The organism is Halomonas sp. HNIBRBA4712 (assembly GCF_043558675.1).
Classification (GTDB): Bacteria; Pseudomonadota; Gammaproteobacteria; order Pseudomonadales; family Halomonadaceae; genus Vreelandella.
The window spans coordinates 282956-395236 of sequence record NZ_JBIFXR010000002.1 but is presented as its reverse complement, the minus strand read 5'-3'; the positions used below and the strand labels follow the sequence as shown (position 1 = coordinate 395236).

The following is a 112281-nucleotide window of genomic DNA, read 5'->3' as shown; positions in this document are numbered from 1 at the left end:
ACGCCGTCAACCGCTACATTCGCAACCAGTAACGGGTCGGCGCCGAGCCCGGTGCCGCCCGCTTTGTCAACGAGGTATCAATGCCCCAGCGCGGTCGCTTTATCACCCTGGAAGGGGGCGAAGGAGTGGGCAAATCCACCAACGTCGCCTTCGTTGCCGGCTGGCTCGAGGCGCAAGGCCTGGAGGTGGTGCGCACCCGCGAGCCCGGCGGCACGCCGCTCGCCGAGTCGATTCGCGCGCTGCTGCTGGCAACGACGTTCGATGAGCCGCTCGACACCGACGCGGAGCTTCTTTTAATGTTCGCCGCCCGCGCCCAGCATCTGGCCGAGAAGATCGAGCCGGCGCTCTCCCGCGGTGCCTGGGTGGTGTGTGACCGCTTTACCGACGCCACCTTCGCCTACCAGGGCGGCGGGCGCGGGATCGACCCCGCGCGTATCGCGACCCTCGAGCGCTTCGTCCAGAAAGGGCTGGCGCCGGATCTGACGCTGTTGCTCGACATGCCGCCGGAGGCCTCCGCCGAGCGGCTGGCAGGGCGAATGCGAACGCAGAATACGCACCTGGACCGCTTCGAGCGCGAGCAGGCGGCATTTTTCAGCGCCGTGCGCGGCGCCTATCTCGAGCGGGCAAAGGCCGAGCCCGAGCGCTTTGCCGTGATCGATGCGGCCAGGCCCCTGGATCAGGTGCAGCAAGTGCTCGAGCAGGTGCTCAGTGAGCGGGTGGCGCCATGGCGCTAGCGGACCTTCTGCCCTGGCATCGAGGTGTCTGGGCGCAATTTACGCGCCTGGCCGATGAGGGGCGCATGCCTCATGCGCTTTTATTGAGCGGCGCCCACGGGGTCGGCAAGCAGCAGCTCGCCGATGCGCTGGTGGCGCGCACGCTCTGCCTCGAGCCTGGTGATCAGGCCTGCGGCCACTGCCATGGCTGCAGCATGCTCGCCTCGGGGTATCACCCGGATTTGATGCGGATCTCGCTCGAGGAGGGCAAACGCCAGATTCGCATCGACCCGATTCGCGAGGTCAACCGCTTCGTTCACCAGACCGCGCAGCAGGGCGGCTACCGGGTGATCGTGATCAGCCCGGCGGAGGCGATGAACAACGCCGCCGCCAACGCGCTGCTCAAGAGTCTGGAGGAGCCTGGCGAGCGCACGCTGTTCATTCTGCTTTCGGACGTGCCGTCGCGAATGCTGCCGACCATTCGCTCGCGCTGTCAGCAGTGGACGCTGCCGAGCGTGCCCTTCGAGCAGTGTCAGGGCTTCTTGACCGAGCGGCTCGGCGGTGACGAGGCGCTTTTCTGGTGGCAGGTCTCCGGGGGGCTTCCATTGCTGGCGGTGGAGCTCGCAGCACCCGAGGAGCGCGCCCTGCGCCACCAGATTCACGACAGCTTCGAGCAGCTGGTGCGCGGCGCCGAGCCGGTAGCGGAAGCCGCGCGGCTGGACCGCCAGATGATCGACGCCATTTTATGGTACGGTATCGCCTGGCTCGAGGATCTGATTCGACTCGGCCTGACCGGCCAGACCACCGCGCTGCATAATCCGGATCTCGAACCCCTGTACCGTCAGGCGGTCAAGAACGCCCGGGTACAGGACTGGTTTCGCCTGCTGGATTACGCCCGCGAGCAGCGAAGGCTTCTCGCGGTCGGGGCCAATCCCAATGCGCAGCTGATGCTCGAGACGTGGTTGGTGCGCTGGTCGGCGCTGTTGCGCTCCTGAGAAGCCCACGGCCGGTACTCGAGAAACTGCACGAGGTGTTGAATGACCGCTCAAAAAGCTCTTTCGCTCACGGTGCCGGATGTTCCCACGCTGCTGGCCGCCTACATGCCCCATCTCGAGCGCGGCGGCATGTTCGTGCCCGTCGAAGCCTTTTACCGCCTGGGCGAAGTGGTGAACCTGCTGCTGACGCTGCCCGGCGAATCCGAGCGGCTCAGCGTCACCGGGCACGTGGTCTGGGTGTCGCCCGCCGGTGTCAGCGGGCGGCGCATGCCGGGTATCGGCGTGCATTTTGGCCATCAGGACTTTCCCGTGCGCGACAAGATCGAGACACTGCTGGCCGGCCAGCTCGATAGTGCCCCCGAGTCTTTTACCCTCTAGCTCGCTTGAACCGTTTTGCCTTTATCTACCGAGGCCCGAATGTTTGTTGATTCGCACTGTCATCTGGATCGCCTTTCCGAACGCACCTTTGATGGCGACGTCGATGCCACGCTTGAAGCCGCCCGCGCGGCCCGTGTCAGCCAGTTTCTGGCCATCGCGGTGACCCTCGAGGATCTTCCCGGCCTGGCGGCGCTTTCCCGCCGCCATCAGGACGTGGCGATCTCCGCCGGGCTGCATCCGCTGGCAGAAATCGAACACGAGCCCAGCGTCGAGGCGATCAAGGAGGCCGCCGAACAGTACGGCGCGGTGGCGATCGGTGAAACCGGGCTCGACCATCATTACCGCGACCGGGTGAGCGTTGACGTTCAGCGCGAGCGCTTCAAGCGTCATTTGATCGCCGCCACCGAGCTCGAGCTGCCCGTGGTGGTGCACACCCGCGAAGCGAAAGAGAAAACCCTGGCGCTTCTGCGCGAACATACCGACCCTCGCGTCGCCGGGGTGCTGCACTGCTTCACGGAAGATATTGACATGGCGCGCGAGGCGATTCGGCTGGGGTTCTATATTTCGCTTTCCGGGATCATCACCTTCGCCAGCGCCGCCTCGCTCAGGGAACTCGCTCGGGCGCTACCGCTGGATCGACTGTTGATCGAAACCGACAGCCCCTATCTCGCCCCTGTGCCGCACCGCGGCAAGCCCAACCAGCCCGCCTGGGTCGTGGAAGTCGCCGAGTGCATCGCCGCCGAGCGCGGGATCAGCGTCGACGAGGTCGCCATGCAGACCACCGCCAACTTCTTTCGGCTGTTTCGCGGCGCCGTGCCCGACGCGCCAGCTCACGTGAAGCAGGCGCTGGCCCAGGCGGGTCTGGCCTGACGCGCGCCCCGGCTATACTCGTAGCAGGCGCACCTCACGGCGCCATGCTTCCAACCATGCGGTGAAACGCCATGAATATCGATCGACTGCTCACGCATCAGCCCGGCACCGCTCGCCCCGCGCCGGTGGATCAGTGGCACCCCGCGCTCAGCGGCGATATCGACATCGTCCTGTGCGCGGACGGGCGCTGGCTGCACGAAGGCGAGTCCTTTGCCCGCCCGGAAATCCCGCACCTGCTCGCCACGCTTCTACGCCGCTTCGACGAGGGGGTGTGCCTGGTGACGCCGGTCGAGCGCTGGCGCGTCACCGTCGAGGATCGGCCCTTCGTGATCGTCGAGGCGGATTTTCGCGAGGGCGCCTGGCACTTCACGACCCAGTTCGACGACGTGGTGCGACTTGATGCCGAGCACCCGATGACCTTGAGCGAGGCTCCAAGCGGCGAGCCGATGCCGGAAGTTCCCGTGCGCTTTGGTCTTTCTGCGCGGCTTCACCGCAACGTTTACTACCGTCTGGTCGACGAGGCCGTGCTCGAAGAGAGCGGCGCGATCCAGCGGCTGTGGCTTGAAAGTGCCGGTGAGCGCTTTTTGCTCGGCGAGCTCGACGCCGACACACTTGATCGCGAGACGCCGTGAAGCTGACGTCAGAACAGAGCGCGGTGATCCATCACCCCGGCGGCCACGCGCGGGTGGCGGCGGTTGCCGGTGCCGGCAAGACCACCACCATGGCCGCCCGGGTGCTGCATCTTTTGCAAAGCGGCGTGGCCCCCAAGCGCATACTGGTGTTGATGTTCAACCGCTCCGCCCGCGAGGATTTTCAGCGCCGGCTCTCGAGCATGGCGCCCGCCGGTCAGATACTTCCGGATGTGCGCACCTTTCACTCCCTCGGCCACCGTTTGACCCAGAGCCTGAGTCGCTGGGGCGCGCTCGAGCCGCGCCAGCTGCTCTCGGCGGAGTGGCAGCTCGAGCGGCTTCTGCGCCAGGCGAGCCTCAACGTGCTGGCGGATCAGAGCGAGCGTCGTGAGGCGGCGCTCGAGGCCGACCGACTGGAGACGCTGGCGCACTTTTGCGGCCTGGTGAAGGCGGATCTGTGCACGCCCCAGGCGCTTTTCGAGCGTATGAATCTCGATGAGGCGAGCGACTACTTTCCCGAGGCGTTCGCCGAGGCGGAGCGGCTTTTACGGGAAAACGGCGTAATGACCTATGCGGATCTGCTCTACCGCCCGCTTTTGGCGCTGGAAGCGGACGCTTCGCTCAGATCAAGAGTCGAGGGTTTTCTCGATCACGTCATCATCGACGAGTACCAGGACATCAATACCGCCCAGCAGCGGCTTCTGAAAGTGCTGGCCGGTGAGTCGGCGAGTGTGATGGCTGTGGGCGATGCCAACCAGTGTATCTACGAGTGGCGCGGCGCCCGGCCGGACACCATGCTCGACGACTTCACCGCTACCTTCGGCGCGGCGACCGACTATCCGCTTTCGACCACCTTTCGTCACGGCCACGCGCTGGCGCTGACCGCCAACCAAATGATCATGCACAACGCCCGCCGGCCCGACCAGCTCTGCCTGGCGGCGCCCACCAATGCGCCAACGCGTATCGACGCAGGCCAAGGGAATCGGCCGCTGCTCGATGCGCTCGGGCAGTGGCAGGATGCGGGGCGCTCGCTTGGTGAGGTGAGCCTTTTGGTGCGCAGCTGGGCGCTGTCGGTGCCGTTTCAGCTGGCGCTGTTGCAGGCGGGGATCGGCTTTCGTCTTGCCCGCGAGGACCGCTTCGTGTTTCGTCTGCCGCTGGTGCAGGCGCTGGCGGGCTATCTCAAACTCTCGCGTCAGCCTGCGCTGTTGCAGGACCCGGACCATCTTATGCTGTTGCTCGCCCAGCCGACGCCTTTCGTTGCCCGCGAGCGCCTTGCCCGGCTCGCCCAGCGGCTGGCTACGAGCCAGGCGTTTCCCGAGCGCGGCGACCCGCTGCTGGCGACGCTCAAGCCGATTCAGCAGCGCACGCTCAAAAAGCGCTGGGCGCTGCTGTGTGATCTGCCCACGCTCGGCCACTGGTCGCCGGCCAGGCTCTTGCAGCACGTGGTGACCACCATCGATGCGGAAAAGACGCTCAAGCGCGCCGCGACCCGGCGCGACAAGGGCGAGGAGGACGTGCGCCTTCTGGATGTGCTGATCGAGCAGGCACAAAGCGTGCAGGACCCGGACGCCTTCATCGAGCTTCTGGAGCGGCCGGTGGAGAGTCAGGCCGATGGCGTGCTGATCAGCACGGTGCACGGCGCCAAGGGGCTCGAGTGGCCGCTGGTGATCGTGGCCGGGGTGAACGAGGAGGATTTCCCCCACTACAGTCGCGACAATCCGCTTTCCGATGCGCGGCTGGAAGAGGAGCGTCGTCTTTTCTACGTGGCGATCACCCGCGCCCGGGAACGGCTCTTGCTGCTGCACGATGGCGGCGTACATCGCCCGAGCCGCTTCATTGGTGAAAGTGGATGGGCGGATAGCCTGCGCGTGGCCCAGGCGCTCGATGAGCCGCACGCGCCCGCGGCCCCGCTCGAGGTGGCCTCGAAAGCGCTGGTCGAACGTTATCTGGCCCGTTTGGGGCGTGAGGAGATCGTCGTTCGCTCATCGGCGGGTGGCACCGGGCGGGTCGAGGCAGCGGCCGAGTTTTATCCCGGGCAGCGGCTCGTGCATGAGGTGTTCGGTGAGGGCGAAGTAGCCGCGGTGGAGGGTAACCCGGCGGATCCGGTGATCGACGTGCGCTTTACCAGTGCCGGTCGGCGCCGGCTGATCGCCCGGCGCGCGCCGATCACCCTGGTCGAACCCGCCAGGCTCGCCTGAGCGGGACCGGCAGGTTCGAACGGGCCTTTACATATTGGGATAGTTGGGCCCGCCGCCGCCTTCCGGCGCCACCCAGGCGATGTTCTGGGCCGGGTCCTTGATATCGCAGGTCTTGCAGTGCACGCAGTTCTGGAAATTGATCTGAAAGCGCGGCTTGCCCTGCTCATCCTCTACCACTTCATACACCCCGGCGGGGCAGTAACGCTGAGCGGGCTCGGCGTACTTCGGCAGGTTGTGCTCGATCGGGATCGACGGATCCTCGAGTTTCAAATGGCAGGGCTGATCCTCCTCGTGGTTGGTGTTGGAGAGAAACACCGAGGAGGGCTTGTCGAAAGAGAGCTTGCCGTCGGGTTTGGGGTAGTCGATCTTCTCGAACTCGGCAGCGGGCTTTAGTGCGCCGTGGTCGGTGGTGGTGTCGTGAAGCCTGGGCAGTTTGTTGCCAATGAGCTGATTGACGAAGTTGTACGCGCCGCCGCCGACGTTGCCGTACTTGTGCATCGCCGGGCCAAAGTTCGCGTTCTCCTTGAGCTCCTGATACGCCCAGCTCGACTCCCACTTTGCAGTGAAGCTTTCAAGCTCCGCGCCGCCTTCGTCGCCGCTCTTGATCGCCTCGAACACGCTTTCGGCGGCCACCAGGCCCGACTTCATCGCGGTGTGGATGCCCTTGATCTTGGCGAAGTTGAGCGTTCCCGCGTCGCAGCCGATCAAGAGCCCGCCGGGGAAGGTCATCTTCGGCAGGCAGTTGAAGCCGCCCTTGGTGATGGCGCGGGCGCCGTAGGCGACGCGCTTGCCACCTTCCAGGTACTGGCGCAGTACCGGGTGGTGCTTCATGCGCTGGAACTCGTCGAAGGGCGAAAGCCAGGGGTTCTTGTAACCCAAATCCATGATCAGGCCGACCACCACCTGCTGGTTTTCGGCGTGGTAGAGAAACCAGCCGCCGTGAGTGTCGCTGTCAAGCGGCCAGCCGGAGCCGTGGACCACCAGGCCCGGCTCGTGCTTGTCCGCAGGCACGTCCCAGAGTTCTTTCAAACCGATGCCGTAGTGCTGCGGGTCGCGACCCTCATCGAGAGAGAACTCGCGAATCAACCGTTTGCCCAGATGCCCGCGGGAGCCTTCGGCGAACAGGGTGTATTTGGCGCGAAGCTCCATGCCCGGCATATGGCCATCCTTGGGCGTGCCGTCGGCGGCCACGCCCATGTCGCCGATCAGAATACCGCGCACCGCGCCGTCTTCGATGATCACGTCCTGGGCGGCAAAGCCCGGGAAAATCTCGACGCCGAGCGCCTCGGCCTGCTCGGCGAGCCAGCGACACAGATTGCCCGCGCTGATCACGTAGCGGGTCTGGTCGCCGCCGGTGTTGTGCATGGTTTTCGGCACCAGCGCGTGGGGCAGCTTGCGCGCGTTCTCGCTATCCTTCAAAAGGTAGAGATCGTCGCGGGTGGCGGGCGTGTTGAGCGGGGCGCCGCGCTCCTGCCAGTCCGGGAACAGCTCGTTAAGGGCGCGCGGCTCCAGCACGGCGCCGGAGAGGATGTGCGCGCCGACTTCGGAGCCTTTCTCCACGACGCACACGCTCAGCTCCTGTTCGGCGTCGTTAGCCTGCTGCATGAGACGACACGCCGCCGCCAGGCCCGAAGGGCCGGCGCCAACGATGACCACATCCATTTCCATCACATCGCGCTCTGGGTTTTCCACGGTCTCTCCTTATTCTCGTTCGTGCCGTGCCTTATAAAAACACGGACTTAATACTAAACGGTCGTTTGCTTCTGGTTATGCCTCATGATAGGCATAATACCTGCCCCGGGTCATCTCTACGATGGTGTCAGGGCGTTATCGCCCTGTTTTGCGCGCTTTCTGCAACTGTCGGATTTGCTGAGGCAAAAGCGCTATAGTGTCGCTAGCCGCACGTGCAAGAGCGCAGCGCCCGTCAAGGACAAGGCTTCTAATCAGCCAAGCGAGGAAACCATGAAAGTATTAGTCGCGGTCAAACGCGTCATCGATTACAACGTGAAAATCCGCGTCAAGGCGGACCACACCGACGTGGACCTGACCAACGTCAAGATGGCCATGAACCCCTTCTGCGAGATCGCCGTGGAAGAAGCGGTGCGGCTCAAGGAGAAGGGCGTGGCGACGGAAGTGATCGCCGTGACCGTCGGTCCGAAAGCCGCCCAGGAACAGCTGCGCACCGCGCTGGCCCTCGGCGCCGACCGGGCGATCCAGATCGAGACCGACGAGCGCGTCGAGTCGCTCGCCGTGGCGAAGCTGCTGGCCAAGGTCGTGGACGAAGAGCAGCCGGGACTGGTGATCCTCGGCAAGCAGGCGATCGACACCGACAACAACCAGACCGGCCAGATGCTCGCCGCGCTGACCAATCTGCCCCAGGCCACCTTCGCCTCCGAGGTCGCCATCGACGGTGACCGGGTCAACGTCACCCGCGAGATCGACGGCGGCCTGCAGACCCTCGCACTCACGCTTCCGGCGATCGTCACCACCGACCTGCGCCTCAACGAGCCGCGTTACGCCAAGCTTCCCGACATCATGAAGGCCAAGAAGAAGCCGCTGGACGTCAAGACCCCGGCGGACTACGGCGTCGAGGTGGCATCACGTGTCAGTCTGGTCAAGGTCGAGACGCCCGCCGAGCGCAAGGGCGGGGTAAAAGTGGCCTCGGTCGACGAGCTGGTCGACAAGCTCAAGAACGAAGCGAAGGTGCTTTGATTTCCCGGCCCAGTGATCGCCTCTTTCACCCGTATTCAAGGAGTTTCTCATGAGCATTCTGGTTCTGGCCGACGTTCACGACGGCCACCTGCTTGACGCCACCGCCCACGTGGTGGCCGCCGCCCGCGAGATCGGCGGCGATATCGACGTGCTGGTCGCCGGTGAAGGCGTCCAGGCCGCCGCCGACGAAGCCGCCAAACTCGACGGCGTCACACGGGTACGTCTGGCGGACCACAGAGTCTACGCCCACCAGCTCGCCGAGCCGCTCGGCGCGCTTCTGGTCGAGCTCGCCGGCGACTACACCCACGTGCTGGCCAGCGCCTCGACCACCGGCAAGAACGTGCTGCCGCGCCTCGCCGCGCTCAGGGACGTCAGCCAGCTCTCCGAGGTGCTGGCCGTCGACGGCCCGGACACCTTCAAGCGCCCGATCTACGCCGGCAACGCCATCGCCACGGTCAAAAGCGACGATGCGCTCAAGGTGATGACCGTGCGCACCACGGCGTTCGACGCAGTCGGCCAGGGCGGCAGCGCCGCCGTCGAGGCCCTCGACACCGTGGTCGAGAACGCGCAGTCGCAGTTCGTCGGTGAAGAGCTCGCGGCCTCCGACCGCCCGGAGCTCGGCGGGGCGAAGGTAGTGATCTCCGGCGGGCGCGGCATGGGCAACGGCGAGAACTTCCGGCTTCTCGACGGCATCGCCGACAAGCTCGGCGCGGCGGTGGGGGCCTCCCGGGCGGCGGTGGACGCGGGGTTCGTGCCCAACGACATGCAGGTCGGCCAGACCGGCAAGATCGTGGCGCCGGATCTCTACATCGCGGTGGGCATCTCGGGGGCGATCCAGCACCTGGCGGGGATGAAGGACTCGAAGGTGATCGTGGCGATCAACAAGGACGAGGAAGCGCCGATCTTCCAGGTGGCGGACTACGGGCTGGTGGGGGATCTGTTCGAGATCCTGCCGGAGCTCGAGAGCAAGCTTTGAGTGCATACCCAGCGTTAACCGCCTGACAGCGGATGAATGCGCGAGCCGGCTGCCGGGCAGCCGGCTTTATATTGCGTTCATATTAGATAAAGCCCTGATTGTTAGCTAGAGTGCTAGGGCGCGTAGCGCCAATGCAGATTGGCGTTTCGAGGAAAAATTCCGCTTAAGCGGTTGAAAAGAGTAGGGCGCGACCGCACCTACTTTGGTGAACATCGAAAGTCACTCAAGGAGATGATGACATGGCACATACACTACCCGAACTGCCGTACGCCTACGACGCACTCGAGCCGAGCATCGATGCGATGACCATGGAAATTCACCATTCGCGTCACCACAACACCTACGTGACCAACCTCAATGGTGCGCTCGAAGGAACGGGGCTTGAAGACCTTCCCATCGAAGAGCTCGTTTCCAATTTGGATCGCGTACCGGAAGAGAAGCGTCAGGCCGTCATCAATAACGGCGGCGGTCACGTCAACCACTCCATGTTCTGGCAGATGATGTCCCCCAACGGCGGCGGCCAGCCCCAGGGCGACGTGGCCAAGGCGATCGACAGCGAGCTTGGTGGCTTCGACACCTTCAAGGAAGAGTTCAAGAAAGCCGCCACCGGCCGTTTCGGCAGCGGCTGGGCGTGGCTCTCCGTGACGCCGCAGAAAAAACTCGTGGTCGAAAACACCCTCAACCAGAACAGCCCGCTGATGGACGGCAACACGCCGATCCTGGGTCTGGACGTGTGGGAACACGCCTACTACCTGAAGTACCAGAACAAGCGCCCGGACTACATCGCCGCCTTCTTCGACGTCGTCAACTGGGAAGAAGTCGAGCGCCGCTACCAGGCCGCGATCGCCTGATTGTTGCGATGATCTCCTGAGCGCGTAGTGCGCTCTACTTGAAAGCCCGGCCTTGCCGGGCTTTCTGCTTTTTGGCACTCCTGTTCTATAAAAACTCGCCCGATTCTCCTCATTGCCCTGGTCTTGGGCGCACTTGCAGTTTGCGTCGCCCCGCGATGAGTTTTACCTGCTCCCGTCACTGCATTTTTCAACGCGTCTATCGCGGTGGATAACTTGTCGCTGTGAATTTTTTGCGTGTTTTATTGAGCTGATATCGGGGCATTGGTTCGCTTTTTTTGCGCCGTCCGCTCGCTAAGGCGTACCGCTATGCTGGGCACTATTTGTCAATAAGCTGTGGATTAAAAATTACTACATATATGCGAATTGATTTTGCGACAGTCTATATATAGTATTCGTAGTGTCTTCGAAGGGGTGATGGCACTACATGTGCCTAGCCCAAAAAAGCCGCTATGAAAAGGAAAAAATAGCCATGGCCATCCAGATTTATAGCAAGCCTGCCTGCGTACAGTGCACCGCCACCTACCGCGCGATGGACAAGCAGGGTATCGAGTACACCGTGATCGATATTACTGCCGAAGACGGTGCTCAGCAGCAGGTTGAAGCGCTGGGCTATCGCCAGCTTCCGGTCGTGGTAGCCGGTGACGATCACTGGTCAGGTTTTCGCCCGGATCGTATCCAGGCGCTCGCTTGATTCACCGCCATGCTGACGGATGCGAAAGCCCCGTTGGCGGGCACGCTGGTGTACTTCTCCACCAGCTCTGGTAACACCCATCGTTTTGTAGAGAAGCTGGGGCTTGCGGCGCACCGGCTGCCGCTCAAGCGCAGCGATCCGCCTGTTCATGTCGATACCCCGTTCGTGCTGATCACGCCTACCTACGGCGGCGGTGAGTCGAAGGGGGCGGTGCCGGGGCCGGTCATTCGCTTTTTGAACGATGAGCACAACCGGCGCCTCATTCGAGGCGTCATTGCCGCAGGCAATACCAATTTTGGCGAGGCGTACGGGCTGGCAGGGCGCATCATTGCGCAGAAGTGCCAGGTGCCACTGCTGTATCGGTTCGAGCTTTTTGGCACCGACGACGACGTCGCCAGGGTTCGCAAAGGAGTAGAAGAGTTTTGGAAACGACAAACGTAGTCACGAACGGCTTGCCTGAAACGAAAAAAGCGTCTGCAGAGGCGTCGAAGCCGCGCACGCTGGATTACCACGCGCTCAATGCCATGCTGAATCTTTACGGTGCCAACGGCGAGCTCCAGCTCGACAAGGACCGCGAAGCGGCGCGCCAGTACTTCCTGCAGCACGTCAACCAGAACACGGTCTTCTTCCACTCTTTGGAAGAGAAACTCGACTACCTGACCGAGGAGGGCTACTACGAAGCCGAGGTGCTCGATCAGTACGCGCCGGCCTTCGTCAAGGCGCTGTTCGAGCAGGCCTACGCCTACAAGTTTCGTTTCCCGAGCTTTCTGGGGGCGTTCAAGTACTACACCAGCTACACGCTGAAAACCTTCGACGGCAAGCGCTATCTCGAGCGCTACGAAGACCGTGTGTGTATGGTCGCGCTCACCCTCGCGCGCGGCGACGAGCAGCTTGCCAAGTCGCTGGTCGACGAGATCATCAGCGGGCGTTTCCAGCCGGCCACGCCGACCTTCTTGAACTGCGGCAAGCAGCAGCGCGGCGAGCTGGTGTCGTGCTTTTTGCTGCGTATCGAAGACAACATGGAGTCGATCGGCCGCTCGATCAACTCGGCGCTGCAGCTCTCCAAACGCGGCGGCGGCGTGGCGTTTCTGCTGAGCAACATCCGCGAGTCCGGCGCGCCGATCAAGCGCATCGAGAACCAGTCCTCCGGCATCATTCCGATCATGAAGCTTCTGGAAGACGCGTTCTCCTACGCCAACCAGCTCGGCGCGCGCCAGGGCGCGGGGGCGGTCTACTTGAACGCCCACCACCCGGATATCCTGCGCTTTCTCGATACCAAGCGCGAGAACGCCGACGAGAAGATCCGTATCAAGACGCTGTCGCTCGGCGTGACGATTCCAGACATCACCTTCGAGCTTGCCAAGCGCAACGACGACATGTACCTGTTCTCGCCCTACGACGTGGAGCGGGTCTACGGCAAGCCGTTTGGCGACATCAGCGTCACCGAGCACTACCATGAAATGGTCGCGGATGCGCGCATTCGCAAGCAGAAGATCAACGCCCGTGCGTTTTTCCAGACGCTGGCCGAGCTGCAGTTCGAATCCGGCTACCCCTACATCATGTTCGAGGACACGGTAAACCGGGCCAACCCGATTGCCGGGCGGATCAACATGAGCAACCTGTGCTCGGAGATTCTGCAGGTCAATACGCCGACCGAGTACGACGAGAGCCTGAACTACAGCAAGGTCGGTCAGGATATCTCCTGCAACCTCGGCTCGATGAACATCGCCAAAGTGATGGATTCCGGCGACATCGGCACCAGTGTCGACATCGCCATTCGGGGTTTGACCGCCGTCTCCGAGATGAGCAACCTCAAGAGCGTGCCGTCGATTGCCGAAGGCAACGCCAAGTCGCGCGCCATCGGCCTTGGCCAGATGAACCTGCACGGCTTTTTGGCGCGCGAGCACATCTATTACGGCAGTGAAGAGGGGCTCGATTTCACCAACCTCTACTTCTACTGCGTGGCGTTTCACGCCATTCGCGCCTCGAACCGCCTGGCGATCGAGCATGGCGACACTTTCGCGGGCTTTGCCGACTCCACTTACGCCTCGGGCGCGTTCTTCGACAAGTACACTAATGAGGCGTGGCTGCCGAAGACCGAGAAGGTGCGCGAACTTTTCGAGCGCAGCGGCATCGCGCTTCCGACCCAAGGCGATTGGGAAGAGCTCAAGACGTCGGTAATGGCGCACGGTCTCTATAACCGCAACCTGCAGGCGGTACCGCCGACCGGCTCGATCTCCTACATCAACCACTCCACCTCGAGCATTCACCCGGTGGCGGCGAAGATCGAGATCCGCAAGGAAGGCAAGCTCGGCCGCGTCTACTACCCGGCGCCTTTCTTGAGCGAAGAGAACTTCGACTACTTCCAGGACGCCTACGAGATCGGCCCGGAGAAGATCATTGATACCTACGCCGAGGCCTCCAAACACGTCGATCAGGGGCTGTCGCTGACGCTGTTCTTCCCGGACACCGCCACCACGCGCGACATCAACAAGGCGCAGATTCACGCCTGGCGCAAGGGTATCAAGACGCTTTACTACATTCGTCTGCGTCAAAGCGCGCTGGAAGGCACCGAAGTCGAAGGCTGTGTCTCCTGCACGCTGTAACCACGTAACGAAAGAGAACATTCGATGAACACCATGCAACGCTTATCGCGGGTCGACGCCATCAACTGGAATCGGCTTCAGGACGACAAGGACCTGGAGGTCTGGAACCGTCTGACGAGCAATTTCTGGCTGCCGGAGAAGGTGCCGCTCTCCAACGACATTCAGTCCTGGAACACGCTGACCCAGCAGGAGAAACAGCTGACCATCCGCGTGTTCACCGGGTTGACGCTTCTGGATACCATTCAGGGCAGCATCGGCGCGCCGACGCTGATGGAGGACGCGCGCACGCCCCACGAGGAAGCGGTGTACACCAACATCGCCTTCATGGAGTCGGTGCATGCGCGCTCCTACAGCTCGATCTTCTCGACGCTGTGCGCCACGCGGGACGTCGATGATGCCTTTCGCTGGAGCGAAGAGAACCCGATGCTCCAGGCGAAGTCCGAGTTGATTCTCGAGCGCTACCGCTCGGACGACCCCTTGATGCGCAAGGTGGCGAGCGTCTTTCTCGAGTCGTTTCTGTTCTATTCGGGCTTTTATCTGCCGATGTACTGGTCGAGCCACGCCAAGCTCACCAATACCGCGGATCTGATTCGCCTGATCATTCGCGACGAGGCGGTGCACGGCTACTACATCGGCTACAAGTTCCAGCAGGCTTTGACCGAGGCGACCCCGGAGCGCCAGCAGGCGGTCAAGGATTACGCCTACGACCTGCTGCTGGAGCTTTACGACAACGAAGTGCGCTACACCGAGTCGCTTTACGACGCGGTGGGCCTGACCGAAGACGTGAAGAAGTTTTTGCACTACAACGCCAACAAGGCGCTGATGAATCTGGGTTACGAGCCGCTTTTTCCAAGTAGCGTTACCGATGTCGACCCGACCATCATGGCTGCGCTTTCGCCGAGCGCCGACGAGAACCACGACTTCTTCTCCGGCTCCGGCTCGTCGTATGTGATCGGCAAGGCGGTCGCCACCGAAGACGACGACTGGGCGTTCTAGGCACCGGTGTCTCGCCAGCTGAAAGTCTGCTAGTCTACGCGCCTGCCCAACGATGGGCAGGCGCGTTTGCGTTTGAAACGAATCCTCAAGCCATTGATAGCGATATGTGATCCCTGGTATGGATCACCACTGCGCTCAAGGAACACCCGAATGCCCATAGTGACACTGCCCGACGGCAGCCAACGTACGTTTGATGAACCGCTTTCCATCATGGCTCTCGCCGAGTCCATTGGCCCTGGTTTGGCCAAGGCGTGCGTGGCCGGAAAGATAGACGGTGTGCTGGTCGATGCGGCCGATATGATCGAGAAGGACGCCGAGGTGGCGATCATCACCGCCCGCGATCCGGAAGGCGTCGAGATCATTCGCCACTCCTGTGCGCACCTGATTGGGCATGCGGTCAAGCAGCTCTACCCGAACGCCCACATGGCGATCGGCCCCGTGATCGAAAATGGCTTCTACTACGATATCGACTTCGGTCGCTCGGTCACCCCGGAGGACATGGAAGCGATCGAGAAACGCATGCAGGCGTTGATCGACCAGGAGTACGACGTCGTTCGCGAGTACGTGGACCGCGATCAGGCGCTCAAGACCTTCGAGAAGCGTGACGAACCCTACAAGCAGGAGATCATCCGCGACATCCCCGACGGCGCGACGATCCGCCTTTACCACCACGAAGAGTACACCGACATGTGTCGCGGGCCGCACGTGCCCAACACGCGTCATCTTAAAGCGTTCAAGCTGACCAAACTGGCCGGCGCCTACTGGCGGGCGGATGCCTCCAACGCCATGCTCACGCGCATCTACGGCACCGCCTGGGGCGACAAGAAGCAGCTCAAGGCGTACATGAAGCGCCTCGAGGAGGCGGAGAAGCGCGACCACCGCAAGCTTGCGCGCAAGCTCGATCTCTTCCACATGCAGGAAGAGGCGCCGGGCATGATCTTCTGGCACCCCAACGGCTGGGCGCTGTGGCAGCAGGTCGAGCAGTACATGCGCGGGGTCTACAAGGCCGGCGGCTATCAGGAAATCCGCTGCCCGCAGATCATGGACGTGTCACTGTGGAAGAAGTCCGGTCACTGGGACAACTACGCCGATGGCATGTTCTTCACCGAGTCGGAAAAGCGCGAGTATGCGCTCAAGCCGATGAACTGCCCGGGCCACGTTCAGGTGTTCAACTCGGGGCTTCGTAGCTACCGGGAGCTTCCGGTACGCTTTGGCGAGTTCGGCGGCTGTCACCGTAACGAGCCGTCGGGTGCGCTTCACGGCATCATGCGCGTGCGCGCCTTCACGCAGGACGACGGCCACGTCTTTTGTACCGAAGCCCAGGTCGAGCCGGAGGTGACGAGCTTCCACCGCCAGGCGCTCAAGGTGTACCAGGACTTCGGTTTCGAGGACATCGCGATCAAGATCGCGCTGCGCCCGGAGAAGCGTATCGGCAGCGATGAGGTCTGGGACCGCGCCGAAGAGGCGCTTCGCGGCGCGCTCAAGGCCTGCGACGTCGAGTGGCAGGAACTTCCCGGCGAAGGCGCGTTCTACGGGCCCAAGATCGAGTACCATATGAAGGATTGCCTGGGCCGCGAGTGGCAGGTCGGTACCATGCAGGTCGACTTCATGATGCCCGAGCGGCTCGGCGCCCAGTACGTGACCGAAGAGGGTGAGCGCAAGCCGCCGGTCATGCTGCACCGGGCGATCGTCGGCTCGATGGAGCGCTTCATCGGTATCCTGATTGAACACTATGCCGGGGCTATGCCATTATGGTTGGCACCCGAGCAAGTCGCCATCATGAATATCACCGATTCGCAGCGTGATTATGCGCTCGAATTGGAGCAGCGCTTGCAAAAAAATGATCTTCGCGTCAAGGCAGACTTGAGGAACGAGAAGATCGGCTTTAAAATTCGCGAGCATACGTTACAGAAAATTCCCTATCTCCTTGTGGTCGGAGATAAGGAAGTCGAAGCTGACTCAGTGGCCGTGCGTACTCGCAGCGGCGAAAATCTCGGTACCATGACCGTCGATGAGTTCATCGAACGCGTCTGCGCCGAACGAGCAGCCCTGGCGACATCGTCAATTGCCTAAGGAGACAGAGCAATCAAGCGAAGCAACCAGCGCGGGCGTCCTGCAGACAAACGCCCACCAATGAACGAGCGAATCACCGAAACCGAAGTCCGCTTGATCGATGCAGAAGGTGAGCAGCTGGGCGTGGTGCCCACCACCGACGCGCTCGAGCGAGCGGAAGCGGCCGGTCTGGACCTCGTGCAAATTTCCAATGCCGATCCCATTGTTTGTAAAATAATGGATTACGGCAAATTCGTCTTCGAGCAGAAAAAGCAGAAAGCTGCTCAGAAGAAGAAGCAAAAGCAGATCCAGGTCAAGGAAGTCAAATTCCGGCCCGGCACCGACGAGGGCGATTATCAGGTCAAATTGAAGAACCTGATGCGCTTTCTCGAAGGTGGTGACAAGGGTAAGGTCACATTGCGTTTTCGCGGTCGCGAAATGGCGCACCAGGACATCGGCCGTAAGCTGATGGAGCGGGTAGCGGCAGACCTCGAAGAGATCGGTACGGTAGAGTCCTTCCCGAAAATGGAAGGCCGCCAGATGATCATGATTCTTGCCCCTAAAAAGAAGTGATCCAACGGCGTTTTAAACGGGTCGGCGCACGATGCGCCGACTGGCCTTGGGTTTTCTCAAAAACATCGAGCGGAGTTTTCTCATGCCGAAAATCAAGAGCAACAGTGGCGCTGCCAAGCGCTTCAAGAAGACGGCTAACGGCTTCAAGCACAAGCAGTCGTTCCGTAGCCACATCCTGACCAAGAAATCGACCAAGCGTAAGCGTCAGCTTCGCGGCATGAAGCAGATTCACGCAGCTGACAAGCCGCTGATCCAGCGCATGCTGCCGAATCTGTAAGTCGTTTTCGAATTTTTAACGTCAGGAGTGTGTCATGACTCGAGTCAAACGGGGCGTTGTCGCCCGTCGTCGTCATAAGAAAGTATTGAAGCAGGCAAAAGGCTACTACGGTGCGCGTTCGCGCGTTTTCCGCGTTGCCAAGCAGGCCGTCATCAAGGCCGGCCAGTACGCCTACCGCGACCGTCGTAACCGTAAGCGTCAGTTCCGTGCCCTGTGGATCCAGCGTATCAACGCCGGCGCCCGCATCAACGGTATGTCCTACAGCCGTTTCGTTGGCGGTTTGAAAAAAGCCGGTATCGAAATCGACCGTAAGGTATTGGCCGATCTGGCGGTTCACGAGAAAGCGGCGTTTGCTGCCATCGTGGAAAAAGCCAAGGCTGCCCAATAAGGTTTCAGATCCGGTCTGAAATCCCGTGGTCATTGTAGTGTGACCCATGCAGGGGAAGAGCAGCCGCTCTTCCCCTGTTTTTTTGCCAGTAGTGTGGGCGAGAGGCCCCGTTCTGGCAGCGCCTTATGGGATGACAACCGCTTAATTCGGAGTTTAATGGATGGACCACCTGCCTACGCTGGTATCAGAGGCGCGCGACGCCATCAAGGCCGCGCAGAGCGTTTCGGCACTGGATGAGCTGCGCGTTCGCTATTTGGGCAAGAAGGGCGAAGTGACCGCCCTGTTGAAAGGGCTTGGCAAACTTTCCGCCGAGGAGCGTCCGGCGGCGGGCGAGCAAATCAACCAGGCAAAGCAGACCCTGGCCGGCGAGATCGACGCAAAGCGCGCGACCCTCGAGGCCGAGGCGCTCAACGCCCGTCTGGCTGCGGAGAAGATCGACGTCACGCTGCCCGGACGTGGCCAGGCCGCCGGCGGCCTGCACCCGGTCACGCGTACGCTTGAGCGTATCGAAAGCCTGTTCACCCGTATCGGCTATGATGTGGCGGTGGGGCCTGAAATCGAAGACGATTACCACAACTTCGAAGCGCTCAACATCCCCGCCCATCATCCGGCGCGCGGCATGGCGGACACCTTTTACTTCGACGCGACGCGTCTTTTGCGCACCCACACCTCGCCGGTGCAGGTGCGTACGATGAAATCGAGCGAGCCGCCGATTCGCATCGTTTGCCCCGGCCGGGTCTACCGCAGCGACTCCGACCTGACCCACACGCCGATGTTTCACCAGGTGGAGGGGCTGCTGGTCGACGAAGGGGTGAGCTTCGCCGACTTGAAGGGCACCATCGAGGACTTCCTGCAGGCTTTCTTCGAGCGCGATGATCTCGACGTGCGCTTTCGCCCCTCCTATTTCCCGTTCACCGAGCCTTCCGCCGAGGTCGACATCCAGTGCGTGATGTGCGGTGGAGAAGGGTGTCGCGTCTGCTCGCATACCGGCTGGCTCGAGGTCATGGGCTGCGGCATGGTACACCCGGAAGTCTTCAAGCACTCCGGCATCGACACCGAGCGCTATACCGGCTTCGCCTTCGGCATGGGCGCCGAGCGTCTGGCGATGCTGCGCTACGGCGTCAACGATCTGCGTCTGTTTTTCGAAAACGATTTGCGCTTTTTGCGCCAGTTCGCCTAATCACGCCGCAAGAGTACAGGAACGAGCATGAAATTTTCAGAACAGTGGCTGCGTGACTGGGTCTCGCCGACGCTCGACACCCAGGCGCTGGCCGATAAGATCACCATGGCGGGGCTCGAGGTCGACGCCGTCGAGCCGGTCGCGCCTGCCTTCAGCGGCGTGGTGGTGGCCGAGGTCATCGCGAAGGAGCCGCACCCGGACGCCGACAAGCTCAACGTCTGCCGCGTCAACGACGGCAGCGGCGAGGTGCAGGTCGTGTGCGGCGCTCCCAATGTCGCAGTGGGCCAGCGCGTGCCGTTCGCCCAGGTCGGCGGTGTGTTGCCCGGCGACTTCAAGATCAAGAAGGCGAAACTTCGCGGAGCAGAATCCTTCGGCATGATCTGTTCCGCCTCGGAGCTGGGGCTTGAAGAGGAGACCTCCGACGGTATTCTCGTGCTGCCCGCAGATGCGCCGGTCGGGGTGAGCGTGCGCGACTACCTGACCCTGGACGATGCCACGATCGAAGTGGATCTCACGCCCAACCGCGGTGACTGCCTGAGCGTGAAGGGCATGTCGCGCGAGGTGGGCGTGCTTAATCGCCTGCCGGTGACAGCCCCCGAGATCGCACCGGTAAAGGCAAGTAGCGAGCGGCGCTTTCCGGTCAGCGTCACCGCGACCGAGCAGTGCCCGCGCTACGTGAGCCGCGTCATCGAAGGCGTCGATCTCTCGCGCCCGACGCCGATGTGGATGGTCGAGCGCCTGCGCCGTAGCGGCGTACGCACCATCGACCCGGCGGTGGATGTGACCAACTACGTCATGCTCGAGCTCGGTCAGCCGCTGCACGCCTTCGATCTCGAGAATCTGAGCGAAGGCGTTCAGGTGCGTATGGCCGAAGAGGGCGAACGCCTGACGCTGCTCGACGGCCAGGACGTTGCGCTTCGCCCGGATACGCTGCTGATTGCCGACGCCTCCGGGCCGCTGGCCATGGCCGGTATCATGGGCGGCGAAGCCTCCGGTGTGAGCGCGTCCACGCGCACGTTGTTTCTCGAATCCGCCTACTTCACGCCGCTGGCCATCGCCGGTCAGGCGCGCTCCTACGGGCTTCATACCGACGCCTCGCACCGCTACGAGCGTGGAGTCGATCCGGCGCTGGCGACGCAGGCGATCGAGCGCGCCACTCGACTCTTGATCGATATCTGCGGCGGCGACGCCGGGCCCGTTTGTGAGACGAGCAGCGAAGCGCACCTGGCACAAGCGCAAAGCATCACGCTGCGTGAAGCGCGCCTGACTCAGGCGCTCTCCAAGACGCTGCCGGTCGAGGACGTCAGCGACATTCTCGAGCGGCTGGGAATGATCGTCGAGCGCATCGAGAACGCCTGGCGCGTCGAGGTGCCGAGCTGGCGCTTCGACATCGCCATCGAAGAGGATCTGATCGAAGAGATCGCCCGGATTCACGGCTACAACAACCTGCCGGTGCGCCGCCCGGCGGCGCGGCTTGCGCTGCGCTCGGCGGATGAGGCGACGCTGACCCAGGTACGGCTGCGCAACCAGATGGTCGCGCGCGGCTATCAGGAAGCAATCACTTACAGTTTCGTTGCGCCGGAGCTTCAGAAAGCGATGCTGCCCGACGCGGTCTCGCCGACGCTTGCCAACCCCATCTCGGCGGATCTTTCGGTGATGCGGGCGAGCCTTTTCCCGGGGCTGGTGCGGGCGCTGTCGCACAACCTGAATCGCCAGCAGAGCCGCGTGCGGCTTTTTGAAACCGGGCTGGTGTTCGAAGGCGAGCTGGATACGCTCACCCAGACGCCGATGCTCGGAGCGCTCGCCTGCGGCCCGCGCGAAGCGGAAGGGTGGAGCAGTGCCAAAACCGCCGTCGACTTCTTCGATCTGAAGGGCGATCTCGAAAGTCTGCTGGCCATGGGCGGTAAACCGCATGCCTGGCGCTTCGAGCCCGCCGAGCACCCGGCGCTGCACCCGGGCCAGAGCGCGCGGCTTTTGCACAATGGCCAGCCCGCCGGCTGGATCGGCACGCTCCACCCGAAGGTGCGTGCAGAGCTTGGACTCAAGGTCGACGCGGTGCTGTTTGAGGTACGCCTGGATGCATTGAGCGAAGGCGAAATTCCCGCCTTCACGCCGCTTTCACGCTACCCGGAAGTGCGCCGCGACCTGGCCTTTACACTGGATGAGCAGACGCCGGTGCAGGCGCTTCTTGACTGTGTGCGCCGTGAAGCCGGCGATCATCTCGAGGATCTGCGCTTGTTCGACGTCTACGCCGGCAAGGGCGTGGAGCCGGGGCACAAGAGTATCGCGCTGGGCTTGACCTGGCAGCATCCATCGCGCACGCTAAATGATGATGAAATCAACCAGCGGGTAGATTCGATCGTGGCCCAGGCAAGTGCCACGTTGAATGCGCAGCTTCGCGGCTGACAGATGTCGGCCGCAGGCGATACTTCGGGCACCGGGTTTGCGACAAGGAGAAGCGATATGGGGGCGTTGACCAAAGCAGAGCTAGCCGAGCACTTGCATACCGAGCTTGCGCTATCCAAGCGTGAAGCGAAGGCCATGGTGGAAACCTTTTTCGAGGAAATTCGTGCCTGTCTGCGCGAAAACGAACAGGTGAAGCTTTCCGGCTTTGGCAACTTCGATCTGCGCGACAAGCGTGAGCGGCCCGGGCGCAATCCGAAGACCGGCGAGGAGATCCCGATTTCCGCCCGGCGCGTGGTGACCTTTCGCCCGGGGCAGAAGCTCAAGCAGCAGGTCGAGCATTTTACCAGCGCCTGATCAGGTACCCTCTGCCGCTGTCTGCCCGGTTCAGCCGGTATCAAGCGCCCCGAACCGGGGCGCTTTTTGTTTGTCTATCAACCTGCTTTATCAAAACAGGTCAAGGCTGACCCGGGTATGCGCCGGGTGAACAATTCGTGTTAATATTTGAGCAAATTCATCGGGTATTCGATTGAGGAAGGGCGCTCATGGCTCAGCTCAACATTCTGGTAGGCACCATGTACGGTGGTGCGCTCGACGTGGCCGAGCAGGTCAAGCCGCTCTTTGAAAGCGCAGGTTACAGCGTCGCGATCAAGGAGCAGCCGACGCTGGAGGATGTCGAAGGCGACGCGTTGACGCTTTTTTGCCTATCGACCACCGGCAGCGGCGATATTCCGGGCAATCTCGTGCCCTTCGTGCGTGCGCTGAAGGACCAAAGCCCGTCGCTGACCGGTCTCAAGTACGGGCTGATCGCCCTTGGTGACAGCTCCTACGGCGATACCTTTTGCGGTGCCGGGCGCACCCTCGATGCACTGCTCGAAGACCTGGGCGCCCAGCGTCTGGGCGAACGTCTCGAGATCGATGCCATGGAGACCTTCATGGCTGACGACGCTGCGGTGCCCTGGGTCGAAGAGTGGATCGACCGTCAGGATCTCAAGGTCGCCTGATGCAGCGCGCAAGTTCCGAGCGGGTGAGCGTGGCGATCGGTCTCTGTGTCCTGATGCTCTCGGTCATTCCGCGCTACATGGCGGGCGGCTTCGAAACCCGTCAGACCCTACTGCTGGTGGCCATTGTGCTGGTGGCTGGCGCTGCGATCGTCAACTGGCGTCTGCTGTCGCCACAGGAGCGTTCGCGCCTGCCGGGCCTCTTGAAGAGGCTGGCAATTGCGCTTCTCGCTGGCGCCGCAGCAATGGGCGTGTGGCACGCGCTAATGACCGCCTGGATCAGCTGGCAGGAGTTCATTTCTCACGCGGCGACCTGTGGGCTGCTGCTGTTTGCCGTAAGTCTTGGCTGGAAGCAGAAGGCGCGGTCGTGATGAACCCGAGGAATTTGACCCCGGGCGCCCTTGCAATTGCGGCCCATGCCCCCATCTTCGGTGGCATGGTGCTTGCTACTATGCGCCGGGGTTCATAAAATTGCCCCCTTGTATCGTTCGACGTAGCTGTCAACGCTCAGATACGAATTCGACGAATGCGCCCATGAAGATGGCGCATTCAATGACGATTTATCCAACTACATACTCACACTAAGCCCAGCCGCTAGAGGACAATTCATGCAAGTTTCTGTCGAGACGACCTCCCCCATCGAACGTCGCATCACCATTTCGGTTCCGGCGGCGGATATCGACGAGGCCGTCAGCGCTCGCTTGAAAGACACCGCGAAAAACGTTCGCCTGAACGGTTTTCGCCAGGGCCGTGTTCCCATGCCGGTCATCCGCCAGCGCTACGGTGACAGCGTCCGCAACGAGGTGGTGGGTGAGGTCATGCGCGAGCGCTACGTCCGCGCGATCACCGATGAGGGTCTGAACCCCGCCGGCTACCCGCAAATCGAGCCGAAGGTCAACGAAGCCGGCAAGGACTTCGAATTCGTCGCGGTCATGGAAGTGTATCCCCAGGTCGAGCTCACCTCGATCGAAGGCACTAACGTCGAGCGCCCGGTCGTCGAAGTAAGTGAAAGCGACGTCGACGAGATGATCGAAACGCTGCGCAAGCAGAACGCCGAGTTCCAGGAAGTCGACAAGGCCGCCGAAGAGGGCGACCAGGTCACGATCGACTTCCAGGGCTACCTGGGCGAAGAAGCCTTCGAAGGCGGCAGCGCCGAGAACCACTCGCTGGTGATCGGTTCCAACAGCTTCATCCCGGGCTTCGAAGAGCAGCTGATCGGTGCCAAGGCGGGTGAAGAGAAGACCCTGAACGTTACTTTCCCGGAAGATTACCAGGCCGAACACCTGGCGGGTAAAGAAGCGACCTTCAAGGTCAAGGTTCACAAGGTCAGCGCCCAGGAGCTGCCGGCGGTAGATTCGGCGTTTTTCGAGCGCTTCGGTGTCGAGGATGGCGATGAAGCCAAGTTCCGCGCCGAGATCAAGAAGAACATGACGCGTGAAGCCGCTCAGGCGGTGGACAACCGCGTCAAGCAGCAGGTGCTTGACGCGCTGAAGAAAGCCAACGAAATCGACGTACCGAGTGCTCTGGTTCAGCAGGAAACCGACGGTATGAAGCGCCAGGCTGCACAGCAGTTCGGTCTTGGCGAAGATTTCGATGTTAGCCAATTGCCCAACGAGCTGTTCGCCGAGCAGGCCAAGGGCCGCGTTCAAGTGGGTCTGCTTTTGGCCGAAGTCATCAAGGCCAACGAACTCGACGCCACTGATGACGAAATCAAGGCGAAGGTCGAAGAGCTTGCCGAGCAGTACCAGGACCCTTCTGAAGTGGTCGAGTACTACATGGGTAACGAGCAGCTCAAGACCCAGGTCAAATCCGCCATTCTCGAAGAGAAAGCGGTCGATAAACTTCTTGAGCAAGCCAACGTCAAGGATGTCGAAATGAGCTATCAGCAGGCGCTGGCAGCCGCTCAGCAGCAGGCTGAGCAGGGCGAGGAATAGGGCGAAGAGGCCAACGCCTGAGCTTGACCCTTTGCTATCGCGTGGCGCTTTGGGGCGCCACTCCCTTACCGGACGCAAGGAATCACCCGTATGAGTGAGTTTGATATTCAAAACGCCGGCGGTCTCGTGCCCATGGTGGTTGAGCAAAGCGCCAAAGGGGAACGCGCCTACGACATCTATTCGCGGCTTTTGAAAGAGCGCGTCATTTTTCTTGTCGGGCCGGTAGAAGATTACATGGCCAACCTGGTCGTGGCGCAGATGCTGTTTCTGGAGTCGGAGAACCCGGACAAGGATATCCATCTGTACATCAATTCGCCGGGCGGCTCGGTCACTGCGGGCATGTCGATCTACGACACCATGCAGTTCATCAAACCGGATGTGTCGACCGTCTGTATCGGCCAGGCTGCCAGCATGGGCGCGCTGCTTCTGACCGCGGGCGCGGCGGGCAAGCGTTACTGCCTTCCCAACTCGCGGGTGATGATTCACCAGCCGCTCGGCGGCTACCAGGGGCAGGCCTCGGACATCGAGATTCACACCCGCGAAATCCTCGGCATTCGCGAGAAGCTCAATCAGATTCTGGCCCATCACACCGGCCAGGATATCGAGAAAGTAGCGCGCGATACCGACCGGGATAACTTCATGAGCGCCGACAAGGCTCAGGAGTACGGCTTGATCGATGCAGTGCTGGATAAGCGCCCTGCATCCTGATAGCGTAAACGGATTCCCGCTTTTCCAACGAGCTTTTCCGGCGGCGAAAGCCGCCGCAGTGACAGGGGTACGCCAATGGCCGACGGCAAAGGCAAAGACGAAGGTGGCAAACTGCTTTACTGCTCGTTTTGTGGCAAGAATCAAAACGAAGTTCGTAAGCTGATTGCCGGCCCATCCGTCTATATCTGCGATGAGTGTGTCGATCTGTGTAACGACATCATTCGCGAGGAAGTTCTCGAAGCCGATGCCGAGAGCGATGAAGAGCGTCTGCCCACGCCTCGCGAGATTCGTCATACCCTCGATGACTACGTCATCGGGCAGGACCGCGCCAAGATGGTGCTGTCCGTCGCGGTGTATAACCACTACAAGCGATTGAAGACCGAAGTGCGCGAAGGCGAGGTGGAGCTTGGCAAGTCCAACATCCTCCTGATCGGCCCGACCGGTAGCGGTAAGACGCTGCTGGCCGAGACCATGGCGCGGCTTCTGAACGTACCGTTCACGATTGCGGATGCAACCACGCTGACCGAAGCCGGTTACGTGGGTGAAGATGTCGAGAACATCATTCAAAAGCTTCTGCAAAAGTGCGACTACGACGTCGAGAAAGCCGAGCGCGGTATCGTTTACATCGACGAGATCGATAAAATCTCGCGCAAGTCGGACAACCCCTCGATCACCCGCGATGTCTCCGGTGAAGGCGTGCAGCAGGCACTGCTGAAGCTGATCGAAGGCACCACGGCGTCGGTACCGCCCCAGGGCGGGCGCAAGCATCCGCAGCAGGAGTTCGTTCAGGTCAACACGGCGAACATGCTGTTCATCGTCGGTGGCGCCTTTGCGGGGCTCGACAAGGTGGTGCGCGACCGCTCCGAAAAGGGCGGTATCGGCTTCAACGCCAGCGTCAAGAGCAAGGATACCTCGAAAGGTGTCGGCGAGCTTCTGGCCGCCGTCGAGCCGGAAGACCTGGTCAAATTCGGTCTGATCCCGGAGTTCGTGGGGCGCCTGCCGGTGATCGCCACGCTCACCGAGCTTACCGAGGACGCGCTGATCCAGATTCTGACCGAGCCGAAGAACTCGCTGATCAAGCAGTACGGCAAACTTTTCGAAATGGAGGGGGTGACCCTCGAGTTTCGCGAAGAGGCGCTGCGCGCCGTGGCCGCGAAAGCCATGGAGCGCAAGACCGGCGCGCGCGGTCTGCGCTCGATTCTCGAATCGGTACTGCTCGACACCATGTACGAGATTCCGTCGCTCGAGGACGTCAGCAAGGTGGTGATCGACAAGTCGGTGATCGAAGGCGCAAGCCAGCCGCTACTGATTTACACCAATCAGCAAGAGAAGCGGGTCGACGGGACCGACGGCTGATTGCGCCGCGTTCGATCCTGATCATCTCGTATCCGTTCAAGGGGTCGCCTGCGCGACCCCTTGTTGCTGACTACAAGCCGCCTCAAGGCGTGCCAGCAGGCGACGGTTTCAGGCCATCCAGCAAGCCAGCGGCTGACGTTACCAGGCCGCGTCTTCCATATTGTTGAGCGCTTATAAGTGGTAACGCTTGAGCGAGCGCCTATCCGATTTTGAGGAACGTCTGCGATGCAGCAGAACGCCGATCAAACACAGTGTTTACCCATGTTGCCACTGCGCGACGTGGTGGTTTATCCGCAAATGGTGATTCCACTGTTTGTGGGTCGGGAGAAATCCATTCACGCCCTCGAGGCGGCCATGGAAGCGGACAAACGCGTCCTGCTGGTCGCCCAGCGCGAAGCCTCCCAGGATGATCCTGACAACGACGACCTGTACCGCATGGGAACCGTTGCCGACATCATGCAGCTTCTGAAACTGCCCGATGGCACGGTCAAGGTGCTGATCGAAGGTAGCTTTCGCGCCGATGTAGAGCGCATCGAGGAGAACGAGGCCGGCTACACCCAGGCTCACCTGACCCCGCGTGACAGCGAGCCGCTGACCTCGCGCGAGCAGGAAGCGCTGGTGCGCGTGCTGCTCAATCAGTTCGAGCAGTACGTCAAGCTGTCGAAAAAAGTGCCCAATGAGGTGCTCAACTCGCTTTCCGGAATCGAGGATCCGAGCCGGCTGGTAGACACCATCTGTGCCCACTTGTCGCTCAAGATCGGTGACAAACAGGAGCTTCTGGAGATGGATCGCGTGCGCGATCGCATCGAGCACCTGATGGCGCTGATCGAGTCCGAAATCGATCTCTTGCAGGTCGAAAAGCGCATCCGCTCCCGGGTCAAGGAGCAGATGGAGAAGACCCAGCGCGAGTACTACCTGAACGAGCAGATGAAAGCCATCCAGAAAGAGATGGGCGAGCTCGACGATGTACCCAATGAGGCCGAAAAGTACGAGCGTGCGATTGCGGACGCCGGCATGCCGAAAGAGGCGGCGGACAAGGCCACCCAGGAGCTCAACAAGCTCAAGATGATGGCCACCAACTCTGCCGAAGCCACCGTCGTACGCTCCTATCTCGACTGGCTGCTCGCGGTGCCGTGGAAAAAGCGCACGCGCGTCAAGCACGACCTGGTCAAGGCTCAAGAGGTGCTCGATGAGGATCACTACGGGCTCGAAGAGGTCAAGTCACGCATTCTCGAGTACCTCGCGGTGCAAAAGCGGGTCAAGAAGATGAAAGGGCCGGTGCTCTGCCTGGTTGGCCCGCCCGGGGTGGGCAAAACCTCGCTGGGCCAGTCGATCGCCCGCGCCACCAACCGCAAGTACGTACGTCTGGCGCTCGGCGGGGTGCGCGACGAGTCCGAGATTCGCGGCCACCGGCGCACCTACATCGGCTCGCTGCCGGGCAAGCTGATGCAGCGCATGGCCCGTGCCGAGGTTAAAAACCCGCTGTTTCTGCTCGATGAAGTCGACAAGCTCGGCATGGATCACCGCGGCGATCCCTCCTCGGCGCTGCTCGAGGTACTCGACCCGGAACAGAACAACAGCTTCAGCGATCACTACCTCGAGCTCGATTACGACCTTTCCGAGACCCTGTTCATCTGTACCGCGAACTCGATGAACATTCCCGGGCCGCTGCTGGATCGTATGGAGATCATTCGGCTGCCAGGCTACACCGAGGATGAGAAGCTCGCCATCGCCAGGCGCTATCTGCTGCCCAAGCAGCTCAAGGCCAATGGCCTGAAGCCCGAGGAGCTCGCGCTTTCTGACGATGCGCTTCTGGAGCTCGTGCGCTACTACACCCGCGAAGCGGGCGTGCGCGAGCTCGAGCGCCAGATCGCCAAGGTGTGCCGCAAGATTCTGCGTGAGCGTGTCGAAGCCGAGGTCAGCAAGAGCAGTGAGGCCAAGGAGCCGCCGCGCACGCTCGAAGCCGAGCATATCGAAACCTATGCCGGGGTACGTCGCTACAGCTACGGCCTTGCCGAACGGGAGGACCAGGTCGGTCGCGTGACTGGACTCGCCTGGACCTCGGTCGGCGGCGAGATCCTCAACATTGAATCGGTGGTCACGCCGGGCAAGGGGCGGATCAACAAGACCGGATCGCTTGGCGATGTGATGAAAGAGTCGGTGAGCGCGGCGCACACCGTGGTCAAGGCGCGCGCAGCGAGCTTTGCGATCGACCCGCAGCGCTTTGAAAACGAAGACCTGCACATTCACGTACCGGAAGGCGCAACGCCCAAGGATGGCCCGAGCGCCGGCGTTGCCATGGTGACGGCGATGATCTCCGCCTACACCCAACGCCCGGTTCGCTGCGATGTGGCGATGACCGGTGAGGTAAACCTGCGCGGCGAAGTGATGCCGATCGGCGGGCTAAAGGAGAAATTGCTGGCGGCGCGCCGGGGTGGTATAAAGACCGTCCTGATCCCTGAGGAAAACCGTCGTGATCTCAAGGAAGTACCGGAAAACATCAAGGGAGCGCTTGATATTCGTCCGGTACAGTGGATAGATGACGTGTTGGCGGTTGCACTGGCCGATGAACCGGCAGCCGGCGCGCCCGCGCTGAAAAACGCCGAGACATCGTTTACCGGCAGCAGCGCGGCCAGTACGCATTGACGTTAGAGCCCGTAGAGGCTTGCAAGAATAGTGAGCGCCCGGGCCTTGCGGGGCGGGCGCTCTAAAGTGGGTCGCTTGACAGGTATTTCAAGGCATTGCTATAAAACGCAGCTATGCTTTGAGCTTGTACCCGCCGGTGACCGCGCCGTTCAGAGCCATTTTTACGATACATTTAAGGGGTGAAGTGTGAATAAGTCCGAGCTGATTGAAGCTATTGCCGCGTCTGCAGATATTCCCAAAGCAGCGGCAACCCGCGCATTGGATGCCATGGTCGAGTCTGTCACCGATAGCCTCAAAAAAGGCGAGAGCGTTTCACTGGTAGGCTTTGGCACGTTTGCCATCAAAGAGCGCGCCGCGCGCACCGGCCGTAACCCGCAGACGGGCCAGCCGATTCAAATCAGCGCTGCCAAGGTGCCCAACTTCAAGGCAGGCAAAGCGTTGAAAGACGCCGTCAACTGATTGACTCGCGTTTGCTGTAACGTAATGGGCGCATCGCTTGGCGATGCGCCCATGTTATTTCAAGGCCATGAAAAGGCCGCGACAAATGGCTGAGACGATCTGAGGCAAGCATGCTGCAAAGTATTCGTAACGGTTCCCGCAGCTGGGGGGCCAAAATCATCATTGGGCTCATGGTGGCCGCCATGGCGCTGTTCGGCGTAGAGTCGCTGTTCAGCGCCTTCGGCCGCGATCCCAATCAGGTGGCCAGCGTCAACGGCGAGCCGATCCTGCGTCAGCAGGTCGAACTCGAGGTCCAGCGCGCGCTGCGCTCGGGCCAAGTGCCGCCGGAGCAGGAGCGCACGCTTAGAAACGAAGTGCTCGACCAGCTGATCACCCAGGAGCTGCTGGGCCAGTACGCCGAAGAGGGTGGCTTCTACCTCTCCGATGAGCAGCTCGATCAGATCATCGTGACGCTGCCGGAGTTTCAGGACAGCCAGGGTCGCTTCAACGCCGATATTTTCCGCAATCAGCTCGGCCGCGCCGGCTACACGCCGCTTTCGTTTCGCGAAGAGCTTAGAGGCGATCTCAAGCGGCGCTACCTGCAGCAGGGCATCGCCCAGAGTGATTTCGTACTGCCCAACGAGCGCGAACGGCTCGTTTCGCTGCAGAATCAGCAGCGCAGCTTTCGCTACGTGATGCTCGATGAGAGCGACATCGACTTCACCCCCAGCGTTTCGGATCAACAGATCCAGACCTACTACGACGACAACCCGGAGCGCTTCGAGCGCCCCGAGCAGGTGCAAATCGAGTACGTGGTGATCGACCGCCAGGAAATGGCCGAGGATGTCGAGGTCGATGAAGCCGCGCTGCGTCGCGCCTACCGTACCCAGAACGCCAACAGCGACCGGCGCGTATCGCACATCATGGTCACGTTTGGCGATGAACGCACACGCGAGGAGGCCCAGGCGCGCGCCGAGCAGGCGCTGGCGGCTATACAGGGCGGCGAATCCTTCGAAGACGCCGCACTCGAATACTCCGACGACACCGCCAGTGCTGAGCAGGGCGGTGATTTGGGTGTGATCGCGCCCGGCTTCATGGGTGAGGCGTTCGACGAGGCGGCATTCAGCCTCGATGAAGGTGAAACGTCCGAGCTGGTCGAAATGGGCGATGCCTTCCACGTGCTGCAGGTCACCGAGGTCGAAGGGCCGAGTTTCGAGGAGCAGCGTGACACCCTGATGCAGACCGCCGCGCTCGACGAGGTCGGCGACGCCTTCAACCGCCGCGTGCAGCGTTTGATCGACGAAAGCTTCGCCGCCGACGATCTGCAGAGCGTCGCGGAGGATCTCGACTTACCGCTCTACCAGACCGACTGGATCGCCCGCGACGGCGGTACCGGTGTGCTTTCGGAGCCCGGCGTCATGGACGAGGCGTTCACCGACGACGTGCTCGACGGTGGCTACAACAGTGAAGTGATCGAGCTCGACGACGATCGGCGTTTGGTACTGCGCGCTGCCGATCATCGTGAGGCGACGCTGCTGCCGTTGGATGAGGTGCGCGACGAGATCGAAGGCTATGTGGCATCCGCCCAGCGCCAGCAAGCGCTCGAGGAAGAAGCCGAGCGGCTGATCGCGGCGCTCAACGCCGACGAGCCGGTGGATGTCAGCTGGCAGCAGGCCAGCGACATCGCCCGCCAGGCGCCGGCTACGCTGCCGGCGGCGCTGGTCGACGGCGTGTTTCGTCTGCCGCGCCCGGCCGACGGCGAAAGCCGCTATGGCCAGGTCTCGCTGCCGGCCCGCGTCGCGGTAGTGGCACTCGACGAGGTCAGCGCTGGTAGCGTCGACGACAATGACCAGACCAGCGACTTCGTTGCGCGTATCTCCGAGCAGCTGCGCGCCCAAGCCGCGGTGCAGGGGCTGATCAATCAGCTGCGCAGCGACGCCGATATCGAGCGCTGATCGTCGCTCGATCCCGCGCCACGAAAAAGCCGACCCCGCGGGGTCGGCTTTTTTCATGCTCGAACGTCGAGGCACGTCGGGTCAGCTGCCCGGCGGAGCGTCGAGGGCAAAGCGGCGAAGCTCGGGAGTGGCAATGCCATCATCGGCGCCTTCGATGACGATGTCCCAACCGCCGCTCTCCTGCCAGTCGCCCAGCACGAAGCGTTTGGCGGGGGCGCCGTCGACGGTCACATCATGCACCGCCGGGCGGTGGGTGTGGCCGTGAATCAGCGTTCTCACGCCTTCACGGCGCATCAGCGCCTCCACCTCGGCAGGGGTGACGTCCATGATCGCCTCGGCCTTGCCGGCATTGGCGCTGTTCGAGTCCAGGCGCAGCTTGCTGGCAAGCGCGACACGCTCGGCAAGGGGCATGGCGAGAATCTGCGCCTGCCAGGCCGGGTTGCGCGACTGGGCGCGAAACGCCATGTAGCTCTCATCCAGGGTGCAGAGACTGTCGCCGTGTAGCAGGAGCACGGGCAGGCCCGCAATTTGCGTGTTCACGCACTCGGGTAGTAGTGTCGCGCCGCAGGCGCTCACAAAACGCTCGCCGAGCAGAAAGTCGCGGTTACCGTGCTGAAGGTAAACAGCGGTGCCCGCCTGGCTTAGCGCCCGGAGCCGCTCGATGACATCAGTGGCTACCCGCGCCGTCGGGTGCGGTGCATCGAGCAAGTCGTCGCCGATCCAGGCATCGAACAGGTCACCGAGAATGTAGAGCGCGTCGGCGCCGCGGGCGGTATGTTCAAGGTAGCGGTAAAACCCCCGGTTGATCTCTGGGGTATCACCGCTCAAATGCGTATCGGCTACCAGCAGCGTACTCATGAGACTCCCGTGGCTCACTCGTCTTTGACGTAAGCGCGCTCGATGACGACGTCCTCGGCGGGCACGTCGGCGTGCATGCCGCGGCGGGTGGTGGCGACGCCCTTGATCGCGTCGACCACGTCCATGCCCTCGACCACTTCGCCGAACACCGCGTACCCCCAGCCCTGCAGGTTCTTGCCGCTGTGGTTCAGGAAGCTGTTGTTACCCACGTTGATGAAAAACTGCGAACTCGCCGAGTGCGGATCCTGGGTACGGGCCATGGCCAGGGTGCCGACCTTGTTCTCGAGGCCGTTGTCGGCTTCGTTTTCGATCGGCTCGCGGGTCGGCTTCTGCTCGAAGTTGGTGTCGAAGCCGCCGCCCTGAACCATGAAGCCGTCGATCACGCGGTGAAACAGGGTGCCGTCGTAGAAGCCGTCGCGCACGTACTGCTCGAAGTTGGCGGCGGTTTTCGGCGCTTTTTCATGGTTGAGCGCAACGGTGATGTCGCCCTTGCTGGTCTGTAATACGATCATGGATAAATTCCTGTTGAATAAAGGCGTTCGCCTTGGCGCAGTGCATCGGCGTCGCGTTATAATAGCGGTTTTGCCCGGCGCCGCGAAGCACGGCACGCCATTCAGATGAGGTTATCGACACCACCATGAGCAATGAGACCACCAAAGCGCCGAACTTCATTCGCAACCAGATAGGCGACGAGATCGAGAGCGGGCAGGTCGGCACCATCGTGACCCGGTTCCCGCCGGAGCCCAACGGCTTTTTGCACATAGGCCATGCCAAGTCGATCTGTCTGAACTTCGGGTTGGCCGAGGAGCTGGGTGGTGATTGCCATTTGCGGTTCGACGACACCAACCCCGCGAAGGAAGAGCAGGCCTACATCGACGCCATCAAGGAGGACGTCGCGTGGCTGGGCTTTCAGTGGGCCGGCGAGGTGCGGTTCGCCTCCAGCTACTTTGACCAGCTCTACGCCTTTGCCCAGCACCTGATTCGTGAAGGCAAGGCCTACGTCGACGATCTTTCGCCGGACGAGATTCGCGAGTACCGCGGTACGCTCACCGAGCCGGGACGGCCAAGCCCCTACCGCGAGCGCAGCGTCGAGGAGAACCTGGATCTGCTCGAGCGCATGCGCGTGGGCGAGTTCGGTGAAGGTGAGAAAGTGCTGCGCGCCAAAATCGACATGGCCTCGCCGAACATCAACCTGCGTGACCCGATTCTTTACCGTATCCGCCACGCGAGCCACCACCAGACCGGCGACGTCTGGAAGATCTACCCCTCCTACGATTTCACCCACGGCCAGTCGGATGCCATCGAAGGCGTGACTCACTCGATCTGTACCCTGGAGTTCGAGGATCACCGCCCGCTCTACGAGTGGTTTCTGAACAACCTGCCGGTGCCGAGCAAGCCGCGTCAGATCGAGTTCGCGCGCCTGAATCTCGACTACACCCTGACCTCCAAGCGCAAGCTGAAGCTTTTGGTCGATGAAAAGATCGTCGATGGCTGGGACGACCCGCGGATGCCGACCATCTCCGGCATGCGCCGGCGCGGCTATACCCCGGCCTCGATTCGCAAGTTCTGCGAGATGATCGGCGTCACCCGCGCCGACGGGGGCTTGGTCGATATCGCCATGCTGACCCACGCGATCCGCTCGGATCTCGAGGAAAACGCCCCGCGGGCGATGTGCGTGATGAAGCCGCTCAAGGTGGTGCTGACCAACGTCGACGAAGGCTTCGAGGAAGTGTATGAAGTGCCCGGTCACCCGGCCCGCGACGACATGGCCGTGCGCCGCGTGCCGCTGACCCGCGAGCTCTACATCGACCAGGACGACTTCATGGAGGATGCGCCGAAGAAGTTCTTCCGCCTGGCGCCGGGCAAGGAAGTGCGCCTGCGCAACAGCTACGTGATCCGCTGCGACGAGGTGATCAAGGATGACGCCGGCGAGATCCAGGAGCTTCGCTGCTCGGTGGATTTCGACACTCTGGGCAAGAACCCGGAAGGGCGCAAGGTCAAGGGCGTGATCCACTGGGTGAGCGCGGTTCACGGCGTGCCCATGGAAGTGCGCCTGTACGACAACCTGTTCATGGTCGAGCAGCCGGATCGCGACAAGGACGCCGACTTCCTCGATCATCTTAATCCGGAGTCGCTGGTGATCTGCCAGGGGATCGGCGAGCCGAGCCTGGCCGATGCCGCCCCGGAGTCGCGCTACCAGTTCGAGCGCGTGGGCTACTTCTGCGCCGACCGCCACCTCTGCACCCCGGAAAAGCTCGTTTTCAACCGCACCGTGGGGCTCAAAGACAGCTGGGCGAAAATTCAGAAAAAGGGCTGAGGCTGATGCAGATCTACAATACGCTCACGCGGCGCAAGGAAACCTTCAAGCCCATCGAGGCCGGCAAGGTCAGCATGTACGTGTGCGGCATGACGGTTTACGACTTCTGCCACCTGGGCCACGCCCGGGTGATGGTGGCCTTCGATGTCATCAGCCGCTACCTGCGCGAGCGCGGGTATGACGTCAACTACGTGCGCAACATTACCGATATCGACGACAAGATCCTGAAGCGCGCCGAGGAGAACGGCGAGACGATCAGCGCACTCACCGAGCGCATGATCGACGCGATGCACGAGGACGAGGCGCGCCTTGGGGTGCTGCCGCCGTCGCGCGAGCCGCGGGCCACCGGCCACATCGACGACATAATCGCGATGATCGAAACGCTGATCGACAAGGGCTTCGCCTACGCCGCCGACAACGGCGACGTCTACTACCGGGTACGCAAGTTCGAGAACTACGGCAAACTCACCAATCGCCAGCTCGACGATATGCGCGCAGGCTCCCGGGTCGAGGTCGACACCCACAAGGAGGACCCGCTCGATTTCGTGCTGTGGAAAGCGGCCAAACCGAGCGAGGCGCACTGGAGCTCACCCTGGGGCGAAGGCCGCCCGGGTTGGCACATCGAGTGCTCGGCGATGTCGACGTGCTGTCTGGGCAACACCTTCGACATTCACGGCGGCGGCCCGGACCTGACCTTCCCGCACCACGAAAACGAAATCGCCCAGAGCGAGGCGGCCACCGGCCAGACCTACGTCAACACCTGGATGCACGCCGGTGCGGTGCGCGTCGACCAGGAGAAGATGTCCAAGTCACTGGGCAACTTCTTCACCATCCGCGAGGTATTGGCGGAGCACGACCCGGAGGTGGTGCGCTTTCTGCTGGTGGCGAGCCACTACCGCAGCGCGATCAACTACTCGGTAGGCTCGCTTTTCGAGGCGCGCAAATCGCTGATTCGCTTCTACACCGCCCTCGAGGGAGTGGAAACTCGGCAAGCGGTTGAGCCGCCCAGCGGCTTCGAGCATTTCGATGCGCGCTTCAAGCAGGCGATGGATGACGACTTCAATACACCGGAAGCGCTGGCGGTGCTGTTCGAGCTCGCCCGCGAAGTGAACCGGGCCAAAACCGACGCGCCTGCCAGCGCCCCGGCCCTGGCCGCCGAGCTCGTCCGCCTGGGCGGCGTGCTGGGGCTTTTACAGCAGCCTCCCGAATCGTTTTTGAAGGGCTCGAGCGCAAGCTCCGCGATCAGCGAAGCCGAGATCGAGGCGAAAATCGAGGAGCGCAGGCAGGCCAAGAGCGACAGTGATTTCGCCCGGGCCGACGCCATTCGCGACGAGCTGGCCGCGCTTGGCGTGGTGCTCAAGGATTCACGCGAGGGCACTACCTGGGTGATCGAGGCCTCTTGACTTGAGCGTGGCGCTTGACGCGGGGCCACCTATACTTAACGCTTTGATGAGCCAATTGAATAAGGGATGATGACGATGCGCTCTACGCTAACCCCCGCGCTTGCCGCGCTTGCGCTGACCGCGCTGACCGGTACCGCCCACGCTCAGTCCAGTGACCCCGTCGTGGTGTCGTCGAAGATCGATACCGAAGGCGCCGTGCTGGGTGAGCTGATCATCCAGGCGCTGGAACGTGAAGGCATTCCCACGGAAAACCGCCTTCAGCTGGGGGCCACCAGCGTAGTGCGAAGCGCCATTCAGGCCGGCGAAATCGATCTCTACCCGGAGTACACCGGTAACGGGGCGTTCTTTTTCGACATGACCGACAGCCCGGTCTGGAACGACGCCGACCAGGCGTTCGAAACCGTACGCGAGCGCGATGCAGATAACGGCCTGGTCTGGCTGCGCCCGGCGAGCGCCAACAACACCTGGGCGATCAGCCTGCGCGAGGACGTGGCCAAGGCCAATGATCTGGTCACCCTCGAGGACCTGGCCGACTACCTGGCCGACGGCGGCGAGTTCAAGTTTGCCGCCAGCGCCGAGTTCGTCGAATCTGCCCAGGCGCTGCCCGCTTTCCAGCAGGCCTACGGTTTCGATCTCTCCGCCGATCAGCTGCTGGTGCTCTCCGGCGGCAACACCGCTGCCACCATGCGCGCCGCCGCCCAGCAGACCAGCGGCGTCAACGCCGCCATGACCTACGGCACCGACGGCGGGCTCAACGCCCTGGGTCTGGTGGTACTCGAGGACACCCTGGGCGTGCAGCCGATCTATCAGCCGGCGCCGCTGGTGCGCGAAAGCGTGCTCGAAGCCTACCCGTCAATCGATCCTACGCTCGAGGCCGTTTTCGAAACCCTCGATCTCGAGACGCTTCAGCGCCTCAACGCCGACGTGGCTGTGAACGGTCTCTCCGCTGAGCAGGTGGCAAGCGACTATCTCGACTCGCTGGATCCCTGATCGAATGCAGGTAAGGGTAAGGATGTCACTGGCATCGCTCAAGCAGGGCGTCTCGCCCAATGTCGTGCTGTTGGCGCTCTCGGTCGTCATGCTTGGCGCGGTGTGGCTTTTGGATAGTGCAAGCGTCGCCCCGAACCGGATCGTGCCGGGCACGAGCTATTCGCTGCTCGACTCGATCGGTTGGGGTGGGGCACTGCTTGTCACGCTGCTCGTGGTGGCGTTTGGGGCGCTCACCCTCAAGCCCGATCGCGTTCACTACCAGGCGATGCTGCTACTGGTCGTGCTGATGCTCGCGCTGATGCCCTTTGGTCTGATGGTCGCCGGACACTACCTGATCGACCCGGAACTTGCCCAGGCACGGGTGGGAATCGGCGCCGGTCTCTGGACGCTGCTGTTTCTACTGCTTCTATGCCTGGTCGAACTGCGCCTGCGCCTTAACATGAGTCGGCTGGTCACCACAGCGCTGCTGGGGCTAGTGGCACTTTGCTGGTGGCTCTGCGCGCGGCTGTGGTTGGGCGATTTAGCGCTGGTGCAGGAGTTCTACTCACGCCAGGGCGCGTTTTTCGACGCACTTTTCCAGCACTTGATACTGGTGGCGAGCGCCGTCGGGGCGAGTCTTCTGCTCGGTACAGCGCTGGCGCTCTTGATGCGCCGCTCCCGGCGCGCCGAGAAAGTCGGCTTTGCGCTGCTCAACTTCTTTCAAACCATTCCCAGTCTGGCGCTTTTTGGGCTGCTGCTGGCGCCGCTTGCCTGGCTTGGGGCCAACGTCACCTTTCTGGGCGATCTTGGCGTTAGCGGGATCGGCAATACGCCGGCGCTGATCGCGCTGATCGCTTACAGCCTGCTACCGATCGCGCGCAACACCTACATCGCGCTTGCCGAGGTGCGCCCACAGACGCTGGAAGCCGCCACCGCCATGGGCATGCGACCTTACCAGCGCTTCTGGCAGGTGCGTTTTCCGCTGGCGCTGCCGGTGCTGCTCGAAGGTGTGCGCATCACCACCGTTCAGGCGGTGGGCCTCACCGCGGTGGCAGCGCTGATCGGGGCCGGCGGGCTTGGCACCTTCATTTTCCAGGGACTGGGCCAGGCGGCCATGGATATGGTGCTGCTCGGGGCGCTGCCGATCGTGGTGCTGGCGCTGATCGCCGACGCCGCCATCGGGGCGCTTGCCGAATTGACCTGTCACGGAGGAGAGGCATGATCGAGCTTACACGGGTTTCCAAGCGCTTCGGTGATATCACCGCGGTGGACGATATCTCCGTGAGTATCGGCAAGGGGAAATTTTGCGCGCTGGTGGGCACCTCCGGCTGCGGCAAGTCGACCACACTTCGCATGATCAACCGGCTGATCCCCCACAGCGACGGCCAGATCACCCTGGATGGCGAGCCCATCGAGCGCTTCGATCCGGTCAAGTTAAGGCGCCGAATCGGCTACGTGATCCAGAGTACCGGACTTTTCCCCCACTGGAGCGTGGCGCGCAACATTGGCCTGGTGCCCAGGCTACTGAAGTGGCCAGCGGACAGGATCAACGCCCGGGTCGAGGAGCTGATGGGGATTTTCGGACTGCCGATCGAGGAGTTCGCTGGGAAGTACCCGCACCAGCTCTCCGGCGGTCAGGCGCAGCGGGTGGGGGTGGCCCGGGCGCTGGCCGCCGACCCGGACATTCTGCTGATGGACGAGCCCTTCGGCGCGCTCGACCCGCTCACCCGCGAAAAGCTCCAGGACGAGCTCGCAAGGCTCCAGGCCAAACTGCACAAGACCGTGGTGTTCGTCACCCACGACATGGACGAAGCGCTCAAGCTCGCCGACCACCTGGTGGTAATGCGCGACGGGCGTATCGTTCAGCAGGGAAGCCCGCTTTCGCTGTTACAGCACCCGGCGGACGCCTTCGTCGAGTCGATGCTCGGTGGGCTGGAGCGGGGGCTCAAGCAGGCCGCGCTGACCCGGGTGAAGGATCACATGGCCTCGCTCGGTTCGACCATTCCCGCGCCTTCGCGCATTCCCGGCGACTTCACACTGCGCCAGGGGCTTTCGATGATGCTGCGCGATCACTGTGAACGGCTCACCGTGGTGGACGCAAACGACGTGCCCATCGGCGAGCTATCGCTGCGTCGGCTGATCAAGGAAGCCCGGACCGAGCGGAGCGTTCACCGTGCCGGTTAGCGCCGCCGTTTACCGCCCGGTACCCTCGCGGCGCTGGCTGGTGCCGTTTGGCTGGGCGCTGCTGCTGGCGCTGGCGGTATTCGGCATGGAGTATGCCGAGAGCGCGCTTCGCTATATCGCCTCGGACGCCCGCCAGGTGATCTATACACGGGCGAGTCTGGTCGATTTGTTGGGGCGGCATTTACTGGTAGTCGGCGTAGCCGGCGCGGTCACTGTGGTGGTCGGGGTATTGGCCGGTATCGGCGTGACCCGCGCGCGCGGGCGCGATTTTCTGCCGCTGGCGGGCCAGCTCGCCTCCATCGGCCAGACCTTTCCGCCGGTGGCGGTACTGGCGCTGGCGGTGCCGGTGCTGGGCTTCGGCACACTGCCGATCATCGTCGCGCTGATGCTCTACGGGCTGTTGCCCATCCTGCGCAATACCCTCGCCGGGCTCAAGGGTGTGGATGCTCGAACCCGCGAGGCGGCGCTGGCGATGGGAATGACCCAGCGCCAGATACTTTTGCGCGTCGAGCTGCCGCTGGCCGCGCCCGTGATTCTCGCCGGTATTCGTACCTCGATCACGATCAATATCGCCACCGCCGCGCTCGGCGCCACCGTCGGGGCGAGCAACCTGGGCGACCCGATCATCTCCGGCATCGTCAACACCAACATGGCCTACGTGGTTCAGGGGGCGCTGGTGATCGCGCTGCTGGCCCTGACCGTCGATAGCCTCTTCGATCTTTTACAGCAGGCATTGGCGCGCCACGCGGCCGCCTGACCCTTTTTTCTCGTTTTTCTCTTTCTCATTTCCCTCTCCCATCCCTCTTTTCTCATTCAAACCCGCGGCAGCGTTGCAGGCTCTGCGCCCTAAGTCGTATCTCTAAAAAGGCGCCCGTGCGCTACTGTCTGAGTGTTGCGTTGACCGCTGCCGGATAAATCCACTGGCAGAAACGGTCGGCACCGACAACACTGCCCTCAAAAGGGGTAAACAAGGATAAAAATCAATGACACGCTTTGATCATCAGCCGAGCTTCATGACCGGCGACGAGTTTTCCATTCCCACCTTTGCGCTGTTGAGCCCCGAAGGCGAGCTTTACGAGGGCGCCAGGGAGCCTGCGCTCGAACGCGACCACGCCCGGCGCCTTTATCGGGCGATGCTCGCCACGCGATTACTCGATGAGCGCATGATGGCCGCCCAGCGCCAGGGGCGGCTGAGCTTCTACATGCAGTGCACCGGCGAGGAGGCGGCGATCGTCGGCGCCACCGCCGCGCTCAATGACGCCGACATGATCATGGCGCAGTACCGCGAGCAGGGCGCGCTGATGTACCGCGGCTTCACCATCGACGAGTTCATGAACCAGCTGTTCGGCAACGAGCTGGACTACGGCAAGGGCCGCCAGATGCCGGTGCACTATGGCTCGCGTAAGCTGCACTACATGACCATCTCGTCGCCGCTGGCCACCCAAATCCCCCAGGCGACCGGCTACGCCTACGGCCAGAAATTGGCGGGTGACGGCCTCTGCACGCTGACCTTCTTCGGCGAAGGTGCGGCGTCGGAAGGCGACTTTCACGCCGCGCTCAATATGGCCTCGGTGCACCAGGTGCCGGTGATCTTTTTCTGTCGTAACAACGGCTACGCCATCTCCACGCCGGCGGTGGAGCAGTTCGCCGCCGACGGCATCGCCCCCCGTGCGCTTGGCTACCGCATGCACGCCATTCGGGTCGATGGCAACGACGCGCTGGCCGTGTTCGAGGCGACCCGCCAGGCGCGGAAGATTGCCGTCGAGCAGAACAAGCCGGTGTTGATCGAGGCGATGTCCTACCGTCTGGCGGCGCACTCTTCATCCGATGACCCTTCCGGCTACCGCGCCAAAAGCGAGGAGGAGACCTGGCGGCTCAAGGACCCGGTGCTGCGCTTTCGTAAATGGCTTTCCCAAAAGGGGTGGTGGAGCGACGACGAGCAGAGCGAGCTCGAGGAGTCGCTGCGCCGCGAAGTGCTCGAAACCATGAAGCGCGCCGAAAAGCGCGCGGCGCCGCCGCTGGAGTCGCTGGTCACCGATGTATTCGCCGATGTGACGCCGGAGCTTGCCCGCCAGCTCGACGAACTCGAGCGCCATATCCGCCGCTACCCCGAGGCCTACCCCAGGGGGGCGAAGTCGCTCGACCTTACGGTGAAGGCGTCAATGAGCGCCGATGAGGACGTCCACGATGCCTAAAATGAATCTGCTCCAGGCGATCAACGGGGCGCTGGACATTGCCATGGCCGAGGATGAGAAAGTGATCTGCTTCGGCGAGGACGTGGGCGTGTTCGGCGGCGTCTTTCGCGCCACCAGCCACCTGCAGGAGAAGTACGGCAAGGCGCGCTGCTTCAATACGCCGCTGGTCGAACAGGGCATCATCGGCTTCGCCAACGGCCTGGCCGCTCAGGGCTCGGTGCCGGTGGCCGAGATCCAATTCGCCGACTACATCTTTCCGGCCTTCGACCAGATCGTCAACGAAACCGCCAAGTTTCGTTACCGCTCCGGCGATCTGTTCAACGTTGGGGGCTTGACCATTCGCACGCCCTACGGCGGCGGCATTTCCGGCGGGCTCTACCACTCCCAGTCGCCCGAGGCCTACTTCACCCATACGCCGGGGCTCAAGGTGGTGGTGCCCCGTAACCCCTACCAGGCCAAGGGGCTTTTGCTCGCCGCGATTCGCGACCCGGACCCGGTGCTCTATCTCGAGCCCAAGCGCCTTTACCGCGCCGCCACCGGCGAGGTACCGGAGGAGGATTATCAGCTGCCCATCGGTGAGGCGGAAATTACCCGTGAAGGTAGCGATATAACCCTGGTGGGGTGGGGTGCCCAGATGGAGGTGATCCACAAGGCCGCCGAGCTTGCCGAGGAGCAGGGTATCGCCTGCGAGGTGATCGATCTTCGAACGCTGGCGCCCTGGGACGCGGACACCGTGGTCGAGTCGGTGCTCAAGACCGGGCGGCTGGTGGTAAGCCACGAAGCGCCCCTGACTGGCGGCTTCGCCGGCGAGATCGCCGCCGTCATTGCCGAGCGCTGCTTTCTGTACCTGGAGTCGCCCATTCGCCGCGTGACCGGGCTGGACACGCCGTTTCCCCTGGTGCTCGAAAAGGAGTACCTGCCGGATCACCTCAAGATTTTCGAGGCGATTCGTGAAAGCGTCGATTTCTAGCCCCGGGAGAAAAACCATGAGTGAGTTTGTACTGCCGGATATCGGCGAAGGGATCGTTGAGTGCGAAGTGGTCGAGTGGCGGGTCAAGGAGGGCGACCGGCTCGAGGAGGATCAGCCGGTGGTCGAGGTGATGACCGACAAGGCGCTGGTGGAGATCACCGCGCCGGAAGCCGGTACCGTGACCAAACTGCACGTGGCCAAAGGCGAGATCGCCAAGGTCCACGCCCCGCTTTACGCCTACCAGGCCGAAAGCGAGTCTTCAAGCGAGCCCGCAAGCGAGAGCGCCGCTGCCTCGGCGCCCGAGAAAACTGCTACGCCCGAGAAACCCGATTCCGTACGCGAGCCGGCGCGAAGCGACGCCGCGCCGGCCGAAAAGAGAACCGACACACCTGTACCCGCCCCGCAGCACAGTCCTACGCCTGCCGGGTATCACGGTAAAACGCCGGCGAGCCCGGCGGTACGTCGGCTGGTACGCGAGCACGATTTGGCGCTCGATGAGATCGAGGGCAGCGGCAAGGATGGGCGGGTGCTTAAAGAGGACGTTCTGGCACACCTCGAGGCTGGCCACTCGTCGGTCGCGTCGGCTATACACGCCCCGCAACCGGGTGAGGGTGGCCGCACCGAACCATTACGTGGGCTGCGCGCGGCGATGGCCAGGCGTATGGTGCACGCGGTCAGCACCATCCCGCACTTTCACTACGGCGACGAGATCGACGTCACCGCGCTTCTGGCGCTGCGCGAGCGGCTCAAGCCCGCAGTCGAAGAGGCGGGAGAGCGTCTCACCTTGATGCCGTTTTTCATGAAGGCGCTGGCGCTGGCGGTCCAGCGTGAACCGATCGTCAATGCCAAACTCAATGAGGCCGGCGATACGCTGCGCTATAGTGACGCCTGCAACGTCGGCATGGCGGTGGACGGCAAGGCGGGGCTGATGGTGCCCAACGTCAAGAACGTCGAGTCGTTGACGCTAGTGGAGCTGGCCAGAGAGATCGGCCGATTGACCCAGGCGGCCCGCGATGGGCGCGTCGAGCAGGCGGATCTCAAGGGTGGGACGATCACGATCTCCAACATCGGCGCGCTCGGCGGCACCTACGCCGCGCCGATCATCAACGCCCCGGAAGCGGCGATCGTCGCCATCGGCAAGACCCAGTGGCTGCCGCGCTTTGACGAGGCGGGCGAGGTGACGCGCCGAGCGATCATGACGATCACCTGGGCGGGGGATCACCGCTTCATCGACGGCGGCACCATCGCCCGCTTTTGCAACGCCTGGAAAGAATCGCTGGAGGCGCCGGAGACGATGCTTCTCCATTTGCGTTAACCCTTGAGCGTCACGCCGGTGAGTAAGCCATGACCAAGGCGCTACAGCAGTTCTACATCCCGGAAGAGCAGTCGATCTATCTGCTCAGTCACCGGGATGCGCGAAAGCTCAAGGGCTGGGTGGCGCTTTGCCAGACCGAGCTTTCGCAGCTGGGATTCGAGGGCATCGAGCTGATCGGCAAGGGCGCCTACGGTTTCGTTTTCGCCGGGCGAGCGAACGTGGGTGGCGCGCCAGCCCACTACGTCTTCAAGTTCTCGCGTATCACGCTACCCACCCATTTGCAGGAGCGCCTCGAAGAGGAGGCGTTCATGCTCGATCAGATCCACCATCCGCGTATTCCACAGCTGATCGCCTATCAGCGCATCCGCGGTCAGTCGATCCTGGTGATGGAGCGCGCACCCGGGCTCAATCTGGAGGAGATGTCGCTGGCCCGCGGGCGGCTATCGCCGCGGCTGATCGTCAGGATCGCCGCGCAGCTCGCCGATATCCTGCTGGCGCTGCGCCAGGAGACCGGCCCCTTTGGGCGGCCGCTAGTGCACGGCGATATCAAGCCCTCGAACCTGGTGTTCGACGCCGAGCGTGAAACCGTGGCGCTGATCGACTGGGGCTCGTCGGTGTTCGCCCAGCTCGATGCACGGCTTCAGCCGGTGGGTAATAACGTCATGGAGCTGATGTCGAACCATCAACAGCACACCAACGCGCGGTTGGGCGATGTCTACTTCATCGGCGAGGAGCAGCTTGAAGGAGCGCTCTCCTCGCCGCGTTTCGACGAGCAGGGTGTGGCCGGTACGCTTTATGCACTTGCCTCGGCGCAGTCGTGTCGCTTTGGCCACCGCGCCATTCCGGCAAGCTCGCTGGGCCTGCCCGTCGAGTTCGCCCGCACGCTGGATGCCATGCTCGACCCGGACCCCGCCACCCGACGCCGCGCCGGCGACTACTTCCTCGAGCGTATGCCAGCGCTCTCAAGGCTGGTGATGGTGGATCTTCCTTTGGAGCCGCTGACACCGCTGGTGCCGGTATGGGTGCGCCCGGTAAGCCACGGGATCGATACCGTGGTCTACAGCTCGCGCAAGGCGTTTCTGCGCGAAGCGAACGTCGAGCCGACGCTCGATGACGTCAACGATGTTCAGCTCGACCGCTACTACAAGCAGTTCATGCAGGGCATGGGTGATACCGAAAAAGCGTTTCTTGCCTCGGTCAGCCGGCTGGGAAAATACCCGGTGGTCGGGGGGCTGGCGATCCGCTGGGAGAGTGAGGGCATCTATATCGACTCGTCGCTGAACCTCCACGACCCGGCGCAAAGGCCCGCCTTCACCCAAGCGGTGAACAACATGGTGCACCTGGCCCGCGCCATTCATCGCCAGGGGGTGTTCAAGAGCTGCCTGTTCAACGCTCGCCAGACGCTGCACCTGGAGCGTGAAAGCGAACACGCGGCGTTCGTACGCGCGGACAACACCCACATTCGCTTCGAACTCAGCGCCACGCCGGAGGAGCGGCGCACGCGCCAGCACAGCTACTTCGAGGATGGCCCGGACCCGGAGGAGCTTCTACGCCTGCCGGCGACCATCATGGGCCTGCTCGAGCGGCTCAACGAGATCCATCACACCGGCATGATCATCTTCGAGGCGCACCCGCGCCATTTGAAGATCCACAGCTACTACCGGCTGCTCGACCCGGAGCGCGAACGCGACTTCGCTGCGCTGCTCGACCGCATTCTCGATGCGGTCAGCCTGATCGAAGGGCTCGGCGTGTCCGGGTTCATGAAGATGCCCTATAAGGACACCCGCTTTTTCTCCCACCTGGAGCGCCAGCCGGAGCGCTTCTACCCGCGCAATCCGCGGGCGGTGTAAGCCTTCAACGTTCGGTCTCAAACGTTTGCGCGGAGAGCCCGCCGAGCCACTCGACCACCTGGGAGGTCAACGCATCGCTCGCCACGCCGAAGGCGTCGACCACGTCGGAAATCTCGACACTCGCCGCGCGCGCCTCGGCGTCAAGAGTCCGATGGGCGAGCAGGCGGCGCTGGCCATCCACCAGCTGCACGTCGAGCTGAATCCGCGCCATCGGCGGGGTGCGGTCGTACTCGCTCTGGAAGTGGCGAAGCTCGCTCAAAAGCGTTACATCGGCGGGCAGCCGATCGACGCCGACGCTCTCGAAAAGCCCGCTTTGCTGGATCGCCTCGACCAGCCGCGTCTGGACGATCTGCGGGGCGTCCTCGTGCCAGCGCGCGCCTTCGTAAACGTTGACCACGTTGCGCCGGGGGTAGACGACGATGCGGTTGCTGCTCAGCAGATGCCCTGCCTCCGGCGCGGCCACGCCCAGGCGCAGGCCGGCAAGCGCCTGGTTTTGCACGCTCGCCTGGGGTGCGGCCGGGGGCAGGCGGTAGAGCGTGGCCGGGTCGCTCTCCGGCAACACCGAGCAGCCCGCAATCAACGCGGCAGCGCCAAGGGCGAATATCGAACGAATCATCATGGGCGAAACTCCTCTACGCGATCGCCACCCAGCAAAAAGTCGGTGGGGTTCTCTTCGAGATCGCGGGTGATACGGTCAAGCGTGGTCAGCGTCGAGCGCAGCGCCGAGAGCGCCGGGGCGATATCGCGAGTGCTTGCAAGGGTGCTTTCGACGGCGGCGGCGTTGTCGTTGACCAGCTGCTCGATGCGCTGGGCCGCCTGGGCGACGTCGTTGCTGGCGCTCGCCGCGCTCGCCATCACCTGGCGGCCGTCCTGGCGCAAGAGGGCGGTGGCCTCGTCACTCAACACCTCGATACGCTCGAGGGTCGAGGTGGCCTGGCGCGACACGTCGCCGAAGAGCGCCATGTTTTCGTCGAGCGCGCTGCGCTGTGAGGCAATCATGTCGGTGATATCGGCGATGTCGGTCAGGATATTGCCCGCCCGCTCGCGGTTGTCGTCGGTGAACAGCTGATTGACGTTCTCAAGCACCGCGTTGACGTTGTCGATCATCTCCTCACCCTGGTCGAGCAGCGTGGCGATCGGTGAAGGGTCGGCCTTGATGAACGGCGCCGCGTCGTCGGACTCGTCATAAAGAAGCGGACTATTCGGCTCACCGCCCTGTAGCTGGACCGACATGTTGCCGGTAATACTCGGGATCGACAGGCTGGCGCGGGTATCGACCTTGACCGGCGTATCTTCCTGCACGCGAATGTCGACGATCACCCGGCGCGGGTCGGTCGGGTCGAGGGTCATCTCGGTCACCTCGCCGACCTGAATGCCGTTGTATTGAACGGCGCTTCCGTCGGAAAGCCCGCTCACGCTGCGCTCGAACAGGATACGGTAGGGCAGGTACTCCTTTTCATTGGCGGCCTGGCTCATCCAGAGCGCGAACAAGAGCGCCCCGGCGGCGGTGAGCAGCGTAAAAAGGCCGATTAAAACGTGATGCGCACGGGTTTCCATGACGGTTACTCTTGATCGAAAGAAGAAGCGGCGGCGCGACCCCGGGGGCCGTTAAAGTACTCCTGCACCCATTCGTCGTCGGTTTGGGCGACGTTTTCCAGCGTGTCCGCCACCAGCACACGCTTTTGCGAGAGCACCGCCACCCGATCGCAGGCCGCGTAAAGCGTGTCCAGATCGTGGGTCACCAGAAACACGCTAAAACCCAGCGCGTCGCGCAGGGTCTTGATCAGCTTATCGAAGGACGCTGCGCCAATCGGGTCGAGCCCGGCGGTGGGCTCGTCGAGAAACAGGATGTCCGGGTCCATTGCCAGCGCCCGGGCAAGGGCGGCGCGCTTGATCATGCCACCGGAGAGCGACTCCGGCGATTTGAGCGCATCCTCGGGCTCGAGCCCTACCAGCGAAAGTTTGATGCGCGCCAGGTACTCGGCATCAGGCCGTGAAAGCCCGGCGTGCTCGATCAGCGGCAGAGCGATGTTCTCCTGCAGATTGAGCGAGCTGAACAGCGCCCCCTGCTGGAACAGCACGCCGAAGCGACGCTCGATTCGGCTGCGCTCCTCGCTTTCGAGCGTAGAGAGATCGGTACCCAGCACCTCGATGGAGCCTTCATCCGGGCGCTTGAGCCCCACGATACTTCGCAAAAGTACCGACTTGCCGGTACCGGAACCGCCGACCACGCCCAGAATCTCGCCGCGCTCGACGGTCAGATCGAGCCCTTCATGCACCGCGTGATCGCCAAAGCGATTGACCAGCCCGCGCACGCGGATGACCGGCTCCTGATGGCTCTCGTCTTGCTCGCTCACCAGCCCATCTCCATGAAAAAGAGCGCGGCCATCGCGTCGATCAGGATCACCATGAAGATCGACTGCACCACGCTCGAGGTCGTGTGAGCACCTACGGACTGGGCGCTGCCGGCGACCTTGAACCCCTCCAGACAGCCGATCACCGCGATGACGAAGGCGAACACCGGCGCCTTGGACAGCCCGACCAGGAAATGGTGAAGCGGTATGCTGTTTTGCACCGTGTTCATGAACTGAGAGAACGGAATATCCAGCGACACCGCCGATACCACCGCTCCGCCGAGAAGGCCGCTGAACATGCCGATAAAAGCCAGCAGCGGAAGACTCACTAGCATCGCCATGATGCGCGGCAGCACCAGAAGCTCGATCGGGTCGAGCCCCAGCGCCTTGAGCGCGTCGATCTCCTCACTCGACTTCATCGCCCCGAGCTGCGCGGTAAAGGCGCTGGCCGTACGCCCGGCGAGCAGAATCGCGGCGAGCAGCACGCCGAACTCGCGCAGAAACGAAAACGCCACCAGGTTGATGGTATAGACGGTCGCGCCGAAACTCTCCAGCACCGTCGCCCCGAGAAAAGCGACCACCGCGCCGACCATGAAAGTCAGTAGCATCACGATGGGAACGGCGTTGAGCCCGCTTTGCTGAATATGGGCGACGGTCGCGGTCACGCGCCAGCGTTTGGGGTTGATCATGACCGGCAGCAGCGTGGCGAGCACCAGCCCAACGAACCCGAGAAGCTGGTGCTGTTGCCGCCAGAGGCCTTCGACGTTTTCGCCGATGCTTGCCAGCATCAGCGTCAACCGGTTGCTCGAGCCCGTGTCGATCTCGAGAGAGACGTCCATCGCCTCGGCGATGCGCTTGATCAGCGCACGCTGCGCCTCGGGAAGCGCATCGGCCCACTCATCGACGTTACGGGCGCGCTCGACGCCCACCAGGTCGATCAAAAGCGCCGCCCCGGCGGTATCCAGACGCTCGAAACCTTCGAGTGTCACCTCCGGCGCGCTGTCACCGGCCGCCTTGCCGAGTTCCTGCTTGAGCATCGGGTAGTGTTCGAGCGTCCACTCCCCCCTGAGCGCCAGCGTCTCGCCCTCGCGCGTGATCCACTCCTTTGGCATTACCGCTCCCATGCGCGTTAACGAGCCCTTAATCATGCCTTCAAATGAGGGTAGGTGAAAGGCAATGAACGTTAGCTTAGCGCACTATGCGAGGTTTGGGAGCGAGTTCCTGTTTGATGTGCGCAGCCACTTCCTTGAGCCGGGGGCCGAGATTATGCACGAGACGATCATGATCCAGGCGTACGCTTGAGCCGCCGCAGTTGATCGCCATGATCTCGGCGCCATCCTCGAGAACCAGTGGCATGGCGACGGCGCTGATATCACGCTGCCAGTCCTGTTCGGAAAAGCAGAATCCGTACTCGGCATAATCTCTCATGCTCTGTTGGATGCCCGCCTCCAATTTGGGCCAGTCGTTGCCGTGATGCTCGGCGAGTGTTCGCAGAACCTGCTGGCGCCTGGTGTCGGGTAGGCCGCACAGCCATGCCCGGCCGATGGCCGAAGTGGCGATCGGTAGTCGCGAGCCGACATCGAGTCGAATGATCAAGGGGCCACTGCCGTGGCAGGTTTCCACATACACCATGTCGGTACGATCGGCGCTGGCAAGACTCACGTTACAGTCGGTCGCTTCCGCAAACGCCTGCAAATGGGGGCGCGCAATTTCACGTATGCCCATGTTGCCCAGAAAACGGTAGCCCAGCGCCAGCACGCCGGCACCAAGACGATATTTCTCGAGGTGTGTGTTGTGCTGCAGGTAACCGAGTTGCGTCAGCGTGTAGGTGAGTCTGGACACCGTCGGGCGGGGAATGCCGGTTCGGCTGGAGAGCTCGGCGTTGCCCAGGTACTCCTCACCGGTTCCAAAGGCGCGCAAGAGCTCCAGCCCGCGGGCCAGAGCAGTGACAAAATTGCGGTCCTTGCCGGGCGAGGCCGGGGCATCGCTATCGGTGTGTTGCATTTAATCTTCCAGTCGATGGTGAATGGCGCTCATTATCGCATAGGTCACCGGGGCCGGTGCGATACCCTTCAACGCAGTGGATCATGGGTCCAGGCGCTCGATAACCGTGGCGATGCCCTGACCCACGCCGATGCACATGGTCACCAGCGCGTAGCGTCCCTGAGTTGCTTCCAACTGGCGTAGGGCGGTCAGCACCAGGCGCGCGCCGGAAGCGCCGAGCGGGTGGCCGATGGCGATGGCGCCGCCGTTCATGTTCAAACGCGGGTCGTCGCTTGAAAGGTCAAGCCCTTTCAGGCAGCCAAGCACCTGCACGGCGAACGCCTCGTTGATCTCGATGACGTCCATCTGCGAAAGCGAAAGATCCGCGCGGGCGAGCGCCTTTTGCGAGGCGGGCACCGGCCCTAACCCCATCACGCGTGGTGCAACGCCGGCCACGGCGCTGGCGACGATACGCGCCCTCGGGGCGACGCCGGCTTTCTCACCGGCACTTTTGGTGCCGACGATCAGCGCCGCGGCGCCGTCATTGAGACCCGATGCGTTGCCGGCGGTGACCACGCCACCCTCGAACAGCGCGCCAAGCTTTGAGAGCTTGTCCTCGGTGCTCTGCGGGCGCGGATGTTCGTCCTTGTCGACCCGCAGCGGCGGCTGCTTGCGTCCCTGAGGGACTTCGACGCTCATGATTTCGCCATCGTAAAACCCTTTTTCCAGCGCTTGGGCGTAGCGGGCCTGGGAGCGCGCGGCGAAGGCGTCGCCCTGTTCGCGGCTGATGTTCAGGTCGCGGGCAACGTTGTCGGCGGTTTCCGGCATGCTGTGGTTGCCGTACTCGCGGGCGATCCACGGGTTGGGAAAGCGCGAACCGATGACGGTATCGAACATCGGCTGATTGCGGGCGTAGGGGGTTTCCGCCTTACCCAGCACGTAGGGCGCGCGGGACATCGACTCCACGCCGCCGGCAAGAAACAGCTCGCCTTCGCCCACACGCGCCGCGCGGGCGGCATCCATCATTGCCGCCAGGCCGCTGCCACACAGGCGGTTGACCGTCTGCCCCGCCACCTCGATGGGCAGCCCCGAATAGAGCGCTGCGTGACGTGCTACGTTGCGCGAGTCTTCCCCGGCCTGGTTGGTACAACCGGCCAGCACGTCCTCGTAGCTTTCAGGCTTGAAGGCGTTGCGCTCGACGAGCGTCTTGAGCGTGAGCCCGAGCAGATCGTCCGGGCGAATGGATGCAAGGCTACCGCCGTGGCGGCCAAAAGGTGTGCGAATACCATCGAAAATATAGGCATCGGTCATGACGTTTTCCTTGTTGTGATCAATGGGTTTACGTTCAGGCCTGGGTGAGCGGCATGTCGAGCTCGGCGCGACGGCGCAGCCACGGGCTTGGGCGGTAGCGCGGATCTCCGGTGGCCGTCAGCAGCCGATCAAGGATGGTCAAAATACGTCGCGCCCCATAGTGGTCCCCCATCTTCAGCGGCCCGTACGGGTAGCCCAGACCGAGTTCGACGGCGCGGTCGATGGTGGCGGGCTCGGCCACGCTTTGCTGGGCGATTTCGGCGCCCACGTTGACGATGCAGGCCACGATGCGCTGAAGCACGAAGCCGTTGCTGTCCCGCAGGATGCTGACCGGGGTGCCGTCCTGATTGAGCAGAGTGGCGGCGGCCTGCAGGTAGTCGTCTTGCGTGGCCGGCGTGGCCATCAGGCTGCGGCGCTTTTCAAGCCCGGCGAGCATATCCACGGCGACGCAGCGGCGAGGGTCGAGCCCAAGGCGCAGGGCGCAGGTCGTGGTGTCTTCGCCAAGCGGGGTCAGCAGGCATAGCGCCTGTGGCGAGGGAACATCAGCGGTTTCCAGTGTCCAGCCGGCGTGTTGCACGAGCTGGGCAAGCGGCGCTGCGCTGTGCGGATCGTCCTGGCTGATCCACACCGCGCGCGCTCTAGCCCTAGGGAGCTCGTATTCCGGGGGCATCTGCTGCTTTCCATCCACGTAGCGATAAAAACCCTCGCCGGTCTTGCGACCGAGAAGACCGGCATCGAGGCGCTGACGCGTCAGCGGAGAAGGGCGGAAGCGGGGTTCTTCATGGTACTGACGGTAGATGGATTCCATCACCGCGTGGGAAACGTCCAAACCCGTGAGATCCAGCAGGGTAAACGGCCCCATGCGAAAACCGCCTTGGTCGACCATGATGCGATCGATGGTGGCCACATCGGTGACGCTTTCACCCAGAATGCGCAGCGCTTCGGTACCGAAAGCGCGGCCGGCGTGGTTGACCAGAAACCCCGGCGTGTCCGTGGCGCGAGCGGTAAAGTGACCCATGGCCTCGCCAAGTGCGCTTACCCGCTGAGTGGTCTCATCGGCGGTTCTGAGCCCCGGAATTACCTCCACGATTTTCATGAGCGGAACGGGGTTGAAAAAGTGAAAGCCGATGACCCGTTCAGGATTGCGGCAGCCCGCGGCGATAGCCGTAACCGAAAGCGACGAAGTATTGGTCGCCAGTACCGCATGGGCGTCGACAATATCTTCGAGCGTCGAGAAGAGGCTCTGCTTGGCATCGAGTTTTTCGACGATCGCTTCGACGACGATATCGCAATCCGCCAGAGCGTTTAAATCATCGACCCCTTTCAGGCATGTAACGTAGGCGCTGGCTTGAGTATCGGACAAGCGCCCCTTTTCTACCCCACGCTGCCAGAGGCCTTCAATGTACGTTTTGGCCTCTTCAACGGCGCCATCGCGGACATCGAAAAGCCTGACTTCCAGCCCCGCCTGCGCCGCCAATTGAGCGATGCCGCGCCCCATGGCGCCGGTACCCACGATACCCAGCCTTGTGAAGGGAGATGAAGTCGCTATTGCCATGGCACCGCTCCTGTTTTGAATTGAAAAGTAAAAGCTGTTTTTGTTTTGCAAGGCAAAACCAAGTTTCGATTATTGACTGCCATCCTAGGCTATGCAAAAGTGCCTGACAACTTATGCGAACTCAAGTTTCGCTATGCAGAATAAGCGAGCGCTTTGCTTTCGGCATGCCGTCGGTGCCGTCATCACAAGATCAACGTCAACGCCACTCACTCTGGAGCCGTCATGATTCGCGATCCTGAATTGCTCAACCAGCTTGTCGATACCATCTCTCGTTTCGTGCGCGAGCGCCTGATTCCCAACGAAGCGCGCCTGGCCGAAGAGGATGCCGTACCCGAAGAACTGCTCGCGGAAATGAAGGAGATGGGCCTTTTCGGTCTCTCCATTCCCGAAGAGTACGGTGGCCTTGGGCTGACCATGGAGGAGGAGGCGTTGGTCGCGATGGAGATCGGCAAGACGTCGCCGGCCTTTCGTTCGGTCTTCGGCACCAATAACGGCATCGGCGCCCAGGGCATTCTGATCGACGGTACCTACGAGCAGAAGGCGCGCTACGTGCCACGGCTGGCGACGGGTGAAATTCTCAGTTCGTTCTGCCTGACCGAGCCGGACTCCGGCTCCGACGCGGCGAGCCTGCGCACCACCGCGGTACGCGACGGCGATCACTACGTGCTCAACGGCACCAAGCGCTATATCACCAACGGCCCCGAGGCGGATTTGTTCACCGTCATGGCGCGCACCGACCCGGCCAACAAGGGCGCCGGCGGCATTTCGGCGTTCATCGTCGAAGGCGACACGCCGGGGCTCGTGCGCGGCCCGTCGGACAGCAAAATGGGCCAGAAGGGCGCCCACACCTGCGACATCATCTTCGATAACTGCCGGGTGCCTGCCGAGAACATCATAGGAGGCAAGGAAGGCCAGGGCTTCAAGACCGCCATGAAGGTGCTCGATCGTGGTCGGCTGCACATTTCCGCGGTGTGCGTGGGCGTGGCCGAGCGGCTGGTCGAGGAGTCGCTCAACTACACCATGGAGCGCAAGCAGTTCGGCGCCGCACTCGCCGAACACCAGCTGGTGCAGGCGATGCTCGCGGACAGCAAGACCGAAGCCTACGCCGGTAGAACCATGGTAATGGACGCCGCGCGGCGCAAGGACGAGGGCGAGAACGTCTCGACCCTGGCATCCTGCTGTAAGCTCTTCTGCGCCGAGATGGTGGGGCGCGTGGCGGATCGCGCGGTGCAGGTTCACGGCGGCGCAGGCTACATGTCCGAGTACGCCGTCGAGCGCTTTTACCGTGACGTGCGGCTGTTTCGGATCTACGAAGGCACTACCCAGATCCAGCAGCTGGTCATCGCCCGTAATATGGTTCGGGAGGCGTCGTGATGGCGCTCTCGGTTCCCTACCAGGCGCCGGACGAGGATATCTTCGGCACGCTTGCAAGCGAGCTGGTGGCCCGACTGCCCGAGCGCCTCAGCACCCGGGTACTGGAAAACGCCGAACGCCTGGCCGAGCATCCGGCCATCGTCGATGGCGACGTTCGCTGGAGCTACGCCGAGCTTGGTCAAGAGATTCGTGCCGCGCGCCGCTGGCTCGAAGAGCTCGGGTTTCGCCCCGGTGATCGCCTCATGACGGTGAGTGAAAACGGTCGAGCGCTCGTGGTACTGCTGCTGGCGGCCAGCGAGATGGACGTTTGGGTGGCGATCGTCAATTCGCGGCTCTCGGCCCAGGAGATCGATCTCATCCGTGACAACTGCTTGCCCCGGCGTGTCATCTATACCTGTGAAGCCTCGATGGACGCCGCGCACCACGCCGAGCGCCACGGCGCCGACCGCTACCAGCATCCAAAGCTCGGCGAGCTTGCCTTATCAGTGCTTTTCGACAGCGATCCGGAGCCGGTGAGTGAAAGCGGCGCCGAGCAGGTGGCGGCGATGATATATACCTCCGGCACCACCGGCACGCCCAAGGGAGTGATGCTGACCCATCGCGGCATTCTCTACATCGCCTCGATCTCCGGCGGCATGCGCCACTTGAGTGAAGGCCAGCGAGTCTACGGCGTGCTCCCCATGTCCCATGTCTTTGGCCTCTCGTCGGTCTGCATGGGCTCGCTCTATAACGGCGCCTGTCTGTATACCGTACCTCGCTTCGACGCCGAACACCTGCTCAAGACACTCGACGAGGAGCGCATCAGCGTGCTTCAGGGGGTGCCGGCGATGTACGCCCGCGCGCTCGAATATATGAAACGCGAGCAATGCGCTTTGAGCGCGCCGGCGCTGATCTACATCTCGGCGGGCGGCTCGCCGTTGGATAGCGATACCAAGGCCCGAGTGGAGGCGGCCTTTCATCTGACACTGCACAACGGCTACGGGCTGACAGAAGCCAGCCCGACCATCAGCCAGACGCGCATCGAGGATCGCCATCAAAGCAACACCGTTGGCCGGGTGCTGCCACTGCTCGAGTACCGGCTCGAACCGCTGGGCGCGAGCGACTCAAACGACAACCCCGGCGAAGAAGTGGGAGAACTCTGGGTCCGCGGCCCCAACGTGATGAAGGGCTACTTTCGCCAGCCCGAGGCGACACGCCAAAGCCTCACCGCAGAGGGCTGGCTCAATACCGGCGATATCGCCCGCTTCGATCACGATAACCAGCTTTATATCGTCGGGCGTAGCAAGGAGCTCATCATCCGTTCCGGGTTCAATATTTACCCGCCGGACGTCGAGGCGGTCATCAGTGAACACCCGGCCGTTACGCTTTGCGCGGTGGTGGGGCGCCAGGTGGCGGGTAACGAGGAGGTCATCGCCTTCGTGCAGAGTGAGCAGGGCCTCGAGCTGGACCTGGACGAGCTCAAGGCGTTCATCGCCGAACGACTGGCTCCTTACAAGCGCCCCGCCAGAATAGTGACGATGGAGTCGCTACCCTCGACCGCGACGGGCAAGATTCTAAAAGGGCGCCTGCGCGATCTGGCCCAGCAGGAGGTAAACGATGCGTCGAGCCGATGATGACCAGAACGATATGCCCACCGACGAGCCGGGCGGCTTCAACGATCTGCTGGGGCTTTATGTAACCGAGTGGAGCAGTGAACGCGCCGTGGTCGAGCTGACCCTCGAGGCGAAGCACCTCAACCGCAGCGGCAACGTTCACGGCGGAGCGCTTGCTGCCCTCATGGATAATGCCTTGAGTTTGTCCGGGCTTTTTTGCCCCGTACCCGGAAACGCCCGGCGCGCCGTAACGCTTTCGCTCAGTACGACCTTCGTTGGCCCTGCCAGGCAAGGTGTGCTGCGTGCCACCGGCGTGCTGCGCGGCGGTGGGCGCAAGATCTATATGGCCAGCGCCGAGGTCGTCGATGAGCAGGGCAACCTGGTTGCCATGGGGGAAGGGTCGTTCAAGCGCACGAGCGGCAGCGAGTCGCCCGATGGGGTGCCCATTGCGCTACTCAAGGAGCGTCTGACAGGACACCGCGGATGACGCTTGCCCGTCTGCGGGTATCGCTACTGCTGGCGGTCACTTTGGGCACGCTGCTTCATTTGATCACCTCGGGGCTCGTGTCACTGGTTGCTCAAGGCGTTGGCGTGGTGGCGCTCATCGGCTATCTCACGACCCTGCAGCGGCAGCTGAACCGCATGGCAAAAGGGCTACTCTGCGTTGCGGGGCTGATAACCCTGCTGACGCTATGGCGCAGTCCGGCGCCCTGGGAGTTACTCCTTGATGCAAGCGGCCGTTTCGCCTTCTTCGCGACGTTCGTGGTGGCGCTTGGCATGATGCGCCTTCCCGCCTACCGTTCTCCTCTGGTTCGCCGCTGCGGGCGCGCGATGCTCTTGCAGCCACCCAGCCGGCGCTATCCGATTCTCTCGTTCGGCTCCATGCTGTTCGGCATCATTCTCAATATCGGCGTGTTGAATCTGTTCGCCGCCATGATTGAAAAGAGCAATACGCTAGAGGCGGCAGGGGGCCGTGTCTGGGTGCGCCAGGCGCGCCAACGGCGCATGATGCTGGCGCTATTGCGCGGGTTTTCACTGGCGCCACTGGTCTCGCCCATGGGAATGGGCGTAGCGGTGGTGCTCTCGAGCATTCCAGGGATTACCTGGCCCGAACTGGCGCCCTCTATTCTGTCTGCCGCTGGCCTTTTGTTTCTCGTAGGCTGGGCGGTGGATCACGTGACCGGCCCGCATCCGCCTGCGGACAACGCTCGAACGATACCTTCGCTGCAACCACTGGCCCAGTTTAGCGCGCTGTTGGCGGCGGTAGTGGTACTGGTCGTATTGCTCGCGTGGCTACTCGATGTGCGGCTTCCTATCGCTGCCTTGCTGGGCGCACCGAGCAGCGCGCTCGTATGGCTTGCCTGGCAGCGGCGCCGCCTCGGCCTTGCCAGTGTGCCTGCTGCTCTGGTGACCACACACCGTCAGCTCCCCTGGTTGCTTACGCCCAGCGCCAACGAAATCGTGGTCCTCGGAGCGGCCGGATATCTGGGCCATTTATGCGTGGAATTGGTGAGCGTTCAGACATTGGCACCGCTGCTCGCTGTGCTCGATCAACTGGGTGCGTCGAACGCCATACTCACCATGCTTTCGGTCCTTGGACTGGCCCAACTGGGTATCAATCCTATCGTCACGGTGACACTACTGGCGGGGCTGCTACCCACGCTCGATATCGAGGGGTTGGCGCCGGTCACCATTGCCGCCTCGCTGATGGTGGGCTGGGCATTGGCGCTGGTGTCATCGCCCATGACGGCTTCGATGCTCATTCTTTCGCGTTTTACCGGCCTTTCGCCGCTGCAAATCGGCTACCGCTGGAATGGACGATTCCTGATGACGGCAACGCCGCTGCTTGCGCTTTGGTTACTCTGGCTGGCGCTATGAAGTGGCTTGACGTTCACACGTGGCGCCAGGTACTTGACCTTTGCTTGCGGGTTTTTTACTGTTCATGGTGTAAATTAAAACATTGTTTTGCTAAGCGGAACATAGCGAAGAGTTCGCCCGGGTTCGCTTTCAAGATGATCTAACAGACAGGAAAGCCCATGAAAATACTCGTCGCGGTCAAACGCGTCATCGACTACAACGTGAAAATCCGCGTCAAGGCGGATCACTCCGACGTGGATCTGACCAACGTCAAGATGGCCATGAACCCCTTCTGCGAGATCGCCGTGGAAGAAGCGGTGCGACTCAAGGAGAAGGGCGTGGCGACGGAAGTGATCGCCGTGACCGTCGGCCCGAAGGCCGCCCAGGAGCAGCTGCGCACCGCACTCGCGCTGGGCGCCGACCGGGCGATCCAGATCGAGACCGACGAGCGCGTCGAGTCGCTTGCCGTGGCGAAGCTGCTGGCGAAGGTCGTGGACGAAGAGCAGCCGGGGCTGGTGATCCTCGGCAAGCAGGCGATCGATACCGACAACAACCAGACCGGCCAGATGCTCGCCGCGCTGACCAATCTGCCCCAGGCCACCTTCGCCTCCGAGGTTGCCGTCGACGGTGACAAGGTCAACGTCACCCGCGAGATCGACGGCGGCCTGCAGACCGTGGCCCTCACGCTTCCGGCGATCGTTACCACCGACCTGCGCCTCAACGAGCCGCGCTACGCCAAGCTTCCCGACATCATGAAGGCCAAGAAGAAGCCGCTGGATGTCAAGACCCCGGCGGACTACGGCGTCGAGGTGGCATCACGTGTCAGTCTGGTCAAGGTCGAGACGCCCGCCGAGCGCAAGGGCGGGGTAAAAGTGGCCTCGGTCGACGAGCTGGTCGACAAGCTGAAGAACGAAGCGAAGGTGCTTTGATTTCCCGGCCCGGTGATCGCCTCTTTCACCCGTATTCAAGGAGTTTCTCATGAGCATTCTGGTTCTGGCCGACGTTCACGACGGCCACCTGCTTGACGCCACCGCCCACGTGGTGGCCGCCGCCCGCGAGATTGGCGGCGATATCGACGTGCTGGTCGCCGGTGAAGGCGTCCAGGCCGCCGCCGACGAAGCCGCGAAGCTCGACGGCGTCACCCGGGTACGCCTGGCGGACCACAGCGTCTACGCCCACCAGCTCGCCGAGCCGCTCGGCGCGCTGCTGGGCGAGCTCGCCGGCGACTACACCCACGTGCTCGCCAGCGCCTCGACCACCGGCAAGAACGTGCTGCCGCGCCTCGCCGCGCTCAGGGACGTCAGCCAGCTCTCCGAGATCGTCGCCGTCGACGGCCCGGACACCTTCAAGCGCCCGATCTACGCCGGCAACGCCATTGCCACGGTCAAAAGCGACGATGCGCTCAAGGTGATGACCGTGCGCACCACGGCGTTCGACGCAGTCGGCCAGAGCGGCAGCGCCGCCGTCGAGGCTCTCGACACCGTGGTCGAGAACGCGCAGTCGCAGTTCGTCGGTGAAGAGCTCGCGGCCTCCGACCGTCCGGAGCTCGGCGGGGCGAAGGTCGTGATCTCCGGCGGGCGCGGCATGGGCAACGGCGAGAACTTCCGGCTTCTCGACGGCATCGCCGACAAGCTCGGCGCGGCGGTCGGCGCCTCGCGCGCGGCGGTGGACGCGGGCTTCGTGCCCAACGACATGCAGGTAGGCCAGACCGGCAAGATCGTGGCGCCGGATCTCTACATCGCGGTGGGCATCTCGGGGGCGATCCAGCATCTGGCGGGGATGAAGGACTCGAAGGTGATCGTGGCGATCAACAAGGACGAGGAAGCGCCGATCTTCCAGGTGGCGGACTACGGGCTGGTGGGGGATCTGTTCGAGATCCTGCCGGAACTCGAGAGCAAGCTTTGAGTGCGCAAGAGGTCTTGACGGGCCTCTTGGCCTAAGAGTGTCTACGGCCGGCGTTTGCCGGCCGTTTTTATTCAAAGCTTTTTTACATTCACCTGATGCGACTGCGAGCTGACCATGCTGAACGATCTTACCGATTCGCTGACGCTGCCAGTGATCGGCTCTCCCATGTTCATCGTTTCCGGCCCTGAACTCGTCATCGCCCAGTGCCGGGCCGGTATCATTGGGGCTTTTCCCGCGCTCAACGCTCGCCCGGCCGAGACGCTGCGCGAGTGGCTCGAGCGGATTACCCGGTGTCTTGAACAGCACAACGACGATCATCCGGACACACCGGCGGCGCCTTTCGCGGTGAACCAGATCGTGCACCCGACCAACGACCGCCTCGAACACGACCTGGCGCTATGTGCCGAGTACCGGGTGCCGCTGGTGATCACCAGCCTGCACGCGCCGAACCGGGTCGTCGAGCAGGTCCACACCTACGGCGGGCGGGTCTTTCACGACGTCACCACGCTGCGCCACGCCAGAAAGGCCGTCGAGGCCGGGGTGGATGGCCTGATTCTGGTCTGTCAGGGCGCCGGTGGCCACGCCGGCCGGCTCAATCCCTTCGCCTTCGTGGCGGAAGTGCGCGCCTTCTTCGATGGGCCGCTGGTGCTGGCCGGAGCGATCACGCGCGGCGAGCAGATCGCGGCGGCCCGCGCCCTGGGCGCCGACCTGGTCTACATGGGCACTCGCTTCATCGCCACCCAAGAGGCCAACGCCGAGGCGGCGTACAAGCAGATGCTGCTGGAGGCAGCGGCGGGGGATATCGTCTACACCAATCTCTTTACCGGGGTACACGGCAACTATCTGCGCCAGAGCATCGAGGCGGCGGGGCTCGACCCCAACGCGCTCCCCGAGGGTGACAAGAGCGCGATGCGCTACGGCTCCGGTGGCAGCAGCAAGGCGAAGGCCTGGCGGGATATCTGGGGCGCGGGGCAGGGCGTGGGGTCGATCGACTCGCTCGAGAACGTGGCCGATGTGGTGGCCACGCTCTCGAGCGATTATCGCCTGGCGCTGGATCACTTGCGCCGGCTTTGACGAAACGCCGCGAGTCGCTGTTTGAAATCACTCGAGGCCTTGCACTGATCCTGAAGCTCGCCTTCGAGCTTCATGGTATCGACAAGCGAGCACTCCTGGGCGCTGCGAAGCGCTCGCTTGGTGGCCGCCAGCGCCTGAGACGACTGCTTGACCAATTCGCTTGCCAGCTCGCGCGCCTGAGCCACGACCTCGCTGTCGTCGACGACGCGGTTGGCCAAGCCCAGCGACCGGCAGCGCTCGGCCTCGATGGGGGTGGCCAGAGCGGCCATTTCGAAGGCCAGGGGGTGGCCGAGCTTGCGCACCAGATGCCAGCAGGCACCGCCGTCGGGAATCAGGCCGATATTGATGAACGCAAGCTTTAAATAAGCCGAACGTCCCATGACCACCATGTCGCTTGCCAGTACGTAGGAAACGCCGATACCCGCCGCCGCCCCACTAACCGCGGCGATGACGGGCTTCTCCATGGTCATGAGGCTTTTTAGCGCGGGCAGGAACAGCCGCGCCAGTCGTTCACTGGCCGGCTGGGTACCGGCTTTCTCGAACTCTCCAAGGTCGGCACCGGCGCAAAACGCGCTGGCGTCGCCGCGCAGAATCACGCAGCGGGCCTCGGGGTCCATGGCAACGCTTTGCAGAGCATCGCCAAGCGCCAGGGCGGTGGCCTCGTTCAAGGCGTTGCGAACGCTCGGGCGGTTGATCACCACCTCGACAACGCCATCTTCTACGACGCTGACGGTGACCACTTCATCGGGGCTGGACCACATGAAAAGAATCCTCAGGCAGCGTCGAGCCGGTCGCTGACGGTTTCAAGGTGGAAATCGGTATCGCCCAGGTAGTGATCGAACATGACCAGATGACGGGCGAAGCTTGCCACATGGCACTCGTCGGTCATGCCCATGGCGCCATGTAGCTGGATCGCCTGTTCGGCAATGAAACGCGCGGATTCACCGCAGTACGCCTTGGCGGCGGCGATCCTGTAATCACGCTCCTCACACGAGAGCGAAAGGCTAGTGGCGGCCAGAATCGTCATCGAACGCGACTGCTCCAGGTGCAGGTGCATGTCCACCATGCGGTGCGAAAGCGCTTGAAAAGAGGCAAGCGTCTGGCCGAACTGCTTGCGCTCCTTGAGATAGGCAAGCGTCTGGTCGCAGGCGGACTCCATCGCGCCTAGCGCCTGGGCGCAGAGCCCGGCCCGGCCGATGGCGAGTACCTCGTCCAGCGCGCTTTCCGCGTCTTCGCTCAAACAGTGGTCGTCGCTCAGCTCCACGTCCTGTAGCGTCAAATCGCCGGCGCTTTGCTCGTCCATCGTACGGTAGTCGAAGCCGGATACGCCGGTGTTGCCGGTGGGCACCGCGAACAGCCCCAGCTTGCCGCTTTCGAGTTTCGCCGTGACCAGGGTCGCGGCAGCCGCGTCCAGGTTCATCACCAGTGTCTTTTGACCCGTAAGGCGCCAGTGATCGTTCTCGCGGCGCGCGGTGGTGGTGATTCTCCCGGCGTCGTAGCGGGCGGCAACCTCCTGCCAGGCAAGGGCCAGCTGATGCTCACCTTCCATCAGCGGGGCGAGCCAGCGGGCCCGCTGCTCGGCATTGGCCGTCAGCGCCAGAAGTTGGCCAGGCATAACGAGTCCGAACAGGTAGGGCTGCGGTACCAGGCCCCGCCCCAAGGCCTGCAGGATGATCATCAGGTCGGTGCCGTCGCCGCCTAGCCCGCCCACCGACTCGGCGAAGGGCATGTGCAGAAGCCCGAGCTCGGCGAAGGTCTGCCAGAGTTCGGCACCGGCGCCTGAACGTGAGGCGTCGAGCATCTGGCGACGCTGTTCGAAGGAGACCCGGTCGGCCACCAGGCGGCTCAGCGTCTGGTCGAGCATGCGCTGCTCATCGGTCAATGTGAAATCCATGGCGCTCCCCTTACATGCCTAGAATGGTCTTGGCGACGATGCCTTTTTGTATCTCGTTGGCGCCGCCGTAGATCGAGAGTTTGCGCCGATTGAAATACTGGGCGCTTGCCGCCGCGCTGGCAGCATGGGCCTCGTCCAGCGGCTCGTCGCCATAGAGAAACTCGGGAAAGAACGCCACCGCGGCGGGGCCCAGCGCGCGCCGGGTCAGCTCGCTCAGTTCCTGGCGAAGCTCCGAGCCGCGCACTTTCAATAGCGAGCTTTCGGCCCCCGGCGCGCCGCCGTCACGCGCGGCGGCGATCACGCGCAGATTGGTCACCTCCAGCGCCATGAGTTCCAGCTCGGCCTTGACCACGCGCAGGCGAAAGCTCGGCTGTTCGAGCAGCGGCTTGCCGCGATGCTCGATGCGACCGGCCAGTGACTTCAAATGGCGAAGCGCCTGCTTGGCATGGCCGAGCCCGGCGATGCCGGTGCGCTCGTGGGTGAGCAGGAATTTGGCGCAGGTCCAGCCCTGGCCCTCTTCGCCCAACCGGTTTTCGACCGGCACGCGCACGTTGTCCAGAAAGACTTCGTTGACCTCATGGGCGCCGTCGAGCGTCACGATCGGGCGCACCGTGATGCCCGGTGTCTGCATGTCGATCAGCAAAAAGCTGATACCGGCCTGCTTTTTGGCGACTGGGTCGGTGCGCACCAGGCAAAACAGCATGTTGGCGTGCTGGCCAAGCGTAGTCCAGGTCTTCTGGCCATTGACCACATAGTGATCACCCTCACGCACCGCGCGGGTGGTCAAACTTGCCAGGTCCGACCCGGCGCCGGGCTCGGAGTAGCCCTGGCACCACCAGTCGCGGTTATCGAGAATGCGCGGCAGGTAGCGGTTTTTCTGTTCGTCGGTACCGAATTTCATGATGACCGGCGCCACCATGTTGACGCCGAAGGGAACGACGGTCGGAGCGTGGGCAGCGGCGCACTCTTCATCGAAAATGTGGCGCTGTACCGGGCCCCAGCCCGGGCCGCCGTGTTCGACGGGCCAGTTGGCGGCCAGCCACCCCTGACGGCTCAGAATGTTCTGCCAGCGCAGATGGTCATCGGCGCGCAGGTGACGGCCCAGGCGCACGCGCTGGCGAATGTCGTCGGGAAGCGATTCGGCGAGAAACTCGCGCACCTCGTCACGAAAACGCTGCTCTTCGGCGGTGAAAGTCAGGTTCATGATGATGACTCCTGGCGGCTCAGCGTGGCCTGACGGTGAGGGCCGCCGAGCGCGCGCGGGTAATCGAGCGCCTCGACGGCCAAAAGGTCGATGTCGGCCGGGCGGAAACACTCGCCGCGCTCGGCGATGCCCGGGCTTGCGATCTCCAGCGCGGCCTGTTGCTCACTCTCTGATGCGTTCTCTAGAGCGGTTTTGAGCGTGGCCAATATGCTTTGACGGCGGCTTACGACCACGTTGATGCGCAGCGCCTTGAGCGTCAGCGCGGCGCGCTGGTGGGCAAGCGCATCATCGTCATGGTCGACCAGCTCATGAAAGGCGCCGGTATCGGCGAGGATCAGGCCAAGCCCGGTATCAAGGTGGTCATCCTGAACGCTTCGAAGCATGACGCAAACGGCGCCAGGCGGGCAGGTGTCGCTTTCGGCGTTAGGGGCGATCAGACAGAGCTCGGTATGAGCGTTCGGCGCGTCCAAAAGGGCGATGTTGGCGCGGGAAGCGGCTTTCGAAAGTGCTTCGAACAACGGATGTTCGCCGATGAGCGCCACGCGCTCGAAGGGAGTGGCGCCTTCAACGCCGCTGACCAAATGGGGGCTGCGCGCGGCGAAGAACAGATGAATCAAACCGGCGCGCTGCGGTGAATCCATGCAGGCCAAAAATAGCTCGCGTTCACGCTTGAGTCCTTGCTCGAGCGTGTTCGAGGTGGTACAGGCCTCGATGGCTTCGACGATGCGAAAGGGCGAGAAGAGATCGGGTGTTTCGCTTTGCAGCCGTTCTCGAGTCGCCGCGACGGCCGCCGGATTCGCTTTAGGGGGCGCCAGCTCGCCGGTGACGCGCGGCGCGATATGCCCGGCCACGACGTTGCGCGCCGCGGCGAGGCCCGCTTCCAGCGGCGTTTGGGCATCGCTTTTGGCATCGATGATCCCCGCCTCGAGCGCTTCGGCGGTGTCGACGAAACGCCCGCTGGTGATGATATCCAGCGCGAGTTCAACGCCGGTCAGTCGCGGCAGGCGTTGGGTGCCGCCGGCACCGGGCAGAAGCCCGAGCTTGACCTCTGGCAGACCGACGCGGGTGCCTTCGAGAACCACCCGGTAGTGGCAGGCCAGCGCTACTTCGAGCCCGCCGCCCAGCGCCGTGCCGTGGAGTACGGCGATCAGCGGTTTGGGGCTGGCCTCCAGCTCGTTGACCACATCGGGGAGCACCGGCGGATGAGAGGGTTTGCCGAATTCGCGAATGTCCGCTCCGGCAATGAAGGTGCGCCCGCTGGCCAATAGCACCAGCGCTTGGGTCTGCGGGTCATTGATGCCTTTCTCGAGCGCATCGATCAGGCCGCGGCGCACGGCGTGGCCCAGAGCATTGACGGGTGGGTTGTCGATTTCAATGACGCCTATATCGCCGTGGCGCTGGTAGGAAACGGTCATGGCTGTCTCGTTTGGGTGAGCTCGCTTTGGATAATAAGAAGCGCCTGATCGGGCGAATATTCCCTATTCGCTGAGGGCGCTCGGTTCGTCAGCTTGAAAGATCGGATTCGTGTTGGCCCTCTCCTGCACACTTCGACGCTGCTCCATCCAGCCTTCGATGAAGGCTTGCCCAGAGTGCGGCGATAGCTGGCGATCGAAGAGTCGTGTGCATCATGAGTACCTTTTAGCCGTTGTCATGAATTTCGTTGCCTATCAGACGGGCTGAGGCGCAATTTTACGTTTGCGCTGACTTAGCCTGGCGAGAAGAACGCCGGGCACGAGTGCGGCGAGCGCAAGGCCGATGAGCTCGAGTTGGCTCAGCGGTACCATGCCGCCGCCGGGTAGCGCGAGAAGGAGCCCGGCGAGCAGTACCAAAGCGCGAATGACGCTCTCCTGCACCACTCCATAGCCCAACCGGCCCACGCCGATCAGATAACCCTGCATGGCGGAGGCGAACAGCACGATGCCGATGAGCGCTTGGACGAACACGGCCAGGATCAGAAGCGGTGCGCCCTGCATGATCAGCGCCGGGTTGAGCACGAACAGAAAGGGAATGAAATAGATCACGCTGCCCAGGCGCATGGCTTGAAGGCCCGTGGCCATGGGGCGGGCGCCGGCCACCGTGGCGGCGGCGAACGCGCCGAGCGCGACCGGCGGGGTGATGAAGCTCAGCATGCCCCAGTAGAGAATGAACATGTGTACCGCCATGGGGTCCAGCCCGCCGCCCTGGATCAGCGCCGGGGCCAGCGCCACGGCGAGGAAGATATAGGCCGCGGTCACGGTCATGCCGATACCCAGTACGAAGCTGGTGACCGCCCCCATGATCAACAGAAGCGGCACGCTGCCGCCGGCGATATTGATGAAGTCGTTGGCGATGGTGCCGGAAAGCCCCGTCATGGAGAGCGCGCCCACCAGCATGCCGACGCCGGCGAGGATCGCGATCAGCTCGGCGAAGAGTTTGGCCGCCGACGAGAGCGTGTCGCCCACATCCTGCCAGCCCCAGCGGTTGTTCTTCGAGAGCTGGTTGAGTACCAGCAAAAGCGCGGTGGCGTAGAACGGCGCAACGGCCTCGCGCTGCATCACCAGCAGCATCCAGACCAGCAGGGCGAAGACGAAAATGAAATACCAGCCCTCTTTCAGCGTCTGCTTCAAGGAGGGAAGCTCTACCTCGGGCAGGCCCTTGATATCGTTGCGCGCGGCGTAAGCATCGATCTGGATGAACAGCCCCAGAAAGTAGAGAATCGAGGGGATCACCGCCGCCAGCGCCACCGCCGAGTAGGGAATATCCAGAAACATCGCCATGACGAAGGCGGTCGCGCCCATCACCGGCGGCATGAGAACGCCGCCGGTCGAGGCGCAGGCTTCCACGCCGCCGGCGAACGAACGGCTCATGCCGATACGCCGCATCGCCGGGATCGAGAGCACGCCGGTGGTCAAGACGTTGCTGATCACGCTGCCGCTCATCGACCCCATCAGCCCGCTCGAAAAGATGGAGACCTTGGCCGGGCCGCCGCGTACGTGGCCCAGAAGGGCAAAGGCGAGGTTGATGAAAAACTTGCCGCCACCGCTTTTTTGCAGCACCACGCCGAACACCAGAAAGCCGATGACCAGCCCCGCGAAGGCTTGAAGTGGTACGCCCATGATGCTTTCGGTGCTCATGGTATGATACATCGCGGTCTGCTCGAGCGTCGAGGGAAACGCCTGGATCGGGCCGGGCACCTTATCCGCCACCAGCGGGTAGAGTGAAAAAACGCCGGCGATGATGGCGATGGGTAAGCCCCCGGCGCGGCGCGCCGCCTCGATGATCAACACCCAATAGGCGTAGCTTGCGTAGATCGCGAGATCCGGGGCGGAGAACGCCCAGCCTCGCTCGAGTATGGGAACGGCGTTATAGACGAAGTAGCCGCCCACCAATAGCGTGATGGCGCTGAGCAGGTAGTCGTACCAGGGAATGGGAAGCTCCTGGCGGCGCGCGCTCAGGGGCCAGAGCAGAAACACCAGCGGTAGCAACAGCGCCACCACGGCGTAATAAAACTGGGTTTCCAGCCCGGTCACGAAGGTCAAAAGCCCCGTGTTGAACAAGTAATCCAGCGTCATCAGCATCAGGATGACGGTGACCGCGGCGGGTATCCAGCGAAGCGCAGCGGGTAGCTCACGAATCTGGCTGATTCTCTCTTTGACCTGCGTACTCTGTTCGGCAGGACGAGTCTCGGTGGTCATGGGGCGTTCCATCCATCAGCAGGGGCGGCGGGCGCCGCCCCGGGCGAATCACTCGAAGATCGGTTCGAAACCGGCGTCGCTCAGCGCGCTCGCGCGTGCGCTCATCCACTCGGTGGTGAAGGCGTCGTCATCCTCGGGCGCATCCTGCATGAACGCCTCCCAGGCCTCGAGCAAGACGTTCTGGCGCTCGACCAACTGGTCCTGATGGGCCTGTAGCTCATCGTTCCACACGCCGGTTTCGCGGTAGTACTCGACCACCGCGTCATGAAACGGCACTACCCATTCGAGATCCTGAAACTCAAGCGCGTAGCCGTTGGCGCCGGGCGCGTTATCCTTGTAGTCGTCGTAATTCTCCTGCAGCGCGCGGATCAACCCGTAGGCGACGTTGTCTTCCAAATCCTGATTGGCGACCACGATGGGGTACGGGTAGCTGGCGCTCGCCAGCGGGTTGTCGGCGCTAATGTCACCGGCGCCGGCGGTGACTTCGTGGGGGCGGAAATAGGGCGCGACGGCGGCCATGCGCTCCCAGCCCGCTTCATCATTGGGGTCCAGCACCGGCCAACTGATGCCACGGGGGCTGCTGGCCAACTGCTGGGCGGGCGGTGTCACGGTGGTGGTGAACGATGCATCGACATCGCCTGCGATGATGCCATCGAAAGAGCGCGCATAACCGGGGTAATCCACCCGCTCTACGTCATCCCAGGTGAGCCCGCCGAAGGCGAGATATGCCTCGGTGCCCTTGTTGAGCGCGTCGTCACCGCGAATGTAGGCGATACGCTTGCCCGCCAGATCCGCCGGTGTCTCGACGTCCAGATCGCCCGCCACTGCAAGCGATAGCCCGAACGAGGCGGTCGAGGTCGTGATCACCCGAATCGGCTGCGGGCCCCAATCGCGGTCGGCGAACATCATCACGCCTTCCGCACCGTAGTAGCTCGCGATGCCGCAGGCGCAGAGATCGACGCGACCCTGTTTGAGCGGTGTCATTCTGGATACGTCATTGTCACCCGGCAGTACCCGAACCGACGAGCCGTACTCGTTTTGCAACATATTGCCAATCGCTACGGCCTGGGCGTAACCGCTGGAGTTGGTGCCGTAGGCCGTCCAGGCCATCGTAGAGGGCAGGTCAACCTCATTGGCTTGAGCGGCGCCGACAGCCACGAGAGAGCAGGGAACAATAGCAATGAGTAGGCGTTGGGTGAGTGAGCGCATGGGCGTGCTCCTTTGTTGTGGTTGTAAAGGCTGCAGTTATTGAATTTTACATATTGTTACTCAGTGTTCCGCTATGCGGACTACTGTTTTGCATTTATTCAGCTGATAGTAGAGAAGCGCCGCAACAAATGTCAATCACGACGCACTAGACGCCAAGAAGTGGAAATATTGGATACAAAAAAAGTCAGGCGGGGCCTGACTTTCAGTGCGTAAAGAAGGGTCAATAGAATTCGCGCCAGGCGGCGTAGGTGCTCAGGAACACGCGCCCGGTGAGCGCGTCGAGAAAATCGCTCTGCTTGAGCCGATCCATCACCGGCCCCTTGACTTCGGAAAGATGAAGTCTGACATCGGAGTCTTTCAGGCGCGCGTTGATGGCGTCCAGGCTCTCGAGTGCCGAGGCATCGATGAGGTTCACCGCCGAGCAGATCAGCACCACGTGCTCTATTTCCGGGCGGCTCGCGACCAGATTGTAGACGGTGTCTTCCAGATAGCGCGCATTGGCGAAGTAGAGGCTTTCATCGATGCGCAGCAGCGCGGCGTTTTTCGGCGCTTCGACGTCGTGGCGCTCGACGTTGCGAAAGTGTTCGGTGTCCGGCACGCGGCCGACCAGCGCGCTGTGCGGGCGGCTGGTGCGGTAGAGAAACAGCGCAAGCGACAGTGTCACACCGCCGATAATACCCGCCTCGACGCCTTCGACCAGGGTGAGCACGATGGTCAACGCCATGGCCGCGAAGTCGCTTCGCGAGTAGCGCCAGGTCTGGCGTAGCATGGGGATATCCACCAGGGTCAGAATCGACACCGTGATGGTGGCGGCAAGCGTGGCGATCGGCAGATAAAACAGCCAGCCGGTGAAAAACAGCGTGACCAGCGCGATGCCGAGCGCGGCGAAGGCGCCGGCGGCGGGGGTCTGGGCGCCGGCGTCGAAGTTGATCACGGTGCGCGAAAGCCCACCGGTGACCGGCATGCCGCTGGTGACACCGGCGGCCAGGTTGGCCGCGCCCAGTCCCACCAGCTCCTGGTTGGGTGAGATGCGCTGGCGCCGCTTGGCGGCGAGCATCTGCCCCATCGACACCGACTCGACGAAGCCGACCAGGCTGATCAAAAGCGCCGGGATGAATAGCGCTTTCCACAGCGCCGCGTCGGCGAGCGGGAAACTCAAGCCCGGAAGCCCGGCGGGAATTGCCCCCACCACCGCCACGCCGCGCTCGGCAAGCTGCCAGTACCAGCAGGCGAGCGTGGTAAGGAGCACGGCGAACACCGGCCCCGCCTTGGTCAATAGATCCCCCAGCGCCTCAGGTAGCCCGATGGCGCCAAAAAGAGCTCGGCCAAAGCGGCGCATGGCGATCAGAAACGCCAGCGTGCCAAGACCAATGGCCAGCGTATAAGGGTTGATCGTCGCCAGATTGGGAGTCAGCGTCAGCGCGCGCTCGATGAGAGTGAAACCGCTGCTATCGATGCCCAACAGGCTTCCCAGCTGGCTGGCGGCGATCAGAATCCCCGAGGCGGTCAGAAACCCGGAGATCACCGGATGGCTCAGGAAGTTGCTGAAAAAGCCCATGCGCAGCGCGCCCAAGCCCACCAGTATCAGCCCCGAGAGCAGCGAAAGCACCAGCGCCGCCTCGATATAGGCCGGCGAGCCCGGCTCGGCAATCGAGGAAAGTGCGGCGCCGGTCATTAGCGCGATGATCGCCACCGGCCCGACCGCCAGGGTGCGACTGGTCCCCATCAGGGTATACAGAAGCTGCGGCAGGATACTGGCGTAGAGCCCCACCACCGCGGGTAAACCCGCCAGCAGGGCGTAGGCGAGCGACTGCGGAATGACCATGACGGTCACGATCAGCCCCGCCAGCGCGTCGGCGCTGAAGAGGCCCCGATGGTAGTGGGGCAGCCAGGTCAGAATGGGAAAGTAGCGCTTGAACATGGGAAACGAAGGCTTTTGTAAATGTGAGTCGCCTCTAATAGTAGCGCGTTCGATCTAACCTTAGAGCATTCCTGGAAAAAAACCGGAGTCTTCTCCCAAAGTGTTACTTCCTCGGCGCTGATCACGGGGTAATCTCGTGGAGACCGGCTGACTGATCTTGAGCGTCGCCCCGCGCCCATCTCTCGCCTCAAAAGAGGAATCTGCATGCAGCTACTTCGATGGTTGACGTCCTTCGCGCTGATGGCGCTCGCGTTCTACGCGCTGACCTTGCAAGGGGCTCTTGTTAATGCCGCGCCGCTGCTGGGCGGCGTCAGTGGCGCGCTTTTTGTGCTGGGGCTGATCGAGCGTGTGTACCGCCACCAGGGCGGTGAAGCAGCGCAGGCGAGAGGTGTGAGGGCGCTTACGGACTACGCCTTGCTCAAGGCGATGGCCTATCGCTTGATGGGGCGTGCCAGCAGCACCGCGATTGCCACGGCGCAGGTGTCGCACTTCGCCGATTCGATGGATCGGCGACTGGTGAATCAGGAGCGCATGGCCAGGGACTCTGCCGCGAGCATGGCCGCCATCAACGCCGCGATTCTACAGGTCAGCGCCAGTGCCAGCCGGGTCGCCGAACGGGCCGAACAGGCACGGCTCACCAGCCGCCACCACCAGGCGAATCTTTCGACCATCGTTTCGGACATGAACGACGTAACGCTACGCTCAGACGAAGCGCTCGGGATGCTCGATGCGCTCAACGATCGCATCGAACGGGTGCGCAGCGTTACGTCGATGATCGAGGGTATCGCCGAGCAGACGCATCTTCTGTCGCTCAATGCCTCGATCGAGGCCGCCCGAGCAGGCGAGCACGGCCGCGGCTTCGCTGTCGTCGCCGAAGAGGTGCGAACTCTTGCGCAGAAGACCTCGACGGCCACGCAAAGCGTCGACGAGCTGGTGCACGACATGCACGTTAGCGGTCAGAGCGTGGTCGCAACCATGAACGAGCTGATGGCGCGTGTGCGCGAGCGCTCGAAAGAAGTCCAGGCCGTCGGTGCCGGGCTCGAGGAGAGTACGCAGGAGTTCGATCACGTGGGCCAGGAGATTCAGGCGGTCGCGGGGGCGATGGAGAGCACCCGTACGCACAGCCAAACGGTGACCGAAACGCTTTCCCAGCTCGAGCGCGACGTGGACGAGGGCCAGCGCGACATGCACGATTTGGCGAGCCAGGCGCGGGATCTGATGGCCGCCGCGGAAGGCGTCGACGGCGAGCTCGCCCAGCAGCGCCTCTACGGCCGTCATCAGCGGATATTCAGCGCGGCCCGAAGGGTGGCCGATCAGATCGAGCGCCGCTTCGAAGCGGCCATTAAACGGGGCGAGCTCAGCCAGCAGGCGCTGTTCGAGCCCGACTATCGCCCGGTGCCCGATACCCAGCCGACGCTTTACCGAACCGGCTTCGATACCTTCACCGACGCACATCTGCCGGCGCTACAGGAGCCGCTGCTGGCGGACCTTGGCCTCAACTACGCCATTGCCTGCGATCGCAACGGCTACGTACCGACCCACAACGCCGCGGTCAGCCAGGCACCGACCGGGGATCCGGCGTTCGATTTGAAATATTGCCGCAGCAAGCGAATCTTCGACGACCCCACCGGCCGGCGCTGCGGCGCGCATACCCAAACGCTGTTACTGCAGACCTACCGGCGCGACACCGGAGAAATCATGCACGATTTATCGGTGCCGATTTTCATCAACGGTAAGCACTGGGGCGGCTTTCGTGTCGGCTACCCGCCGGAGCGACCCCATACCAAACCGGCCCCGGAGCGCGATGCCCCCGTGGCGGGCGCCCTTTCAAGCCCCGCGCGGGCGTGACTGCCAGGAGGACCAGGAGTAGAGCGCAAGCCCCAGCCAGATCATGAGAAAAGTGATCAGCTGCACGGTGCCCAGCGGTTCGCCGAAGATGAACAGCGCGATCAGAAACTGGATGGTCGGATTGATGTACATCAAAAAGCCCAGCGTCGACAGGCGTAGCCGTCTCGCGGCGCCGGCAAAGGCCAGAAGCGGCAGGGCGGTCGCCACCCCGCTGCTAATCAGCAGTGCGCTTATCGGTACGTCGACCAGAAAGTGTGAAACGTCCTGGGCGGTGAACCAGCCAAGTGCCAATAGCGCCATCGGAAACAGCAGCAGCGTTTCGACGAATAGCCCGGAGAGGCCGTCGAGCGCCACCTGCTTGCGAAAGAGCCCGTAGCTTCCGAACGTTAACGCCAGCAGCAGGCTTATCCAGGGCAGCTCGCCGAGCGTCGCGAGCTGAATCAGTATTGCCGCGCTCGCCAGCCCCAGTGCGGCCAGCTGCGGTTTGGCCATCGTTTCGCGCAGCACCAGTACGCCGAGCGCGACGTTGACCAGCGGCGTCAAAAAGTAGCCAAGGCTTGCCTGCAGTACCTGGCGGCTTTCGACGGCGTAAATATAGAGCCCCCAGTTGGTTGCGATCAGTATCGCGCAGATCAATACCCGCCCCAGTCGCTTGGGCGCTTTCAAAGCGGCGATCACCGGTGCCCAACGCTTGAGCAGCGTAATCACCCCGACCAGGAACAGACACGACCAGAGGATGCGGTGAATCAGCACCTCTGGTGCGGGCACGCCTTCAAATAGCGCGAAGTAGAGCGGAAAGCAGCCCCACATGACGTAGGCGGTCAGCCCGAAGCTAACGCCCTTGACGGCTTCCGGGTCGCGAACAGGCGGGGATTGCATAGCAGCCTCATGAATGAAAAATGCTAATCTATCACACAATATCCCCATACACCGGTAGAAAGGAGAGCCTCATGGCCGAGCTTAAAACGAGCCTGGTGCAGTGCGATTTGCGCTGGGAGAACCCGCAAGCGAACCACGAGCATCTAAACGCGCTGCTGGGCGAACTCGACGGGCGCGAGACCGACCTGATCGTGCTGCCGGAGATGTTCGCCACCGGCTTCACCATGAACTCCCGCGAGATGGCCCAGCCCATGGCGCAAAGCGAAAGCGTGGCTTGGCTTCTGGACCAGGCGAAGGCGCGCGGCTGCGTGATCACCGGGAGCGTGGCGATCAAGGAGGACGGTAAGTACTACAACCGCATGATCTGGGCGACGCCGGACGGCGAAATTCAGCACTACGACAAGCGTCACCTGTTTCGCATGGCCGGCGAACACGAGCGTTACGGCATGGGCCGTGAGCGCAAGCTCGTCGAGCTCAAGGGTTTCAGGATCCTGCTCAGCGTCTGCTACGACCTGCGTTTTCCGGTCTGGTCGCGTCAGCAGCCGGATGAAGGCGAGCACTTCGAGTACGACGCGCTTTTATGCGTGGCCAACTGGCCGGCGCCGCGGCGCAACCCCTGGCGCACACTGCTTCAGGCCCGGGCGGTGGAGAACCTGAGCTACGTCATCGGCGTCAACCGCGTGGGCGAAGACGCCAAGGGCCTTGCCTACAGCGGCGATTCGATGCTCGTCGACTTCAAAGGCGAGGCGCTCATCGACCGGCCTGCCAACACTCCCTTCATCGAAACCGGCACGCTCGATAAAGCCGCGCTTGACGATTTTCGCGAGAAGTTTCCCGCCTGGCAGGACGCCGACCGTTTCGAGCTGTTGCCGGGGGTAGGGCAGTAATGCGTCTGGACCGTTTTCTCAGTGAAACCACTGAGCTGACCCGAAGCCTGGCCAAGCGCGCGCTCAAGAACGGCGAGGTGACGCTCAACGGCGAGCCGGTCAAGCAGGCGGCGCTGCACGTCGATACCGAGCAGGACCAGGTGCACTTGAACGGCGAACGCCTGGCGCTGGTCGGGCTTCGCTATGTGATGCTGCACAAACCCACTGAGGTAGAGTGCACAGCCCGCCGCGGGCTCTACCCGCGGGCGATCGATCTTGTCGACCTGCCGCATGCGGATCGCCTGCAGCCGGTGGGGCGCCTGGATGTGGATACCACCGGGCTTTTGCTTTTGACCGACGACGGCCAGTGGCTGCACCGCATCACCTCGCCCAAACACCGCTGTGCCAAGGTGTACCTCGCCGAGCTAGCGGAGCCTTTGGAGGGCGCGCACGCCGAGCGCGCGATCGCACAGTTCGAAGAGGGCATTCTGCTCGAAGACGACGACACACCCACGGCGCCGGCAACACTCGAGCTGCTGGCGCCGACCCGGGCGCGGCTGACGATTACGGAAGGGCGTTACCACCAGGTCAAGCGCATGTTCGGGGCGCTGGGCAATCGCGTTGTGTCGCTACACCGCCACTCGATCGGCCCCATTGCGCTACCGGATACGCTGGCGCCGGGTGAGTGGCGCGAGCTGACGCCCGAGGAGATCGCCCGGTTTTGATCCCGCATAATCGGCGCCACGAGGCGCCGGTTTACACTTGAGCTTCCCAGCGCACAAGTGCGCTGCAGCCTGCAAAAAAAATTATACCGTTATCTTGTTATTGTTGGGTTAAGTGGACATTCCAGAGTTTGGAGACTCGAGCCAAGGATTCACATGGGGAGGGCGCCGCCGCGCTAGCGCGGCGCCTCGAGCTGAGCCGCCTCGATCAGCGCGCGGGTGTAGGGGTGGCGGGGCGCGGCCAGGACTTCGAGGCACGGGCCCTGCTCGACCACTTCGCCCTCCTTCAACACCATCACCCGGTGCGCCATGGCGCGCACCACTGCCAGGTCGTGGCTGATGAACAAATAGCTCAGCCCGCGCCTGGCCTGCAGTTCGCGCAGAAGGGTAATCAGCTGCTTTTGCACCGTGCGATCCAGCGCCGAAGTGGGCTCGTCGAGCACCAAAAGCTCCGGCTCGAGAATGATCGCCCGGGCCACCGCGATGCGCTGGCGCTGGCCGCCGGAGAACTCGTGAGGGTAGCGCGCCGCGCAGCTTTCCGGCAGGCCCACCTCCTTGAGCGTTTGCGCCACCCGCGAAGCAACTTCGTCCTTGGATAGCGCCGGGTAGTGAAACCGCAGCCCTTCGCTGACGATATCGAACACCGGCATGCGCGGCGATAGCGCCCCGAACGGATCCTGAAATACCATCTGCAGACGGCGGCGCTGGCGGCGCAGGTGCTTGCCGGTCAGTGTACCCAGAGGTGTGTCACCGAGCGTGATCTCGCCCTGGCTTGGCACCAGGCGCATGATCGCCGAGGCGAGCGTGGTCTTGCCTGAGCCGGACTCGCCGACCACGCCGAGCGTCTCCCCCGGGGCGATCTGCAAATCGGTCGGCTTGACCGCCTCGAAAGCGAGGCGTTTGCGTTTGAAGAGCCCGGCGGCGGGGCGCTCGAAGCGCACGCTGAGCCCGTGGGCGCGCAGCAGCGGCGCGGTGTCGCTGATCTCGCTCGGGCGCCCAGTCGGCTCGGCGTCGATCAGCGCCCGGGTATAGGCGCTCTGGGGGTGCGCGAAAACCGACTCGACCGGGCCGATCTCCTCGACGCGGCCGCTTTTCATCACGCAGACGCGCTCGGCGAAGCGGCGCACCAGGTTCAAATCGTGGGTGATGAAGAGCACGGCCATGCCGACCTCGTCACGCAGCGACGTCAAAAGCGCCAGAATCTCCTGCTGCACCGTGACGTCCAGCGCCGTGGTCGGCTCGTCGGCGATCAATAGCGCCGGGTTGTTGGCGATCGCCATGGCGATCATCACGCGCTGGCGCTGGCCGCCGGAGAGCTGGTGTGGCCAAACATCGAGAAGCTCCTCGGGACGGGGCAGTTTGACCTGTTCGAGAAGCTCGAGGGCGCGGCGGCGAAGGGCCTGGCCGCTCAGGCCCTGGTGCAGGCGCAAGGTTTCGCCCAGCTGTTTGCCGATGCGGTGCAGCGGGTTCAGCGAGGTCATCGGCTCCTGGAAGACGAAGCCGATTTGACCGCCGCGAAGCCCGCTCCACTGGCGCGCGCTGAGCCCATTGAGATCCTTGCCTTCGAGCCAGCGCCCGCCGCTGACCCGGGCGTTGGCCGGGAGCAGGTCGATCGCGCCCAGCGCCGAGACCGACTTGCCGGAGCCGGATTCGCCGACGATGGCCAGGGTCTCGCCGCGCTGCACTTCGAGCGAAAGGCCTTCCACCACCGGCTGGCCGTCGAAGGCCACACCCAGCTGATCGAGACGAAAAAGCGGCTCAGGCATGCGAGGCTCCCGGTGTGGCGGTGGCAGGGCGGCTGACGTGGCGTGGGTCGAACGCGTCCCTGAGCCCTTCGCCGATGAAGACCAGAAGCGAGAGCATGATCGCCAGCGTCATGAACGCGGTGATGCCAAGCCACGGGGCGTGGAGGTTGTTCTTGCCCTGGGCGGCGAGCTCGCCAAGCGAGGGTGCGCCCGGCGGCAGGCCGAAGCCGAGAAAATCCAGCGCGGTCAGCGTGCCGATCGCCCCGGTGAACAGAAACGGAATGAAGGTGAGAGTCGCGACCATGGCGTTGGGCAGTACGTGGCGCCACATGATCAGCCTCGATGGCAGGCCCATGGCTTTGGCGGCGCGCACGTACTCCAGATTGCGCGCGCGCAGAAACTCGGCGCGCACGATATCGACCAGCCCCAGCCAGGAAAACAGCAGCATGATGCCCAGAAGCCACCAGAACCCGGGCTGCACGAAACTTGCCAGAATGATCAGCAGAAACAGCACCGGCAGGCCCGACCAGATCTCGGTGATACGCTGACCGATCAGATCCACCTTGCCGCCGAAGTAGCCCTGCACGCCGCCGGCGAGCACGCCCATCACGATGGAGCCTGCGGTCAGCACCAGCGCAAACGCCACGGAAAGCCTAAAGCCGTAGATCACCCGAGCGAGCACGTCGCGGCCCTGGTCGTCGGTACCCAGCCAGTGGCGGGCGTCCGGCGGCGCCGGCGAGGGCCGGCTCATCTGCATGTCGAGCGTCTGGTAGGAGAACGGAATCAAGGGCCACAGCGCCCAGCCGTGCTCCTCGATCTGTTCGATGATGAACGGGTCGAGGTAGTCGGTGCGGGTGGGCAGAAAGCCGCCGAACTCGGTTTCCGGGTAGTCGACCAGCATCGGCGCATACCACTGGCCGTCGAACTGCATGATTAGCGGCTTGTCGTTGGCGATCAGCTCGGCGGCGAGGCTCAAGACGAACAGCAAGCCGAAGATCCAGAGCGACACGCGGGCGCGACGATTGGCGCGAAACGCCGCCAGGCGGCGCCGGGTGATCGGGGATAGCCGGGAAGACAAAGCGGTCATGGTTCAGGACTCCCGGGTCGCGAAGTCGATCCGTGGATCGACCCAGACATAGGTCAAATCGGATACGAGCTTCAAAATCAGCCCGATGACGGTATAGAGAAACAGCGTGCCGAAAATCACCGGGTAGTCGCGCTGCATCACCGCCTCGAAGCCAAGAAGCCCAAGCCCGTCCAGCGAAAAGATCACCTCGATCAGCAGCGCCCCGGTAAAGAAGATGCCGATCAATGCCGCGGGAAGCCCGGCGATGATGATCAGCATGGCGTTACGGAACACGTGGCCGTAAAGGATGCGATTTTCGCTTGCGCCCTTGGCGCGAGCGGTGAGCACGTACTGTTTGTGGATCTCATCGAGAAAGCTGTTCTTGGTCAGCATGGTGAGCGTGGCGAAGCTGCCGATGGCGGTCGCGGTCACCGGCAGCGCGATATGCCAGAAGTAATCCTTGATCTTGCCAAGTGTTGTGAGCTCGTCGAAGTTGGGCGAGGTCAGGCCACGTAGCGGGAACCAGTCCAGGTAGCTGCCGCCGGCGAACACCACGATCAGCAGAATCGCGAACAGAAAGGCGGGGATGGCATAGCCCACGATCACCAGCCCCGAGCTCCAGACGTCGAAGCGCGAGCCGTGGTGCAGCGCCTTGCGAATGCCCAGCGGGATCGAGATCAAATAGACCAGTAGCGTCGACCAGAGCCCGAGGGAGATCGACACCGGCAGCCGCTCGATCATTAAATCCACCACCGGGCGGTCGCGAAAGAAGCTGGTGCCGAAGTCAAGGCGCGCGTAATCCCATAGCATGGTGAAAAAGCGCTCGTGGGCGGGCTTGTCGAAGCCGAACTGCTCCTCGAGCTGCTCGATGAAGCGCGGGTCGATCCCCCGCGCGCCGCGCGAATCGTCGCTGATCTGAATGTCGGCGCCGCCCATGTCCAGGCGCGTGCTGGCCATGGCGTTGGCGCCTTCGATACGCGCGAGCATTTGATCGATCGGTCCGCCCGGGGCGGCCTGAACGATGATGAAGTTGAGCAGCATGATCCCCAGCAGGGTGGGAATCATCAACAGCAGTCGGCGAAGTGTATAGCGGGCCACAGGGCGCTCCTGGAATGATCGACGATGCCTTAGCGGCGGCGCTCTAGCTCGGCGGCGCGGTCGCTATCGACCCACCAGGCGTCGAGGTCCATGGCGTAGTCGGGAAACGGCTCCGGATAGCCGAACTTGTCCCACACCGCGATGCGCGTCTCCCCGGAGTAGTAGTGGGGAATGGCGTAGAAACCCCAGCGCAGCACCCGGTCCAGCGCTTTGGTCGCGGTATCGAGCTCCTCGCGGTTGGAGGCCGAGATGATGTGCTCGATCAGATCGTCCACCGCCGGGTGGGCCAGCGCCATGCGGTTGCGGCTTTGCGGCGCTTTGGCAGCGGCGCTCGACCAGTAGTCGCGCTGCTCGTTGCCGGGGTTGTTCGACTGCGGGTAGTGGCTGATGACGATATCGTAGTCGTAGTCGCGCACCCGATTGAGGTACTGGTTGATATCGACGATGCGCATCGAGGTTTCGATGCCGAGCCTCGCCATGTTTCTGAGCATCGGCTGGACTACCCGCTCGAGCGCGGCGTCGTACATCAGGACCTCGAGGCGTAGCGGCTGGCCGGTCTCGCCGTGAATCAGCGTGCCATCGACCACCTCGTAGCCGGCGTCGCGTAAAAGCGTGAGCGCCCGGCGCAGGCGTTCGCGAAGCGCGGTAGGCTCGTCCATCGGCAGCGGCTCGGTAAACAGGCGCTCGGAACCGTGAGAGGCCAAAAGCTCCTCGCGGTGCGGCTCCAAAAGCGCAAGCTCGGCCTCCGAGGGCGGGCCGACGGCCTCCATTTCCGAATCCTGAAAGTAGCTTTCGGTGCGCTGGTAGGCGTTGTAGAAGATATTGGTGTTGAGCCAGGGAAAGTCGAAGGTAAGCGCCAGCGCCTCGCGCACCCGCGGGTCCTGAAACTGGGGTTTGTTCAGGTTGAAGACGAAGGCCTGCATCATCGCCGGATTGACGTCCGGCACGGTGATGCGCTTGATCAAGCCCTCCCGGTAGGCGGGAAAATCGTAGCCGATCGCCCAGGTGGCGGCGCGCGCGTCTTCACGAAAATCGACCAGCCCGGCCTTGAACGCCTCCCAGGCGATATCGCGGTCGCGGTAGTAGTCGTAGACCACTCGGTCGATATTGAAGCGGCCGATATTGACCGGTAGATCCTTGCCCCAGTAGTTCTCGTCGCGCTCGAAGACGATACGCCGGCCCGGGTCGACCTCGCCGATACGGTAAGGCCCGGAGCCCGGGTGAGCGGCCAGCGTGGGCGAGGTAAAATCCCGCGGCTCCCAGTAGTGGCGCGGCAGTATCGGCAGCTGCGCCACGATCAAGGGCAGCTCGCGCGAGGTGGTGTCGCTGAACTCGAAGCGCACCTGATGCTCGCTCTGGGCGATAACATTGGACACCCCGGCGTAGTAACTGGCGAAAAACGGGCTGCCTTCTTCGCGCAGTAGATCGAAGGTAAACACCACGTCGTAGGCGGTGACCGGCTCGCCATCCTGAAAGCGCGCTTCCGGGCGCAGATCGAACTCGATCCATTCGCGCTCCGGGTCCAGGCGCACGCCTTCGGCTAAAAGGCCGTAGAGGCTGAAAGGCTCGTTCGGATTACTCGCCATCAGGGTGTCGTAGATATTGCTGCTGACGCCGGTGGCCGGGGTGCCGCGGATGATGAACGGGTTGGTCGAATCGAAGCTCGAACCCACCGCGGTATGCACGATGGTGCCGCCCTTGGGCGCGGCGGGGTTCACGTGGGGGAAGTAGGCAAAATTATCGGGAAGCTCGGGGCTATCGTAAAGCGATAGCGCGTGGACGGTTTCGACCATGGCGCTTGCGGGTTCTTCGAGCAGCGCCTGGGGCGTGTGTTCATCGCTTGCCAGAGCCGGCAGCGCCAGCGCCAGCGCGCTCGCGCCCGCCAGCAGCAGTGCAGACAGCGTGTTGGCGCGCAGGGTCTTGACGAAGGGCACACCTCTTGGCATCGAAGGATCCTGTCGTGGCGAGTCGTGGCAAAAACCGAGCGACACCCGGAGCGGCCAGGTATCGCTTGAGCCTAGCGGGCCGACAGCGCCAGCATCTGGCCGGGTTGAATCGCGCTTGGTTGCTCAAGCGCATTCCAGCGAATTAGATCGCGTGGGTCAAGATTATAGCGCGCGGCAATGGCGGAAAGACTATCGCCGCTTTCAACGCGGTGCATCGAAGGTGTCTGGTTCGAAGCCAGCGTTGCCGCGGCGCTATCCTGCTGCGATAGCTCGGCGATCAGTGCGGTATCGGCGCCTTCCGGCACCAGCAGCGTCTGTGCACTGCGCGGCCCGGCTTGCGCTGCCAGCAGTCCCGGGTTGAGCTCGGCCAGGCTCTGCTGGCTAACATCAAGAAGCGCCGAGGCTTCGGCGAGGCTCAGCGGTTGGGCCAGCTGCACCCTGGCAAACGCTGGCGAGGCCTGAATCTCGGGAAGCTGAACGCCGTAGCGCTCCGGGTTTTGGACGATGGTAGAGATCGCCTTGAGCTTGGGCACGTATTGAAGTGTCTCGGCGGGCAAGCTGAGATCCCAGTAACTGCCGCCGAGCCCCTGGCTCTGAGCGCGGCGCACCGCCTTGTTCACGGTGCCGGCGCCGGCGTTGTAGGCGGCGAGCGAAAGCATCATGTCGCCCTGATACCACTGCTCGGCCTGGGATTCGAGGTAGTCGAGCGCGGCTTCGGTCGAGGTGAGAACATCCAGACGGCCATCGTAGCGGCTGTTGCGCATCAACCCCAGGGCGTCGCCGGTACGCGGCATGAACTGCCAGAGCCCCGCCGCGCCAAGATGACTTTTAGCGTGCGGGTCGAAGGAGCTCTCGACGAAGGGAATCAGCGCAAGCTCGCCGGGCAAGCCACGCTCACTGACGCGTTCGGCGATGAAGGCAAGCCAGGGCGTGGCGCGCTCGATGATTTCGACGATATTCTCCGGGCGCGAGCGGTAGTAGTCGATCCACTCGTCGACCCGCGCCTGGGCGTCGGGGCGAAGGGGCTTGTCCTGCCACTTGAAGGACTCGCGCAGCACCTTCCAGACGCTTTGCGGCTCGAGGGTCAAGGAGTCCCAGAAGTGAGCGTGGTAAGCGTCGAGCCTTGGCGCCTGAGGATGGTAGTCATCGGCGATGGATGCCTGGACCGGCTGCGCGATGAAACCGCCTGGGCGGGCGGCGGAGGCCTCGCAATTGGCTGCGGCGGAGAGTAAAAGGCCCATACAGAGAGTGCTTCCAGCGCTGAACAGAAAACGCTGGCGTAACGTTTGATAAGTCATGGCGTATCTTGATTGGTAACGGCGTTAGAAACGGTTTTTCCACTCGCGCAACGTGGTGAACGTTGCCAGGTCGTCACCATTCGGGCCTTGTTCACCCGCGGCTCGGCGCACGCTGTCGGTGGCCACGCGAAGATAAGGGTTGATGGCGAGCTCGCGCCCAATGGTGCTGGGAAGGGTGGGGCGATCCATCGCGCGCGCTTTGTCGCACTCGTCCTGAGCGCTTTCGACCGTCGTGTTGTCCGGGTCGGCGGCCCGGGCGAAGACAAGATTCGCCTTCGTATACTCGTGGCCGGCGAACACCAGAGTGTCCTCGGGCAGCGCTGCCAGGGCGTTGAGCGACTCGAGCATCTGCGCCGGCTCGCCTTCGAACAACCTCCCGCAGCCAGCGCAGAACAGCGTATCACCGCAAAACAGCAGTGCTGGAATGCCGGCGGCGAAGTAGCTCAGGTGATCTAGGGTGTGGCCGGGCGTGGCAATGATGTCGAAAAGCCGGCCCATGACGCGAATCTCATCGCCGTGGCGCACGGTTTCATCGATACCCTCGATGGCCGGGTTGTCCGGGCCGATGACGTGAGCGCCGTAGCGCTTCTTGAGCTCCTTTACTCCGCCCACGTGATCCTGGTGGTGGTGGGTAATCAGAATGGTGGTTAGCGTCAGGCTTTCACGCTCGAGAAGTTCGATGACCGGCGCGGCTTCACCGGGGTCCACGACGCACACGTTCGAGCTGGTATCCTGTCTTAGCAACCAAATATAGTTGTCGCTAAGGGCGGGAATCGGTGTCACGCTCATCATCGGCGAGATCCTTTAACGTTCTTAACGCTACTGCGTGTACCTGCCGCGTCAACCACGAACCACGCGCGTAGCCGTGCAAAAAAGTCGCTACTTTGGAGGGAAGCGCGTTTCATGTCAAATTCGACCATGGCTGGTGAGCTCGCCAGGCGACTGACCCAGAGCCAGGCCTATTGGCAAAGCCGCGCCGGGCGCTCGCTCTGGGACGTCCAGCGCGCATGCCTTGGCCCGGTAGTGGAAAGCCGCCCTGGCCGGCACTGTCTCGAGATGAGCATGGCACGCTCGCTGATGTCGCATTCGAGTATACCGCACCGCATTCGCTGGGCGCCGACCCCGGCGCTTGCCGACTCGCCCTCGACGCTGGTCTGCCCACCGGAGCGCTTAGCGCTGCCGGACTGCTCGATGGATACCGTGGTCATTCATCACTGGCTCGAACAGCTGCCGGACGCCCACTTTACGCTCAAGGAGGCCGCACGGGTGACCAACGACCACGGCGTTCTGGTGCTGTTCGGTTTCAACACGCTGAGCTCGAGCGCTCTTTTCAAGCGCGGCCGCCGCGAGCAGACGGCGTTTCCCTTTAACGGCGCCTGGCTTGGGGTGAACCGGCTGCGCGACTGGCTGGCATTTGTCGATTTCGAGGTGGCACGCGTAGACTACTGCTGCTTTCGCGCCCGCATGAGCGGCGCCTGCGGCGAGCGCTGGGAGGCCTTCGGCCGACGTCATAACCTGCCCCTGGGCCAGAGCTACATGATTCAGGCGCAAAGACGCAAGCGCGGTGCACCGATCGAGCGCGTCAAGTTCAAGCTACCGGTCAAGGCGCCGACGACGCTTGGCGCTACCCGCCATGGGGCGCGCTTTTGCGAGTCGAGCGATGCGACCTCGCCCATTACCAAGGATCGTCAGTGACACAGCAGGAGAGTAAGCCCCACGTCGTGGTCTATACCGACGGCGCCTGCCGCGGAAACCCGGGCCCGGGAGGCTGGGGCGTGGTGTTGGCAAGCGGCCCCCACGAGAAAACCCTGAAAGGCTTCGAGGCCCAAACCACCAATAACCGGATGGAGCTGATGGCCGCGATCATGGCGCTTCGCGCGCTGACCAAATCGTGTCAGGTCGAGCTCTGGACCGACTCCCAGTACGTGCGCCAGGGCATTACCCAGTGGATTCACAACTGGATCAAGCGCGGCTGGCAAACGGCTGCCAAACAGCCGGTCAAGAACGCCGAGCTTTGGAAGATACTGCTGGAAGAGACGAAGCGCCATCGGGTCGAGTGGCACTGGGTGAAGGGCCATAGCGGCCACCCGGGCAATGAAAAGGCCGATACGCTGGCCAATGAAGCGATCGACGAGCAACACAGGAGTACGTAATGCGCCAGGTCATTCTCGATACCGAAACCACCGGTATCGAAACCCGCGACGGTCACCGCATGGTCGAAATCGGCGCCGTCGAAATCATCAACCGCCGCTTTACCGGGCGTACCTATCACCAGTACATCAACCCCGAGCGCCACATCGATGACGAAGTCGTGGCGATTCACGGGATCGACGATGCGCGAGTGGCCAACGAACCGGTGTTCGCCGAGATCGCCGACGCCTTCTGGGCGTTCATCGACGGCGCGGAGCTTGTGATTCACAACGCCCCCTTCGACGTCGGCTTCATCGATTTTGAGCTGAACCTGGCCAATCAGCGCCGCCAGGGGCCGCGGCTTGGCCCGGTGCGCGATCACTGCCGCGTGCTCGACACGCTCGCCATGGCGCGTCAGATGCATCCGGGGCAGCGCAATACGCTGGACGCGCTGTGCAAGCGTTACGACATCGACAACGGTCACCGCGTGCTGCATGGCGCCCTGCTGGACGCCGAGATTCTCGCCGACGTCTACTTGGCCATGACCGGTGGGCAGACCGCGTTGACCCTCGACGCCAACGCCGGGGCCGCCTCCGAGCGCGAGGAGAAAAGCGAGGCAAGCGAAGGCCTCTCCATTCAGCGCCTGACGCTTGCGCCCGGCGCGCTCAGGGTGGTTCGCCCAAGTGACGACGAGGAAGCAGCGCACCAGGCCAAGTGCCGCGCCCACGGGCTTGGCTGGGCGCAGGGCGGCGCTTTCGATGCTTAAACGTCAGATCCCGCGCGAGGCGAGCGAAGGCCGGGTAATCCGCCTGGCGAAAGGGCGGCTGGCGCCGGGGCTTGCGAGCCCGGACGGCGCGCCGACGCCGCTGCTGGCTTTCCAACCCTGGACCGAGGCCATGCAGCCGCTTTGCTACTGGGGTGATGAACCGGTGGCGCTCTGTATCGAACAGCAGCCGGAAGAGAGCTGGCTCGACGGCCGTCAGTGGCTTTCGCACCTGCCCGAGAGCTGGTTCAGCCTGCTTTCGACAGCGCTACAGGTCGGCGCCTGGCTTGAGAATCACCGCTTTTGCGGGCGCTGCGGCGCCAGGGCGACGCGGCTCGGCGCGGAGTTCGCAATGCACTGCGACGCCTGCGGCCACCGCAACTATCCGCGCATTTCGCCCTGTATCATTACGCTAGTCACCCGCGGCGAGGCGATGCTTTTGGCGCGCAGCCCGCGCTTTCCGCCCGGGCGCTACTCAACCCTTGCCGGTTTCATCGAGCCTGGCGAGTCGGCGGAAGAGGCGGTGCACCGCGAAATCTTCGAAGAAGTAGGGGTTTATGTCGATCAGCTGCGCTACCACAAGAGCCAGGCGTGGCCGTTTCCGCACTCGTTGATGCTGGGCTATTTCGCCGAGGCGACCACGCGGCGCATTCGGATCGACGGGGTCGAGATCAGCGACGCGGCGTGGTTTTCGCCGCGTAAACTGCCTGCGCTTCCGCCGGCCTTTTCGATTTCCCGCGAGCTGATCGAGACCCATCTGGCGCGAGTGCGCCAGAGGCAGGAGTAGGACGTATTTGCCCGAAAGTTATTTTCCCGGAAAGAGGCTCGTGAGCTTGGTCGCCAGCATCACATTGCCCGTGGCTTTGAGTTTGCCGCTCATGAAGGCGGTCATGCCGTTGATCTCACCGCTCATGATGCCGCGCAGGGTCTCGGTGCTGGTGGAGATCGTGACCGACGGGTCGTCGTGCTCGCCTTCATGAATACCCAGGGTGCCATCTTGAACGTGCAGGTAGTGGCTCTGCTCGTCAGAGAAATGGAACTGGAAAATCTCATCCATTCCCTTGGCGGCTTCCGGGTCGAAGCGCGATTCGAGCTTTTCAAACGTGGTCGAGGACATCGAAGGTTCCTGTAACGTGACGGTGCAAAATTGTGGCGAAATGTCGGCGGCGCCGAGCGATAATAGTAGCGTCAGCCCAGAGCCTATTTAAAACAGCTGTTTTAATCAAGCCGGCGTTCAAGGCGCCCTCGGTCGGCTCGACCAGGGCAACAGCAATGCGCAAAGGAGCGTGCACATGAATGAATGGATGGCGGCAATCGGCACCTTCCTGGTTCAAGGCGTGATCGTCACCGTACTCATCGTGGTGGCGGGGCTTTTGCTAATGCGCGGTAAGCGCGGCGAGCGCAGCCTGACACTGCATGTAGAGTCGCTCAACGAACAGCGCCGCGCGCGCCACCGGCGCTTGACCCTGGGCGCCACCGCCCGAGGCGCGCGCAAGAAGCTGATCAAGCACCTGCGCCGCGAAGAGAAGGCGCGCCAGAAGCGCGACAAAAAACGTGGCGAGGCAAGCGAGGGGCGGCTTTGGGTGCTCGATTTCCACGGCGACATCAAGGCCTCACGCACCGCGCAGTTCGCTCAGGAGGTGTCGGCGGTGATCGACGTGGCGCACCCGGATGACGAAGTGGTGGTGCGGCTTGAGTCCGGCGGTGGGCTGGTCCACGCCTACGGGCTCGCCTCGGCGGAGCTCGATCGGCTGCGCGAGGCGGGGCTGACGACCACGGTGTGTATCGACAAGGTCGCCGCCAGCGGCGGTTACATGATGGCCTGCACCGCCCACCACATCAAGGCCGCCCCCTTTGCCGTGATTGGTTCGATCGGCGTGGTGGCCCAGGTGCCGAACATCCATCGGCTGTTGAAGCGTAACGACGTCGACGTCGAAATGCTGACCGCCGGGCGCTACAAGCGCACGCTAACGGTGCTGGGCGAAAATACCGAAGAGGGGCGGGCAAAGTTCATCGACGATCTCGAGAATACCCATCGGCTATTCAAGACCTACGTTGCGCGTCATCGCCCGGAGATGGATATCGAACGCCTGGCGACCGGTGAAATCTGGTACGGCAGCGAAGCACTCGACGAGCGGCTGGTGGACAGCATCGGCACCAGCGAGGCGTACCTGGTCGAACGAATGAAAAGCGTCGAGGCGTTCAGCGTCAGGCTCGAGCCGCCGAAAACCGTGGGCCGGCGCGTGAGCGTGGCGCTCGCCTCCGGCGTCGAGCAGGCCGTGACCAAAGCGCTAGGGGCGCTCGAAGCCACCGGCTGGCAGCGCCGTTAGACCTGGTCTTGATCTGTTTTCATGACTCACGCGACTTCAGGCCGCGTAGTGAAGTGCCAGCGCCGCCAGGACGGCTCTGGCGCTTTCGCTTTTGAGCGAGTAATAAATGGTTTGCGACTCGCGACGGGTCATGACCAGTTCGTCACGGCGTAAAATCGCCAGGTGTTGCGATAGCGCCGACTGACTCAGCGCCAGCTGCCGATTGATCTGGGTGACCGAAAGCTCTGCCTCGGCCAGCAGGCAAAGTATCTGCAGGCGTTTCGCGTTAGCGAGCGCCTTGAGCAGTAGCGTGCCCGCTTCCAACGCCTGGCCGTTGTGCTCGAGTAAACGAGCTGCGGCGTTCGGGTGAGTAGCCATGGGTTTCTCCTTGCCGCAAGCGAGGCCGGGTTATTGTTGTACGCGGTCGCAGTCGCTCATCGGGCGGCAGATAGCGTTGATGAAGAGTCAAACAATACGGTTCTATACGTTGAAATTTTGTTGATCAATCTTCTTTAATTTAGCGATGCTTGTCCAAGGTCCGGTTTAACGATCAGTCAATGGTTAAGCGAGGTTAATTTGTCGACAACAACGGCTTGCACGGGGTCGATGATTTTTGAAATTAGCCGTTGGTGTAACGGTCGAACCGCGCTTTTATGGTTAGAGTGTCAACAATAGAGGTCAATCGCTAACACAATAAAGACAAGGTGGCCATGAACCGTTATCGCGCTATTTATCCGCCCTCCATCGAGTCGCCGGAAACGTTCTGGGCCGAGCAGGCCCATCGCCTTCCCTGGTATCGTTTCCCAACCACCATTTTGAGCTGGGACGATCAGCGCCACGCCCAGTGGTACGAGGATGGCACGATCAATCTTTGCCACGCCACTCTCGACTTCCACGTAGCCGAGGGGCGCGGCGAACAGCCCGCCTTCTTCTGGGATTCTCCGGTCACCGATTCAAAACAAACGCTCACTTACCGAACACTTCGCGACCGCGTGGCCCACGTTGCCGGCGGGCTTGAAAACCTTGGCGTGGTCAAGGGCGACCGGGTGGTGATCTACATGCCGATGGTGCCGGAAGCGGCGATCGCGATGCTCGCCTGCGCGCGCATCGGGGCGATCCATTCGGTGGTGTTCGGCGGTTTCGCCCCGCACGAGCTGGCGCTTCGCATCGAGGATGCCGAGCCTCGGGTCGTCATCGCCGCCTCCTGCGGGGTTGAGGTCGACACCGTACTGCCCTACAAGCCCATCGTCGACCAGGCGATCGCCGAAAGCCGCTTCAAGCCGGAGGCGGTGGTCATCTTTCAGCGCGACGCCGCGCGGGCTACGCTCGCAAGCGGCGAGCACGACTGGCAAACTCTCGAGCAGAGCGGGCGTTTCGCCGAGTGTGCCGAGCTCGAAGCGACCCATCCGCTCTACATTCTTTATACCTCGGGCACGACCGGCAAGCCCAAGGGCGTGGTGCGCGACACCGGCGGCTACGCCGTGGCGCTCGCCTACTCGATGGAGGCAGTGTACGACCTGGCGCCGGGGGAGGTGATCTTCACCGCTTCGGACGTGGGCTGGGTGGTGGGCCACTCCTATATCGTTTATGGACCGCTGTTGCGAGGCTGTACCAGCGTAATGTACGAGGGCAAGCCGGTCAGAACGCCGGATGCCGGCAGCTTTTGGCGGCTCATCGAGGAGTACGGGGTCAAGAGCTTCTTCACCGCGCCCACCGCCTTTCGGGCGATCAAGAAAGAGGACCCGGAAGCGCTCAGGCTACGCGACTATACGCTCGATCGCCTCGAGTACGTATTCGTGGCCGGCGAGCGGCTCGACCCGCCCACCTTCCACTGGCTGAGCGACGCGCTCGACGTGCCGGTGATCGATCACTGGTGGCAAACCGAGACCGGCTGGCCGATCGCCGCCAACCCGGCGGGGATCGAGTTGGCCCCCGCCAAAGCCGGCTCGGCCACTTGGCCGGTGCCCGGCTTCAACGTCGAAGTCATCGATCGCGAAGGCGAGCGCGCCGCGCCGCTTCATGAAGGCAGCGTGGTGATCAAACAGCCGCTGCCGCCCGGGTGTCTGAGCGGTATCTGGCGCGACCCTCAGCGTTTTCACAGCGCCTACATGGCGGCATTTCCCGGCTACTATCTGACCGGCGACGGCGGCTACTTCGACGAAGATGGTTATCTCTTCATCATGGGGCGCACCGATGACGTGATCAACGTGGCCGGCCACCGGCTTTCGACCGGCGAAATGGAAGGCGTGCTGGGCGGCCACCCGGCGGTGGCCGAGTGTGCGGTGATCGGGATTCACGATGAGCTCAAAGGCCAGCTCCCCATCGGCTTGGTGATTCCCAAGGATGGCTTCGACGGCGACGAGGCCGGGCTCGAAGCCGAGCTCATCCAACGCGTGCGCGAGGCGATCGGCCCGGTGGCCGCGTTCAAGCAAGTGCTGATCGTCAGCCGCCTGCCCAAGACCCGCTCCGGTAAGATCCTGCGCAAACTGCTGCGTACCCTGGCCGACGGCAAGCCTTTTACCGTGCCCTCGACCATCGACGATCCCACGAGCCTCGAAGACGTGCAGAGCGCAATGCAGGAGCGCCAGGTAGGAAGTATCGAGCAGGCAAAGCGGCAGGAGTAGCGCGAACAGCGCCGAATAATGCACCAGGGAAGTTTACTGCTTATGGCTAACCTTGATGAAAACCACTGCCACGGCAACGACATAAGAGCAGGGTGATGCTGGTGATATGACTGATCCGACTCATTGGTGGGGGAGGCGCCCTTTTCATGGCGTATCTCCTGACTTGATGTATCTACCTTAGCGTATTCAAAGCCGTATTGGTAAGCGCTACAAGGAAGAAAAAGATGGGAAGTTGGTTAAAAGAGGCGCCCAAACGAAAAAGGGAACCAGCCGTTAAGCTGATTCCCTGGTATAAGTGGCGGAGGGACAGGGACCTTCCGGTTCGTCGTTTAAGCTGTTGTAATGCTTGATATACGGCGGTTTTCTGTTAATTTGGGACAAGTTTTTGGGACAAATTGGCGGGATTCTAAATGGCTGACAATCTGGTTTTGAAGGGTTCAACTTGGCATGTCCGTCTCGAATTACCGGCTGATGTTCGACATGCTTTTGGAAATCGTAGCAAGCTAACAAAATCGTTAAAAACGGGTAATAAAGCAGAAGCTCATATAAGAAAGCTTCGCATTCTTGCTGAATGGAAGTCTGTTATAAGCAAAGCACGGAATGGAATAAGCGATAATGATTTTGAGAATGAGTTGCATCTTCAGAAGCAGGCCAGTGAAGCTCTCGCAGGTTTTTTTGAATCGACATTATTGAAACACATTCGTCAAGAAAAAATATTCACAAAAGAGAATGCTCTTAGTTTTATTAAGATTTTTCACTCAGATATTCCTGTGATCTTTAAAAATGATCCAGAACAAGCAAGATTATGGAAGCTCAAATTTTATGAAATGGGTAGTCGATTTTACGAATATCAAACTGAAAAAAATACAGATTTAGTCGCTGACTTTTTAAAGGCAACAGAAGAGTTTTTGATAATTAAAAATAAATTTTTTTCAAAGCAAGCAGGTTTTAGTGAAACCCAAGCAGAACAGATTACTAACGTTTTTACAACACCTTCCTCTTACTCCCCAAAGTCACCATTTACACCGCAACGACTTGAAGCTTTTGCAAAACATCAAGTAGAAATTAAGGGGCTGGCGCAGAAAACCGTAGACGCTTTTGTATCTAAGCTTAAAGTCCTAAAAAATTATCTTGAAAGCGATAGTCTTGAATTATCGTTCGAGAGTTACCAACAATTTTTAGATAGTTTGAATGTCAGCACAAAGACAAAGAAAAACCATATTCATGCGGGCTCAAGTTTTCACAAATGGTCAAGCAAGTATGATTCAGACTACAAGAGCCGATACGACACAAGAGACAACCCTTTCCTCGGCCATGAGTTGCCAAATGATAAGAAGAAAGGCAAGAAAAAGGAAGAGAAGCGACTAGCTTTCAAAGCCGAAGAAGTGAAAAAGCTGTATGAGTTCGCTATATCTAAGCGAAAGCATCAAGTCGCTTATGCGGTAAAAATAGCGGGTTTAACGGGGTGTCGTATCGAAGAGGTATGTAGGCTCACAAAAAACCACATCGTCGCTGAGAACGGCATTCAGAGCTTATATATTGAGGAGGGCAAGACAGATGCTAGCATTAGAAAGATACCCCTGCATTCGAGTTTAAAACCACTTATCGACCAGTTGGTAAAAAATGCCGATGCAGATGGTTTTTTGATACACACCTCTGGCGGTAATAAATACGGTATTCGCTCTGACTCGATTAGCAAAGCTTTCGGTCGTATAAAGAAAGAGCTGGGCTATGATGCTCGCTATGTGTTTCATAGCATTCGCAAGACAGTCATAACTTCATTACAGCATAACGACGTTAAGCCATTAGTGATCGCTTCTATTGTTGGTCACGAAACTGGCACTGTAACTTTTGACATATATAGTGATGGTGCAAGTGCGAAGCAGAAGTTAGACGCAATAAAAACGTTGCAAAGCATTTAGTTATGTAACTGTGTTATAATGTTGTTGCACCCGTCAGGGTGGACTCACTCCACCCTTACGGGTCGCACTACGTGCGGTGAGCTTCTAGCAGAGCTAGAAGAAGGCGAGAAAAGGACTTTCTCGCAGGTTGCTACGCAACCAAAAAAACAATAACAACAAGGAGTGTTTAAAATGGATAAAAAATATGCAATTTTGAGAACAGAGAAAATCAAAAGCTTTCAGGCATCAGGCGGGTCTGGGAGGCACAATCTCAGAATTGACCAACCCGCTAACGCAGATCCTAAACGCGCTCATCTGAACAGATTCCTCGTAACGCCGCCTAATCGAAATCTTAATGCGGGCATAAGGGCTAGACTGGATGAGTGTGGAATCGAACCCAAATGGTATGGAAACAACCATAAAAATAATTCAGTAATTGCAGTTGAAGTTTTTATGGGAGTCAGCCCCGAGTTTTTCCATGATAAGTCGCAAAGCTTTAAAGACAGGTGGGTTAATAAAAATCAGGAATGGTTAGAAAATAAATTTGGAAGAGAAAATATAGTTTCTCTGATTCTACATGAAGATGAAACAACTACTCATTTGCAAGCTCATATAGTGCCTATCACACCAGACGGCAGGCTGTCTGCAAAAGATTTGATTGGTGGTCACAAGAGCAGGCATTCGATGCTTCAAACAGAATATCACAAAGCTGTTGAAGGATTTGGATTAGAAAGAGGCGAAAAAAATACGAAGCGAGAACACGTTCCTCTTGAGCACTGGTACAAGTCGCAAAATGCTGCATTAAGACGCAGAACAAAAAGACCTGAAATCTCAGACCCACCCCTGTTTGGAAGGAAAGGTTGGCTAAACAAAGAAAGGCAGAAAATGAACGCATATTTTAAAAAGCATGAAGCATGGCGAGCTGATTACATGACTATGCTTAATGATCCTAATATCAGAAATGTAGCAAAAGCTCGATACGAAAGAGATAAAGCTACTGAGCAAACTGAGAAGCTTTCAAATATGTGCAACAAGCTTTTAGAGCAAAAATCGAAAATAGACACAGAATATGAAAGATACAAAGAAGTAACTCAAAAAGAACTCTCTGCTCAAAAAGAAACCAATCAGCGATTAATCGAGAAGAACAGGAAATTGAGAAAAGAACTTGAAAAAAAGAATATTAAAAATTTTAGCCATAGATAAGTCTAAAAAAGGGGGGTTATTCACCCCTTATGTTAAGTATTTCTTCTTTCAATAACTCATTCTTGCTTTCAAGAATTGCTTGCTTGTTGTAATACACGAAGCTGTTTCCTTCTTCTTTTAACACAACACCATCTTCAATAACTTGTGTTAGATCTTTTGTGTTTTCATTGAATAAATCGCAGAGCATGTTTTTCATATAATTCTCCTTTAAGCTACTGCTGTAAGTTTTGTTTCAAAGGGCGTTCCCGCGAATTCCTCTTTGAGTTCTTTCATTAGATTGTAATGGGTGATTGCTTTACCACGCCATAATATAAACGGTGATACTCGCACTTTTTCAAGTGCATGTCCTGATTTTGTGAAGCTGATTATATTTAATTCTTTAAGCTTTCTAAAAGCCCTTGAAACTTCTGCGTTATCTAAACATAGTTCGTCAGCTATTGCTTTTTGGGTCTTTTTTACTTTGTCCATATCGACTTTATTATTGTAGTCGATATGCTCGATAAAGTAGTATAAAACAGCGTTGTCAGTATTGTTTAACAACTTCGCTTTCAATGATTTTATTTCTTTTTCTATGCTCGCAATAGTGTCGGTGTTAGAAACTTCTTTTTTGTTTTCTCTGAGTTGCTTTATTTTTCTTCTGATTGTTGTTTCATATTGTCGTAATCTCATAACATACCCCTCTTTATCAAAACTAAAAAAAGCGAACTTTTGAAATCCGACCTTAACTTTAAAGTCTTGTTTTTGATCTTTTTTAGTTTTTGTGTTATTATTATCCATAGGCTTAGTCTCCTGTCGATTGATTAAGTTCTTCACTTCAAGGCACTTGCCCGAGTGCCTTTATTATTTATTTATTATAACATACTTTGGATATTATTTCATTAAGTTTGGATATTATCCAAACTATTATTTTCATTTTCACAGCACTTTTGCGTATAAATTAACTTTTATTTTTTTTTGCTTATAGAGTATTAATCAGAGCATTGTCGCTTTGTTAAAAACACAGCATTTTTTTATTGAAAACGACATTGAGCACGCTACCGCGTGCGATTCTTTGTTTTCGACTTACCGCGCTGGCGCGCTCTCGCTCGCTACGCTCACTCACAGTTATTGAGAGAGGAAGTATTTAGTTTCGTCTTGCTTTGTTAGTTGTCGCTTAACGAGAGCAATGCTTCTAGAAGCTCCTGTAAGCTGTTCTGAGCGTTTTTTGAAGCTATGGCAGGCGGATGGTGGGGGACAGCCTTTAAAATGGCTTAAAACCGCTTTAATGGGGTATGGTTTTGGGACAAAATATTGGGACAAATCGAAAAACAAAAAGCCCCGTAATCGCTTGATTTACGGGGCTTTTTTAAAAATGGCGGAGGGACAGGGATTCGAACCCTGGATAGGCTATTAACCTATGCCGGTTTTCAAGACCGGTGCATTCAACCGCTCTGCCATCCCTCCGGCTTATGGGTGCGTATACTACCACCTTTCCCTTGGAAGTCAACGCCTTTGGTCAAATTAGTAGAGCCGCAGGCCGACGCGGGTGATCGTGCCGCGCTCCATCTCGCTGACCACCCAGTGAATGCCATGCCAGTCGACGTCGTCGCCGACTACCGGGTGCCCGCCCACGCGCAGCGAAATGAACTCGCTCAGACTCATCTCCTGCTCGCCGGGGCTTAGTGTCAAGCCATATGCCTCGGCGATATCCTGCATGTAGGCGGTGCCATCGAGAATGAAGGTACCGAAGAAGGCGCGCTCCTGCTTGAGCCTGGCGTCGCCATTGAACAGCCGGTTGAGTGCGACCAGATCCTCGGAGCGGCCGATCACACAGATGACGTCGTCGAGCTTTAGCCGCGTGTTGCCCTTGGGATGGAGCATGACGTGATTACGAAACAGCGCCGAGATCAGCGCCCCGGAGGGGAAGCGTAAAAGGCGAATCGGCACGTCTTCCAGGTCCTGGTTTTCGACCACGTAGACGAACATCTCGAAGTCGTTTTCCGGCAGGATACCGAGCGGCCCGCGCCGGTTGGGCGTGGTGCCGGCGGGTACCTCGATCTTGAGCCAGCGCGCCATCAGGGTAAGCGAGCCGCCCTGGATCAGAAGCGACATCAGCACCACAGCGAAGGCGACATTGAAGTAGAGCGAGGCGTTTTCCACACCGCCAATCACTGGAAAGATCGCCAGCACGATCGGTACCGCGCCGCGAAGCCCCACCCAAGCAATAAAGAAGGTTTCGCGCCAGCGAAAGCGGAAAAACGGCTTGATGGTGATGAACACCGCCAGCGGCCTGGCGATGAAGATCAGTGCCAGCGCCACCAGCCCCGCGGGCAGGATCACCTCCATCAGCTGGCTGGGCGTGACCAGAAGGCCCAGCACCAGAAACAGCCCGATCTGGCTCAGCCAGGCCAGCCCATCGTGCACCGGCAGGATGAAGTTCAAGTGCCGCCCGGGCTGGTTACCGATCATCAGGCCCGCCAGGTAGATCGCCAGAAAGCCGCTGCCGCCGAGTACGCTCGTGAGCCCGAAGACGCTGAAACCCAGCGCCAACGCGAGCATGGCGTAAAGCCCCGGTGCCAGGTCGAGCCAGCGCAGAAGCTTCGCGGAAACCCAGCCGCCGCCCAGGCCGACGATCAGACCGATACCAAACTGTGAGATAAAGAACAGCAGCGTATCGGTGGCGCCGCCGATGTCGCCTACCAGCAGCTCGACCAGCATCAGCGTCAGGAAAATCGCCATCGGGTCGTTGGTGCCGGACTCGATCTCGAGCGTGGCGCTAACCCGCTCGTTGAGATTCACGCCGCGCCCGCTGAGCATCGAGAAGACCGCCGCCGCGTCGGTAGAGCCGACGATCGCGCCGACCAGCAGCCCCTGTACGAGGGTGAGGTCGAACACCCACATGGCGATTAGCCCGACGATGGCGCTGGTGATGAAGACCCCGGCGGTCGCCAGCGACAGCGCGGGCTTGAAGCCTACCCGGAAGGTCTTGAGACGAGTACGTAGTCCGCCATCGAGCAGGATCATTGCAAGTGCCAAGTGGCCGATGGTGAACGCCATGGTGTAGTCATCGAACACCACGCCGAGCACGCCTTCTTCGCCAGCCAGCATCCCCAGGCCCAGAAAGATCAGCAAAAGCGGGACACCGAACATCGAAGAGAGCCGGCTTGCCAGAATGCTCAGCGTCATGAGAATGCCGCCGATCAAGAAAAAGGTATACAGTGCGTCCATGTCTCTCCGTCTCTGCGTCAATGCCGCTCTATTATTGCACGACGCCCACCATTTTACCGCGCCGTTTGCTGTGTTCCGCCCCCGGGGCTGGTCATGGTCACCGGCCACCCGCTACACTCCGCGTTCTTGATTCGGGAGTGAAGCGATGCTGCACCTGACTACCGGCAGGCGAAATCGTTTGTTTCTCGCGTGTACGCTGTGCCTGCTGTGCTGGAGTGCTCAGGCAAGTGCCAGCGAGCCCAGTCCTGAGCCCGAGGTGCCTGGGCTCGAAAGCGACGTGGTGCTACCCCCAGGGCTTTGGGACGACAGCGATGACTCCGCAGCGGGCTCAGAGGTGAGTGAGCTGGAGGCAAGCGGACTAGAAACGAACGAAGAGCCTCAAGCCGAGAGCCTCGACGATGACGTCGTCGCGCCGGCACCCTCCACCGCGCTTGCGATTCCACCGCCGCTCGACCCGCCGCCTTTGACCGAGGTATCGGTGATGCTCGACTGGTACCTGAGCCCCCAGCACGCGGCGCTGTTGATCGCCGACGAGCGCGAGCTGTTCGAAGAGCAGGGCCTTACGCTCGACCTGCAGAGCCCGGCGGACCCGGACGTGGCGCTCAAGCTGCTGGTCGCCGAGGAAGTCGATCTGGCGCTGACCCGCGAGCCGGTCCTGCACCTTCAGGTACATGCCGGCGAGCCGCTGGTGCGCGTGGGTACGCTCATCGAGACGCCGCTGAATGCGGTGGTCGTGACCCGCCAGGCGGCCGAGCAGGAGGACATCGCAGCACTTGCCGGGCTCGACTACGGCTTTTCCACCCTTGAGGGGAAGGAGATCGTGGCCGAGCGGCTGATTCCCCAGTCGCTGCGCCAGACTGACAGTTTCAAGGCGCCGGTCAACGTTCACTTCGATGCCGTAGCGGCGGTGGTTGGCGGCGAGGCTCAAGTGATCGCCGACGGCTTCTATACCACACTTCCGCAACAGCTGGCCCCTGAAGGGGTAGATAGCCGGGTCATTCACTACGAGACGATCGACATTCCACGCCACGACGGACTGATTGTGGTGGCCAACAGCCATTCGCTGGCCTCGAAAGGCCCGATCTGGGCGCGGTTTTTGACCGCCGTCGAGCAGGCGAGCCACTGGATGATCGAAAACCCGGAGGCGGCCTGGGCGCTGTTGGTCGAGCATCATCCGATCCTCGACAACCCGGCCAACGAGGCAAGCTGGGAGGCGCTCTTGAGGCGGCTTTCTCTCAGCCCGGCGGCGGTGAATACGCGCCGCTACCAGGCGTTCGAGGCCTACCTTGCCAAGCGTGGCATCATCGAGGCGCCGCTGCCGGTCTCCAGACTTGCGATCGACCCCCATACGCTGACGCCGTGAATCCAGTGAACGGAGTGACATGAGCGAACCCGCCCTGACGTTTATCGATGTCGAAACCACCGGCACCCGCGCCACCCGCGATCGCATTACCGAAATCGCCGCGCTGAAGGTGCTCGATGGTCAGGTCGTCGACCGCTGGGTCACCCTGATCAACCCGGGCGTCGGTATCCCGCCGTTCATTTCCCAGCTCACCGGCATTCACGATGACATGGTGAGCGATGCGCCCCGTTTCGAGACGGTCGCCGAGGCGTTGAAGACGTGGTTGGGCGACAGCTGGCTGGTAGCGCACAACGCTCGCTTCGATGCGAGCTTTCTGCGCAACGCCTTCAAGCGCGCAGGGCTGGACTACCGCCCCAACGTGCTGTGTACGCTGCGCATTTCGCGCCGTCTCGAGCCTCAGGAGCACCAGCACAACCTGAAGGCCCTGCTGGCGCGCTTCGATATTACGGTGGCCCGCGCGCACCGCGCCGAAGACGATGCCGAGGCGCTTTGGCAGCTGTGGCAGAGCTGGCAGCGGCGCTTTCCCACCGAGCGGTGGCAGGAGGCCACCGAGCTGGAGAAGCGCCATCGCAGCCTGCCTGCGCACCTGGATAGCGAGGTGCTGGCGGGGCTTCCCGCCGCTCCGGGGGTGTATCTGTTTTATGGCCATAACCGGCTGCCGCTCTACGTGGGCAAGAGCGTCAATCTCAAAAGCCGGGTGAAGGGGCATTTTCAGCGCGATCATCAGGACGACAAGGCGATGCGCATGCTCCAGCAGATTCAACACATCGAGTGGGAGGAGACCGCCGGTGACCTGGGCGCGCAGCTTCGCGAGGCGCAGCTGATCAAGGAGATGATGCCGATCATGAATCGCCAGCTCCGCCGCCAGGGGGGGCTCAAGACCTGGTTCTGGGCCGACGGCGAGCGCTCGCCCACGCTTGCCGGTAGCGCCGTGCTAATCAGTACCGCGCCAGGTCAGCGCTTTGGGCTCTTTCGCCACGCCCGCGAGGCCAAGCAGGCGCTCAAGAGTGTGATCGAGGAACACAGGCTTTGCCCCCAGGTGATTGGGCTCGAGAAGGGGCGGGGGCGCTGTTTTGCCCGGCAGTTGGGCAAATGTGCTGGCGCTTGCTGCGGCGAGGAGACACTCCAGGAACACACCGCTCGGGCTCAGCAGGCGCTTTCCCGGCTAGAGGTCAGCACCTGGCCCTGGCCCGGGCGTATCGTGATACGGGAAAAGAGCGCCCGGCCGCGGCGAAGCGCTTTTCATGTGGTGGATCGCTGGTGCTATCTGGGCAGTGCCAAAACGCTTGTGGCCGCCAAAAAGCTCGGGTGTCAGGCGGTGCAGTTCGATGTCGATACCTACCGCATACTCAACCGCTTTTTGCAGGACCCCGCGGCGCACGGACTCAGCGTGACGCCGCTATGAGTACTGGCGCTTTTACGCCTCCTGCGCCTCGATGAAGGCGGCGACCGCCTCCTGAAACGCTTCGGGCTGGTCCGCATGAAGCCAGTGCCCGGCGTTCTTGAGTGTCACCAGGCGCGCTCTGGGCAGTATCTTCTTGAGCTCGGGCAGATGCTCGTCGCTTACGTAATGCGAGTCGGCCCCGCGCAGCACCAGCGTCGGGCCGTCGAAGGGGGCGTCTCCTGCGGGCAGGCCGATGATCGAGGCGTAGCCGTCTCGAATCTCGTCGAGTCCGACGCGCAGACGCATGGTTTTATCGTCGCCGCGCACCAGATTGGTGGCCAGAAACAGCCGAGTCGGGCGGGCGCTGACGTGCTCGGCCATGAGCGCGTCGGCGCTCTTGCGATCCGTCGGTTTGGCCTCACGCACCGCCTCCAGGGCGGCGAACACGTCGTCGTGGCCGTGTTCGTAGCGTACCGGGGCGATATCGCCCACGATCAGCGAGGCCGTGCGCTGCGGCGCTAGCCGCGCCAGGCTGATCGCCACCTTACCGCCCATCGAATGCCCGAGAACGTGCGCGCGCTCGATGCCAACACGCTCCATCAGCGCAGTCACGTCACCGGCAAGCGTCGCGTACTCCATCCCCTCAGCGTGGGGCGAGCGGCCGTGGTTACGCAAATCCACGGCCAGCACGCGCCGAGTTTGCTGCCATTTCTTGAGCTGCGAACGCCAGTTGTCGGCGCTGCCCAGCAGGCCGTGCAGAACAATCAGCGGCGTGCGAGCGCTATCCGCGCTCTCGTCGAAGGCATCGATGAAGTGAAGATCAACCGGAGATGCGCGGCTCATTGAGACTCCTTGAGGGTCAGGCGCGGGTGAATGGCGCGAAATCAGGCGGTACGCGGGGCGCGGTCGTGCTGGCCGGTCCAGGTCATAAGTCGCCGGGTCAGCCAGGCAAGCAGCAGTCCGTAAAGCGGCAGGAAGAACAGCAGGCTGATGGCCAGCTTGATGGCGTAATCCACCGCGGCGATCTCGACCCAGTGGGCGGCCATGAACGGGTCCGGACTATTGTAGAAAGCAGTAAAGAAAAAGGCGAACGTATCGGCCAGGTTGCCCAGCACCGTTGAGCAGACCGGCGCCACCCACCAGGCAAGGCGGCGCAGGCGATCGAAGACCTGAACGTCGAGCAGTTGACCTAGAAAGTAGGCGAGAAAACTGGCCAGCGCGATGCGCGCAACGAAAGTGTTCCACTCGCCCAATGCCGTGATGTCGGCAAAGCTGCCATGGGGGAAGATGACCGACACCACGTAGGAGATCATTAGCGCCGGAAACATCACCCGCAGGATGATCGCCCGCGCCGGCCCCTTGCCGAACAGGCGAACCGTCAGGTCGGTGGCCAGAAAGATGAACGGGAAGCTGAAGGCGCCCCAGGTGGTATGAAAGCCGAAAAGCTGGAAGGGGAGCTGTACCAGATAGTTGCTGGCGGCGATGACGGCGATATGAAACGCCACCATGAGCGTCAGGCAGCGGCGATGTTGAGTGTCGGTCAGTGCGAACATGCAAAGAGGCCTTTTTGAGTGTACGAGGGGTTAGGGAACCCTCCTTCTGGCGCAAGCGCCGGGGCCGGGCATTATACGCGCTCCTGCGCGCAAGAAAAGAGAAGGGTCGGACTCACGTATCCGGCGCCATTTGACGGGCGTCGATGAAAAGCCGCTTCAGGCGCTCGATCTCCTCGTCGCTCCAGCCGTCGGGTTCGACCAGCGCCCGCCAGGCGTCGATGTAGTGCTCGGCGGCGAGTTCGTGGCCGTGCCCCGGCGGGGCGCCGCCGGTGGCCAGGTCGGCCAATAGCTGAAGCATCGTAACGACCGGGTACCAGCGCAGCGCCGGGGAGACGTCTGGTCCTCTGGGCGAGCGCATCCACGCCGGCTCACGCCAGAAGGCGGCGGGGTCGAAAAAGACGATCGGGTCGCTGGCATACTGTAGAAAAACGATGCGAAAGTCGCCCCAGTCGCGTGGGTATCCTGCGTAGCCGTCACGCTGGTTCATGAAGCGAATAACGCTGCCACCGCGAAAGGTGGGCAGCCATGCCGGCGAGCCCGGGTCGCGGCCTGCCGTGGCGCTGCGCCAGGTATCGCTGCGAAAGGGTGGGCCCGCCCAAAGCGCACCGTCGAACGGATCTTCGATGATGTCGTAAAAATCAAAGGAGCGGTCGGAGTTGAGCGCACCAAGACTAAGGCCGAACAGGTAAAGCGCCGGGCGCTCGTTATCCGCCAGGTTGCTCCAGTAGCGGTAGATGGCGATGAATAGCGCCCGCGCGCTCTCCACCCCGTACTCGCCTTCGGCAATCAACGACAGGTGGCTGGGCAGGTAGGAGTACTGGGCGGCCACGGTGGCGATGTCGCCGCGTGCCAGGTATTCGATGGTGTTCTGCGCGCCCGGGTCGATCCAGCCGCGCCCGGTAGGCGTGGCAAGTACCAGTATCGAGCGCTCGAAGCCGCCTGCGCGCACGAGTTCCGCCAGCGCGAGCTCGGCGCGCTGTTGAGGTGTATCTGCGGCGTTCAAGCCGACATAAACGCGCAGCGGGTCGATCGCGGGCTCACCCAGAAACGCGCCGATCTGTTCACCGCTCGGCCCCTGGGTGACAAAACGCCGCCCGCGGCTACCCAGCGCCTCCCAACTGATCAGCGACGCTTCGCTGCCGGCGCGGCCAAGGTCATCGGGTGGGGCCAGGTCGTCCTGCATGAAATCGTCGAGCTGCGCGTAGGTGCGATCCGCCACTCTCAACGCGGATGAAAGTGCTACACCTTCGATCAAAAGCCAGAACAGGGCCAGTGCGGCGATGCTACCCACCACAACCGCCAGCCGCCTGGGTAGAAAGGAGAAAACCCGGTTAGCAAGAAGCCGATAGGTGCGCCTGAACGCTCCCGCCAAAAGGGTGAAACCCGCGAATAGAGCGAGCGTAATAGCGGCGATGCTGATGCCCCGCGTGCCGTGGGCAGGCTCCATTCCCATAAGCAAGCGAATGCTGTTTTGCCAGCCGGACGCCTGCCATAGAAACAGCGCAGCCAGCAGGGTACAGGTGAGTGCCGCGATCGCGGTGATGGCACGCCGGGCAATGCCGCGCGGCTCGGGCAATCGAAGGTAATGCCACAGCCCGCCTAGCGATACGCCGATTGCATAGCCGGCGCTAAAGCATAGCCCTGAGACCACGCCCTGGGCCAAAAGCGGACGCGGCACAAGACTCGGCGTTAACGAAAGCGCGAAAAAGAGCGTCCCCAGGACGAGTCCCACGCTTGAGAAATGGCCCAGGTTAAGGCGACCGGGTGACAGATAACGCCGTCCATGGTGCAACCGCTGCATTTATGTCCTATAGGTTGAAGTCGGAAGGGGATTTATTAAACTCAGAAGGTAGAGTAACTAATACAGGAGTAAGCAGTCGCGCAACACCCTCAATGACCGTAGAGCAAGCGTTGAAAGTGGATCAAGGAACCTGGAGGCACACCCCGTGTTCTACAGGAGCAGGTGTTTAGGAAAGGAGAAGCTTAAATGAGTCATCGAGAAAAGTGCGCCAAGTGTGGCCAGGAATATGACCCTTCAAAGGATGAAGGAAACCCTGAAAATCCGGAAAACTGCGATACCTGTGGCGCTGATATCAAGCCAGAACAGCGTAGGGGAAAACATCACCACTCGAGCTTTTTGGTGGATGACGAAGACTCCGAAGAGGGTCAACACAGCCTTGAGAAAACGCTGCGAGAAGCGTCTCACAAAGCCGATACGCACGACCGGTAATCCATTCAAAACGGTTCAGCTCAGGCTGAACCGTTTTTGATTAAGAACTGCTTAAAAGCCGGGCTGTGTACGGGTACCGCGCATACAGTCGCCGTAGTGCATGGTGTCGCCCATTTGCTCGGCCTGTTTGCGGCAGTCCGCCGAGCGCGAAGAGGTCGGGCCCGATGCGCAGCCTGCCGTCACGAGCATCAGAGCGACGAGCCCCATGGCAAACATGACTTTCATGTCATTCTCCTGAACAGTTGATGATTAAACGCGCCTCGATGGTAGCAGCTTGAAAAACAAGCCTACATCCAGCGGCGCTTTTTCCTTTAGAGAAGGAGGTCACGATGGATCGTATCTACGCTTGGGACGTCAAGCGAGAACGCATAGTGTATCGCATTCCCGGTCAAACGCTCGACGATGGGCGTGAGGATAGCGACTTGAATCCGGTATGGCTGCCTGCCGAGGCGGACGAGCTTCCCAAAGGTGTGGAAATCGAGGATTTGCGCGAAATCGAAAGTTGACCCCGCCGCGGTGGCTTACCGGGGCGGGGAGTGGCGTCAATGACCGGCGTTGGCGTTCAAGCGGGCGACGATCTCGTCCGCTTCGGGTTTGGTGGCGGCGCGCTCCTTAACCAGCGCGCCATCGCGTTCGTTTTCGGCGCGCGTGTCGACCACCCACCACTCGGGCGCATCGTCGATCGATGCGTCTTCCTTGACCACGCGATATACGCAGTAAATGCTCATACCTCTCTCCTTGTTTGAAATAACAGTTTTCACACGATGGCTGACCGCTTCGCCTTATAGCATTTCGTCGAGCCAGACCATGAAGGTCGACCAGGAGCGCTGGTCGGCGCGCTCATTGTAGCGGTCGCTACCGAAAACGCTGAACGCGTGGGGAGCGCCGGAGTAGATACCCACTTCGTAGGTAATACCCGCCTGCTCGAGCTCGCCGGCGAGCGTGGCGACATCGTCCAGGCTTACCGCCTCGTCGGCACCGCCGTGGGCAATATAGATTGGGGCGGTGCCTTGCGCGTAGGACTGGCCTTCCGGCGTATCCAGCCCGCCGTGAAAGCTCGTGTAGGCGGCGATATCGTCGGCGCTACCTGCGCGCGCCATTTCGAGTGCGACCGTGCCGCCGAAGCAGTATCCCATGATCACGGTTTGGCTCGCTGCTCCCTGTTCGCGCGCCTGCTCGAGTCCTGCCAGGGTGAGTTTTCGCATGCGCTCGCGGTCTTCGTAAAGCGCGCTGGTCGCGGCCTGCTTGGCCTCGGTTTCCTGAGGGCGGTTGCCTTCGCCGAACAGATCCACCGCGAACACATCGTACCCTTGCTGGGCCAGCATGTCGGCGCGCTGGCGCTCGTAATCGTCCAGCCCATCCCAGTCATGCACGATCAGAACACTACCTTTCGACTCGCCTTCGGCGGACACGAAGTAGCCTTCAAAGCGTTCATCGTCGACCTGGTAAAGCACGTTTTCGCCGCGCGGCTCGAAGCCCAGCGCTTGAGCGCTCATCAGGGTAGCCGCCGTAAAAAGGGTGAGTGTCGAAAGTCGCGGGTAGTGTGGAGTCATGATCTTCACGCCTTGAGTTGAAGTGTGAATCGATAAAATAAGATAGGCACAATCAACGCGCAATTACCGGGGCGAGTGTTATACCTGGTAAGTCAGCATAGACAAACGGCGTTGAATAATCGTCCAATCCAGGACTCTTTTTGGGTTTGAAGGGCTTGCGTCCGGAACTACGGGGCGGCATGCTTGTCCGTTGTTAGTACGACCACTAGGGAGCTTAAGACCATGGCGTTCAACGATTCGCACACCGTACGACCGCATGACAATCAGGCGGTTAGCGGCGCAAGAGCCAACAAGGTACTGCGCAATACCTACGCGCTGCTGGCCATGACACTGCTGTTTTCGGCCGTCACCGCGGGCGCATCCGTCGCGCTCGGCCTGCAGCAAATGAACATCTTCGTCTTCTTCATCGGCGCCTATGGCCTGATGTTTCTGGTTCACAAGACCGCCAACTCGGCAATGGGGCTACTGGCCACCTTTGCGTTCACCGGATTCATGGGCTTTACCCTCGGCCCGATAATATCCGCCTACCTGACGCTACCCAACGGTGGCGCGCTGATCATGAACGCGCTGGCCATGACCGGTTTGACCTTCATTGGTCTGTCCGCCGTGGCGCTGATGACCAAAAAGGATTTCAGCTTCCTCGGTAATTTCCTGATGGCGGGCGCCATCGTGCTGATTCTGGCCATGGTGGCGGGTTTGATCTTCCAGATTCCGGCGCTGTCGCTGATGGTATCCGCGGGCTTTGTGCTGTTCGCCTCCGCCGCGATCCTCTACCAGACCAGCGAAATCGTGCACCGCGCCGGTGAGACGAACTACATCCTGGCAACGGTCACGCTGTACGTCTCGATCTACAACCTGTTCGTCAGCCTGCTGTCGATCCTGGGTATCATGAGTAGCGACTGATCATTTCGCCTCTATTGGCTACCCAAACAGGCCCTGCTTCGGTAGGGTCTGTTTTTTTTATACGCGGTTTTAATTCACTCGGTGACTGACAAGAGAGCGCGATGAAGTACGGGCTTCTGGTAACGGGGGCGCCCTATTCAAGCCCCGCACCGCATTCGGCACTGCGCTTTGCCCATACGCTTCTGAGCCGCGGGCATACGCTTGCCGGCGTTTTCTTCTATCAGGAAGGCGTGCTTAACGCCTCTTCATTGATGTGCCCGCCTCAGGATGAAACCCATCTGTGCCGGGCCTGGGCGGCGCTTAATGAAGAGTACGGCGTTGCGCTTGAAGTGTGTATCGCGGCGGCGCTGCGCCGGGGGGTGCTCGACGAGCGCGAAGCGCATCGGCACGGGCTGACCCAGCACAGCATGCAAGCGCCGTTCGAACTGACCGGGCTTGGCCAGCTGCTGGCGCTCCAGCAGCGTTGCGACCGTTTCATCACGTTTGCTTGAGGTGGCAACAATGGACGAACCCGCTCGCTTGATCAGCCTGAGCCAGGCGCCGTTTGCCTCCAACGCCTTGCGCGAAGGGCTCGACGTGGCGCTGGTCGCCGCGGCCTTCGGCCAGCCGGTCACGCTTTTATTCGTTGGGGCCGGGGCGCTGGCGCTGGTGAAAGGGCAAACCGCCGGTGCATCGGGGCAGAAGGCCGTGCTGCCCACTATCGAGATGCTCGAAATGTACGATATCGACGAGCTGCTGGTGCCCCGGAGTAGCCTGGAGGCGCTGGGGCTTGCGCCGGAGGAGCTCATAAAAGCGGCGCGCGTGATCGAAGACGAGGCAGTCGCGGCGCTTTATCAGCGCTCGATCGACGTCCTGCACTTTTAGAAAGTTTTTATGTAGAAAGCTTTTATGTAGAAAGTTTTCATATAGAGAGTTCTCATGCTGCATATTCTCAATCAACGTTTCGATGCGCCCTGCGCCGCTCGTATGCTGCACGTAGTGGGCGAGAGCGACGACGTGGTGCTGATCGAACAGGCGGTGCAGGCAGGCCTTGCCCCCGGCTGGTCGGGCTTTTCTCGCTGTGGTAAGCGTATTCACCTGCTGCAAGAAGATCTGTCGGCGCTCGGGCTTCTGGATATTGCTCGACGCCACGAACTATCGATCATCGATATGAGCGAATTCCTAACGCTAACCGAGCGTCACGAACAGAGCGTTACCTGGTACTGATAATGAATGACGAAAATTTATACCGTTATCTTGATTTCGCTAAAACGATAAAACTTGATCCGGAGGGATATCTGGTTAATCAAAACGACTGGAATTCTGACGTTGCTACTTCGCTTGCTGCCGAGGAGGGCATTAAGCTCGAGGCGGCACATTGGGAGATCATCGAGGTAGTACGCGATTTCTACGCGCGCTTCGAGATGGCGCCGGCCATGCGGCCTCTGGTAAAAGCGACCAGGCAGGCGCTGGGCGAAGAGAAGGGCAGTTCGATCTATCTGATGTCGCTGTTTCCGGAGAGCCCCGCCCGGCGCGTGGCGCGGCTGGCGGGGCTACCCAAGCCGACCAACTGCCTTTGACGCCCTTGATTCAAGGCGCTGCAAACGTATTAATCACCGGGTTATGGCGCGTTGTCAAAAGGTAATCCCAGCAATGCCTTGAGATGCGCGGCGCAGCCGCTGGCAAGCGATGTCGGGTTGTAGCCGCCCTCGAGCACGGAGACCAGGCGGCGCTCGGCGTAGCGCTCGGCGATCTCCATTGCCTGGCGCGTTACCCAGTAGTAGTCCTCATCATTAAGCTCGAGCTCGCCCATCGGGTCGTCACGGTGGGCGTCGAACCCGGTGGAGAGCAGCACAAGCTCCGGTTTGAAATCGTGAAGCGCCGGCAGCCAGCGTGTCAGCACGGCCTCTCTGAATTCGGCGCTTTGACAACCCGCCGCCAGCGGCGTATTGATCACGTTCGGCCACTCGCTTTTGAGGTAGCGCCAGGGGTAGAAGGGAGACTGAAAGCTCGAACAGATCAAAACGTTCGGGTCATTCTTGAAGATATCGATGGTGCCGTTGCACTGGTGCACGTCGAAATCGAGTATCGCAACCCGCGCGATACCGTGATGCTCGCGCGCATGGGCAGCGCCCACCGCTACGTTGTTGTAAAAGCAGAACCCCATGGCCTCGGCGGCTTCGGCGTGGTGGCCGGGCGGGCGCACGGCGCAGAAGACGTTGTCCGCCTGGCGTTTGACCACCTGATCGACCCCCTTGATCACCGCGCCCGCCGCTACTCGGGCGGCCTTAAGCGTGTCCGGATTCATCAGCGTATCGCTATCGAGGGCCATAAAGCCTTCCCGGGGTTGGCACTTCTCCAGCGCGCTGAGATGGCGGGCGGCGTGGACCCGCTCGAGCGCCTCGGTAGGAGCTTCTTTCGCTTCGCCCTGCATGGTCTGCTGTAAGAGCCCGTCGAGTGCCAGCCGTGCCCGTATGGCCTCGAGCCGCGCCGGGCTTTCCGGGTGTTCCGGGCCCATATGGTGCAAGACGCAGTCGGGATGGGTAAGGTAGGCGGTAATCATGCAGGCGCTCCGTTGAATGTCAGGCTACCTTAATCGGTACCCGTGCTTGCACGACACTGACCATAAGTCGTACATCGACGCACCCCTCGGGAGACGCCTGTGAGCACTCGGTTTCTACACCATTTTTTCGAGCCGCACACCATCGCCGTCTTCGGCGCCTCGGAAAAGCCGGAGTCGCTGGGCGGGCTCGTGCTCGGCAATCTTCAAGAGGGTGGTTTTAAAGGTAAGCTCTGGGCCGTCAATTTGAAAGGCTACCGGGAGGTTTTCGGCGTGCCGTGCTACGCAGGCGTCGACGCGCTGCCGGGGCCGCCGGATCTGGCGGTGATCTGCTCGCCGGTCGAAGGCGCGCCGAAGCTGATCAAGCGTTTGGGCCGGGTTGGCGTCAAGGCGGCGCTGGTGCTCTCTGGCGGGGCGTATCTCGACCGCGAACGCGGGCGCGAAGGCTCGATTCGCGAGCAGATGCTGCACGCCGCCCGCGACTCCGGTATTCGCGTGCTGGGCCCGGAGTGCATGGGGCTGATCGTGCCGAGCAAGAAGCTCAACGCCTCTTACGCCAGCCAGCCGGTCAAGCCCGGCCGGGTGGCGTACCTGGGCCAGTCCGGCATGCTCGCCAACGCCATGATCGATTGGGCGGCGGGGCGCGAAGCGGGCTTTTCGCATCTGATCACCGTCGGCGACAGCGTCGACGTGCTGTTGCCGGATTTGATCGATTACATCAATCAATTCTCGCCGGCCCAAGCGATACTTCTACACCTCGAGCGCATCAAGGACGCCCAGCACTTCATGACCTCGGTGCGCGATGCCTCGCGCAACCGCCTGGTGCTGGCGATCAAGAGCGGGCGCACGGCGGAGTCCGATATTTCCGCCGTGCCGCCGACACCGGGAATCACCAACCGCGACGTGGTGTTCGACGCCGCCTTCGCCCGCGCCGGTGTGGTGCGCGTCAACGACTCCGACGAGCTGTTCGATGCACTCGAGACACTCTCGCGCATGCGCCCGCTGCGCGGCGACCGGCTGGCGGTGGTGGCCAACGGCCTGGGCCCGGCAATGCTCGCCATCGATAAACTCATCAGCGCCGGCGGCAAGCTCGCCGCGTTCAGCGACGACACGCGAAAAGCGCTGACCGAGCAGCGGGTCGATCGCAGCAAGCCCGGCGAAAACCCGGTAGATCTAGGCGGTAACGCCACGCCGTCGCGCTTCGTCGAGGCGCTGGAGATCGTGACCGCCGACCCCAATGTCGATGCGGTGCTGGTGGTTCATGCGCCCACGCGCCTGGCGCCATCGGTGCATACCGCCGAGGCGCTGATCGCGCAGCGTAAGCGCTTTAAGCGCAATCTGCTGACCAGCTGGATGGGGCTAAAGGAGGCGCTGAACGCCAGAAGCGCCTGCAGCGCGGCGGGCATTCCGACCTACATCTCGCCGGAAAAAGCGGTCAAGGCGTTCATGCACATGGTTGACTACCAGCGGGTACAGGCGCTGCTGCACGAGATTCCGCCGAGTTTGACCTTCGATACCCGCGCCGCCGACCGCCAGGCGTGCCGGGAGTTGATCGCGCTTGCTCGAAGCCGCCGCCGCCACGCGCTGAGCCATTCGGAAACCGCCAGGGTGCTCGAGGCTTACGGCATTCCCACCGCGCCAAGCGTCTATTTGAAGAACCCGAGCGACGCGCTGAGAGACAACGGCCATTTCGAAGGCCCCAAGGCGTTGAAGGTGATTCACGACGGCAACTGCCATCCGTACCGCTACCGCCGCCATCCGCACAAGATCTCCGCCGGGCTGCTGCAGGATCTGGAGACCCCGGCCCAGGTCGCCGAGGGCGTTCAACGCTTGGGCGACAAGGTGCGCGAGAAGTTTCCCGAGTACAGCGTTCAGGAGTACTGCCTGCAGCCGATGCAGCGCGGCAAGCACTCGATGCAAATCTGCGCCGGCATTACCCGCGACCCGGTGTTCGGCCCCTTGATCGTGTTCGGTATCGGTGGCTACAAGGTGAACGTGCTGGCGGATCGTCAGGTGGCGCTGCCGCCGCTGAACATGAGCCTGGCCGCGGACATGATAGGGCGCACCCACGCCGCGTCGCTGATCCGAGAACACTCCAGCGACGTCGAGCGCGATATCGACCGGCTTTGCCAGCTGCTGGTCAAGCTTTCGCAGATGGCGTCGGACTTGACCGAGCTTCGCGGGCTCGAGCTCAACCCGCTGCTGCTCAATCGCGACGGGCTGCTGGCGGTGGATTTCGCCATGGACCTGGGCCCGCCGGCGCGCTTTGCGATCATGCCGTATCCGGAGGAGCTGCGCGAATGGGTGACGCTCAAGAACGGCTGGCCGGTCGAGGTGCGCCCGATTCGCGCCGAGGATGCACCGCTGATCACGAGCTTTCATACCCGGCTCTCCGAGGAGAGCATTCGCTTTCGCTACTTTCACAACAAGGCGAGTCTCACCCAGCGCGACCTGTCGATTCTTTCGCACATCAACTACGACCGCCAGATGGCGTTCATCGCCGAGTACTGCCATCGCGACGGTAACAAGGAGATGCTGGGCGTGGTACGCGTCTACAACGACGCCGACAATATTCGCACCGAATTCTCGATCATCATTCGCGATGACATGCAGGGGCTGGGTATCGGCAGCCTGCTGATGCAGAAGATGATCGATTACTGCAAGAGCATCGGCACCATCGAGATGATCGGCAAGATCATGATGGATAATCACCCGATGCGCGCGCTGATGAAGCGGCTGGGCTTTACCAGCCGCTATAACATGGAAGAGCAGGTGATCGACGCGGTGCTGCGGCTCAACGAGCCGGAAAGCGAGTGGCAGCGCCACCGCCTGGCCAGCCTGCCGGATTAACGCGTAGGTTTGGCAACTGACAAAAAAGGCGGCGCAGAGCCGCCTGTTGCTTGCTCGCCGGCTATGGTGCGAGCCTGAATCGGCTCCAGGGGCCTTCACTCTGGCGCTCGAAGCGTATCCGGTCGTGCAGGCGGCTGGGCTGACCCTGCCAGAACTCGATCATGTCCGGCCTGATGCGGTAACCGCCCCAATGGATCGGGCGCGGAATGTCCTGGCCGTCGTAGGCGTGCTCGAAGCGCACCTTGCGCTCCTCGATCCATTTGCGATCCGGAATCACCACGCTCTGGGTCGCGATCCAGGCGCCGAGCTGGCTCCCACGCGGGCGGCTGGCGAAGTAGTCGTCGGACTCCTGAGCGGCGACCTGCTCGACCGCGCCTTCGACCCGCACCTGGCGCGAGAGCCCTGGCCACCAGAACGTGGCCGCGGCGAAGGGCACGTTGGCAAGCTCGCTGCCCTTGTGGCTGTGGTAGTTGGTGAAAAACAAAAGCCCCTGTTCGTCGACACCCTTCAACAGCACTACCCGGGCGTGGGGGCGGCCCTGGCTGTCGACGGTTGCCAGCGTCATGGCGTTGGCGTCCTGGCCATCGCTTTCGAGTGCGGCGCCCATCCATTCGTCGAACAGCTCGAAGGGATTATCCGGCATCGTGCTCTCGTCCAGGTAGCCCCCTTCGTAGTCGCGCCGGACATCGGCAATGTTTCGGTTCATGGTCACTGCTCCCTGATGCGTTGGTGTTATAGGTAAAAGCCCTAGCCGCGCGCCTGACGGGCGGCGAAGCGGGCGTAGCCCAGGGCGCCCACGAACAGCCCCAGCGCCGCCGCGGTTTCGAGCGCGCCGCGCAGGAATTGCCCGGTGGCAAAGGCGAACATCACGCCCTGGGCTATGTACAGCAGGCTGACGAAAGCAAGCCAGGCGTGGCCGCGCGGGCGCCTACTGATGATCGACGGCAGAAAAAGCACCAGCGGTAGCGCAAAGGCCAACACCGGGCGAAAGCTGTACTCGTCGCCCTGAACCATGAAGCCGCGCAGCATCACAAGCCCCAGCAGTACCACGAAGCTTGCCAGCACCAGCTGGCGGGATTTTAGCACCAGCGTGCCCAGGCCGTGGCGCTGCTCCAGGTCGTTGAGCCACTGTCTCATGAGCGTTTCTCACCGCGAAGGGGCGAAAGCGCCAGCGCAAGTCGCGCCAGGCGCTTACCCTGGGCGACGCAAAGTGTGCGCTCGTGCTCGTCGACGATGCGCTCGCTGCGCGCCCCCGCCACGTGGCTGGCCCCGTATGGCGTGCCGCCGCTTTGCGTCTCGATCAGCTCGGTTTCGCTGTAGGGAATACCGGCGTAGACCATGCCGTGATGCAGAAGCGGTACCAGCATGGTCAAAAGCGTACTCTCCTGGCCCCCGTGCAGGCTCGACGATGAGGTGAAGCAGGTCGCTGGCTTGTCGATCAGCGCGCCGTTCATCCAGAGGCTGCTGGTCGAGTCGAGAAAGTACTTGAGCGGCGCGGCGATATTGCCAAAGCGGGTGGGGCTACCCAGCGCGAGCCCCACGCAGTGGCGCAGGTCCTCCAAATCGGCGTAAACCGCGCCTTCCTCCGGCACCTCGCTATCCACGGCTTGGGTCGTGGGCGAAACCGGCGGCACCGTGCGAAGCCGCGCCTTGATGCCCGCCACGCTCTCGATACCCGCTGCAATCTGGCGCGCCATCTGATGTGTGGCGCCCGAGCGCGAGTAGTAGAGAACCAGAATGTAGGGGGTATCGTCACTCATAGCGTTTCCTTCAAGGGCAGGGGCTCGACGCGGTTCATGTCGGCATC

The 112281-nt window shown here is 61.8% G+C and carries 108 protein-coding genes and 1 tRNA gene (2 of these 109 only partly in view); 68 read left to right on the top strand and 41 right to left on the bottom strand.

Annotated features, from left to right (window positions below; all coding sequences use genetic code 11):
* The 7 genes from mltG to ACGK9R_RS06210 all read left to right on the top strand — a co-directional run.
* Positions 1-32, top strand: the 3' portion of a protein-coding gene (gene mltG, locus ACGK9R_RS06240; RefSeq protein WP_394579357.1) for an endolytic transglycosylase MltG. 976 nt of this gene lie to the left of the window's left edge; the window shows 32 of its 1008 coding nt (coding positions 977-1008); the start codon falls outside the window, past its left edge; it ends in the stop codon at positions 30-32.
* A gap of 48 nt (positions 33-80) precedes the next feature.
* The gene (tmk, locus tag ACGK9R_RS06235) at positions 81-734 is read left to right on the top strand and encodes a dTMP kinase (RefSeq protein WP_394579355.1); all 654 of its coding nucleotides are present in this window, start codon (positions 81-83) and stop codon (positions 732-734) included.
* Positions 725-1708, top strand: coding sequence for a DNA polymerase III subunit delta' (locus ACGK9R_RS06230; RefSeq protein WP_394579354.1), 984 nt, complete (start codon positions 725-727; stop codon positions 1706-1708). Before tmk ends, ACGK9R_RS06230 begins: the two co-directional genes overlap by 10 nt.
* 42 nt (positions 1709-1750) lie before the next feature.
* A complete protein-coding gene (locus ACGK9R_RS06225) occupies positions 1751-2086 on the top strand; it encodes a PilZ domain-containing protein (protein ID WP_394579352.1) in 336 nt (111 codons plus the stop codon).
* A gap of 39 nt (positions 2087-2125) precedes the next feature.
* Positions 2126-2956 carry a TatD family hydrolase gene (locus ACGK9R_RS06220; protein WP_394579350.1) on the top strand — a complete coding sequence of 277 codons (831 nt, stop codon included), beginning with the start codon at positions 2126-2128 and terminating at the stop codon, positions 2954-2956.
* A gap of 71 nt (positions 2957-3027) precedes the next feature.
* Entirely contained in the window at positions 3028-3588 is a 561-nt protein-coding gene (locus ACGK9R_RS06215; protein WP_394579348.1) for a DUF1285 domain-containing protein, read from the top strand.
* Positions 3585-5783: an ATP-dependent helicase gene (locus tag ACGK9R_RS06210; protein ID WP_394579346.1), complete on the top strand. Its 2199-nt coding sequence runs from the start codon at positions 3585-3587 to the stop codon at positions 5781-5783. The genes ACGK9R_RS06215 and ACGK9R_RS06210 overlap by 4 nt, the downstream gene beginning before the upstream one ends.
* Positions 5784-5810: 27 nt before the next feature.
* Here ACGK9R_RS06210 and ACGK9R_RS06205 read toward each other — a convergent pair whose 3' ends face one another.
* The gene (locus ACGK9R_RS06205; protein WP_394579345.1) at positions 5811-7475 is read right to left on the bottom strand and encodes an electron transfer flavoprotein-ubiquinone oxidoreductase; all 1665 of its coding nucleotides are present in this window, start codon (positions 7473-7475) and stop codon (positions 5811-5813) included.
* 270 nt (positions 7476-7745) lie between these two features.
* Between ACGK9R_RS06205 and ACGK9R_RS06200 the strand changes: the two genes are divergently transcribed.
* The 22 genes from ACGK9R_RS06200 to ACGK9R_RS06095 all read left to right on the top strand — a co-directional run bounded on the left by ACGK9R_RS06200 (position 7746) and on the right by ACGK9R_RS06095 (position 31526).
* Entirely contained in the window at positions 7746-8495 is a 750-nt protein-coding gene (locus ACGK9R_RS06200; protein ID WP_394579343.1) for an electron transfer flavoprotein subunit beta/FixA family protein, read from the top strand.
* A gap of 49 nt (positions 8496-8544) precedes the next feature.
* Positions 8545-9471 carry an electron transfer flavoprotein subunit alpha/FixB family protein gene (locus ACGK9R_RS06195; protein WP_394579341.1) on the top strand — a complete coding sequence of 309 codons (927 nt, stop codon included), beginning with the start codon at positions 8545-8547 and terminating at the stop codon, positions 9469-9471.
* A gap of 239 nt (positions 9472-9710) precedes the next feature.
* Positions 9711-10322, top strand: a complete 612-nt coding sequence (locus ACGK9R_RS06190) for a superoxide dismutase (RefSeq protein ID WP_394579339.1) — start codon at positions 9711-9713, stop codon at positions 10320-10322.
* 469 nt (positions 10323-10791) lie between these two features.
* Positions 10792-11013 (top strand): glutaredoxin-like protein NrdH, encoded by a 222-nt coding sequence (gene nrdH, locus ACGK9R_RS06185; protein WP_394579337.1) that lies wholly within the window; start codon positions 10792-10794, stop codon positions 11011-11013.
* A 9-nt stretch (positions 11014-11022) separates the two neighbouring features.
* A complete protein-coding gene (gene nrdI / locus ACGK9R_RS06180) occupies positions 11023-11454 on the top strand; it encodes a class Ib ribonucleoside-diphosphate reductase assembly flavoprotein NrdI (protein ID WP_394579335.1) in 432 nt (143 codons plus the stop codon).
* Between the two features lie 11 nt (positions 11455-11465).
* Positions 11466-13619, top strand: a complete 2154-nt coding sequence (nrdE, locus tag ACGK9R_RS06175; protein ID WP_394579734.1) for a class 1b ribonucleoside-diphosphate reductase subunit alpha — start codon at positions 11466-11468, stop codon at positions 13617-13619.
* Positions 13620-13643: 24 nt separating this feature from the next.
* The gene (gene nrdF / locus ACGK9R_RS06170) at positions 13644-14615 is read left to right on the top strand and encodes a class 1b ribonucleoside-diphosphate reductase subunit beta (RefSeq protein ID WP_394579333.1); all 972 of its coding nucleotides are present in this window, start codon (positions 13644-13646) and stop codon (positions 14613-14615) included.
* A 150-nt stretch (positions 14616-14765) separates the two neighbouring features.
* Positions 14766-16688, top strand: a complete 1923-nt coding sequence (gene thrS, locus ACGK9R_RS06165) for a threonine--tRNA ligase (protein ID WP_394579331.1) — start codon at positions 14766-14768, stop codon at positions 16686-16688.
* Between the two features lie 60 nt (positions 16689-16748).
* A complete protein-coding gene (gene infC, locus ACGK9R_RS06160; RefSeq protein ID WP_394579329.1) occupies positions 16749-17240 on the top strand; it encodes a translation initiation factor IF-3 in 492 nt (163 codons plus the stop codon).
* 82 nt (positions 17241-17322) lie between these two features.
* Positions 17323-17517: a 50S ribosomal protein L35 gene (gene rpmI / locus ACGK9R_RS06155; RefSeq protein WP_311960718.1), complete on the top strand. Its 195-nt coding sequence runs from the start codon at positions 17323-17325 to the stop codon at positions 17515-17517.
* A 34-nt stretch (positions 17518-17551) separates the two neighbouring features.
* Complete coding sequence (gene rplT, locus ACGK9R_RS06150; RefSeq protein ID WP_009097607.1) at positions 17552-17905, top strand: 50S ribosomal protein L20; 354 nt, start codon at positions 17552-17554, stop codon at positions 17903-17905.
* Positions 17906-18065: 160 nt separating this feature from the next.
* Positions 18066-19085: a phenylalanine--tRNA ligase subunit alpha gene (gene pheS, locus ACGK9R_RS06145; RefSeq protein WP_394579326.1), complete on the top strand. Its 1020-nt coding sequence runs from the start codon at positions 18066-18068 to the stop codon at positions 19083-19085.
* 27 nt (positions 19086-19112) lie between these two features.
* Positions 19113-21491, top strand: coding sequence for a phenylalanine--tRNA ligase subunit beta (pheT, locus tag ACGK9R_RS06140; protein WP_394579324.1), 2379 nt, complete (start codon positions 19113-19115; stop codon positions 21489-21491).
* Between the two features lie 57 nt (positions 21492-21548).
* Positions 21549-21845 (top strand): integration host factor subunit alpha, encoded by a 297-nt coding sequence (ihfA, locus tag ACGK9R_RS06135; protein WP_394579323.1) that lies wholly within the window; start codon positions 21549-21551, stop codon positions 21843-21845.
* Positions 21846-22033: 188 nt separating this feature from the next.
* Complete coding sequence (locus ACGK9R_RS06130; protein ID WP_394579321.1) at positions 22034-22492, top strand: flavodoxin; 459 nt, start codon at positions 22034-22036, stop codon at positions 22490-22492.
* Positions 22492-22860 carry a protein MIGRI gene (locus ACGK9R_RS06125; RefSeq protein ID WP_394579319.1) on the top strand — a complete coding sequence of 123 codons (369 nt, stop codon included), beginning with the start codon at positions 22492-22494 and terminating at the stop codon, positions 22858-22860. Before ACGK9R_RS06130 ends, ACGK9R_RS06125 begins: the two co-directional genes overlap by 1 nt.
* Positions 22861-23097: 237 nt before the next feature.
* A complete protein-coding gene (gene tig / locus ACGK9R_RS06120) occupies positions 23098-24423 on the top strand; it encodes a trigger factor (protein WP_394579317.1) in 1326 nt (441 codons plus the stop codon).
* Between the two features lie 90 nt (positions 24424-24513).
* Positions 24514-25131 carry an ATP-dependent Clp endopeptidase proteolytic subunit ClpP gene (clpP, locus tag ACGK9R_RS06115; RefSeq protein ID WP_394579315.1) on the top strand — a complete coding sequence of 206 codons (618 nt, stop codon included), beginning with the start codon at positions 24514-24516 and terminating at the stop codon, positions 25129-25131.
* 75 nt (positions 25132-25206) lie between these two features.
* Positions 25207-26487, top strand: a complete 1281-nt coding sequence (clpX, locus tag ACGK9R_RS06110; RefSeq protein WP_394579314.1) for an ATP-dependent Clp protease ATP-binding subunit ClpX — start codon at positions 25207-25209, stop codon at positions 26485-26487.
* Positions 26488-26712: 225 nt separating this feature from the next.
* The gene (lon, locus tag ACGK9R_RS06105; RefSeq protein ID WP_394579312.1) at positions 26713-29133 is read left to right on the top strand and encodes an endopeptidase La; all 2421 of its coding nucleotides are present in this window, start codon (positions 26713-26715) and stop codon (positions 29131-29133) included.
* A 186-nt stretch (positions 29134-29319) separates the two neighbouring features.
* Positions 29320-29592, top strand: coding sequence for an HU family DNA-binding protein (locus ACGK9R_RS06100; protein WP_394579310.1), 273 nt, complete (start codon positions 29320-29322; stop codon positions 29590-29592).
* Positions 29593-29702: 110 nt separating this feature from the next.
* Complete coding sequence (locus ACGK9R_RS06095) at positions 29703-31526, top strand: SurA N-terminal domain-containing protein (RefSeq protein ID WP_394579308.1); 1824 nt, start codon at positions 29703-29705, stop codon at positions 31524-31526.
* 81 nt (positions 31527-31607) lie between these two features.
* On the opposite strand, the gene ACGK9R_RS06090 is transcribed toward ACGK9R_RS06095, so the two are convergent.
* Positions 31608-32384: a UDP-2,3-diacylglucosamine diphosphatase gene (locus ACGK9R_RS06090; RefSeq protein ID WP_394579306.1), complete on the bottom strand. Its 777-nt coding sequence runs from the start codon at positions 32382-32384 to the stop codon at positions 31608-31610.
* 14 nt (positions 32385-32398) lie between these two features.
* A complete protein-coding gene (locus tag ACGK9R_RS06085; RefSeq protein ID WP_394579304.1) occupies positions 32399-32896 on the bottom strand; it encodes a peptidylprolyl isomerase in 498 nt (165 codons plus the stop codon).
* A gap of 125 nt (positions 32897-33021) precedes the next feature.
* Between ACGK9R_RS06085 and ACGK9R_RS06080 the strand changes: the two genes are divergently transcribed.
* From ACGK9R_RS06080 to ACGK9R_RS06035, 10 genes are all read left to right on the top strand, one after another.
* Positions 33022-34701 (top strand): glutamine--tRNA ligase/YqeY domain fusion protein, encoded by a 1680-nt coding sequence (locus tag ACGK9R_RS06080; RefSeq protein WP_394579302.1) that lies wholly within the window; start codon positions 33022-33024, stop codon positions 34699-34701.
* Between the two features lie 5 nt (positions 34702-34706).
* Positions 34707-36104 (top strand): cysteine--tRNA ligase, encoded by a 1398-nt coding sequence (cysS, locus tag ACGK9R_RS06075; RefSeq protein WP_394579300.1) that lies wholly within the window; start codon positions 34707-34709, stop codon positions 36102-36104.
* A gap of 75 nt (positions 36105-36179) precedes the next feature.
* Positions 36180-37094, top strand: a complete 915-nt coding sequence (locus tag ACGK9R_RS06070) for an ABC transporter substrate-binding protein (RefSeq protein ID WP_394579298.1) — start codon at positions 36180-36182, stop codon at positions 37092-37094.
* A gap of 22 nt (positions 37095-37116) precedes the next feature.
* A complete protein-coding gene (locus ACGK9R_RS06065) occupies positions 37117-38295 on the top strand; it encodes an ABC transporter permease (RefSeq protein WP_394579296.1) in 1179 nt (392 codons plus the stop codon).
* Positions 38292-39257, top strand: a complete 966-nt coding sequence (locus tag ACGK9R_RS06060) for an ABC transporter ATP-binding protein (RefSeq protein WP_394579294.1) — start codon at positions 38292-38294, stop codon at positions 39255-39257. Before ACGK9R_RS06065 ends, ACGK9R_RS06060 begins: the two co-directional genes overlap by 4 nt.
* Positions 39247-40014, top strand: a complete 768-nt coding sequence (locus ACGK9R_RS06055) for an ABC transporter permease (RefSeq protein ID WP_394579292.1) — start codon at positions 39247-39249, stop codon at positions 40012-40014. Before ACGK9R_RS06060 ends, ACGK9R_RS06055 begins: the two co-directional genes overlap by 11 nt.
* A 226-nt stretch (positions 40015-40240) precedes the next feature.
* Positions 40241-41452, top strand: coding sequence for a thiamine pyrophosphate-dependent dehydrogenase E1 component subunit alpha (locus tag ACGK9R_RS06050; protein ID WP_394579290.1), 1212 nt, complete (start codon positions 40241-40243; stop codon positions 41450-41452).
* Positions 41445-42422 (top strand): alpha-ketoacid dehydrogenase subunit beta, encoded by a 978-nt coding sequence (locus ACGK9R_RS06045; protein WP_394579288.1) that lies wholly within the window; start codon positions 41445-41447, stop codon positions 42420-42422. Before ACGK9R_RS06050 ends, ACGK9R_RS06045 begins: the two co-directional genes overlap by 8 nt.
* Before the next feature lie 16 nt (positions 42423-42438).
* Entirely contained in the window at positions 42439-43737 is a 1299-nt protein-coding gene (locus ACGK9R_RS06040) for a 2-oxo acid dehydrogenase subunit E2 (RefSeq protein ID WP_394579286.1), read from the top strand.
* A 29-nt stretch (positions 43738-43766) separates the two neighbouring features.
* A complete protein-coding gene (locus ACGK9R_RS06035; RefSeq protein ID WP_394579284.1) occupies positions 43767-45587 on the top strand; it encodes a protein kinase in 1821 nt (606 codons plus the stop codon).
* A gap of 4 nt (positions 45588-45591) precedes the next feature.
* Here the strand turns inward: ACGK9R_RS06035 and ACGK9R_RS06030 are convergent, their stop codons facing one another.
* The 7 genes from ACGK9R_RS06030 to ACGK9R_RS06000 all read right to left on the bottom strand — a co-directional run bounded on the left by ACGK9R_RS06030 (position 45592) and on the right by ACGK9R_RS06000 (position 52790).
* Positions 45592-46206: an ABC-type transport auxiliary lipoprotein family protein gene (locus tag ACGK9R_RS06030; RefSeq protein WP_394579282.1), complete on the bottom strand. Its 615-nt coding sequence runs from the start codon at positions 46204-46206 to the stop codon at positions 45592-45594.
* Positions 46203-47144, bottom strand: coding sequence for an MlaD family protein (locus ACGK9R_RS06025; protein ID WP_394579280.1), 942 nt, complete (start codon positions 47142-47144; stop codon positions 46203-46205). Before ACGK9R_RS06025 ends, ACGK9R_RS06030 begins: the two co-directional genes overlap by 4 nt.
* Before the next feature lie 5 nt (positions 47145-47149).
* The gene (locus ACGK9R_RS06020; protein WP_394579278.1) at positions 47150-47944 is read right to left on the bottom strand and encodes an ABC transporter ATP-binding protein; all 795 of its coding nucleotides are present in this window, start codon (positions 47942-47944) and stop codon (positions 47150-47152) included.
* Positions 47941-49053: an MlaE family lipid ABC transporter permease subunit gene (locus tag ACGK9R_RS06015; protein ID WP_394579276.1), complete on the bottom strand. Its 1113-nt coding sequence runs from the start codon at positions 49051-49053 to the stop codon at positions 47941-47943. The genes ACGK9R_RS06020 and ACGK9R_RS06015 overlap by 4 nt, the downstream gene beginning before the upstream one ends.
* 76 nt (positions 49054-49129) lie before the next feature.
* Positions 49130-49945, bottom strand: a complete 816-nt coding sequence (locus tag ACGK9R_RS06010; protein ID WP_394579274.1) for an IclR family transcriptional regulator — start codon at positions 49943-49945, stop codon at positions 49130-49132.
* A gap of 81 nt (positions 49946-50026) precedes the next feature.
* On the bottom strand, positions 50027-51235 hold the full coding sequence (locus tag ACGK9R_RS06005) for a 3-oxoadipyl-CoA thiolase (protein ID WP_394579272.1): 1209 nt from the start codon (positions 51233-51235) through the stop codon (positions 50027-50029).
* A gap of 34 nt (positions 51236-51269) precedes the next feature.
* A complete protein-coding gene (locus ACGK9R_RS06000; protein WP_394579270.1) occupies positions 51270-52790 on the bottom strand; it encodes a 3-hydroxyacyl-CoA dehydrogenase in 1521 nt (506 codons plus the stop codon).
* A gap of 222 nt (positions 52791-53012) precedes the next feature.
* Between ACGK9R_RS06000 and ACGK9R_RS05995 the strand changes: the two genes are divergently transcribed.
* The 7 genes from ACGK9R_RS05995 to ACGK9R_RS05965 all read left to right on the top strand — a co-directional run bounded on the left by ACGK9R_RS05995 (position 53013) and on the right by ACGK9R_RS05965 (position 60592).
* Positions 53013-54164 carry an acyl-CoA dehydrogenase family protein gene (locus ACGK9R_RS05995; protein WP_394579268.1) on the top strand — a complete coding sequence of 384 codons (1152 nt, stop codon included), beginning with the start codon at positions 53013-53015 and terminating at the stop codon, positions 54162-54164.
* A complete protein-coding gene (locus ACGK9R_RS05990; protein ID WP_394579266.1) occupies positions 54164-55777 on the top strand; it encodes a class I adenylate-forming enzyme family protein in 1614 nt (537 codons plus the stop codon). The genes ACGK9R_RS05995 and ACGK9R_RS05990 overlap by 1 nt, the downstream gene beginning before the upstream one ends.
* On the top strand, positions 55761-56243 hold the full coding sequence (locus ACGK9R_RS05985) for a PaaI family thioesterase (RefSeq protein ID WP_394579264.1): 483 nt from the start codon (positions 55761-55763) through the stop codon (positions 56241-56243). The genes ACGK9R_RS05990 and ACGK9R_RS05985 overlap by 17 nt, the downstream gene beginning before the upstream one ends.
* Positions 56240-57634: a hypothetical protein gene (locus tag ACGK9R_RS05980; protein WP_394579262.1), complete on the top strand. Its 1395-nt coding sequence runs from the start codon at positions 56240-56242 to the stop codon at positions 57632-57634. The genes ACGK9R_RS05985 and ACGK9R_RS05980 overlap by 4 nt, the downstream gene beginning before the upstream one ends.
* Positions 57635-57792: 158 nt before the next feature.
* Entirely contained in the window at positions 57793-58542 is a 750-nt protein-coding gene (locus tag ACGK9R_RS05975) for an electron transfer flavoprotein subunit beta/FixA family protein (protein ID WP_394579260.1), read from the top strand.
* A 49-nt stretch (positions 58543-58591) separates the two neighbouring features.
* Entirely contained in the window at positions 58592-59518 is a 927-nt protein-coding gene (locus tag ACGK9R_RS05970) for an electron transfer flavoprotein subunit alpha/FixB family protein (RefSeq protein ID WP_394579258.1), read from the top strand.
* A gap of 114 nt (positions 59519-59632) precedes the next feature.
* Positions 59633-60592, top strand: a complete 960-nt coding sequence (locus ACGK9R_RS05965; protein ID WP_394579256.1) for an NAD(P)H-dependent flavin oxidoreductase — start codon at positions 59633-59635, stop codon at positions 60590-60592.
* Here ACGK9R_RS05965 and ACGK9R_RS05960 read toward each other — a convergent pair.
* From ACGK9R_RS05960 to ACGK9R_RS05930, 7 genes are all read right to left on the bottom strand, one after another.
* A complete protein-coding gene (locus ACGK9R_RS05960; RefSeq protein ID WP_394579254.1) occupies positions 60574-61353 on the bottom strand; it encodes an enoyl-CoA hydratase/isomerase family protein in 780 nt (259 codons plus the stop codon). The genes ACGK9R_RS05965 and ACGK9R_RS05960 overlap by 19 nt on opposite strands.
* An 11-nt stretch (positions 61354-61364) precedes the next feature.
* Positions 61365-62486, bottom strand: coding sequence for an acyl-CoA dehydrogenase family protein (locus ACGK9R_RS05955; protein ID WP_394579252.1), 1122 nt, complete (start codon positions 62484-62486; stop codon positions 61365-61367).
* Positions 62487-62496: 10 nt separating this feature from the next.
* Positions 62497-63690 (bottom strand): acyl-CoA dehydrogenase family protein, encoded by a 1194-nt coding sequence (locus ACGK9R_RS05950; RefSeq protein WP_394579250.1) that lies wholly within the window; start codon positions 63688-63690, stop codon positions 62497-62499.
* The gene (locus tag ACGK9R_RS05945) at positions 63687-65105 is read right to left on the bottom strand and encodes an enoyl-CoA hydratase/isomerase family protein (protein ID WP_394579248.1); all 1419 of its coding nucleotides are present in this window, start codon (positions 65103-65105) and stop codon (positions 63687-63689) included. The genes ACGK9R_RS05950 and ACGK9R_RS05945 overlap by 4 nt, the downstream gene beginning before the upstream one ends.
* Before the next feature lie 252 nt (positions 65106-65357).
* Positions 65358-67364 (bottom strand): TRAP transporter permease, encoded by a 2007-nt coding sequence (locus ACGK9R_RS05940; RefSeq protein ID WP_394579245.1) that lies wholly within the window; start codon positions 67362-67364, stop codon positions 65358-65360.
* A gap of 48 nt (positions 67365-67412) precedes the next feature.
* Positions 67413-68573: a TAXI family TRAP transporter solute-binding subunit gene (locus ACGK9R_RS05935; protein ID WP_394579242.1), complete on the bottom strand. Its 1161-nt coding sequence runs from the start codon at positions 68571-68573 to the stop codon at positions 67413-67415.
* 220 nt (positions 68574-68793) lie between these two features.
* Complete coding sequence (locus ACGK9R_RS05930) at positions 68794-70494, bottom strand: SulP family inorganic anion transporter (RefSeq protein WP_394579239.1); 1701 nt, start codon at positions 70492-70494, stop codon at positions 68794-68796.
* 204 nt (positions 70495-70698) lie between these two features.
* Between ACGK9R_RS05930 and ACGK9R_RS05925 the strand changes: the two genes are divergently transcribed.
* Positions 70699-72342 carry a methyl-accepting chemotaxis protein gene (locus ACGK9R_RS05925; RefSeq protein ID WP_394579236.1) on the top strand — a complete coding sequence of 548 codons (1644 nt, stop codon included), beginning with the start codon at positions 70699-70701 and terminating at the stop codon, positions 72340-72342.
* Here the strand turns inward: ACGK9R_RS05925 and rarD are convergent.
* On the bottom strand, positions 72322-73221 hold the full coding sequence (rarD, locus tag ACGK9R_RS05920) for an EamA family transporter RarD (RefSeq protein WP_394579233.1): 900 nt from the start codon (positions 73219-73221) through the stop codon (positions 72322-72324). The genes ACGK9R_RS05925 and rarD overlap by 21 nt on opposite strands.
* Positions 73222-73292: 71 nt before the next feature.
* On the opposite strand from rarD, the gene ACGK9R_RS05915 reads away from it, so the two are divergent.
* Together ACGK9R_RS05915 and ACGK9R_RS05910 are read left to right on the top strand one after the other, a co-directional pair.
* A complete protein-coding gene (locus tag ACGK9R_RS05915; protein ID WP_394579230.1) occupies positions 73293-74108 on the top strand; it encodes an amidohydrolase in 816 nt (271 codons plus the stop codon).
* Positions 74108-74812 (top strand): pseudouridine synthase, encoded by a 705-nt coding sequence (locus tag ACGK9R_RS05910; RefSeq protein ID WP_394579228.1) that lies wholly within the window; start codon positions 74108-74110, stop codon positions 74810-74812. Before ACGK9R_RS05915 ends, ACGK9R_RS05910 begins: the two co-directional genes overlap by 1 nt.
* A gap of 173 nt (positions 74813-74985) precedes the next feature.
* Here ACGK9R_RS05910 and ACGK9R_RS05905 read toward each other — a convergent pair whose 3' ends face one another.
* From ACGK9R_RS05905 to gloB, 6 genes are all read right to left on the bottom strand, one after another.
* On the bottom strand, positions 74986-76575 hold the full coding sequence (locus tag ACGK9R_RS05905) for an ABC transporter ATP-binding protein (RefSeq protein ID WP_394579225.1): 1590 nt from the start codon (positions 76573-76575) through the stop codon (positions 74986-74988).
* Positions 76568-77641: an ABC transporter permease gene (locus ACGK9R_RS05900; protein ID WP_394579222.1), complete on the bottom strand. Its 1074-nt coding sequence runs from the start codon at positions 77639-77641 to the stop codon at positions 76568-76570. Before ACGK9R_RS05900 ends, ACGK9R_RS05905 begins: the two co-directional genes overlap by 8 nt.
* 3 nt (positions 77642-77644) lie before the next feature.
* The gene (locus ACGK9R_RS05895; RefSeq protein ID WP_394579220.1) at positions 77645-78718 is read right to left on the bottom strand and encodes a microcin C ABC transporter permease YejB; all 1074 of its coding nucleotides are present in this window, start codon (positions 78716-78718) and stop codon (positions 77645-77647) included.
* A 29-nt stretch (positions 78719-78747) separates the two neighbouring features.
* Positions 78748-80664, bottom strand: a complete 1917-nt coding sequence (locus ACGK9R_RS05890) for an extracellular solute-binding protein (protein WP_394579217.1) — start codon at positions 80662-80664, stop codon at positions 78748-78750.
* A 71-nt stretch (positions 80665-80735) separates the two neighbouring features.
* The gene (locus ACGK9R_RS05885; protein WP_394579210.1) at positions 80736-81962 is read right to left on the bottom strand and encodes a transglycosylase SLT domain-containing protein; all 1227 of its coding nucleotides are present in this window, start codon (positions 81960-81962) and stop codon (positions 80736-80738) included.
* Between the two features lie 24 nt (positions 81963-81986).
* Positions 81987-82754 carry a hydroxyacylglutathione hydrolase gene (gloB, locus tag ACGK9R_RS05880; RefSeq protein WP_394579207.1) on the bottom strand — a complete coding sequence of 256 codons (768 nt, stop codon included), beginning with the start codon at positions 82752-82754 and terminating at the stop codon, positions 81987-81989.
* Between the two features lie 111 nt (positions 82755-82865).
* On the opposite strand from gloB, the gene ACGK9R_RS05875 reads away from it, so the two are divergent.
* Genes ACGK9R_RS05875 through nudC form a run of 4 tightly spaced genes read left to right on the top strand, consistent with a single transcriptional unit; the run spans position 82866 to position 85642 of the window.
* Positions 82866-83657: a class I SAM-dependent methyltransferase gene (locus ACGK9R_RS05875; RefSeq protein ID WP_394579204.1), complete on the top strand. Its 792-nt coding sequence runs from the start codon at positions 82866-82868 to the stop codon at positions 83655-83657.
* Positions 83654-84115 (top strand): ribonuclease HI, encoded by a 462-nt coding sequence (rnhA, locus tag ACGK9R_RS05870; protein ID WP_394579201.1) that lies wholly within the window; start codon positions 83654-83656, stop codon positions 84113-84115. The genes ACGK9R_RS05875 and rnhA overlap by 4 nt, the downstream gene beginning before the upstream one ends.
* Entirely contained in the window at positions 84115-84858 is a 744-nt protein-coding gene (dnaQ, locus tag ACGK9R_RS05865; protein ID WP_394579198.1) for a DNA polymerase III subunit epsilon, read from the top strand. The genes rnhA and dnaQ overlap by 1 nt, the downstream gene beginning before the upstream one ends.
* The gene (nudC, locus tag ACGK9R_RS05860; RefSeq protein WP_394579195.1) at positions 84851-85642 is read left to right on the top strand and encodes an NAD(+) diphosphatase; all 792 of its coding nucleotides are present in this window, start codon (positions 84851-84853) and stop codon (positions 85640-85642) included. Before dnaQ ends, nudC begins: the two co-directional genes overlap by 8 nt.
* 18 nt (positions 85643-85660) lie before the next feature.
* Here nudC and ACGK9R_RS05855 read toward each other — a convergent pair whose 3' ends face one another.
* A complete protein-coding gene (locus ACGK9R_RS05855; RefSeq protein WP_394579192.1) occupies positions 85661-85972 on the bottom strand; it encodes an SCP2 sterol-binding domain-containing protein in 312 nt (103 codons plus the stop codon).
* 175 nt (positions 85973-86147) lie between these two features.
* Here ACGK9R_RS05855 and sohB point away from each other — a divergent pair, with 175 nt between their 5' ends.
* A complete protein-coding gene (gene sohB / locus ACGK9R_RS05850) occupies positions 86148-87185 on the top strand; it encodes a protease SohB (RefSeq protein ID WP_394579189.1) in 1038 nt (345 codons plus the stop codon).
* 36 nt (positions 87186-87221) lie between these two features.
* On the opposite strand, the gene ACGK9R_RS05845 is transcribed toward sohB, so the two are convergent.
* Positions 87222-87542 carry an ArsR/SmtB family transcription factor gene (locus tag ACGK9R_RS05845; RefSeq protein ID WP_394579186.1) on the bottom strand — a complete coding sequence of 107 codons (321 nt, stop codon included), beginning with the start codon at positions 87540-87542 and terminating at the stop codon, positions 87222-87224.
* Positions 87543-87874: 332 nt separating this feature from the next.
* On the opposite strand from ACGK9R_RS05845, the gene ACGK9R_RS05840 reads away from it, so the two are divergent.
* The 3 genes from ACGK9R_RS05840 (at position 87875) to mobV (ending at position 92892) form a co-directional block, all read left to right on the top strand.
* Positions 87875-89788 carry an AMP-binding protein gene (locus ACGK9R_RS05840; protein WP_394579183.1) on the top strand — a complete coding sequence of 638 codons (1914 nt, stop codon included), beginning with the start codon at positions 87875-87877 and terminating at the stop codon, positions 89786-89788.
* A gap of 410 nt (positions 89789-90198) precedes the next feature.
* On the top strand, positions 90199-91710 hold the full coding sequence (locus tag ACGK9R_RS05835) for a tyrosine-type recombinase/integrase (RefSeq protein ID WP_394579180.1): 1512 nt from the start codon (positions 90199-90201) through the stop codon (positions 91708-91710).
* 171 nt (positions 91711-91881) lie between these two features.
* Entirely contained in the window at positions 91882-92892 is a 1011-nt protein-coding gene (gene mobV / locus ACGK9R_RS05830) for a MobV family relaxase (protein WP_394579176.1), read from the top strand.
* Positions 92893-92908: 16 nt separating this feature from the next.
* Here mobV and ACGK9R_RS05825 read toward each other — a convergent pair whose 3' ends face one another.
* Together ACGK9R_RS05825 and ACGK9R_RS05820 are read right to left on the bottom strand one after the other, a co-directional pair.
* Positions 92909-93088 (bottom strand): hypothetical protein, encoded by a 180-nt coding sequence (locus ACGK9R_RS05825; protein WP_394579173.1) that lies wholly within the window; start codon positions 93086-93088, stop codon positions 92909-92911.
* Positions 93089-93099: 11 nt separating this feature from the next.
* Positions 93100-93669: a hypothetical protein gene (locus ACGK9R_RS05820; RefSeq protein ID WP_394579170.1), complete on the bottom strand. Its 570-nt coding sequence runs from the start codon at positions 93667-93669 to the stop codon at positions 93100-93102.
* A 388-nt stretch (positions 93670-94057) separates the two neighbouring features.
* Between ACGK9R_RS05820 and ACGK9R_RS05815 the strand changes: the two genes are divergently transcribed.
* Positions 94058-94285: a hypothetical protein gene (locus ACGK9R_RS05815; protein ID WP_394579167.1), complete on the top strand. Its 228-nt coding sequence runs from the start codon at positions 94058-94060 to the stop codon at positions 94283-94285.
* Here the strand turns inward: ACGK9R_RS05815 and ACGK9R_RS05810 are convergent.
* Together ACGK9R_RS05810 and ACGK9R_RS05805 are read right to left on the bottom strand one after the other, a co-directional pair.
* Positions 94245-94335 (bottom strand) — tRNA-Ser (locus ACGK9R_RS05810). The genes ACGK9R_RS05815 and ACGK9R_RS05810 overlap by 41 nt on opposite strands.
* Positions 94336-94392: 57 nt before the next feature.
* The gene (locus ACGK9R_RS05805; protein WP_394579164.1) at positions 94393-96099 is read right to left on the bottom strand and encodes a potassium/proton antiporter; all 1707 of its coding nucleotides are present in this window, start codon (positions 96097-96099) and stop codon (positions 94393-94395) included.
* A gap of 145 nt (positions 96100-96244) precedes the next feature.
* On the opposite strand from ACGK9R_RS05805, the gene ACGK9R_RS05800 reads away from it, so the two are divergent.
* Positions 96245-97462 carry an ABC transporter substrate-binding protein gene (locus ACGK9R_RS05800; protein WP_394579161.1) on the top strand — a complete coding sequence of 406 codons (1218 nt, stop codon included), beginning with the start codon at positions 96245-96247 and terminating at the stop codon, positions 97460-97462.
* 19 nt (positions 97463-97481) lie between these two features.
* Positions 97482-98867, top strand: coding sequence for an exonuclease domain-containing protein (locus ACGK9R_RS05795; RefSeq protein WP_394579158.1), 1386 nt, complete (start codon positions 97482-97484; stop codon positions 98865-98867).
* A gap of 12 nt (positions 98868-98879) precedes the next feature.
* Here the strand turns inward: ACGK9R_RS05795 and ACGK9R_RS05790 are convergent, their stop codons facing one another.
* From ACGK9R_RS05790 to ACGK9R_RS05780, 3 genes are all read right to left on the bottom strand, one after another.
* Entirely contained in the window at positions 98880-99689 is an 810-nt protein-coding gene (locus ACGK9R_RS05790) for an alpha/beta fold hydrolase (protein WP_394579155.1), read from the bottom strand.
* A 41-nt stretch (positions 99690-99730) separates the two neighbouring features.
* Positions 99731-100399, bottom strand: a complete 669-nt coding sequence (locus ACGK9R_RS05785; protein WP_394579152.1) for a 7-cyano-7-deazaguanine/7-aminomethyl-7-deazaguanine transporter — start codon at positions 100397-100399, stop codon at positions 99731-99733.
* A gap of 112 nt (positions 100400-100511) precedes the next feature.
* Positions 100512-102200: an alpha/beta hydrolase gene (locus tag ACGK9R_RS05780; protein ID WP_394579149.1), complete on the bottom strand. Its 1689-nt coding sequence runs from the start codon at positions 102198-102200 to the stop codon at positions 100512-100514.
* Positions 102201-102386: 186 nt separating this feature from the next.
* On the opposite strand from ACGK9R_RS05780, the gene ACGK9R_RS05775 reads away from it, so the two are divergent.
* The gene (locus ACGK9R_RS05775; protein WP_394579146.1) at positions 102387-102629 is read left to right on the top strand and encodes a hypothetical protein; all 243 of its coding nucleotides are present in this window, start codon (positions 102387-102389) and stop codon (positions 102627-102629) included.
* A 51-nt stretch (positions 102630-102680) separates the two neighbouring features.
* Here ACGK9R_RS05775 and ACGK9R_RS05770 read toward each other — a convergent pair whose 3' ends face one another.
* Positions 102681-102854, bottom strand: a complete 174-nt coding sequence (locus tag ACGK9R_RS05770; protein ID WP_394579143.1) for a hypothetical protein — start codon at positions 102852-102854, stop codon at positions 102681-102683.
* Between the two features lie 104 nt (positions 102855-102958).
* On the opposite strand from ACGK9R_RS05770, the gene ACGK9R_RS05765 reads away from it, so the two are divergent.
* Positions 102959-103135 (top strand): hypothetical protein, encoded by a 177-nt coding sequence (locus ACGK9R_RS05765; protein WP_394579140.1) that lies wholly within the window; start codon positions 102959-102961, stop codon positions 103133-103135.
* Positions 103136-103171: 36 nt separating this feature from the next.
* Here ACGK9R_RS05765 and ACGK9R_RS05760 read toward each other — a convergent pair whose 3' ends face one another.
* Positions 103172-103357, bottom strand: coding sequence for a hypothetical protein (locus tag ACGK9R_RS05760; protein WP_394579138.1), 186 nt, complete (start codon positions 103355-103357; stop codon positions 103172-103174).
* A gap of 54 nt (positions 103358-103411) precedes the next feature.
* On the bottom strand, positions 103412-104182 hold the full coding sequence (locus ACGK9R_RS05755; protein ID WP_394579136.1) for a dienelactone hydrolase family protein: 771 nt from the start codon (positions 104180-104182) through the stop codon (positions 103412-103414).
* Between the two features lie 222 nt (positions 104183-104404).
* Here ACGK9R_RS05755 and ACGK9R_RS05750 point away from each other — a divergent pair, with 222 nt between their 5' ends.
* From ACGK9R_RS05750 to ACGK9R_RS05730, 5 genes are all read left to right on the top strand, one after another.
* Positions 104405-105085, top strand: a complete 681-nt coding sequence (locus tag ACGK9R_RS05750; RefSeq protein ID WP_394579133.1) for a Bax inhibitor-1/YccA family protein — start codon at positions 104405-104407, stop codon at positions 105083-105085.
* 101 nt (positions 105086-105186) lie between these two features.
* A complete protein-coding gene (tusD, locus tag ACGK9R_RS05745) occupies positions 105187-105576 on the top strand; it encodes a sulfurtransferase complex subunit TusD (protein WP_394579130.1) in 390 nt (129 codons plus the stop codon).
* Positions 105577-105586: 10 nt separating this feature from the next.
* Positions 105587-105949 carry a DsrE family protein gene (locus ACGK9R_RS05740; protein ID WP_394579128.1) on the top strand — a complete coding sequence of 121 codons (363 nt, stop codon included), beginning with the start codon at positions 105587-105589 and terminating at the stop codon, positions 105947-105949.
* A 54-nt stretch (positions 105950-106003) separates the two neighbouring features.
* Complete coding sequence (locus tag ACGK9R_RS05735; RefSeq protein WP_394579125.1) at positions 106004-106291, top strand: DsrH/TusB family sulfur relay protein; 288 nt, start codon at positions 106004-106006, stop codon at positions 106289-106291.
* Positions 106292-106293: 2 nt separating this feature from the next.
* Positions 106294-106644 (top strand): TusE/DsrC/DsvC family sulfur relay protein, encoded by a 351-nt coding sequence (locus ACGK9R_RS05730; protein WP_394579122.1) that lies wholly within the window; start codon positions 106294-106296, stop codon positions 106642-106644.
* Between the two features lie 41 nt (positions 106645-106685).
* Here the strand turns inward: ACGK9R_RS05730 and ACGK9R_RS05725 are convergent, their stop codons facing one another.
* Positions 106686-107627, bottom strand: a complete 942-nt coding sequence (locus tag ACGK9R_RS05725) for a histone deacetylase family protein (protein WP_394579120.1) — start codon at positions 107625-107627, stop codon at positions 106686-106688.
* Positions 107628-107726: 99 nt separating this feature from the next.
* Here ACGK9R_RS05725 and ACGK9R_RS05720 point away from each other — a divergent pair, with 99 nt between their 5' ends.
* The gene (locus ACGK9R_RS05720; protein ID WP_394579117.1) at positions 107727-110474 is read left to right on the top strand and encodes a GNAT family N-acetyltransferase; all 2748 of its coding nucleotides are present in this window, start codon (positions 107727-107729) and stop codon (positions 110472-110474) included.
* A gap of 61 nt (positions 110475-110535) precedes the next feature.
* Here ACGK9R_RS05720 and pdxH read toward each other — a convergent pair whose 3' ends face one another.
* The 4 genes in view from pdxH to ACGK9R_RS05700 are tightly spaced (at most 41 nt apart) and all read right to left on the bottom strand, a layout consistent with a single transcriptional unit that may run on beyond the window.
* Positions 110536-111180, bottom strand: coding sequence for a pyridoxamine 5'-phosphate oxidase (pdxH, locus tag ACGK9R_RS05715; RefSeq protein WP_394579114.1), 645 nt, complete (start codon positions 111178-111180; stop codon positions 110536-110538).
* A gap of 41 nt (positions 111181-111221) precedes the next feature.
* On the bottom strand, positions 111222-111611 hold the full coding sequence (locus tag ACGK9R_RS05710; RefSeq protein ID WP_394579111.1) for a DUF2069 domain-containing protein: 390 nt from the start codon (positions 111609-111611) through the stop codon (positions 111222-111224).
* Positions 111608-112234 (bottom strand): NAD(P)H:quinone oxidoreductase, encoded by a 627-nt coding sequence (gene wrbA / locus ACGK9R_RS05705; protein WP_394579109.1) that lies wholly within the window; start codon positions 112232-112234, stop codon positions 111608-111610. Before wrbA ends, ACGK9R_RS05710 begins: the two co-directional genes overlap by 4 nt.
* Positions 112231-112281: the 3' end of a gamma-glutamylcyclotransferase family protein gene (locus ACGK9R_RS05700; RefSeq protein ID WP_394579106.1), read on the bottom strand. It continues 534 nt past the right edge of the window; only the last 51 of its 585 coding nucleotides appear in the window; its start codon lies beyond the right edge, outside the window; the stop codon is at positions 112231-112233. Before ACGK9R_RS05700 ends, wrbA begins: the two co-directional genes overlap by 4 nt.

Bases quoted from the DNA above. Each gene is read 5' to 3' on its own strand.
- tmk (WP_394579355.1), top strand. From the start codon at position 81: ATGCCCCAGCGCGGTCGCTTTATCACCCTGGAAGGGGGCGAAGGAGTG.
- ACGK9R_RS06230 (WP_394579354.1), top strand. From the start codon at position 725: ATGGCGCTAGCGGACCTTCTGCCCTGGCATCGAGGTGTCTGGGCGCAA.
- ACGK9R_RS06225 (WP_394579352.1), top strand. From the start codon at position 1,751: ATGACCGCTCAAAAAGCTCTTTCGCTCACGGTGCCGGATGTTCCCACG.
- ACGK9R_RS06220 (WP_394579350.1), top strand. From the start codon at position 2,126: ATGTTTGTTGATTCGCACTGTCATCTGGATCGCCTTTCCGAACGCACC.
- ACGK9R_RS06215 (WP_394579348.1), top strand. From the start codon at position 3,028: ATGAATATCGATCGACTGCTCACGCATCAGCCCGGCACCGCTCGCCCC.
- ACGK9R_RS06200 (WP_394579343.1), top strand. From the start codon at position 7,746: ATGAAAGTATTAGTCGCGGTCAAACGCGTCATCGATTACAACGTGAAA.
- ACGK9R_RS06195 (WP_394579341.1), top strand. From the start codon at position 8,545: ATGAGCATTCTGGTTCTGGCCGACGTTCACGACGGCCACCTGCTTGAC.
- ACGK9R_RS06190 (WP_394579339.1), top strand. From the start codon at position 9,711: ATGGCACATACACTACCCGAACTGCCGTACGCCTACGACGCACTCGAG.
- nrdH (WP_394579337.1), top strand. From the start codon at position 10,792: ATGGCCATCCAGATTTATAGCAAGCCTGCCTGCGTACAGTGCACCGCC.
- nrdI (WP_394579335.1), top strand. From the start codon at position 11,023: ATGCTGACGGATGCGAAAGCCCCGTTGGCGGGCACGCTGGTGTACTTC.
- nrdF (WP_394579333.1), top strand. From the start codon at position 13,644: ATGAACACCATGCAACGCTTATCGCGGGTCGACGCCATCAACTGGAAT.
- thrS (WP_394579331.1), top strand. From the start codon at position 14,766: ATGCCCATAGTGACACTGCCCGACGGCAGCCAACGTACGTTTGATGAA.
- infC (WP_394579329.1), top strand. From the start codon at position 16,749: ATGAACGAGCGAATCACCGAAACCGAAGTCCGCTTGATCGATGCAGAA.
- rpmI (WP_311960718.1), top strand. From the start codon at position 17,323: ATGCCGAAAATCAAGAGCAACAGTGGCGCTGCCAAGCGCTTCAAGAAG.
- rplT (WP_009097607.1), top strand. From the start codon at position 17,552: ATGACTCGAGTCAAACGGGGCGTTGTCGCCCGTCGTCGTCATAAGAAA.
- pheS (WP_394579326.1), top strand. From the start codon at position 18,066: ATGGACCACCTGCCTACGCTGGTATCAGAGGCGCGCGACGCCATCAAG.
- pheT (WP_394579324.1), top strand. From the start codon at position 19,113: ATGAAATTTTCAGAACAGTGGCTGCGTGACTGGGTCTCGCCGACGCTC.
- ihfA (WP_394579323.1), top strand. From the start codon at position 21,549: ATGGGGGCGTTGACCAAAGCAGAGCTAGCCGAGCACTTGCATACCGAG.
- ACGK9R_RS06130 (WP_394579321.1), top strand. From the start codon at position 22,034: ATGGCTCAGCTCAACATTCTGGTAGGCACCATGTACGGTGGTGCGCTC.
- ACGK9R_RS06125 (WP_394579319.1), top strand. From the start codon at position 22,492: ATGCAGCGCGCAAGTTCCGAGCGGGTGAGCGTGGCGATCGGTCTCTGT.
- tig (WP_394579317.1), top strand. From the start codon at position 23,098: ATGCAAGTTTCTGTCGAGACGACCTCCCCCATCGAACGTCGCATCACC.
- clpP (WP_394579315.1), top strand. From the start codon at position 24,514: ATGAGTGAGTTTGATATTCAAAACGCCGGCGGTCTCGTGCCCATGGTG.
- clpX (WP_394579314.1), top strand. From the start codon at position 25,207: ATGGCCGACGGCAAAGGCAAAGACGAAGGTGGCAAACTGCTTTACTGC.
- lon (WP_394579312.1), top strand. From the start codon at position 26,713: ATGCAGCAGAACGCCGATCAAACACAGTGTTTACCCATGTTGCCACTG.
- ACGK9R_RS06095 (WP_394579308.1), top strand. From the start codon at position 29,703: ATGCTGCAAAGTATTCGTAACGGTTCCCGCAGCTGGGGGGCCAAAATC.
- ACGK9R_RS06090 (WP_394579306.1), bottom strand. From the start codon at position 32,384: ATGAGTACGCTGCTGGTAGCCGATACGCATTTGAGCGGTGATACCCCA.
- ACGK9R_RS06085 (WP_394579304.1), bottom strand. From the start codon at position 32,896: ATGATCGTATTACAGACCAGCAAGGGCGACATCACCGTTGCGCTCAAC.
- ACGK9R_RS06080 (WP_394579302.1), top strand. From the start codon at position 33,022: ATGAGCAATGAGACCACCAAAGCGCCGAACTTCATTCGCAACCAGATA.
- cysS (WP_394579300.1), top strand. From the start codon at position 34,707: ATGCAGATCTACAATACGCTCACGCGGCGCAAGGAAACCTTCAAGCCC.
- ACGK9R_RS06070 (WP_394579298.1), top strand. From the start codon at position 36,180: ATGCGCTCTACGCTAACCCCCGCGCTTGCCGCGCTTGCGCTGACCGCG.
- ACGK9R_RS06065 (WP_394579296.1), top strand. From the start codon at position 37,117: ATGTCACTGGCATCGCTCAAGCAGGGCGTCTCGCCCAATGTCGTGCTG.
- ACGK9R_RS06060 (WP_394579294.1), top strand. From the start codon at position 38,292: ATGATCGAGCTTACACGGGTTTCCAAGCGCTTCGGTGATATCACCGCG.
- ACGK9R_RS06050 (WP_394579290.1), top strand. From the start codon at position 40,241: ATGACACGCTTTGATCATCAGCCGAGCTTCATGACCGGCGACGAGTTT.
- ACGK9R_RS06045 (WP_394579288.1), top strand. From the start codon at position 41,445: ATGCCTAAAATGAATCTGCTCCAGGCGATCAACGGGGCGCTGGACATT.
- ACGK9R_RS06040 (WP_394579286.1), top strand. From the start codon at position 42,439: ATGAGTGAGTTTGTACTGCCGGATATCGGCGAAGGGATCGTTGAGTGC.
- ACGK9R_RS06035 (WP_394579284.1), top strand. From the start codon at position 43,767: ATGACCAAGGCGCTACAGCAGTTCTACATCCCGGAAGAGCAGTCGATC.
- ACGK9R_RS06030 (WP_394579282.1), bottom strand. From the start codon at position 46,206: ATGATGATTCGTTCGATATTCGCCCTTGGCGCTGCCGCGTTGATTGCG.
- ACGK9R_RS06025 (WP_394579280.1), bottom strand. From the start codon at position 47,144: ATGGAAACCCGTGCGCATCACGTTTTAATCGGCCTTTTTACGCTGCTC.
- ACGK9R_RS06015 (WP_394579276.1), bottom strand. From the start codon at position 49,053: ATGCCAAAGGAGTGGATCACGCGCGAGGGCGAGACGCTGGCGCTCAGG.
- ACGK9R_RS06010 (WP_394579274.1), bottom strand. From the start codon at position 49,945: ATGCAACACACCGATAGCGATGCCCCGGCCTCGCCCGGCAAGGACCGC.
- ACGK9R_RS06005 (WP_394579272.1), bottom strand. From the start codon at position 51,235: ATGACCGATGCCTATATTTTCGATGGTATTCGCACACCTTTTGGCCGC.
- ACGK9R_RS06000 (WP_394579270.1), bottom strand. From the start codon at position 52,790: ATGGCAATAGCGACTTCATCTCCCTTCACAAGGCTGGGTATCGTGGGT.
- ACGK9R_RS05995 (WP_394579268.1), top strand. From the start codon at position 53,013: ATGATTCGCGATCCTGAATTGCTCAACCAGCTTGTCGATACCATCTCT.
- ACGK9R_RS05990 (WP_394579266.1), top strand. From the start codon at position 54,164: ATGGCGCTCTCGGTTCCCTACCAGGCGCCGGACGAGGATATCTTCGGC.
- ACGK9R_RS05985 (WP_394579264.1), top strand. From the start codon at position 55,761: ATGCGTCGAGCCGATGATGACCAGAACGATATGCCCACCGACGAGCCG.
- ACGK9R_RS05980 (WP_394579262.1), top strand. From the start codon at position 56,240: ATGACGCTTGCCCGTCTGCGGGTATCGCTACTGCTGGCGGTCACTTTG.
- ACGK9R_RS05975 (WP_394579260.1), top strand. From the start codon at position 57,793: ATGAAAATACTCGTCGCGGTCAAACGCGTCATCGACTACAACGTGAAA.
- ACGK9R_RS05970 (WP_394579258.1), top strand. From the start codon at position 58,592: ATGAGCATTCTGGTTCTGGCCGACGTTCACGACGGCCACCTGCTTGAC.
- ACGK9R_RS05965 (WP_394579256.1), top strand. From the start codon at position 59,633: ATGCTGAACGATCTTACCGATTCGCTGACGCTGCCAGTGATCGGCTCT.
- ACGK9R_RS05960 (WP_394579254.1), bottom strand. From the start codon at position 61,353: ATGTGGTCCAGCCCCGATGAAGTGGTCACCGTCAGCGTCGTAGAAGAT.
- ACGK9R_RS05955 (WP_394579252.1), bottom strand. From the start codon at position 62,486: ATGGATTTCACATTGACCGATGAGCAGCGCATGCTCGACCAGACGCTG.
- ACGK9R_RS05950 (WP_394579250.1), bottom strand. From the start codon at position 63,690: ATGAACCTGACTTTCACCGCCGAAGAGCAGCGTTTTCGTGACGAGGTG.
- ACGK9R_RS05945 (WP_394579248.1), bottom strand. From the start codon at position 65,105: ATGACCGTTTCCTACCAGCGCCACGGCGATATAGGCGTCATTGAAATC.
- ACGK9R_RS05940 (WP_394579245.1), bottom strand. From the start codon at position 67,364: ATGACCACCGAGACTCGTCCTGCCGAACAGAGTACGCAGGTCAAAGAG.
- ACGK9R_RS05935 (WP_394579242.1), bottom strand. From the start codon at position 68,573: ATGCGCTCACTCACCCAACGCCTACTCATTGCTATTGTTCCCTGCTCT.
- ACGK9R_RS05930 (WP_394579239.1), bottom strand. From the start codon at position 70,494: ATGTTCAAGCGCTACTTTCCCATTCTGACCTGGCTGCCCCACTACCAT.
- ACGK9R_RS05925 (WP_394579236.1), top strand. From the start codon at position 70,699: ATGCAGCTACTTCGATGGTTGACGTCCTTCGCGCTGATGGCGCTCGCG.
- rarD (WP_394579233.1), bottom strand. From the start codon at position 73,221: ATGCAATCCCCGCCTGTTCGCGACCCGGAAGCCGTCAAGGGCGTTAGC.
- ACGK9R_RS05915 (WP_394579230.1), top strand. From the start codon at position 73,293: ATGGCCGAGCTTAAAACGAGCCTGGTGCAGTGCGATTTGCGCTGGGAG.
- ACGK9R_RS05910 (WP_394579228.1), top strand. From the start codon at position 74,108: ATGCGTCTGGACCGTTTTCTCAGTGAAACCACTGAGCTGACCCGAAGC.
- ACGK9R_RS05905 (WP_394579225.1), bottom strand. From the start codon at position 76,575: ATGCCTGAGCCGCTTTTTCGTCTCGATCAGCTGGGTGTGGCCTTCGAC.
- ACGK9R_RS05900 (WP_394579222.1), bottom strand. From the start codon at position 77,641: ATGACCGCTTTGTCTTCCCGGCTATCCCCGATCACCCGGCGCCGCCTG.
- ACGK9R_RS05890 (WP_394579217.1), bottom strand. From the start codon at position 80,664: ATGCCAAGAGGTGTGCCCTTCGTCAAGACCCTGCGCGCCAACACGCTG.
- ACGK9R_RS05885 (WP_394579210.1), bottom strand. From the start codon at position 81,962: ATGACTTATCAAACGTTACGCCAGCGTTTTCTGTTCAGCGCTGGAAGC.
- gloB (WP_394579207.1), bottom strand. From the start codon at position 82,754: ATGATGAGCGTGACACCGATTCCCGCCCTTAGCGACAACTATATTTGG.
- ACGK9R_RS05875 (WP_394579204.1), top strand. From the start codon at position 82,866: ATGTCAAATTCGACCATGGCTGGTGAGCTCGCCAGGCGACTGACCCAG.
- dnaQ (WP_394579198.1), top strand. From the start codon at position 84,115: ATGCGCCAGGTCATTCTCGATACCGAAACCACCGGTATCGAAACCCGC.
- nudC (WP_394579195.1), top strand. From the start codon at position 84,851: ATGCTTAAACGTCAGATCCCGCGCGAGGCGAGCGAAGGCCGGGTAATC.
- ACGK9R_RS05855 (WP_394579192.1), bottom strand. From the start codon at position 85,972: ATGTCCTCGACCACGTTTGAAAAGCTCGAATCGCGCTTCGACCCGGAA.
- sohB (WP_394579189.1), top strand. From the start codon at position 86,148: ATGAATGAATGGATGGCGGCAATCGGCACCTTCCTGGTTCAAGGCGTG.
- ACGK9R_RS05845 (WP_394579186.1), bottom strand. From the start codon at position 87,542: ATGGCTACTCACCCGAACGCCGCAGCTCGTTTACTCGAGCACAACGGC.
- ACGK9R_RS05840 (WP_394579183.1), top strand. From the start codon at position 87,875: ATGAACCGTTATCGCGCTATTTATCCGCCCTCCATCGAGTCGCCGGAA.
- ACGK9R_RS05835 (WP_394579180.1), top strand. From the start codon at position 90,199: ATGGCTGACAATCTGGTTTTGAAGGGTTCAACTTGGCATGTCCGTCTC.
- mobV (WP_394579176.1), top strand. From the start codon at position 91,882: ATGGATAAAAAATATGCAATTTTGAGAACAGAGAAAATCAAAAGCTTT.
- ACGK9R_RS05825 (WP_394579173.1), bottom strand. From the start codon at position 93,088: ATGAAAAACATGCTCTGCGATTTATTCAATGAAAACACAAAAGATCTA.
- ACGK9R_RS05820 (WP_394579170.1), bottom strand. From the start codon at position 93,669: ATGGATAATAATAACACAAAAACTAAAAAAGATCAAAAACAAGACTTT.
- ACGK9R_RS05815 (WP_394579167.1), top strand. From the start codon at position 94,058: ATGCTTCTAGAAGCTCCTGTAAGCTGTTCTGAGCGTTTTTTGAAGCTA.
- ACGK9R_RS05805 (WP_394579164.1), bottom strand. From the start codon at position 96,099: ATGGACGCACTGTATACCTTTTTCTTGATCGGCGGCATTCTCATGACG.
- ACGK9R_RS05800 (WP_394579161.1), top strand. From the start codon at position 96,245: ATGCTGCACCTGACTACCGGCAGGCGAAATCGTTTGTTTCTCGCGTGT.
- ACGK9R_RS05795 (WP_394579158.1), top strand. From the start codon at position 97,482: ATGAGCGAACCCGCCCTGACGTTTATCGATGTCGAAACCACCGGCACC.
- ACGK9R_RS05790 (WP_394579155.1), bottom strand. From the start codon at position 99,689: ATGAGCCGCGCATCTCCGGTTGATCTTCACTTCATCGATGCCTTCGAC.
- ACGK9R_RS05785 (WP_394579152.1), bottom strand. From the start codon at position 100,399: ATGTTCGCACTGACCGACACTCAACATCGCCGCTGCCTGACGCTCATG.
- ACGK9R_RS05780 (WP_394579149.1), bottom strand. From the start codon at position 102,200: ATGCAGCGGTTGCACCATGGACGGCGTTATCTGTCACCCGGTCGCCTT.
- ACGK9R_RS05775 (WP_394579146.1), top strand. From the start codon at position 102,387: ATGAGTCATCGAGAAAAGTGCGCCAAGTGTGGCCAGGAATATGACCCT.
- ACGK9R_RS05770 (WP_394579143.1), bottom strand. From the start codon at position 102,854: ATGAAAGTCATGTTTGCCATGGGGCTCGTCGCTCTGATGCTCGTGACG.
- ACGK9R_RS05765 (WP_394579140.1), top strand. From the start codon at position 102,959: ATGGATCGTATCTACGCTTGGGACGTCAAGCGAGAACGCATAGTGTAT.
- ACGK9R_RS05760 (WP_394579138.1), bottom strand. From the start codon at position 103,357: ATGAGCATTTACTGCGTATATCGCGTGGTCAAGGAAGACGCATCGATC.
- ACGK9R_RS05755 (WP_394579136.1), bottom strand. From the start codon at position 104,182: ATGACTCCACACTACCCGCGACTTTCGACACTCACCCTTTTTACGGCG.
- ACGK9R_RS05750 (WP_394579133.1), top strand. From the start codon at position 104,405: ATGGCGTTCAACGATTCGCACACCGTACGACCGCATGACAATCAGGCG.
- tusD (WP_394579130.1), top strand. From the start codon at position 105,187: ATGAAGTACGGGCTTCTGGTAACGGGGGCGCCCTATTCAAGCCCCGCA.
- ACGK9R_RS05740 (WP_394579128.1), top strand. From the start codon at position 105,587: ATGGACGAACCCGCTCGCTTGATCAGCCTGAGCCAGGCGCCGTTTGCC.
- ACGK9R_RS05735 (WP_394579125.1), top strand. From the start codon at position 106,004: ATGCTGCATATTCTCAATCAACGTTTCGATGCGCCCTGCGCCGCTCGT.
- ACGK9R_RS05730 (WP_394579122.1), top strand. From the start codon at position 106,294: ATGAATGACGAAAATTTATACCGTTATCTTGATTTCGCTAAAACGATA.
- ACGK9R_RS05725 (WP_394579120.1), bottom strand. From the start codon at position 107,627: ATGATTACCGCCTACCTTACCCATCCCGACTGCGTCTTGCACCATATG.
- pdxH (WP_394579114.1), bottom strand. From the start codon at position 111,180: ATGAACCGAAACATTGCCGATGTCCGGCGCGACTACGAAGGGGGCTAC.
- ACGK9R_RS05710 (WP_394579111.1), bottom strand. From the start codon at position 111,611: ATGAGACAGTGGCTCAACGACCTGGAGCAGCGCCACGGCCTGGGCACG.
- wrbA (WP_394579109.1), bottom strand. From the start codon at position 112,234: ATGAGTGACGATACCCCCTACATTCTGGTTCTCTACTACTCGCGCTCG.